The organism is Streptosporangium sp. NPDC000396 (assembly GCF_042898655.1).
In the GTDB taxonomy this organism is placed as follows: domain Bacteria; phylum Actinomycetota; class Actinomycetes; order Streptosporangiales; family Streptosporangiaceae; genus Streptosporangium.
Window position 1 is genome coordinate 114,243 of sequence record NZ_JBIAZA010000011.1, and the last position, 112,271, is coordinate 226,513.

The 112,271-nt window shown below is 68.9% G+C and carries 103 protein-coding genes, 1 tRNA gene, 1 pseudogene and 1 riboswitch (2 of these 106 cut by a window edge); of the genes and pseudogenes, 47 read left to right on the forward strand and 58 right to left on the reverse strand.

Features of this window, described 5'->3' with window-relative positions:
• Window positions 1-370, reverse strand: the 5' portion of a protein-coding gene (locus tag ACFY2X_RS19335) for a carboxymuconolactone decarboxylase family protein (protein WP_389939837.1). Its footprint begins 32 nt before the window's first position; only the first 370 of its 402 coding nucleotides appear in the window; its start codon is at window positions 368-370; the stop codon falls past the left edge of the window.
• A gap of 496 nt (window positions 371-866) precedes the next feature.
• Window positions 867-1,676: a helix-turn-helix domain-containing protein gene (locus ACFY2X_RS19340; protein WP_389939838.1), complete on the reverse strand. Its 810-nt coding sequence runs from the start codon at window positions 1,674-1,676 to the stop codon at window positions 867-869.
• An 88-nt stretch (window positions 1,677-1,764) separates the two neighbouring features.
• On the opposite strand from ACFY2X_RS19340, the gene ACFY2X_RS19345 reads away from it, so the two are divergent.
• Window positions 1,765-2,145 carry a nuclear transport factor 2 family protein gene (locus ACFY2X_RS19345; protein ID WP_389939839.1) on the forward strand — a complete coding sequence of 127 codons (381 nt, stop codon included), beginning with the start codon at window positions 1,765-1,767 and terminating at the stop codon, window positions 2,143-2,145.
• A gap of 101 nt (window positions 2,146-2,246) precedes the next feature.
• Here ACFY2X_RS19345 and ACFY2X_RS19350 read toward each other — a convergent pair whose 3' ends face one another.
• From ACFY2X_RS19350 to ACFY2X_RS19360, 3 genes are all read right to left on the reverse strand, one after another.
• Window positions 2,247-5,072 (reverse strand): vitamin B12-dependent ribonucleotide reductase, encoded by a 2,826-nt coding sequence (locus ACFY2X_RS19350; protein WP_389939840.1) that lies wholly within the window; start codon window positions 5,070-5,072, stop codon window positions 2,247-2,249.
• An 87-nt stretch (window positions 5,073-5,159) separates the two neighbouring features.
• Window positions 5,160-5,621 carry a transcriptional regulator NrdR gene (gene nrdR / locus ACFY2X_RS19355; protein WP_389939841.1) on the reverse strand — a complete coding sequence of 154 codons (462 nt, stop codon included), beginning with the start codon at window positions 5,619-5,621 and terminating at the stop codon, window positions 5,160-5,162.
• Between the two features lie 265 nt (window positions 5,622-5,886).
• The gene (locus ACFY2X_RS19360; protein WP_389939842.1) at window positions 5,887-6,159 is read right to left on the reverse strand and encodes a LysM peptidoglycan-binding domain-containing protein; all 273 of its coding nucleotides are present in this window, start codon (window positions 6,157-6,159) and stop codon (window positions 5,887-5,889) included.
• A gap of 369 nt (window positions 6,160-6,528) precedes the next feature.
• Here ACFY2X_RS19360 and lexA point away from each other — a divergent pair, with 369 nt between their 5' ends.
• A complete protein-coding gene (lexA, locus tag ACFY2X_RS19365) occupies window positions 6,529-7,239 on the forward strand; it encodes a transcriptional repressor LexA (protein WP_389939843.1) in 711 nt (236 codons plus the stop codon).
• A 312-nt stretch (window positions 7,240-7,551) separates the two neighbouring features.
• On the opposite strand, the gene ACFY2X_RS19370 is transcribed toward lexA, so the two are convergent.
• Window positions 7,552-8,535, reverse strand: a complete 984-nt coding sequence (locus tag ACFY2X_RS19370; RefSeq protein ID WP_389939844.1) for a LacI family DNA-binding transcriptional regulator — start codon at window positions 8,533-8,535, stop codon at window positions 7,552-7,554.
• Between the two features lie 98 nt (window positions 8,536-8,633).
• On the opposite strand from ACFY2X_RS19370, the gene ACFY2X_RS19375 reads away from it, so the two are divergent.
• The 4 genes from ACFY2X_RS19375 to ACFY2X_RS19390 are packed head-to-tail and all read left to right on the forward strand — an operon-like array spanning window position 8,634 to window position 12,071.
• On the forward strand, window positions 8,634-9,515 hold the full coding sequence (locus ACFY2X_RS19375; protein ID WP_389939845.1) for an ABC transporter substrate-binding protein: 882 nt from the start codon (window positions 8,634-8,636) through the stop codon (window positions 9,513-9,515).
• Window positions 9,512-10,624 (forward strand): amino acid ABC transporter permease, encoded by a 1,113-nt coding sequence (locus ACFY2X_RS19380; protein WP_389939846.1) that lies wholly within the window; start codon window positions 9,512-9,514, stop codon window positions 10,622-10,624. Before ACFY2X_RS19375 ends, ACFY2X_RS19380 begins: the two co-directional genes overlap by 4 nt.
• Window positions 10,624-11,367, forward strand: coding sequence for an amino acid ABC transporter ATP-binding protein (locus ACFY2X_RS19385; RefSeq protein ID WP_389939847.1), 744 nt, complete (start codon window positions 10,624-10,626; stop codon window positions 11,365-11,367). Before ACFY2X_RS19380 ends, ACFY2X_RS19385 begins: the two co-directional genes overlap by 1 nt.
• Window positions 11,364-12,071 carry a type 1 glutamine amidotransferase gene (locus ACFY2X_RS19390; RefSeq protein WP_389939848.1) on the forward strand — a complete coding sequence of 236 codons (708 nt, stop codon included), beginning with the start codon at window positions 11,364-11,366 and terminating at the stop codon, window positions 12,069-12,071. The genes ACFY2X_RS19385 and ACFY2X_RS19390 overlap by 4 nt, the downstream gene beginning before the upstream one ends.
• Window positions 12,072-12,333: 262 nt before the next feature.
• Here the strand turns inward: ACFY2X_RS19390 and ACFY2X_RS19395 are convergent.
• Window positions 12,334-13,596 (reverse strand): annotated as a pseudogene (locus ACFY2X_RS19395) (RNA-guided endonuclease InsQ/TnpB family protein).
• A gap of 287 nt (window positions 13,597-13,883) precedes the next feature.
• The gene (gene leuS / locus ACFY2X_RS19400) at window positions 13,884-16,352 is read right to left on the reverse strand and encodes a leucine--tRNA ligase (protein WP_389940009.1); all 2,469 of its coding nucleotides are present in this window, start codon (window positions 16,350-16,352) and stop codon (window positions 13,884-13,886) included.
• 1,126 nt (window positions 16,353-17,478) lie between these two features.
• On the opposite strand from leuS, the gene ACFY2X_RS19405 reads away from it, so the two are divergent.
• Window positions 17,479-18,651, forward strand: a complete 1,173-nt coding sequence (locus ACFY2X_RS19405; protein ID WP_389939849.1) for a hypothetical protein — start codon at window positions 17,479-17,481, stop codon at window positions 18,649-18,651.
• Between the two features lies 1 nt (window position 18,652).
• Here ACFY2X_RS19405 and ACFY2X_RS19410 read toward each other — a convergent pair whose 3' ends face one another.
• The 3 genes from ACFY2X_RS19410 to ACFY2X_RS19420 are packed head-to-tail and all read right to left on the reverse strand — an operon-like array spanning window position 18,653 to window position 22,107.
• Window positions 18,653-19,927, reverse strand: a complete 1,275-nt coding sequence (locus tag ACFY2X_RS19410; protein ID WP_389939850.1) for a cytochrome P450 — start codon at window positions 19,925-19,927, stop codon at window positions 18,653-18,655.
• A 46-nt stretch (window positions 19,928-19,973) separates the two neighbouring features.
• Window positions 19,974-21,206 carry a cytochrome P450 gene (locus ACFY2X_RS19415; protein ID WP_389939851.1) on the reverse strand — a complete coding sequence of 411 codons (1,233 nt, stop codon included), beginning with the start codon at window positions 21,204-21,206 and terminating at the stop codon, window positions 19,974-19,976.
• A gap of 52 nt (window positions 21,207-21,258) precedes the next feature.
• The gene (locus ACFY2X_RS19420) at window positions 21,259-22,107 is read right to left on the reverse strand and encodes an alpha/beta fold hydrolase (RefSeq protein ID WP_389939852.1); all 849 of its coding nucleotides are present in this window, start codon (window positions 22,105-22,107) and stop codon (window positions 21,259-21,261) included.
• Between the two features lie 183 nt (window positions 22,108-22,290).
• Here ACFY2X_RS19420 and ACFY2X_RS19425 point away from each other — a divergent pair, with 183 nt between their 5' ends.
• Window positions 22,291-22,737 (forward strand): hypothetical protein, encoded by a 447-nt coding sequence (locus tag ACFY2X_RS19425; protein ID WP_389939853.1) that lies wholly within the window; start codon window positions 22,291-22,293, stop codon window positions 22,735-22,737.
• Window positions 22,734-23,099 carry a DUF5615 family PIN-like protein gene (locus ACFY2X_RS19430; RefSeq protein ID WP_389939854.1) on the forward strand — a complete coding sequence of 122 codons (366 nt, stop codon included), beginning with the start codon at window positions 22,734-22,736 and terminating at the stop codon, window positions 23,097-23,099. The genes ACFY2X_RS19425 and ACFY2X_RS19430 overlap by 4 nt, the downstream gene beginning before the upstream one ends.
• Before the next feature lie 273 nt (window positions 23,100-23,372).
• On the opposite strand, the gene ACFY2X_RS19435 is transcribed toward ACFY2X_RS19430, so the two are convergent.
• Together ACFY2X_RS19435 and ACFY2X_RS19440 are read right to left on the reverse strand one after the other, a co-directional pair.
• Window positions 23,373-24,629, reverse strand: a complete 1,257-nt coding sequence (locus ACFY2X_RS19435; protein ID WP_389939855.1) for a cytochrome P450 — start codon at window positions 24,627-24,629, stop codon at window positions 23,373-23,375.
• A 98-nt stretch (window positions 24,630-24,727) separates the two neighbouring features.
• On the reverse strand, window positions 24,728-26,293 hold the full coding sequence (locus ACFY2X_RS19440) for a GMC family oxidoreductase (RefSeq protein WP_389939856.1): 1,566 nt from the start codon (window positions 26,291-26,293) through the stop codon (window positions 24,728-24,730).
• A gap of 178 nt (window positions 26,294-26,471) precedes the next feature.
• Here ACFY2X_RS19440 and ACFY2X_RS19445 point away from each other — a divergent pair, with 178 nt between their 5' ends.
• Window positions 26,472-28,007: a long-chain fatty acid--CoA ligase gene (locus ACFY2X_RS19445; protein ID WP_389939857.1), complete on the forward strand. Its 1,536-nt coding sequence runs from the start codon at window positions 26,472-26,474 to the stop codon at window positions 28,005-28,007.
• A 171-nt stretch (window positions 28,008-28,178) separates the two neighbouring features.
• Here the strand turns inward: ACFY2X_RS19445 and ACFY2X_RS19450 are convergent, their stop codons facing one another.
• The 4 genes from ACFY2X_RS19450 to ACFY2X_RS19465 all read right to left on the reverse strand — a co-directional run bounded on the left by ACFY2X_RS19450 (window position 28,179) and on the right by ACFY2X_RS19465 (window position 33,500).
• Entirely contained in the window at window positions 28,179-29,438 is a 1,260-nt protein-coding gene (locus tag ACFY2X_RS19450; RefSeq protein WP_389939858.1) for a class I SAM-dependent methyltransferase, read from the reverse strand.
• Window positions 29,439-29,450: 12 nt separating this feature from the next.
• Window positions 29,451-30,809 (reverse strand): FAD-binding oxidoreductase, encoded by a 1,359-nt coding sequence (locus ACFY2X_RS19455; RefSeq protein WP_389940010.1) that lies wholly within the window; start codon window positions 30,807-30,809, stop codon window positions 29,451-29,453.
• A 110-nt stretch (window positions 30,810-30,919) separates the two neighbouring features.
• Complete coding sequence (locus ACFY2X_RS19460) at window positions 30,920-31,894, reverse strand: NAD(P)-dependent oxidoreductase (RefSeq protein WP_389939859.1); 975 nt, start codon at window positions 31,892-31,894, stop codon at window positions 30,920-30,922.
• A gap of 1 nt (window position 31,895) precedes the next feature.
• Window positions 31,896-33,500, reverse strand: coding sequence for a serine/threonine-protein kinase (locus ACFY2X_RS19465; protein WP_389939860.1), 1,605 nt, complete (start codon window positions 33,498-33,500; stop codon window positions 31,896-31,898).
• A gap of 202 nt (window positions 33,501-33,702) precedes the next feature.
• Here ACFY2X_RS19465 and ACFY2X_RS19470 point away from each other — a divergent pair, with 202 nt between their 5' ends.
• The 5 genes from ACFY2X_RS19470 to ACFY2X_RS19490 all read left to right on the forward strand — a co-directional run bounded on the left by ACFY2X_RS19470 (window position 33,703) and on the right by ACFY2X_RS19490 (window position 37,384).
• Window positions 33,703-34,836 carry a CaiB/BaiF CoA transferase family protein gene (locus ACFY2X_RS19470; protein WP_389939861.1) on the forward strand — a complete coding sequence of 378 codons (1,134 nt, stop codon included), beginning with the start codon at window positions 33,703-33,705 and terminating at the stop codon, window positions 34,834-34,836.
• A 104-nt stretch (window positions 34,837-34,940) separates the two neighbouring features.
• Window positions 34,941-35,786: an ABC transporter ATP-binding protein gene (locus tag ACFY2X_RS19475; protein WP_389939862.1), complete on the forward strand. Its 846-nt coding sequence runs from the start codon at window positions 34,941-34,943 to the stop codon at window positions 35,784-35,786.
• Window positions 35,783-36,619: an ABC transporter permease gene (locus ACFY2X_RS19480; protein ID WP_389939863.1), complete on the forward strand. Its 837-nt coding sequence runs from the start codon at window positions 35,783-35,785 to the stop codon at window positions 36,617-36,619. Before ACFY2X_RS19475 ends, ACFY2X_RS19480 begins: the two co-directional genes overlap by 4 nt.
• A 19-nt stretch (window positions 36,620-36,638) precedes the next feature.
• Window positions 36,639-36,875 (forward strand): helix-turn-helix transcriptional regulator, encoded by a 237-nt coding sequence (locus tag ACFY2X_RS19485; protein WP_389939864.1) that lies wholly within the window; start codon window positions 36,639-36,641, stop codon window positions 36,873-36,875.
• A complete protein-coding gene (locus tag ACFY2X_RS19490) occupies window positions 36,875-37,384 on the forward strand; it encodes a hypothetical protein (RefSeq protein ID WP_389939865.1) in 510 nt (169 codons plus the stop codon). Before ACFY2X_RS19485 ends, ACFY2X_RS19490 begins: the two co-directional genes overlap by 1 nt.
• Before the next feature lie 90 nt (window positions 37,385-37,474).
• Here ACFY2X_RS19490 and ACFY2X_RS19495 read toward each other — a convergent pair whose 3' ends face one another.
• Window positions 37,475-37,945 carry a GyrI-like domain-containing protein gene (locus ACFY2X_RS19495; RefSeq protein WP_389939866.1) on the reverse strand — a complete coding sequence of 157 codons (471 nt, stop codon included), beginning with the start codon at window positions 37,943-37,945 and terminating at the stop codon, window positions 37,475-37,477.
• 137 nt (window positions 37,946-38,082) lie between these two features.
• Between ACFY2X_RS19495 and ACFY2X_RS19500 the strand changes: the two genes are divergently transcribed.
• The gene (locus ACFY2X_RS19500; RefSeq protein ID WP_389939867.1) at window positions 38,083-39,522 is read left to right on the forward strand and encodes a GuaB1 family IMP dehydrogenase-related protein; all 1,440 of its coding nucleotides are present in this window, start codon (window positions 38,083-38,085) and stop codon (window positions 39,520-39,522) included.
• A gap of 146 nt (window positions 39,523-39,668) precedes the next feature.
• Here the strand turns inward: ACFY2X_RS19500 and ACFY2X_RS19505 are convergent, their stop codons facing one another.
• Window positions 39,669-40,361 carry an HAD family hydrolase gene (locus ACFY2X_RS19505; protein WP_389939868.1) on the reverse strand — a complete coding sequence of 231 codons (693 nt, stop codon included), beginning with the start codon at window positions 40,359-40,361 and terminating at the stop codon, window positions 39,669-39,671.
• A gap of 408 nt (window positions 40,362-40,769) precedes the next feature.
• Window positions 40,770-40,913 carry a hypothetical protein gene (locus ACFY2X_RS19510; RefSeq protein WP_389939869.1) on the reverse strand — a complete coding sequence of 48 codons (144 nt, stop codon included), beginning with the start codon at window positions 40,911-40,913 and terminating at the stop codon, window positions 40,770-40,772.
• Window positions 40,914-41,162: 249 nt separating this feature from the next.
• On the opposite strand from ACFY2X_RS19510, the gene ACFY2X_RS19515 reads away from it, so the two are divergent.
• On the forward strand, window positions 41,163-41,945 hold the full coding sequence (locus ACFY2X_RS19515; RefSeq protein WP_389939870.1) for a general stress protein: 783 nt from the start codon (window positions 41,163-41,165) through the stop codon (window positions 41,943-41,945).
• A gap of 155 nt (window positions 41,946-42,100) precedes the next feature.
• On the opposite strand, the gene ACFY2X_RS19520 is transcribed toward ACFY2X_RS19515, so the two are convergent.
• Window positions 42,101-42,559, reverse strand: coding sequence for an ATP-binding protein (locus ACFY2X_RS19520; protein ID WP_389939871.1), 459 nt, complete (start codon window positions 42,557-42,559; stop codon window positions 42,101-42,103).
• Window positions 42,560-42,780: 221 nt separating this feature from the next.
• Between ACFY2X_RS19520 and ACFY2X_RS19525 the strand changes: the two genes are divergently transcribed.
• Window positions 42,781-44,484: a hypothetical protein gene (locus ACFY2X_RS19525; protein WP_389939872.1), complete on the forward strand. Its 1,704-nt coding sequence runs from the start codon at window positions 42,781-42,783 to the stop codon at window positions 44,482-44,484.
• Window positions 44,485-44,511: 27 nt separating this feature from the next.
• Here ACFY2X_RS19525 and ACFY2X_RS19530 read toward each other — a convergent pair whose 3' ends face one another.
• From ACFY2X_RS19530 to ACFY2X_RS19545, 4 genes are all read right to left on the reverse strand, one after another.
• Entirely contained in the window at window positions 44,512-44,682 is a 171-nt protein-coding gene (locus tag ACFY2X_RS19530) for a hypothetical protein (RefSeq protein ID WP_389939873.1), read from the reverse strand.
• Between the two features lie 61 nt (window positions 44,683-44,743).
• Window positions 44,744-45,694: a carbohydrate ABC transporter permease gene (locus tag ACFY2X_RS19535; RefSeq protein ID WP_389939874.1), complete on the reverse strand. Its 951-nt coding sequence runs from the start codon at window positions 45,692-45,694 to the stop codon at window positions 44,744-44,746.
• Window positions 45,695-45,740: 46 nt separating this feature from the next.
• Complete coding sequence (locus tag ACFY2X_RS19540; RefSeq protein ID WP_389940011.1) at window positions 45,741-46,712, reverse strand: carbohydrate ABC transporter permease; 972 nt, start codon at window positions 46,710-46,712, stop codon at window positions 45,741-45,743.
• A gap of 160 nt (window positions 46,713-46,872) precedes the next feature.
• A complete protein-coding gene (locus ACFY2X_RS19545; protein WP_389939875.1) occupies window positions 46,873-48,225 on the reverse strand; it encodes an ABC transporter substrate-binding protein in 1,353 nt (450 codons plus the stop codon).
• Window positions 48,226-48,414: 189 nt separating this feature from the next.
• Here ACFY2X_RS19545 and ACFY2X_RS19550 point away from each other — a divergent pair, with 189 nt between their 5' ends.
• The gene (locus ACFY2X_RS19550) at window positions 48,415-49,794 is read left to right on the forward strand and encodes a GH1 family beta-glucosidase (RefSeq protein ID WP_389939876.1); all 1,380 of its coding nucleotides are present in this window, start codon (window positions 48,415-48,417) and stop codon (window positions 49,792-49,794) included.
• A 117-nt stretch (window positions 49,795-49,911) separates the two neighbouring features.
• Here ACFY2X_RS19550 and ACFY2X_RS19555 read toward each other — a convergent pair whose 3' ends face one another.
• Window positions 49,912-50,907 carry a LacI family DNA-binding transcriptional regulator gene (locus tag ACFY2X_RS19555; RefSeq protein WP_389939877.1) on the reverse strand — a complete coding sequence of 332 codons (996 nt, stop codon included), beginning with the start codon at window positions 50,905-50,907 and terminating at the stop codon, window positions 49,912-49,914.
• A gap of 297 nt (window positions 50,908-51,204) precedes the next feature.
• Complete coding sequence (locus ACFY2X_RS19560; protein ID WP_389939878.1) at window positions 51,205-51,975, reverse strand: SDR family NAD(P)-dependent oxidoreductase; 771 nt, start codon at window positions 51,973-51,975, stop codon at window positions 51,205-51,207.
• A gap of 139 nt (window positions 51,976-52,114) precedes the next feature.
• On the opposite strand from ACFY2X_RS19560, the gene ACFY2X_RS19565 reads away from it, so the two are divergent.
• The 3 genes from ACFY2X_RS19565 to ACFY2X_RS19575 all read left to right on the forward strand — a co-directional run bounded on the left by ACFY2X_RS19565 (window position 52,115) and on the right by ACFY2X_RS19575 (window position 55,792).
• Window positions 52,115-52,489: an FKBP-type peptidyl-prolyl cis-trans isomerase gene (locus ACFY2X_RS19565; protein WP_389939879.1), complete on the forward strand. Its 375-nt coding sequence runs from the start codon at window positions 52,115-52,117 to the stop codon at window positions 52,487-52,489.
• Window positions 52,490-52,654: 165 nt separating this feature from the next.
• Window positions 52,655-54,181: an ATP-dependent DNA ligase gene (locus tag ACFY2X_RS19570; protein ID WP_389939880.1), complete on the forward strand. Its 1,527-nt coding sequence runs from the start codon at window positions 52,655-52,657 to the stop codon at window positions 54,179-54,181.
• Window positions 54,182-54,931: 750 nt separating this feature from the next.
• Complete coding sequence (locus tag ACFY2X_RS19575; protein ID WP_389939881.1) at window positions 54,932-55,792, forward strand: septal ring lytic transglycosylase RlpA family protein; 861 nt, start codon at window positions 54,932-54,934, stop codon at window positions 55,790-55,792.
• Window positions 55,793-55,893: 101 nt separating this feature from the next.
• Here ACFY2X_RS19575 and ACFY2X_RS19580 read toward each other — a convergent pair whose 3' ends face one another.
• Window positions 55,894-56,526, reverse strand: coding sequence for a DUF1707 and DUF4870 domain-containing protein (locus tag ACFY2X_RS19580; protein WP_389939882.1), 633 nt, complete (start codon window positions 56,524-56,526; stop codon window positions 55,894-55,896).
• 144 nt (window positions 56,527-56,670) lie between these two features.
• Here ACFY2X_RS19580 and ACFY2X_RS19585 point away from each other — a divergent pair, with 144 nt between their 5' ends.
• Entirely contained in the window at window positions 56,671-57,009 is a 339-nt protein-coding gene (locus ACFY2X_RS19585) for a hypothetical protein (protein ID WP_012893614.1), read from the forward strand.
• Window positions 57,010-57,140: 131 nt separating this feature from the next.
• Here ACFY2X_RS19585 and ACFY2X_RS19590 read toward each other — a convergent pair whose 3' ends face one another.
• The 4 genes from ACFY2X_RS19590 to ACFY2X_RS19605 form a co-directional block, all read right to left on the reverse strand.
• Window positions 57,141-58,283 (reverse strand): DUF4192 domain-containing protein, encoded by a 1,143-nt coding sequence (locus ACFY2X_RS19590; protein WP_389939883.1) that lies wholly within the window; start codon window positions 58,281-58,283, stop codon window positions 57,141-57,143.
• Between the two features lie 256 nt (window positions 58,284-58,539).
• A complete protein-coding gene (locus ACFY2X_RS19595; protein WP_389939884.1) occupies window positions 58,540-59,295 on the reverse strand; it encodes an EI24 domain-containing protein in 756 nt (251 codons plus the stop codon).
• A gap of 95 nt (window positions 59,296-59,390) precedes the next feature.
• The gene (locus ACFY2X_RS19600) at window positions 59,391-59,975 is read right to left on the reverse strand and encodes a Maf family protein (RefSeq protein WP_389939885.1); all 585 of its coding nucleotides are present in this window, start codon (window positions 59,973-59,975) and stop codon (window positions 59,391-59,393) included.
• A gap of 55 nt (window positions 59,976-60,030) precedes the next feature.
• Window positions 60,031-60,867: a hypothetical protein gene (locus ACFY2X_RS19605; RefSeq protein WP_389939886.1), complete on the reverse strand. Its 837-nt coding sequence runs from the start codon at window positions 60,865-60,867 to the stop codon at window positions 60,031-60,033.
• 261 nt (window positions 60,868-61,128) lie between these two features.
• On the opposite strand from ACFY2X_RS19605, the gene ACFY2X_RS19610 reads away from it, so the two are divergent.
• Entirely contained in the window at window positions 61,129-62,157 is a 1,029-nt protein-coding gene (locus tag ACFY2X_RS19610) for a DUF3616 domain-containing protein (RefSeq protein WP_389939887.1), read from the forward strand.
• On the opposite strand, the gene ACFY2X_RS19615 is transcribed toward ACFY2X_RS19610, so the two are convergent.
• The gene (locus tag ACFY2X_RS19615; RefSeq protein ID WP_389939888.1) at window positions 62,144-62,920 is read right to left on the reverse strand and encodes an aminoacyl-tRNA hydrolase; all 777 of its coding nucleotides are present in this window, start codon (window positions 62,918-62,920) and stop codon (window positions 62,144-62,146) included. The two genes, ACFY2X_RS19610 and ACFY2X_RS19615, sit on opposite strands and share 14 nt — an antisense overlap.
• Entirely contained in the window at window positions 62,917-64,191 is a 1,275-nt protein-coding gene (locus tag ACFY2X_RS19620; RefSeq protein WP_389939889.1) for an MFS transporter, read from the reverse strand. Before ACFY2X_RS19620 ends, ACFY2X_RS19615 begins: the two co-directional genes overlap by 4 nt.
• A 782-nt stretch (window positions 64,192-64,973) precedes the next feature.
• Between ACFY2X_RS19620 and ACFY2X_RS19625 the strand changes: the two genes are divergently transcribed.
• From ACFY2X_RS19625 to ACFY2X_RS19645, 5 genes are all read left to right on the forward strand, one after another.
• Window positions 64,974-66,719: an ABC transporter family substrate-binding protein gene (locus ACFY2X_RS19625; RefSeq protein WP_389939890.1), complete on the forward strand. Its 1,746-nt coding sequence runs from the start codon at window positions 64,974-64,976 to the stop codon at window positions 66,717-66,719.
• Between the two features lie 150 nt (window positions 66,720-66,869).
• Window positions 66,870-68,378 (forward strand): ABC transporter permease, encoded by a 1,509-nt coding sequence (locus tag ACFY2X_RS19630; RefSeq protein WP_389939891.1) that lies wholly within the window; start codon window positions 66,870-66,872, stop codon window positions 68,376-68,378.
• A 16-nt stretch (window positions 68,379-68,394) separates the two neighbouring features.
• The gene (locus tag ACFY2X_RS19635) at window positions 68,395-69,378 is read left to right on the forward strand and encodes an ABC transporter permease (RefSeq protein ID WP_389939892.1); all 984 of its coding nucleotides are present in this window, start codon (window positions 68,395-68,397) and stop codon (window positions 69,376-69,378) included.
• A complete protein-coding gene (locus tag ACFY2X_RS19640) occupies window positions 69,378-70,532 on the forward strand; it encodes an ABC transporter ATP-binding protein (RefSeq protein WP_389939893.1) in 1,155 nt (384 codons plus the stop codon). Before ACFY2X_RS19635 ends, ACFY2X_RS19640 begins: the two co-directional genes overlap by 1 nt.
• Window positions 70,529-71,563 (forward strand): ABC transporter ATP-binding protein, encoded by a 1,035-nt coding sequence (locus tag ACFY2X_RS19645; protein ID WP_389939894.1) that lies wholly within the window; start codon window positions 70,529-70,531, stop codon window positions 71,561-71,563. Before ACFY2X_RS19640 ends, ACFY2X_RS19645 begins: the two co-directional genes overlap by 4 nt.
• Window positions 71,564-71,618: 55 nt before the next feature.
• Here ACFY2X_RS19645 and ACFY2X_RS19650 read toward each other — a convergent pair whose 3' ends face one another.
• Window positions 71,619-72,248, reverse strand: coding sequence for a TetR/AcrR family transcriptional regulator (locus ACFY2X_RS19650; protein ID WP_389939895.1), 630 nt, complete (start codon window positions 72,246-72,248; stop codon window positions 71,619-71,621).
• Window positions 72,249-72,334: 86 nt separating this feature from the next.
• On the opposite strand from ACFY2X_RS19650, the gene ACFY2X_RS19655 reads away from it, so the two are divergent.
• Both ACFY2X_RS19655 and ACFY2X_RS19660 read left to right on the forward strand, forming a co-directional pair.
• A complete protein-coding gene (locus ACFY2X_RS19655) occupies window positions 72,335-72,979 on the forward strand; it encodes a CatB-related O-acetyltransferase (protein ID WP_389939896.1) in 645 nt (214 codons plus the stop codon).
• A gap of 5 nt (window positions 72,980-72,984) precedes the next feature.
• The gene (locus ACFY2X_RS19660; RefSeq protein WP_389939897.1) at window positions 72,985-73,422 is read left to right on the forward strand and encodes a DUF3224 domain-containing protein; all 438 of its coding nucleotides are present in this window, start codon (window positions 72,985-72,987) and stop codon (window positions 73,420-73,422) included.
• A gap of 39 nt (window positions 73,423-73,461) precedes the next feature.
• Here ACFY2X_RS19660 and ACFY2X_RS19665 read toward each other — a convergent pair whose 3' ends face one another.
• Window positions 73,462-74,289 carry an alpha/beta fold hydrolase gene (locus tag ACFY2X_RS19665; protein WP_389939898.1) on the reverse strand — a complete coding sequence of 276 codons (828 nt, stop codon included), beginning with the start codon at window positions 74,287-74,289 and terminating at the stop codon, window positions 73,462-73,464.
• An 85-nt stretch (window positions 74,290-74,374) separates the two neighbouring features.
• Between ACFY2X_RS19665 and ACFY2X_RS19670 the strand changes: the two genes are divergently transcribed.
• The gene (locus ACFY2X_RS19670; RefSeq protein ID WP_389939899.1) at window positions 74,375-75,427 is read left to right on the forward strand and encodes a sigma-70 family RNA polymerase sigma factor; all 1,053 of its coding nucleotides are present in this window, start codon (window positions 74,375-74,377) and stop codon (window positions 75,425-75,427) included.
• A 205-nt stretch (window positions 75,428-75,632) separates the two neighbouring features.
• On the opposite strand, the gene ACFY2X_RS19675 is transcribed toward ACFY2X_RS19670, so the two are convergent.
• Both ACFY2X_RS19675 and ACFY2X_RS19680 read right to left on the reverse strand, forming a co-directional pair.
• Window positions 75,633-76,895: an RNA polymerase sigma factor gene (locus ACFY2X_RS19675; protein WP_389939900.1), complete on the reverse strand. Its 1,263-nt coding sequence runs from the start codon at window positions 76,893-76,895 to the stop codon at window positions 75,633-75,635.
• A gap of 4 nt (window positions 76,896-76,899) precedes the next feature.
• Window positions 76,900-77,235, reverse strand: a complete 336-nt coding sequence (locus ACFY2X_RS19680) for a YciI family protein (protein WP_389939901.1) — start codon at window positions 77,233-77,235, stop codon at window positions 76,900-76,902.
• 548 nt (window positions 77,236-77,783) lie between these two features.
• Here ACFY2X_RS19680 and ACFY2X_RS19685 point away from each other — a divergent pair.
• The 3 genes from ACFY2X_RS19685 (at window position 77,784) to ACFY2X_RS19695 (ending at window position 80,270) form a co-directional block, all read left to right on the forward strand.
• Window positions 77,784-78,623, forward strand: coding sequence for a M23 family metallopeptidase (locus ACFY2X_RS19685; RefSeq protein WP_389939902.1), 840 nt, complete (start codon window positions 77,784-77,786; stop codon window positions 78,621-78,623).
• Window positions 78,624-78,954: 331 nt separating this feature from the next.
• The gene (locus tag ACFY2X_RS19690; RefSeq protein ID WP_389939903.1) at window positions 78,955-79,560 is read left to right on the forward strand and encodes a TetR/AcrR family transcriptional regulator; all 606 of its coding nucleotides are present in this window, start codon (window positions 78,955-78,957) and stop codon (window positions 79,558-79,560) included.
• Entirely contained in the window at window positions 79,557-80,270 is a 714-nt protein-coding gene (locus tag ACFY2X_RS19695) for a GAP family protein (protein ID WP_389939904.1), read from the forward strand. The genes ACFY2X_RS19690 and ACFY2X_RS19695 overlap by 4 nt, the downstream gene beginning before the upstream one ends.
• A gap of 177 nt (window positions 80,271-80,447) precedes the next feature.
• Here ACFY2X_RS19695 and ACFY2X_RS19700 read toward each other — a convergent pair whose 3' ends face one another.
• From ACFY2X_RS19700 to ACFY2X_RS19720, 5 genes are all read right to left on the reverse strand, one after another.
• Window positions 80,448-81,404, reverse strand: coding sequence for a CU044_5270 family protein (locus ACFY2X_RS19700; protein ID WP_389939905.1), 957 nt, complete (start codon window positions 81,402-81,404; stop codon window positions 80,448-80,450).
• Window positions 81,401-81,979 (reverse strand): RNA polymerase sigma factor, encoded by a 579-nt coding sequence (locus ACFY2X_RS19705; protein ID WP_389939906.1) that lies wholly within the window; start codon window positions 81,977-81,979, stop codon window positions 81,401-81,403. Before ACFY2X_RS19705 ends, ACFY2X_RS19700 begins: the two co-directional genes overlap by 4 nt.
• A gap of 390 nt (window positions 81,980-82,369) precedes the next feature.
• Window positions 82,370-83,272, reverse strand: coding sequence for a VOC family protein (locus ACFY2X_RS19710; protein WP_389939907.1), 903 nt, complete (start codon window positions 83,270-83,272; stop codon window positions 82,370-82,372).
• 256 nt (window positions 83,273-83,528) lie between these two features.
• Window positions 83,529-84,638, reverse strand: a complete 1,110-nt coding sequence (locus ACFY2X_RS19715; protein WP_389939908.1) for a hypothetical protein — start codon at window positions 84,636-84,638, stop codon at window positions 83,529-83,531.
• A gap of 143 nt (window positions 84,639-84,781) precedes the next feature.
• Window positions 84,782-85,294, reverse strand: a complete 513-nt coding sequence (locus ACFY2X_RS19720; RefSeq protein ID WP_389939909.1) for an RNA polymerase sigma factor — start codon at window positions 85,292-85,294, stop codon at window positions 84,782-84,784.
• A 208-nt stretch (window positions 85,295-85,502) separates the two neighbouring features.
• Here ACFY2X_RS19720 and ACFY2X_RS19725 point away from each other — a divergent pair, with 208 nt between their 5' ends.
• On the forward strand, window positions 85,503-85,712 hold the full coding sequence (locus ACFY2X_RS19725) for a hypothetical protein (RefSeq protein ID WP_389939910.1): 210 nt from the start codon (window positions 85,503-85,505) through the stop codon (window positions 85,710-85,712).
• An 18-nt stretch (window positions 85,713-85,730) separates the two neighbouring features.
• Here the strand turns inward: ACFY2X_RS19725 and ACFY2X_RS19730 are convergent, their stop codons facing one another.
• Both ACFY2X_RS19730 and ACFY2X_RS19735 read right to left on the reverse strand, forming a co-directional pair.
• On the reverse strand, window positions 85,731-86,267 hold the full coding sequence (locus tag ACFY2X_RS19730) for a histidine phosphatase family protein (protein WP_389939911.1): 537 nt from the start codon (window positions 86,265-86,267) through the stop codon (window positions 85,731-85,733).
• Between the two features lie 295 nt (window positions 86,268-86,562).
• Window positions 86,563-87,303 carry an SDR family oxidoreductase gene (locus tag ACFY2X_RS19735; protein WP_389939912.1) on the reverse strand — a complete coding sequence of 247 codons (741 nt, stop codon included), beginning with the start codon at window positions 87,301-87,303 and terminating at the stop codon, window positions 86,563-86,565.
• Window positions 87,304-87,396: 93 nt separating this feature from the next.
• Here ACFY2X_RS19735 and ACFY2X_RS19740 point away from each other — a divergent pair, with 93 nt between their 5' ends.
• Window positions 87,397-87,948 (forward strand): TetR/AcrR family transcriptional regulator, encoded by a 552-nt coding sequence (locus tag ACFY2X_RS19740; protein ID WP_389939913.1) that lies wholly within the window; start codon window positions 87,397-87,399, stop codon window positions 87,946-87,948.
• Window positions 87,949-88,062: 114 nt separating this feature from the next.
• Here ACFY2X_RS19740 and ACFY2X_RS19745 read toward each other — a convergent pair whose 3' ends face one another.
• Window positions 88,063-89,184, reverse strand: a complete 1,122-nt coding sequence (locus ACFY2X_RS19745; protein WP_389939914.1) for an alpha/beta hydrolase family protein — start codon at window positions 89,182-89,184, stop codon at window positions 88,063-88,065.
• A 108-nt stretch (window positions 89,185-89,292) separates the two neighbouring features.
• On the opposite strand from ACFY2X_RS19745, the gene ACFY2X_RS19750 reads away from it, so the two are divergent.
• Together ACFY2X_RS19750 and ACFY2X_RS19755 are read left to right on the forward strand one after the other, a co-directional pair.
• Window positions 89,293-90,432: a sensor histidine kinase gene (locus ACFY2X_RS19750; protein WP_389939915.1), complete on the forward strand. Its 1,140-nt coding sequence runs from the start codon at window positions 89,293-89,295 to the stop codon at window positions 90,430-90,432.
• Window positions 90,429-91,076: a response regulator gene (locus ACFY2X_RS19755; protein ID WP_389939916.1), complete on the forward strand. Its 648-nt coding sequence runs from the start codon at window positions 90,429-90,431 to the stop codon at window positions 91,074-91,076. The genes ACFY2X_RS19750 and ACFY2X_RS19755 overlap by 4 nt, the downstream gene beginning before the upstream one ends.
• A gap of 123 nt (window positions 91,077-91,199) precedes the next feature.
• On the opposite strand, the gene ACFY2X_RS19760 is transcribed toward ACFY2X_RS19755, so the two are convergent.
• The 3 genes from ACFY2X_RS19760 to ACFY2X_RS19770 all read right to left on the reverse strand — a co-directional run bounded on the left by ACFY2X_RS19760 (window position 91,200) and on the right by ACFY2X_RS19770 (window position 93,484).
• Window positions 91,200-91,272: transfer RNA gene (locus ACFY2X_RS19760), tRNA-Ala, on the reverse strand.
• A gap of 99 nt (window positions 91,273-91,371) precedes the next feature.
• Window positions 91,372-92,850 carry a von Willebrand factor type A domain-containing protein gene (locus ACFY2X_RS19765; protein ID WP_389939917.1) on the reverse strand — a complete coding sequence of 493 codons (1,479 nt, stop codon included), beginning with the start codon at window positions 92,848-92,850 and terminating at the stop codon, window positions 91,372-91,374.
• Between the two features lie 100 nt (window positions 92,851-92,950).
• Window positions 92,951-93,484 (reverse strand): TIGR03086 family metal-binding protein, encoded by a 534-nt coding sequence (locus ACFY2X_RS19770; RefSeq protein ID WP_389939918.1) that lies wholly within the window; start codon window positions 93,482-93,484, stop codon window positions 92,951-92,953.
• Window positions 93,485-93,549: 65 nt separating this feature from the next.
• Here ACFY2X_RS19770 and ACFY2X_RS19775 point away from each other — a divergent pair, with 65 nt between their 5' ends.
• A complete protein-coding gene (locus tag ACFY2X_RS19775; RefSeq protein ID WP_389939919.1) occupies window positions 93,550-95,319 on the forward strand; it encodes an asparagine synthase-related protein in 1,770 nt (589 codons plus the stop codon).
• A complete protein-coding gene (locus tag ACFY2X_RS19780) occupies window positions 95,316-96,107 on the forward strand; it encodes a DUF6597 domain-containing transcriptional factor (protein WP_389939920.1) in 792 nt (263 codons plus the stop codon). Before ACFY2X_RS19775 ends, ACFY2X_RS19780 begins: the two co-directional genes overlap by 4 nt.
• A gap of 21 nt (window positions 96,108-96,128) precedes the next feature.
• Here the strand turns inward: ACFY2X_RS19780 and ACFY2X_RS19785 are convergent, their stop codons facing one another.
• Complete coding sequence (locus ACFY2X_RS19785; RefSeq protein ID WP_389939921.1) at window positions 96,129-96,761, reverse strand: TetR/AcrR family transcriptional regulator; 633 nt, start codon at window positions 96,759-96,761, stop codon at window positions 96,129-96,131.
• An 84-nt stretch (window positions 96,762-96,845) separates the two neighbouring features.
• Entirely contained in the window at window positions 96,846-98,192 is a 1,347-nt protein-coding gene (locus ACFY2X_RS19790; RefSeq protein WP_389939922.1) for a cation:proton antiporter, read from the reverse strand.
• A 163-nt stretch (window positions 98,193-98,355) separates the two neighbouring features.
• A riboswitch (cobalamin riboswitch) is annotated at window positions 98,356-98,567 on the forward strand.
• Between the two features lie 91 nt (window positions 98,568-98,658).
• Here ACFY2X_RS19790 and metE point away from each other — a divergent pair.
• The 4 genes from metE to ACFY2X_RS19810 all read left to right on the forward strand — a co-directional run bounded on the left by metE (window position 98,659) and on the right by ACFY2X_RS19810 (window position 104,411).
• On the forward strand, window positions 98,659-100,875 hold the full coding sequence (metE, locus tag ACFY2X_RS19795) for a 5-methyltetrahydropteroyltriglutamate--homocysteine S-methyltransferase (protein WP_389939923.1): 2,217 nt from the start codon (window positions 98,659-98,661) through the stop codon (window positions 100,873-100,875).
• Between the two features lie 206 nt (window positions 100,876-101,081).
• Entirely contained in the window at window positions 101,082-102,467 is a 1,386-nt protein-coding gene (locus ACFY2X_RS19800; protein ID WP_389939924.1) for a selenium-binding protein SBP56-related protein, read from the forward strand.
• A gap of 37 nt (window positions 102,468-102,504) precedes the next feature.
• On the forward strand, window positions 102,505-103,113 hold the full coding sequence (locus ACFY2X_RS19805) for a hypothetical protein (protein ID WP_389939925.1): 609 nt from the start codon (window positions 102,505-102,507) through the stop codon (window positions 103,111-103,113).
• 50 nt (window positions 103,114-103,163) lie between these two features.
• On the forward strand, window positions 103,164-104,411 hold the full coding sequence (locus tag ACFY2X_RS19810; protein ID WP_389939926.1) for a serpin family protein: 1,248 nt from the start codon (window positions 103,164-103,166) through the stop codon (window positions 104,409-104,411).
• Between the two features lie 33 nt (window positions 104,412-104,444).
• On the opposite strand, the gene ACFY2X_RS19815 is transcribed toward ACFY2X_RS19810, so the two are convergent.
• The 3 genes from ACFY2X_RS19815 to ACFY2X_RS19825 form a co-directional block, all read right to left on the reverse strand.
• The gene (locus ACFY2X_RS19815; protein ID WP_389939927.1) at window positions 104,445-105,296 is read right to left on the reverse strand and encodes a hypothetical protein; all 852 of its coding nucleotides are present in this window, start codon (window positions 105,294-105,296) and stop codon (window positions 104,445-104,447) included.
• Complete coding sequence (locus ACFY2X_RS19820; RefSeq protein ID WP_389939928.1) at window positions 105,296-106,087, reverse strand: SDR family oxidoreductase; 792 nt, start codon at window positions 106,085-106,087, stop codon at window positions 105,296-105,298. Before ACFY2X_RS19820 ends, ACFY2X_RS19815 begins: the two co-directional genes overlap by 1 nt.
• Window positions 106,088-106,148: 61 nt before the next feature.
• Window positions 106,149-106,889, reverse strand: a complete 741-nt coding sequence (locus tag ACFY2X_RS19825) for an SAM-dependent methyltransferase (protein WP_389939929.1) — start codon at window positions 106,887-106,889, stop codon at window positions 106,149-106,151.
• 159 nt (window positions 106,890-107,048) lie between these two features.
• Between ACFY2X_RS19825 and ACFY2X_RS19830 the strand changes: the two genes are divergently transcribed.
• On the forward strand, window positions 107,049-107,870 hold the full coding sequence (locus tag ACFY2X_RS19830; protein ID WP_389939930.1) for a MerR family transcriptional regulator: 822 nt from the start codon (window positions 107,049-107,051) through the stop codon (window positions 107,868-107,870).
• Between the two features lie 109 nt (window positions 107,871-107,979).
• On the opposite strand, the gene ACFY2X_RS19835 is transcribed toward ACFY2X_RS19830, so the two are convergent.
• Together ACFY2X_RS19835 and ACFY2X_RS19840 are read right to left on the reverse strand one after the other, a co-directional pair.
• Window positions 107,980-108,882: an SDR family NAD(P)-dependent oxidoreductase gene (locus ACFY2X_RS19835; RefSeq protein ID WP_389939931.1), complete on the reverse strand. Its 903-nt coding sequence runs from the start codon at window positions 108,880-108,882 to the stop codon at window positions 107,980-107,982.
• A gap of 144 nt (window positions 108,883-109,026) precedes the next feature.
• Window positions 109,027-109,947, reverse strand: a complete 921-nt coding sequence (locus ACFY2X_RS19840) for a diacylglycerol/lipid kinase family protein (protein ID WP_389939932.1) — start codon at window positions 109,945-109,947, stop codon at window positions 109,027-109,029.
• 213 nt (window positions 109,948-110,160) lie between these two features.
• On the opposite strand from ACFY2X_RS19840, the gene ACFY2X_RS19845 reads away from it, so the two are divergent.
• Window positions 110,161-110,766: a TetR family transcriptional regulator gene (locus ACFY2X_RS19845; protein ID WP_389939933.1), complete on the forward strand. Its 606-nt coding sequence runs from the start codon at window positions 110,161-110,163 to the stop codon at window positions 110,764-110,766.
• 51 nt (window positions 110,767-110,817) lie between these two features.
• Here the strand turns inward: ACFY2X_RS19845 and ACFY2X_RS19850 are convergent, their stop codons facing one another.
• Together ACFY2X_RS19850 and ACFY2X_RS19855 are read right to left on the reverse strand one after the other, a co-directional pair.
• Window positions 110,818-112,110: a cytochrome P450 gene (locus ACFY2X_RS19850; RefSeq protein ID WP_389939934.1), complete on the reverse strand. Its 1,293-nt coding sequence runs from the start codon at window positions 112,108-112,110 to the stop codon at window positions 110,818-110,820.
• Window positions 112,111-112,214: 104 nt separating this feature from the next.
• Window positions 112,215-112,271 carry the 3' portion of an alpha/beta fold hydrolase gene (locus ACFY2X_RS19855; protein WP_389939935.1) on the reverse strand. The gene runs 861 nt beyond the window's last position, so 57 of the gene's 918 nt are visible here — the last part of the coding sequence; its start codon lies off the right edge, out of view; its stop codon occupies window positions 112,215-112,217.

Consider the following 112,271-nt stretch of genomic DNA (forward strand, 5'->3'; position numbering starts at 1 on the left):
GCTCGGCGAAGACCTTCTTGGCGACGAAGGTCGCGTTGAGCGCCCGCGGCATTCCGCAGTAGACGGCCGAGTGCAGCAGGGCTTCGACGATCTCGGCGGGAGTGAGACCGACGTTGAGCGCGGCGTTGACGTGCACCTCCAGCTGAGGCTCGCAGCCGCCCAGCGCGGTGAGCATGCCGAGGGTGACGAGCTGCCGATCCCGGGGCGGCAGGCCGGGGCGGGCGTAGATGTCGCCGAACGCCCAGGAGACGACCTGGTGGCCGAGCTCGGGTGAGACGTCGGAGAGCGCGTCGACGACCCTCTGACCGGCCTCGCCGTCGATCTCCCGCAGCACCTTCAGGCCGTGCTCGTATCGTTCCTCGCGGGTCATGATTCTCCCAGTGGCTTCTCATCGTGAGCGATCCTGTGGTTCGGCGTACGGCCACCGGCCCGCGCCGACGAATGCGCCGGGCTTGGTGCTCGAGGTTCCGGCCGGAGCCGGTAGCGGCTGTGCGCCGGCCACGGCTCAAACGGTAAGAGTTAGAGCGCGCTCCAACGCAAACCGGAAACCGCTCCGCCGTACTCCGGGCAGACCGTGGACCGGACGCCATCATGTCTAGTGAGGGGACTGCCGGGTTTACCCGGCAGGGGAATCACTTCCCTGTTATGGTTTCTTTGCTTGAAACGGTCAGGGCTTGGCCGTCGCCTACCTCAGCCGAGGGAAGCGAGAAGCCGCTCTCTTCAGGAAGCGGAGGAGTCACCACGTTCACACGACAACCGCTCGCGGAAAACCGAAGCGGGGAACCGGCCTTTCGCCGATTCCCCGCCATGAACGTCCTGACCGCTGCTTCAATCTGCGCGGCGCCTGCCCTACTGGGGCAGCGCACTTATTTGGAGACTGCGGTATCCGGCATCACCGAATGGCCCCCGCTGCGCAATGCGAGTGCGGTGCGGGCGTCAGCGGGGAAGTAAGCCTCGATCGCGATCTCTTCGAGCGTGACGTCGAAAGCGGCACCGAACGTCGTGATCGTATTGATGAAGCTCAACTCCACCCCTCGATGCCGGATCCGGATGGGCATCGCGATGTCAACGGGATCCGGCGGCTGCATCTGGTCGGGAGCACCATAGGAGACGAGTTCCGAGTAGAGGTCGCTCAACTGCGGATCCCCGGTCTGTTGCACCTGTCGTGCCAGGCGTGGCAGCAGGAATCCGCGAACCTGCCCCAGGTTGAGCAGGCGGGACGCGAACCCGGCGGGATGCAAGCCCAGCCGCATCATGTTGACCGGCGGTTCTAGCAGGGCAGGTGCGACACCGTCCAAGAACACATCGGCGGCGGAGTTGGCAAGTACCAAGTTCCAACGGCGATCCACCACCAGCGCGGGATTCGGCTCATGCCCCCGCAAGATCTGATGAAGGGCTTCGCGCGCCGCTGTCAGATCCGGGTCGTCCAGCGGACGCTCTTGGTAGACAGGCGCGTATCCCGCGGCGACCAGGAGCCGGTTTCGGTCGCGCAGCGGAACTTGCAGGTGTTCGGCCAGACGCAGGACCATCGGACGGCTGGGAACCGTGCGGCCGGTCTCGACGAAGCTGACGTGGCGGCTGGAGACCTCCGCCTGGATGGCCAGATCGAGCTGGCTCAGCTGCCGACGACGGCGCCACTCACGCAGGAGTTCACCAACAGGCCGATCTTGTGACATGGGCTCGGTTCTATCGTGACCTCGCACCCATCGCCATTACAAGGGATGTAATCGACGACGCGATACCGGCGCCGCCACCGTTATCCGCATGCCAGAAACCACTGAGACGGAACGCAACAGGAAGCTCGTGCTCGAGGGCTTCGCGGAGTTCGCCAGAGGCAACATCGAAATCCTTCGCACTCTGCTGGCGGAGGATTTCGTCGAACACAGCCCGGGCAACCCCTCCGGCCGAGACGCGTTCGTCGATTTCATCGCGCACGCTCCGGTGGCGGGCGCCCGACTGGAGCTCAAGCGCGCCATTGCCGACGAACAGTACGTGGTCATGCACTACCTCATGACCGCGCCGGAGGAAAAACGCGGCACCGCGGTCGTCGATATCTGGCGGCTGGAGGATGGACTGATCGTCGAGCACTGGGATGTCGTCCAGCCTGTGCCAGAGCCCGCGGAAGTCCCCAACGGGATGTTCTGAGCGCCGGCCCGGCGCGTACCTTCCTTAAACGCTCCGGCGGGGTGCCGGATCTCTCCGGCACCCCGCCTGAACAGGTCGTTCACGCCTGACGACGCTCCGAATCAGCTGCAGCCGCTGGTGGAGCCGCAGCCCTCGCAGACGTAGCAGCTACCGGCGGGACGCATCTTGGTACCGCAGGTCATGCAGAGCGGTGCGTCGGCCGTGCGGCCTTGGTGGGACTCCAGAGAGCCGACCCGCTGAGGCTCGGCCACGACCACCGGCTCCGTGCGGGGCTGGGGCTGCTCGATCGGTGCCGAGGTGGCCAGCTCGGCGATGACCTCGTCGGTGGGGATCGGAGCCGGGTCCTCACCCCGCTGCTGGGCGGCGCGCTCGGAGGCCGAGAAGATGCCGAGGGCGGCCCGCTCCTCGTAGGGCAGGTGGTCCAGGGCCAGGCGGCGGAAGATGTAGTCCATCACCGAGGCGGCCATGCGGATGTCCGGGTCGTCGGTCATGCCCGCCGGGTCGAAGCGCATGTTGACGAACTTGCTCACGTAGGTCTCCAGGGGCACGCCGTACTGCAGGCCGATGGAGATGGCCACGGAGAAGGCGTCCATGACGCCCGCGAGGGTCGAACCCTGCTTGGACATCTTCAGGAAGACCTCGCCGAGACCGTCGTCGGGGTAGGACGAGGCGGTCATGTAGCCCTTGGCGCCACCCACGGTGAAGCGTGTGGTGGTGCTGGGACGCTGGTTCGGCATCCGGCGGCGAGTCGGGCGGCTGATCTCCACGACCTGGACCTCGGGCTCCGCGGGCGCGGGCTTTTCCTCCGTCTTCTGACCGGCGGCGGAGAGCGGCTGGCCGACCTTGCAGTTGTCCCGGTAGACGGCCAGGGCCTTCAGGCCGAGCTTCCAGCCCTCCATGTAGACCTGCTCGATGTCCTCGATCGTCGCGGACTCGGGCAGGTTGACCGTCTTGGAGATGGCGCCGGATAGGAACGGCTGGACGGCGGCCATCATGCGCACGTGGCCCATGGGCGCGATCGCCCGCTCGCCCATGGCGCAGTCGAACACCTCGTAGTGCTCGGGCTTGAGGCCGGGGGCGTCCACGACGTGGCCGTTGGCCGCGATGTATTCGACGATGGCCTCGATCTGCTCTTCCTGGTAGCCCAGCTGCCGCAGCGCGCGCGGGATCGTCTGGTTGACGATCTGCATGGAGCCGCCGCCGACGAGCTTCTTGAACTTGACCAGGGCGAGGTCGGGCTCGATACCGGTGGTGTCGCAGTCCATCATCAGGCCGATGGTGCCGGTGGGCGCGAGCAGCGAGGCCTGGGCGTTGCGGTAGCCGTTCTTCTCACCGAGCTTGAGGCACTCCGCCCACTGCTTGGAGGCCTCGGCGTGGATCGCCCGGTCCATCGCCTCCAGCGTGCGCAGGCCGCCGTCCGCGTCCGCGTGCTTGTGCATGACACGCTTGTGCGCGTCGGCGTTGCGGGCGTAGCCGTCGTACGGCCCGACGACCCCGGCCAGTTCGGCGCTGCGACGGTAGGAGACGCCGGTCATCAGGGAGGTGATGGCGCCGGCGATGGCCCGGCCCCCCTCGGAGTCGTAGGCGTGGCCGGTGGCCATGAGCAGCGCGCCGAGGTTGGCGTAGCCGATGCCGAGCTGGCGGTAGGCCCGGGTGGTCTCGTCGATCTTCTGGGTCGGGAAGTCGGCGAAGGTGATGGAGACGTCCATCGCGGTGATGATCAGCTCGGTGATCTTCACGAAGTTCGCGATGTCGAACGAGTCGTCGTCCTTCAGGAACTTCAGCAGGTTGATGCTGGCCAGGTTGCAGGAGGAGTTGTCCAGGTGCAGATACTCCGAGCACGGGTTGCTCGCGGTGATGCGGCCGGTCTCCGGGCTGGTGTGCCAGTCGTTGATCGTGTCGTCGTACTGGAGACCGGGGTCGGCGCACTCCCAGGCGGCCTTGGCCATCTTGCGGAACAGGTCTTTGGCGTCGACCTTGTCGATGACCTCGCCGGTGAGGCGGGCGCGCAGGCCGAACTCGCCACCGGCCTCCACCGCGCGCATGAACTCGTCGGAGACGCGCACGGAGTTGTTGGCGTTCTGGTACTGGACGGAGACGATGTCCTTGCCGCCCAGGTCCATGTCGAACCCGGCGTCGCGCAGCGCGCGGATCTTGTCTTCCTCACGCGCCTTGGTCTCGATGAACTCCTCGATGTCGGGGTGGTCCACGTCCAGGACGACCATCTTGGCGGCCCGGCGCGTGGCGCCGCCGGACTTGATGGTGCCCGCAGAGGCGTCCGCACCGCGCATGAAGGAGACCGGGCCGCTGGCCGTACCGCCGCTGGAGAGCAGTTCCTTCGACGAGCGGATCCGGGAGAGGTTCACACCGGAACCCGAACCACCCTTGAAGATCACACCCTCTTCCTTGTACCAGTCGAGGATCGACTCCATGGTGTCGTCGACGGCAAGGATGAAACAGGCGCTGACCTGCTGCGGCGAGGCGGTGCCCACGTTGAACCAGACCGGCGAGTTGAAGCTGAAGACCTGGTTGACCAGAGCGTGCTTGAGCTCGTGGTCGAAGATCTCGGCGTCCTCCTCGGTGGCGAAGTAACCGTGCTCGATCGCCGTCTTGGTGTAGACGCCCACCACGCGGTCGACGAGCTGCTTGAGGCTCCATTCGCGCTGCGGGGTGCCCACCGCGCCGCGGAAGTATTTGGTGGTCACGATGTTGGCGGCGTTGACCGACCAGGACTCGGGGAACTCCACGCCTCGCTGCTCGAAGTTGATCGAGCCGTCTCGCCAGTTGGTCATGACGACGTCACGGCGCTCCCAGGCCACCTCGTCATAGGGGTGCACCCCTGGAGTGGTGAAGATGCGCTTCATCTTCAGCCCCCTACGCGGCCGCTTCCCCCCACGCATGGCCGTGCCACCGACCGTCTCCGTCATGACTTCCCCCTTCCGGGACTCCGCAGAGCCCTCGACTCGGACCACATCAACGCGCCGCCATGTCCCCCGGCGCCCGGGGCTTGAATTTCAGTCCTGCTTGGTGGAGCGATCCGTCCGCAACTTCTCGATCTCGGCCTCGAAGTCGGCCAGGGTCTCGAAGCTTCGGTAAACGGAGGCGAAGCGCAGATAGGCCACTTCGTCCAGCTCGCGGAGCGGGCCCAGGATCGCCAGCCCGACCTCGTGGGCCGCGATCTCGGCGGCCCCGGTCGCCCGGATGCACTCCTCCACCCGCTGGCCCAGCTGGGCCAGAGAGTCTTCGCTGACCGGACGTCCCTGGCAAGCCCGCCGCACTCCGGCGATCACCTTGTCCCTGAAGAACGGCTCGGTCACCCCGCTGCGCTTGCTGACCATGAGCAGCACGTTTTCCTGCGTGGTGAACCTGCGTCCGCATTCCGGGCACGTGCGCCTGCGGCGGATGGCCCCACCGTCGTCGGTGGACCGGCTGTCGATGACTCGCGTGTCAGGATGACGACAGAACGGACAGTGCACGCGCGTCGCCTCCTTGACCTGCCGAGCGGCCCACCTTCCTCATGCACCCCACAGCACCCGTGTCCGGACGCTTGCGCCCACCTCTCGAATGGTCGAGATGCGGTAATGGAAACACAATCTATGGTGAAGTGCACTGGGTTGAGCCACTAGATGTTGTGGTCCAACGGTAGGAGGGTCGGCCCATGAACGCAAGTTAAAGAGACCCCGCGAGCCGAAGTCGCTGATCAGCGCATCACACCGGCGTGTCGCCCCTCCGGCGCCCCTCTCAACGCGCGAAACCGTCGGGCAGATACAGCCGGGTTCCGGGCTGGATCACGGAGTCGGGCAACCCGTTGAGGTCCATGATCCGGCGGATCGTCGGGGCGGGGTCGCCCTCCACCGTCACCGCGTCCGCGATCTCCCACAGCGTGTCGCCGCGGTGGACCACGACCCAGGGCAGGCCCTCATGGCTTCTCCGCTCGATCGCCGAGGCCGCGTCGATGCGGGCGCCGACCCAGAGCACCCCCAGGGTGATCACGGTGAGTGCCGATATCACCACGATCCTTCCCCTCCTGGTGAGCTGGAGCGGCGCACCAGGGTATCGGACGTCTCCCACTGCCCCGGACCGCCGAGTGGACCTCCGCCCGGGTCGCCGCACCGTCGCGGTCGCGGCCGTCGCGGCCTTCGTGATCGTGGTCGTCGTGGTCGTCTTCATGATGGCCCCCCACCCCTTCGACCTGGCCGAACATATGTCGAAGAAAGATCGGCGAATCGAACACGATGTCGATCGAACTCCCGTACGATGTTGTACACCACACTGTCGTTGATTTCGAGAACGACTCGAACAATTGTTTGAATATGATCTTCAACGAGGGTACGGTCGCTGTGTGCGACACAAGCAATACAGACCGGGAGGCAAGGAGATCGTATGAGCGAGCATGACGAGAACGGCTCAGCCGTCAACGACCTGGCAGTGCGCAGGCGCGACTCGCTCGGCCTCACCCCCAGGCAGCGGAAGATCCTTGAGGTCATCCGCGACTCGGTGCAGCAGCGCGGCTACCCGCCGTCCATGCGGGAGATCGGCGAGGCGGTGCAACTCACCAGCACCTCCAGCGTGTCGCACCAGCTGACGGCGTTGCAGCGCAAGGGCTATCTGCGCCGCGACCCGCATCGTCCCCGTGCGCTTGAGGTGCGGCTGCCCGGCGAGCCGGTGCTGTGGGTGGATCCCGACTCCCGCGACGACGACGCTCCGGTCAGCCGTCCGACCGCGGCCTACGTGCCGCTCGTCGGCCGGATCGCCGCCGGTGGCCCGATCCTCGCCGAGGAGAGCATCGAAGACGTCTTCGCCCTGCCCAAGCAGCTCGTCGGCGAAGGCACGCTCTTCCTGCTCCAGGTGACCGGTGACTCGATGATCGACGCCGCCATCGCCGACGGCGACTGGGTGGTCGTCCGCCAGCAGCCGGTGGCCGACAACGGCGACGTGGTCGCCGCGATGATCGACGGCGAGGCCACCGTCAAGACCTTCAAGCGCAAGGACGGCCACGTCTGGCTGGTTCCGCACAACCCGAACTACGACCCGATCCCCGGTGACGAGGCCACCGTCCTGGGCAAGGTCGTGGCGGTTCTGCGCAAGCTCTGAGAAGACGGCGCCCGGCAGGCATCCAGACCGGCCCCTGCCCGGCCCACAAGGCCACAGCCATACGGCGAGACTTCGTCGCGGATTTTCGAGTGTGGAGACCCCGGGTTTCAACCGTGAGCCCGGGGTTTCGGCTGTTGGGGCGGCATCCTCCCGCCGCCCCGATCCGATCGGCTCGCCAGTCCGCACTCAAGAACCGGGCACTATCGCGAACTTCATCCATAAGCCCGCATACTCTCTCTCCTCATCCCCGCTCCCTTGAGATCCAGGGAACACCATCCAGGATGAAGATCCGCAGAGCATGCGCCGGCCGGGTCAGCGGCTCGTCGACTCTCTGATCACCAGGCGGGTGGGCACCCTGAGGGAGCCGGGCTCGATGCCGCTCAGCACGTCGATGAGCGCGGCGGCGGCCACCGCCCCACGTCTCTCGGCTTCGAGGCTGAGCACGGTCAGCGGCACGTCCCAGTGCTTGTCCTCGACCGTCTCGCACATGATCGTGACCAGCAGGTCGTCAGGGATGGCGAGGCCGAGCTTGCGCGCCGCGCCCAGCAGCGCTTCGCCGTACGTCTCGTTGAGACCGTGCACGGCGTCGGGACGGTCGGGCCGGGACAGCAGCCGCTCGGCGGCGGCGGCCGGTGGCTCGCCCGGCTGCAGCGCCTCAATGATCACGGGGTTGCCGTGCGCGTGCGACCAGGCGATGTAGGCCCTCTCGGTGTCGAGCGTGTAGGAGTCGGGCTCGGTGCCGGTCAGCAGCGCGATGCGGGAGGCGCCCGCGTCGCGCAGATGGCCGAGCAGCGCCTGGAGGGTGTCGTCGGAGTCGCTCTCGATGACGGGCACGTCGCGGAACCCCGGATCCAGTGGCGTGCCGTCCGCCACCACCGGCTTGCCGCGCTTCCTGCACTCCGACATGAACGGGTCGCCGTGTGCCGGATCCACGATGATCACCCCGTCGAGGGGGACCTTGCCCCAGAGGTCGGCGGGCAGCACCACGACCGCGTGGTCGCGTTCGACCGCGAGCATGGTCGCGCCCGAGGCGAAGGCGGCGTAGTAGGGCCGGTAGGTGTGCTCCCAGTGGCGCGAGCGGATGTGCTCGACCAGGATGCCGATCACCCCGACGCGGCCCGACGCCAGCCCGGCCGCGATCGGGTCAGGCTGGTAGCCGAGCCGTTCGGCCGCCGCTCGCACGATCTCCCGGGTGCGCTCCGAAACCCTGCCCTTGCCGCTCAAAGCATGGGAGACCGTCGTGATCGACAGGCCAGTCACGCGGGCGACGTCGCGGATGCCGGCTCGATTGGTCACTCGCGCATCCTCACAGATGAGAAAACGTTTTGGCAAACCCTCTTGACGATGCCAAAACGCTTTTGCAATGGTGCAGATCCCCTACCAGGAGATGCGTCATGGTCACCATCCGTTCCACCGCCGTTGCCGCAGGGCTGCTGTCGCTGCTGCTCACCGCCGGCTGCGGCGGCTCCTCCACCTCGGCCAACACGACCGAGGCCAGCGGCGACTCGTACGGCAACTGCAAGGTCACCGGCAAGCGCGGCGAGTTCACGATCAAACCCGTCACCGCCGACACGCTCAGCGTCCAGGGCGACCTGCCCTCTCCCGGCTGGTGGAACGGTGACACGGTCGCCGCCATCAAGGACGGCTACGAGTACTGCATGGCGGCCAACATCGCCTACCGCGCGGGCCTGTCCAAGCTGGCCATCGAGAACACACCGTTCGACGCGCTCGTCTCGGGGCGGACGAAGAATTTCGACATGGCCCTGGCCGAGATCTCCATCACCGACGAGCGCAAGAAGGTCGTGAACTTCTCGGCGCCCTACTTCTCCTCCAACATCGGCGTGATGGTGAAGAAGGGCACGAGCGTCACCAAGGACAACATCCGCACCCTGCGACTCGGCGTGAAGCAGGGCACCGCGGGCGCGCTGTGGGTGGCCAACACGCTCAAGCCCGAGCAGCAGCCCAAGGTGTTCGCCAACGACCCGGAGATGAGCGCCGCGCTCCAGGCCGGCCAGATCGACGCCGCGCTGCAGGACGTCGCCATCATGCTCGGCTCGGCCGTCAAGTCGAACGGCCTGCTCGAAGTCGTCGGGCAGTACGAAACCGGCGAGTCGTACGGTGCGCTCTACCCGAAGGGCTCGGAGAACGCCGAGACGATCAACAAGATCATTGAGCAGATGAAGACGGACGGGACGCTCGACAAGCTGTCGGCCGACTACCTGTCCAAGGCGTTCGGCGGCGACCCCGCCAGGATCCCGCTCTGGCAGGCGTCGTGACGACGGCTGACCAGGCGACGGGCCCGGCGGTGGCCACCGTCGCCGGGGCCCGGGGAGCGACCGCCCAGCCCGCACCGACGCCGAACCGCGGCCTCGCGATCCTCGGCCTGGCCGCCGCCACGGTCGCGACCGTCGCCACCTGGCTCGTTGCGGCGTCCGTCTTCGAGGCCGCGGCCCCCGGCATGTGGCGCTGGGTCTTCGGCGCCGTCGCCCTCGCCGGCGCGGCAGCCGTACTCCTGGTCTATCGGCCCGCCCTGGAGGCGTGGCGGTGCTCCAGCAGGTGCGCCTCGTGCGCCGACATCGTGGAAAAGCGCGGCCTGTCCGCGCGGGTGCGGGAGTCCGCCTGGACCGCGGCCGGTACGGCCTTCGCCGTGCTGTGCGCCCTCACGCTGATCGTCTTCGTGCTGGCCAACGACGCTGCGGTGCAGCGCACGTTCTTCCAGGGCGAGCTGATCGGCACCAGCACGGTCGACATCATCAGGGCGTTCGGCACCAACCTGTTCATCGCCGTCGTCGCCCAGGTCCTCGTCCTCGCCTGGGGTCTGATCCTTGCCCTCGCCCGGCTGGCCCCCGGCCGGGTGGGCCGCCCGATCCGGGCCCTGGCCGTCGTCTACATCGACGTCATCCGTGCCGTGCCCGCGATCATCGTGATCTACCTGATCGGTTTCGGCCTGCCGATCGCGCAGATCCCGATCCTGTCCGGGCTGAGCCAGACGTGGTACGCGATCCTCGCGCTGACCGTCGTCTACGGCGCCTACGTCGCCGAGGTGTTCCGGTCCGGCATCGAGAGCGTGCACCCGAGTCAGGTCGCCGCCTCGCGTTCGCTCGGTTTCTCCCACCTCGCCACGATGCGCCATGTCGTCGTGCCGCAGGCGACCAAGCGGGTCATCCCACCGCTGCTCAACGACTTCATCGGGCTGCAGAAGGACACCGCGCTGGTCAACGTGATCGGCACGATCGACGCGTTCAACCAGGCGAAGATCTTCTCCGCGAACCACTTCAACCTGTCGTCGGTCACCGTCGTCGCGGGACTGTTCATCCTGATCACGATTCCGCAGGCGCGGTTGGTCGACCGGCTGATCGCCCGCGACAAGGCCAGGGGGGCGTGATGGCATTCCTTGAGATCGAGGGGCTGCGCAAGAGCTACGGCGAGCACGAGGTGCTGCGGGGCATCGACCTGAAGGTCGAGCAGCACGAGGTGATCTGCCTGATCGGCGCCTCGGGCAGCGGCAAGTCCACGCTGCTGCGCTGCGTCAACGCGCTCGAACCGATCGACGGCGGGCAGGTCAGGCTCGACGGCGAGGTCGTCTCCGGCGCGGGCGTCGACGTGAACCTGCTCCGCCGCGACGTCGGCATGGTCTTCCAGAGCTACAACCTGTTCCCGCACATGAGCGTGCTCGACAACGTCACGCTCGCGCCGATCAGGCTCGGCGGCCTGTCCCGCGAGCGGGCCGCCCAGAAGGCGATGATCCTGCTCGAACGGGTCGGCCTGGCCGACAAGGCCGCATCCTTCCCCGATCGGCTTTCCGGAGGCCAGCAGCAGCGGGTCGCGATCGTCCGCACGCTCGCCATGGAACCCCGCGTGCTCCTGCTCGACGAGATCACCGCGGCGCTCGACCCCGAACTGGTCGCCGAGGTGCTCGGCATCGTCAGGGAACTCGCCTCCGAAGGACTGACCATGCTTCTCGCCACCCACGAGATGGGTTTCGCCCGCGAGGTGGCGGACAAGGTCTGCTTCCTCCACCAGGGCAGCCTGCTGGAGCAGGGCCCACCTGAAAAGATCTTCACTGACCCCGCAGAGGAGCGCACACGTATGTTCCTGAAATCGATCATCGCGGCAGGCCGGCTGTGATCCTGATCGTTCAGCACGAGGACGGCACCGGGCCGGACCTGATCGGTTCCCGGATCGAGGCGGCGGGCGTCCCGTTCGACCTGCGCTGCCCGTTCAAGGGCGACGAGCTTCCCGCGACCCTCGACGGCTACGACGGGCTGCTCGTGCTCGGCGGCACTCCCGGCGCCTACGACGCTCACGTGGCCTCCTGGCTGCCGCACGTCCAGGAACTGCTGCGCGAAGCCGTACGGACCGAGCTTCCCACCTTCGGTGTCTGCCTCGGCGGGCAGCTCCTCGCGGCCGCGTGCGGCGGAGCCGTGCGGGTCGCGGAGCGCCACCAGGTCGGGCTGTACGGCCTGCGCGCCTATCCGGCCGCGGCCGACGATCCGCTCTTCGCCGGGTTCCCCGGCTCCGCGCGGGCCGTCCAGTGGCACTGGGACGAGATCTCCGTGCTTCCTCCGGGCGCGGTGCCGCTGCTCTGGGACGCGGATTTCCCCAACCAGGCATTCCGCCTGGGGGCCGTGGCCTGGGGCGTGCAGTTCCATCCCGAGGTGCTGCTCGACTCGGCCCGCGCGTGGGCGAAGGACGACTCCGAGCGGCTCGGCGTCGACGTGCCCGAGATGCTCAGGCAGATCGAGCAGGCGGAACCGGCCCTTCGGGAGCTGTGGGGAGGCGTCGCCGACCGCTGGATCGCCATCGTCGCCGACGGAGGGCGGCACGCCTGACCCGGCGGTGACGCGCCCGACGCCATGCCCGGCCGAGCACAACCAGGCCGGGCCCGGCCGAGCGCAACCGGGTCCGACCGGGAGCCGACCTCCCGGGCCCGGCCACCCTGTCATCCTCACCGCGTCGTGCCGCGCTGCGCGAGATATCGCATGTATTCCTGGCGGTTGAGCGGGTTGCCGTCCGACCGTTCACGCGCGGGAGCCGACTCGCCGGCCGGCCGTTCTCCCGACGGCCGGGACCACCAGACTCCTTCGCCACGCGTCAGCCCGGCAGGTGCCGCTCGATCTTCGACACATTGACTTCCTCCCCTCCCCGAAAGGAGGAGATTCCAACCGTCGCCGGTTGGTGTTCCTGCTTCACCGCCGGTTGCCCGCCCGGATGTCTCCGTTGAGGTCTTACACCGGCTCCACAGGCGTTTTATCTCTCCGCCAGCCCGGCGGCGAGAATGTTCCTTGCGGCGTTCACATCCCGGTCGTGGGTCGCACCGCAGGCGCATTCCCACCCCCGAACGTTCAGCGGCATCGCCTCCTGCACGGTGCCGCACGCCGAGCACAGCTTGGACGAGGGAAACCACCGGTCCACGACCAGCAGTTCCCGGCCGTACCAGGCCGTCTTGTACTCCAGCATTGTCCGCAACTCCCGCCAGGACGCGTCGGCGATGGCGCGGGCAAGCCGCCCGTTCTTCATCATGTTGCGGACAGTGAGGTCCTCGATCACGACCGTTTGGTTCTCACGGACGAGCCGAGTGGTGAGCTTGTGCAGGTGGTCCCGGCGCCGGTCGGTGATCCGCGCGTGGACGCGGGCGACCCTCAGCCGAGCTCTGGCCCGATTGTTCGATCCCTTGGCCTTGCGCGACAGCGCCCGCTGCGCCTTGGCCAGCCTGCGCCGGTTCACCCGCTCGTGGCGGGGGTTGGCGATCTTCTCCCTGGTGGACAGCGTGAGCAGTGTGGTGATCCCTGCATCTACGCCGACCGCGCTGGTCACGGGAGGCAGAGGGCGGATCTTTTCCTCTACGAGGATGGATACGAACCACCGGCCTGCCGCGTCCTTCGACACGGTCACCGTGGATGGTTCCGCACCCTCGGGCAGGGGCCGGGACCACACGATCGCCAACGGGTCACGCATCTTCGCCAGCGTCAACCGACCATCGCGCCAGCGGAACGCCGAGCGGGTGTACTTGGCCGCCGCCCGACATCTCTTACGAGACTTGAACGTCGGGTACTTGGCCCGCTTGGCGAAGAAGTTCGCGAAGGCCATCTGGAGGTGCCGCAGGGCCTGTTGCAGCGGCACCGACGACACCTCATTCAGGAACGCCAGCTCGGAGGTCTTCTTCCATGCCGTGAGCGCCGCCGAGGACTCCACGTACGAGACACGGCGCCCCTGCCGCGTGTAGGCGCGGGTCCGGTCCTCCAGCGCCTTGTTGTAGACCAGGCGGACGCAGCCGAAGGTCCGGGCAAGCTCTTCGGCCTGCTCGGGGGTCGGGTAGAAGCGGTACTTGTATGCCCGCTTCACGATCTGCGCCACGTCTCACAGTATGAAGAAAGATCAGTTAAGAACCGGTCAGCTGTGACAGAGCGGTTCGCCGGGGGGTGAAACGTCTACTCCCGCCCTGCTCCGCAGGGGTTCGATTCCTCCCCCACCCAACGGCGGGGGTCTCCACGGAGGTTTCTGATAAATCTGCCGCCCGCCCTGCGGCGTGTTCCGGCAGTCGTTATCCGGGGCCTGTTCGTGGATCTTCGCCTACGGGGTGACACAAACCGGGAGTGTCATGTCGACGGTGGGGCGCCCGCCGTACGGGCGCCCCGAGGTCGCTAGGGGACGATGTTGACCAGCTTGGGCGCGCGGACGATGACCTTGCGCGGGGTGCCGGACAGGAAGGACTGGACCTTGTCCGAGCCCAGTGCCAGGGCCTCCAGCTCGGCGTCGGAGATCTCCGGGGAGACCTCCAGCCGGTCGCGGACCTTGCCCGCGACCTGGACGACGCAGGTGACGGAGTCCTGGACCAGCAGGGCGGCCTCAGCCACGGGCCATCCGGCCCGGGCGACCGAGGCGGAGTGTCCCAGGCGCTCCCAGCCCTCCTCCGCGGCGTACGGCGCGACCAGCGACAGCATGACCGCCAGGGCCTCGGCGGCCTCGCGGACGGCCGGGTCCGCGGCGCCGGGACCGGAGTCGATCGCCTTGCGGGCCGCGCTCGTCAGCTCCATCATGCGAGCCACCGCGACGTTGAAGCGGTAGGAGTCGACCAGCTTGGTGACCTCGTCGACGGTCCGGTGGACGACCTTGCGCAGCTCCAGATCTCCGGTGGAGAAGTCGACGCCGGGAGCCGAGGCCGCGCCGGCCTCGGCCATGACGCGGAACGCCCTGGCCAGGAACTTCTGCGACGCGGCCGGGGAGACGTCGGCCCAGTCGATGTCGTCCTCCGGCGGGCCGGCGAACACCATCGTCAGCCGGACGGCGTCCACACCGTAGTCGTCGATCTGCTGCCCCAGGTCCACACCGTTGCCCAGCGACTTCGACATCGCCTTGCCCTGGTTGAGCACCTGGCCCTGGTTCAGCAGGCGCATGAAGGGCTCGGTGAAGTCGACCATGCCCATGTCGTGCAGGACCTTGGTGAAGAACCGCGCGTACAGCAGGTGCAGCACCGCGTGCTCGACACCGCCGACGTACTGGTCGATCGGGCCCCACTGCCGGACCTTCTCCACGTCGAACGGGCCGTCCTCGTAGGACGGGTCCACGTAACGCAGGAAGTACCACGACGAGTCGACGAAGGTGTCCATCGTGTCGGTGTCACGCCGGGCGGTGCCGCCGCACTTGGGGCAGGAGACGTTGACCCAGTCTTCGGCCGCGGCCAGCGGGGAGACGCCCTTGGGTGCCAGGGCCTCGCCGCGCAGGTCGGGCAGGGTGACCGGCAGCTGGTCGTCCGGGACGGGGACCTCTCCGCAGTCGACGCAGTGGATGATCGGGATCGGGCAGCCCCAGAAACGCTGGCGGGACAGCAGCCAGTCGCGCAGGCGGAAGTTGACCGCCGCCCTGCCGGTGCCGCGCTCGGCCAGCACCTCGGTGATCTTCCTGATCGCGTCGGTCTTGGACAGGCCGTCCAGCGGGCCGGAGTTGACCAGGGAGCCCTCTCCCGCGGTCGCGACACCGGTCTCACCCGGGTCGGCCAGGCCGGTGTGGACCACGACCCTCACCGGCAGGTCGAACGTGCGGGCGAAGTCCAGGTCGCGCTGGTCGTGGGCGGGGACCGCCATGATGGCGCCGTGGCCGTAGTCGGACAGCACGTAGTCGGCCGCCCAGACCGGCATGCGCTCGCCGTTGACCGGGTTGACGGCGTACCGGCCCAGGAAGACGCCGGTCTTCTCCTTCTCGGTGGACAGGCGGTCGATGTCGGACAGCTTGGCCACCTCGGCCCGGTAGGCCTCGAAGGCCTCGCGCCGGTCGTCCGCGACCAGCTCGTCGGCCAGCGGCGCGTCCGGGGCGACCACGAAGAAGGTCGCGCCGTACAGGGTATCGGGGCGCGTGGTGTAGACGGTGACCGGCTCGTCGCGGCCCTCGATCACGAACTCGACGTCGGCGCCCGTGGACTTGCCGATCCAGTTGCGCTGCATGGTCAGCACGCGCTCCGGCCAGCCGCCTTCCAGCTGGGCCATGTCCTCCAGCAGCCGGTCGGCGTAGTCAGTGATCTTGAAGTACCACTGGGTCAGCTCGCGGCGGACGACCTCGGCGCCGCATCGCTCACACTTGCCGCCGACGACCTGCTCGTTGGCCAGCACGGTCTGGTCGTTGGGGCACCAGTTGACCAGGCCGCCCCTGCGGTAGGCCAGGCCGCGCTCGAAGAAGCGGATGAACAGCCACTGGGTCCACTTGTAGTAGTCGGCGTCGCTGGTGTGCAGGCGGCGGGACCAGTCGAAGGAGACCGCGTAGCGCCTGAAGGAGTTGGCCTGGGTCTCGATGTTGGCGTAGGTCCACTCGGCCGGGTGCGCGTTCCGCTTGATCGCGGCGTTCTCGGCGGGCAGGCCGAAGGAGTCCCAGCCGACCGGGTGCAGCACGTTGTAGCCGCGCTGGAACCAGTAGCGCGCGACGACGTCGCCGATGGCGAACACCTCGCCGTGCCCCATGTGCAGGTCACCGGAGGGGTAGGCGAACATGTCGAGCATGTAGCGCCGCTCACGCGGGTCGGCGGGGTCGTCGGGGGCCCGGAAGGGGTCGAGTTCCTCCCACCGCCGCTGCCACTTGACCTGCAGTGCCTGCGGGTCGTAGTGCTGCTCGTCGCTCTGCATGTCGGCTCGCTCGCTCACGTCAATCTTCCTCGGTATAAGTCCGCGCAGATGAATCTGACCCAACAGAAAAACCCTCCGCTCACGCGAAGGGCAGCCGCATCAGCAGGGGCTCCTAGCCCCGGGAAGGCCGATGCGGCCCGATAAGCAGCAGGGTCGCGGCACGCATAAATCAAGACTATCGCAGTCCGCAAGTCATTTCGTGGCCTGGGGAAACAACGTCGATCCGGCTGAACGGGGGACAACGGCACCCGTGGGTCAGCACAATGGGGACTCTTATGCGTCCGGGACGGACCGAGACCTGATGGCGATAAGTCCGTTGTGACCTCGCATGTCCCGTCCGTTTACTCTTCTCACCGTGGCACACTCAGTCGAGCCGGGGCAGGGCCCGGATCCTTCGGAGGTCGGCCTGCCGATGCAGGATCCACCAACCGACCCCACCGGATTCCAGTTCCGGGGGGCGTTCTCCAGTTTCCCTGCGAACTCCCCCGTCTTACGTGAGACCATGCCCAATACCCCTAATTCGGGCACCCGCGCGGAAGGTAAGGAAGTCATGGCCTCGGAGCAGTCCAGCCAGCCCCACCTGCCTCCGGCATGGCCACAGGCGACGGAACCGCCATCCGCCTGGGCGCGGGACCCTCTCGGCACCGGCCCGCGCCCTCCCCAGGAGCGACCCGCGGAGGGCAACACGTCCTGGCAGACCAGTGTGCCCGGTAACGGCTCCTGGCAACAGGCTTTCGGGACACCGGCCCCCGGCTCACAGCCTCACGCCCCGCAGGCCTCCGGCCCCCAGGCGGACGGCGGCTTCCGGCAGGCCGCCGCGCCGCCGCAGAGCGGACTCGGAACCCCGCCGTCCGCTCCGGTAGCCGGCGGCGGCGGGTGGGACGCACCGTCCGCTCCGGCGGCAGGTAACGGCGGATGGGACGCACCCTCCGTTCGGACGGCCGGCGACGGCGGATGGGGCACACCGCCGGCCGAGGCGCCGAACCTTGACTCCTCGCCCTTCTGGACGAACCCGCCAGGCGGCAACCCCAATCCCTTCGCGAACCAGGACCCCTTGACGAACTCAAGCCCCTCCGGTAGCCAGGATCCCCTGACCAGCCCGAACCCCTTCGGAAGCCAAGACCCCTTGACGAACCCGAACTCCTTTCCGAGCCAGAACCCGAGCGACCCCAATCCCTTCGGCCACCACGATCCTCTGACCAGCCCGAACCCCTTCGGGAACCAGAACCACGGGGGCAACGGCGCCGCTCCGGGGAGTCCCGGCGTGTGGGCCTCCGCCGGAGCGACGGCTCCGGAGGCGCCCCTGGGCGCCCCGCCTCGGGTTCCCCCGCCGGGCGCGCCCGCGTACCCTCATCCGGACAACGCGCAGCCCCATCCCGGCCAGCATCCTCCGCAGGGGCATCCCTCTCCGCCTGGCGGCCATCTGAGCCGGGACCCGTCCGACCCCAGCAAGCCGTTCGTCACCGCGGGTCAGATCAGCGGTCCGAAGACCCCGCCGCCGGAGCGCCAGCAGGAGCTGTGGAACACCGTCTTCGGCGACAACTACCAGGCCATCGGGGAAGAGGAGGAGTTCGAGGAGCAGGGCAGGCCGATCTGGGTGTTCGCACTCATCGGGTCCGTGGTGATCGCACTCGTCGGCGCACTGATCTGGGCGTTCATGGCCGGGCCGCTGGCCGCCGCCGAAGAGGATCCCGTTCCGCAGACCAAGCCCGCGGCGACCGGCAAGAAGACCGCCAAACCCGCCCAGGCGATCGGCCGCCTGCCGCGCTTCCCCGGTAAGGCCTCACCCGTCGCCGGTTCCCTTCCCGACCAGGCCGCGGCGATCAGCCTGGCCAGGCTCGGCTCCCCCTGGCGGCTGGACCAGCGCCCGACCGTGCCCACGGTCTTCGGCTTCACCACCCGCCAGTACGTCCCGGCGGGAACGGACTCCGCGGGTAAGGAGCAGTTCGGCCAGGTGATGTCGGGACCGCTGTCGCCCAAGCTGAAGAGCAAGTACACCTCGCCGGACAACCTCGCACCGGTGATCAACGCGGTGGCCGCCACCGCCCGCAAGAGGTTCTTCGCCGAGAACACCTCCCGCAAGACCGCGCAGCAGCCTCTGTCGGTCAACGGCCTGCCGGGGCAGCTCGCCGCCTACGAGATCACCGCGGGCGAGTCCAAGACCACCATGGTCGTGGCGGCCGTGAGCACCGGCGCCGATGTGCCCGCGATCGTCTACATGTCGGTGCCGGACAGCAAGAAGGAACTGCTGCCCGACATCAACACCGTCTTCAAATCGATCCGGGCCAAGGCTTCATGACTCAGAACTCGCAGTTCATGTGCTTGATGCCGTTGATGAAGCTGGAGTAGAGCCGCTCCGGCCTGCCGCCCTCGATGCGCGGGACGCGACGGAGCAGCTCACGGAACATCACGGTGATCTCACGGCGCGCCAGGTGGGCGCCGAGGCAGAAGTGCGGTCCCGGCCCCCCGAAGCCGACATGGGGGTTGGGGCTGCGCGTGACGTCGAAGCGGTAGGGGTCGGGGAAGACGGTCTCGTCACGGTTGGCGGCCCAGTAGTACAGGACGACCTTCTGGCCCCTGCGGTAGAGCTGGCCGTTCATCTCGTGGTCCCGGGTGACCTTGCGGCGCATGAAGTTCACCGGGGAGGCCAGGCGGACGATCTCCTCCACCGCGCCGGGAAGGTGCCCGTCAAGGTCGGAGAGCAGCAGCGCACGCTGGTCCGGGTGCTGGGTGAGCAGGCGCAGGCCGTACGAGATGGCGTTGCGCGTGGTCTCGTTGCCCGCCACCACCAGCAGGATGAAGAACGAGCCGAGCTCCTGCATCGTGAGCTTCTCGCCGTCGATGTTGGCACTGACCAGCGATGAGGTGAGGTCGTCCGTCGGGTGCTCGGCCCGGTACGCGGCGAGGTCCTGGACGAGCTGCTGCAGCTCCAGCCCGGCGGTCAGCAGCTTCTCGGCGACCGTGGTCATGTCGTCGCCGCCGTATTCGGGGTCGAAGCCACCGAGGATCGTGTTGGACCTGTCGAAGACGGAGCCGTAGTCCTTCTCCGGGATCCCCATCATGTCGCAGATGATCTTCAGGGGGAGCCTCGCGGCCACCTCGGTGACGAAGTCACAGCCGGGCCCTGCGGCGATCAGGTCGTCGACGATCCGTACGGCGGCCGCGTCGACGTCGGCCTCGAACTGCTTGATCATCTTCGGGGTGAACGCCCGGGAGACGATCCGGCGGAGCCGGGCGTGCCGCGGGTCGTCCATATTGATCATCGACCCGAAGTACTCGGTGAACTCCGGCGGCATGTCCGGGATGTTGGTGGCCCCGCCGTCACCCGAGCAGAACACCTCGGGGGTACGGCTGGCCTCCAGGATGTCGGCGTGCTTGACCAGCGCGTAGTAGCCGGGCCCCTTCGGCGCGAAGGAGATCTCCATCTCCTCGTAGAAAGCGGGACGGTCCAGGCCCCGGAGAAGCTCGAAGGCGCGCTCCCGTTCTCGCATGGGCCTGGCCCAGAAGTCGTAGTCCGACAGATCGAAATCCTCGGCGGAGACGATCGGCTTCCGGTCGGCTGGCGTCACGCTCATACCACCAATCATTTGCGCAAGCAACCACTTACGTCAATGGAACGCCTCAGAAGTCACAGGTGAGGTGCTTGATGCCGTTGATGAAGCTGGAGCGCAGGCGGTCCGGCTCACCGGCGGAGCGGATCTGCGGAATCCGGGTGAACAGCTCACGGAACATCACAGTGATCTCACGGCGTGCCAGGTGGGCGCCGAGGCAGAAGTGCGGCCCCGGCCCCCCGAAGCCCACGTGGGGACCCTCGGTGCGCCGGATGTCGAAGCGGCGGGGGTCGGTGAAGACGCTCTCGTCACGGTTCGCGGCCCAGTAGAAGAGCAGGACCTTGTCACCCTCGCGATAGAGGTGACCGTTCATCTCGTGGTCGCGGGTGAGGGTACGGCGCATCCAGGTGACCGGGGAGGCCAGGCGGACGATCTCCTCCACCGCGCCGGGAAGGTGCCCGTCGAGGTCGGAGAGCAGCAGCGCACGCTGGTCCGGGTTCTCGGTGAACAGGTGCAGACCATGGGAGATGGCGTTGCGCGTGGTCTCGTTGCCCGCCACCACCAGCAGGATGAAGAACGAGCCGAGCTCCTGCATCGTGAGCTTCTCGCCGTCGATGTTGGCACTGGTCAGGGAGGTGATGAGATTGTCGCCACCGTCCGCCGCCAGGGAGACGACGAGCTCCTGGAGGCGCCGCCCCGCGCCGAGGAACAGCTCGCCCGCGCGACCGGCGTCCTCGACGAACTCGGGGTCACCCCCGGAAAGGATGACGTTGGAGGCGTCGAAGACCGTCTGGTGATGCTCGGGGCCGATGCCCATCATGTCGCAGATGATCTTCAGGGGAAGCCTCGCGGCCACCTCGGTGACGAAGTCGCAGCCGGGCCCCTCGGCGATCAGATCGTCGACGATCCGGGTGGCCTCGGACTGGACGTCGGCCTCGAACTGCTTGATCATCTTCGGGGTGAACGCCCGGGAGACGATCCGGCGGAGCCGGGCGTGCCGCGGGTCGTCCATATTGATCATTGACCCGAAGTACTCGGCGAACTCCGGCGCCATGTCATGGACGGCGGTCGCCCCCCTGGCCGAGGAGAAGACCTCGGGGGTGCGGCTGGCCTCGACGATGTCGGCGTGCCTCACCAGGGCGTAGTAACCCGGACCCGGGGCGGCGTAGCTGACCTCGGGCTCGGCGAATCTGACCGGGGCCGGCTGAGCTCTCAGCAGCGCGAAGGCCGCCTCCCGCTCGGCCATCGGCCGCTCCCAGAAAGTGATGTCCGAAAGGTCGACATCCACGAGCGAAACCGCCACATCAGCCTCCGCTAGAACCACGTTCGGTTTTGCCGATCTTGCCACACGATCCTCACGCCAGCCAGTCCAGGATGAGGTCGTTGACCTCACGGGGCCGTTCCAGATGGAGGAAGTGCCCCGCGCCGGAAACGTGCTCCACCCTGGAGCCCGGAGGCAGGAACTCGGCCACCGGCTTGACCGCCTCCACTCCCAGGCAGCCGTCCTGGAGCCCGTGCAGGTAGAGGATCGGGACCTCCCGGCCGGTCGCGGCCTGCTCGGCGGCATAGCGGCCGGTGGGCGGCACGGTGCCGAGCATGGCCCGGTAGTAGCCGATCGCGGCGGCGAGGTTGGCGGGGTCGCCCAGGCTCCGCCGTACGAGCTCCACGTCCCGCGAGGCGTCGTAGCCCGGCGACCAGTCACGCCACAGGCTCGCGATGAAGCCGTCCCGGGAGGCGGCGGTCTCGGCCAGCCCGGTCTGGAAGAGGAAGATGTAGAACGACCGCTTGAGCTGCTCGTAGTCGAAGAAGGTGGTGAGCATCGCCTCCACGGGAGGCACCGCCATGGCGACCGCCTTGCGCCATCGCCGCGGGGCGAAGGCGGTGGCGCCGTAGACCGGAACCGCACCCCAGTCGTGGCCGATGAGCACCGCGTCGCCGTCGCCGCCGAGCGCCTCGTGCAACGCGCAGGCGTCGGCGATCAGCGCACCCGCCTCGTAGGCTCCGTCGGCCGGGATCGAGGTGGGCGCATAGCCCCGCATGAACGGCGCGACCGCGCGATAGCCCCGCTCGGCGAGCTCGGGCAGCAGGTGGCGCCAGGTGTGCGCGGTGTCGGGGAAACCGTGCAGGCACAGGGCGAGCGGCCCCTCCCCCATCGTCAGGTAACCGAAGTCGATGCCGTTGGCCGTGATGGTCCTGATCTCCATGGGCGGAACCTAACATCCGCTTGCTCCGGAATCACCGGCCCCCGGGGCATTCCGGAGAAGCCAGGCCCCCGCACAACGAGGGCGGGCGCTCACCCCGGGTGCCACCCGCCCTGTACGGCGGGCATCTCGCCTCGGCCGACGAAATCAACTGACTCCATACCTACACATGACTACGATGTAGCCATGATGGCGCCCACACCAAGATCCGTCCGATTCGAGGACGCGGTCCTGGACAAACTCGCGAAGTTCGTCATGGAGCATCCGGGCCTTTCCATCTCTGCAGCGGTCAACCTGCTCATCACCGAGGCCCTTCACATGGAGGAGCATCCCGGCGTCCTGTTCCGCACCGGCCCGACGGGACGGCGTGCCGTGATCGTCGGCGGCCCCGATGTGTGGGAGATCATCCGGGCCGTGAAGGCGACACGGGCCGCCGACCCCGACTCCTCGGCAGAAGAGATCATCACCATGGTGGCCGAATACTCGGGCCTGCCGTCGCACCAGGTCAGGACGGCGATCCGTTATTGGTCCGCCTACCCGGACGAGATCGACGCACAGATAGAGACGGCTGACACCGTTGCGCGAGACGCGGAGACCCGATGGAGGCGCGAGCAGGGTCTCTTGGCGTCGTGAGCGGAAAACTCCTGCTCGACGAGATGTTCCCGCCCCTGCTCGCCGAGTCCCTCCGCGAGCGGAGGCACGACGTCGTCGCGTTGGCGGAACGACCCGAGGGCCGAGGGCTCACCGATCCCGAGGTTCTGGAACTGGCGGTCGCGGAGCGGCGTTGCCTGCTCACAGAGAACATCGGCGACTTCGAGACCCTCCGGGCCCAGCGGCTCCATGATGGACGGGTCTGCGCCGGACTGCTCTACAGCAGCCCCTACCGCTTTCCCCGGACCAAGGCCGCGATCGGCAGGCTCATCTCCGCGCTCGACGCGCGTTTCGCCGGGGAGCGGTTGCCCGTACCCGGCCAGGCGGACTGGCTCACCGAATAGGTAGTTGTCCGACGATTACCCGAAGAGGCCTCACCGGCATATACCCGCGCCTGGAGCCACCGCACGCGAAAGACCACCACCCCGTGATGTAGCGGGTCTTGAGTCCGCCACGGGCGCGGCGAGTAAACGACCCGCGCGGCGGTCAGCCCGCCGTCGCGCCTGCCGCGCTCCAGCCGGGGACCTGGAAGTGGGCGGTGAGGGAGTCGGCTGCCGAGGACCCGAAAAGGTCCGTAGACCCGATCGGACCGGCCCGGACGGAGACCGAGGAACGGATCAGGTCTCGTAGCGGAGGTGCTTGACGCCGTTGATGAAGTTGGACAGCAGGTAGGAGGGCTCACCGGACGAACGGATCTCCGGCAGGCGCGTGAAGAGCTCGCGGAACATCACGGTGATCTCGCGGCGGGCCAGGTGCGCGCCCAGGCAGTAGTGGGGGCCTGGGCCGCCGAAACCGACGTGAGGGTTGGGGTGGCGGGTGATGTCGAAGACGTCGGGGTCGGTGAAGACGCTCTCGTCGCGGTTGGCGGAGTTGTAGAAGAGCACGACCTTGTCGCCCTTCCTGTACTCCTGCCCGTTCATCTCGTGGTCACGGGCGAGCGTGCGGCGAAACTGGATCACCGGGGTGGAGTAGCGGACGATCTCGTCGACCGTGCCGGGAACATGCCTGTCGAAGTCGCTCAGGAGCAGTTCGCGCTGGTCCGGGTGGTCGGTGAGCAGCTTGAGGCCGTGGGAGATGGCGTTGCGGGTGGTCTCGCTGCCGGCGACGACGAGCAGGATGAAGAACGAGCCGAGTTCCTGCGGGGTCAGGGACTCCTCCCCGTTGACCAACAGGCTGGTCAGGTCGCCGGTGGAGTCGCCCCGGCGCTCGCGGCCGAGCCGGGCGGCCAGCCGGTTGAGCCGGCGGCCCGCGCCCATCAGCCGGGCCAGGCCACGCGCCACGTTCCAGCGTTTGAGCTCGGGCTCGACCCCGGTGTACTCGGAGTCGGTGTTGCCCACGATGATGTTGGTCGCCCAGAGCACTTGATCATGAAATTTCGGAGGAATCCCCATCATGTCGCATATGACCTGAACCGGCAGCCGGGCCGCGACCTGGGCGACGAAGTCGCCCGGCCCCTCGGCGATCGCGTCGTCCACGATCCGGGTGGCCGCCCGCTGCAGGTCCTCCTCCATCTTTGACAGCACCCTCGGGGTGAACGCCCGCGACACGATACGGCGGAGCCTGGCGTGCCGGGGATCGTCCATATTGATCATCGAGCCGAAGTAGACCGCCATCCACCTCGGCATGTCGACGATGCTGTTGGCGCTCGGCTCACTGCTGAACACCCCGGCGTTCCGGCTGGCCTCGGAGACGTCCGCGTGCCGTACCAGGGCGTAGTAGCCGGGCCCGTGACCGACGAAGGGAACCTTGTTCTCCTTGACGAACACGGGCCGCTCCAGCTCGCGGAGCAGCTTGAAGGCCTCCATGCGCTCGGCCGGGGAACGCCCCCAGAACGGGATCTCCGAAAGGTCGACGTCCGCCACGCTCATGGTCATTAATCCAGATTTATGCAAGTAATCACTTACGTCAAGTGTGAGCCATCGCACCTCCGCCACGGCCCGCCCACCGGAGAGATCGTGATTCCATGAGCCGCCTACCCGCCGTGCGTGATCACCGCACGATCCATCGCGATCAGGTCCGCGGCCTTCTCCGCGATCATGACGGTGGGGGCGTGGGTGTGCCCCCGGTTGATGACCGGCATGATCGAGGCGTCGGCGACACGGAGCCCCTCCACGCCCCGGACCCTCAGCGACGGATCGACCACCGATTCGTCGTCCGGGCCCATCCGGCAGGTGCCGACCGGGTGATAGAGGGTCTCACCGCGCTCGCGGATCCACCGGGTGAGCTCCTCGTCGGTCTCGGCACCCCAGTACGGTGCCATCGGCGCTCCGGCGAGCGGCTTGAGCGCGGCGGTCTCGAACAGTTCCTTGGCCTTCCTCAGCCCGGCGACCTGGCGGCGGATGTCGGCCTGCACCGTCAGATAGGCGGGGTCGATCGCCACCTCGCGGCCGTTCAGGTGGACCCGGCCGCGGCTCTCCGGCTGAAGCAGGATCGAGGCGATGGTCAGGCCGTGGCCGGGCGGCGGGGTCAGGCCGTGGTCGATGAAGGGCCCCGGAGCGAAGATCAGCTCGATGTCGGGGGCGGGTTCCTCAGGGGAGGTGCGGACGAAGGCCACCGCCTCGCCGACGTTCGAGGTGAGCATGCCGTTGCGGCCGATCAGGAAACGGAACAGGTTGCCGATCGACTCGGCACTCGCGAGCGTGATCGACTTCGGGCAGTGCACGATGACGCCCGAGGCCAGATGGTCCTGGAGGTTCCCGCCGACCTGAGGTGAGTCGTGGACGGGCTCGATGCCCTCCGCTCGCAGCTCGTCGGCCGCGCCGACACCCGACAGCATCAGCAGGTGCGGGGAGCCGATCGCCCCCGCCGACAGGATGACCTCCAGTCGTGCCCGCGCCACCGCACCCTCGCCGTACTCCACGCCGGTCGCGCGCCCGTCCTCGACCAGCACCCGGTGGACGTGCGAGGAGGTCAGCACGGTGAGGTTGGGCCGTTTCCTGGCGGGCTTGAGATAGGCGTCGGCGGAGCTGCAGCGGCGTCCCCGGTCCTGGGTGACGGGGGTCTGGCAGTAGCCCTCGTTGGAGGGACCGTTCAGCTCGTCCAGCCGGGTGAGCCCGATCTCCTCGCAGGCCCGGAGGAACGCCGCGGTGGTGGGATTGGGGCTGCGCAGCTCGGAGATGCGGATCGGACCCGCCGTGCCGTAAACACCGCCCCGGTTGGAGCCGACGCGACGCTCGGCCCTGTGGAAGTAGGGGAGGACCTCGTCATAGGACCAGCCGGGCACACCCCAGCCGTCATAGTCCGCCCGGTGACCGCGCACCCACATCTGGGCGTTCATCGAAGAGGAGCCGCCGAGCACCCGCCCGCGCGGCCAGTAGAGCTCCCTGCCCGACATCCCGGACTGCCTGACGGTGGTGAAGTTCCAGTCGTAGTCGGTCTTGAAGAGCTTGGCGAACCCCGCGGGCATCCGGATCTCAAGCTTGTCGTCGGGGCCGCCCGCCTCGATCAGGGCCACCGTCGTCGTGGGGTCCGCCGAAAGGCGGCTCGCCAGCACGCATCCCGCCGATCCCGCGCCCACGATCACATAGTCGTACTCCACGTGCCCACCGACCCTTCACCACACGGACCGTATCGGCTCGCCTCCCCCCGGTAAGCGGGCTCCCACCTGCATACTCCTCCTCGCATTGCCCGTCAATTTGTGACCTCGGTTACCTACCGGTAAGTATCCCAGGCTGCGAGTATGAGGCACGTCAAAGCTTGTCCTGAGGAGGACGCCCATGCTCAACCTGTCGGTCGCGTTGGAGGACAGCGCCCGGGAACAGCCCGACCGCACCGCACTTGTCTTCGGTGACCTGCGCCTGCCGTACTCTCTGGTCAACACCGTCGCGAACCAGGTCGCCAATCTGCTCGTCTCCCGGGGTATCGGCAAGGGTGACAAGGTCGCGCTGGCCTGCCCGAACCTGCCTTACTTCCCGTTCGTGTACTACGGGATCCTCAAGACCGGCGCCACGGTCGTGCCGCTCAACGTGCTGCTGCAGTCCAGGGAGATCACCTACCACCTGGAGGACTCCGAGGCCAAGGCGCTGTTCTGTTTCGAGGGCACCCCCGAGCTGCCGCTGGGCGAGCGCGGGCGGGCGGGCTTCGACGAGGCGCGGACCACCGAGCACTTCTTCGTGCTGCCGGCCGCCGCCTTCGCCACCGAGTCTGCGCACGGCGAGACGCTGTGGGCGGCGCTGGACGGTGTGTCCGGCGAGTTCGAGACGGTGCAGACCGCGCCGGACGACACCGCGGTGATCCTCTACACCAGCGGCACCACCGGCCAGCCCAAGGGCGCCGAGCTCAGCCACCAGAACATGCTGATCAACGCCATGGTCTCGGATGAGATGTTCCCGCGAAGCGAGAGCGGGGACGCCTTCCTGACGGCGCTGCCGCTGTTCCACTCCTTCGGCCAGACCGTCATCATGAACGCCGGATTCCGCCGCCGGGCCACCCTGGTGCTCATGCCGCGCTTCGAGCCCGGCCCCGCCCTGGAGCTGATGCGCGCCGAGAACGTCACGCTGTTCGCGGGCGTGCCGACCATGTACTGGGCCATGCTGACGAAGATCCACGCCGACGGCGACGAGGTGCCCACCTCGCTCAGGGTCGCGGTCGCGGGCGGCGCCTCCTCACCGGTCGAGGTGCTCAAGGACTTCGAGGCCGCCTTCGGCATCGGCATCCTGGAGGGGTACGGCCTGTCGGAGACCTCCCCGGTAGCCAGCTTCAACCAGCTCGGCCGTCCCACCAAGCCCGGCACGATCGGCACGCCGGTCTGGGGCGTGGAGATGAAGCTCATCGACAACGACTGGAAGACGGTCGAGGGTGAGGGGCCCGGCGAGATCGCGATCCGCGGCCACAACGTGATGAAGGGCTACTACAACCGGCCCGAGGCGACCGCCGAGGTCATGAACGACGGCTGGTTCCGCACCGGCGACATCGCCACCCGCGACGCGGACGGCTACTACGCGATCGTCGACCGGGCCAAGGACATGATCATCCGGGGTGGCTTCAACGTCTACCCGCGCGAACTCGAAGAGGTCCTGATCACCCACCCGCAGGTCTCTCTCGCGGCGGTGGTCGGAGTCCCCCACGACTCGCACGGCGAGGAGGTCAAGGCCTACGTCATCCGCACTCCCGGCGCGACCGTCACCGAAGAGGAATTGGTCGCCTGGTGCAGGGAGAACATGGCGGCCTACAAATACCCGCGGATCATCGAATTCCGCGACGCCCTTCCGATGACCGCCACCGGGAAAATCCTCAAGCGCGAACTCAGGTGAGCGAGAGGCCTTTCTCGGACAACGGGCCTTTCCCGAATAGCGGGAAACAGCCCTCCAGTGCCTGACCTGGCATTACTCCCAAGGCACCCTTAATCAGGGGGCGCGGTTTTCCGGAGCCGGTGGTACGGCCCGCACCCGCGAGGGGCGCGAGCCGTACCACCGGACCTGCGGTCAGGGCCAGTCGACGGAGGGGCGCAGCGGCATGTGAGCCCCGCCCTCGGGGTCGAGCTTCACGCCGAGAACCTGGTGAAGCTGGATCTTGTTGCGCTCGAAGCCGACCACGCAGCCGGCCATGTAGAGCCGCCAGACCCTGGCCGTGCCCTGGCCGACCTCCTCGACCGCCTCGTCCCAGTGGTCGTCGAGGTTGGCGCACCAGTAGCGGAGGGTCTGGGCGTAGTGCTCGCGCAGGTTCTCCTCGTGGCGGATCTCGAAACCGAGGTCCTCCATCTGGCGGACCAGATAGCCGACCGACTCCAGCTCTCCATCGGGGAAGACGTAGCGGTTGATGAAGCCGCCCGCGTTGATGGTCTTCTCGGCGCCGGTCGGCCTCGTGATGCAGTGGTTGAGCAGCCGGCCGCCGGGGACGAGCTTGTCGTACAGGAAGCGGAAGTAGAACGGCAGCTGTTCCTTGCCGATGTGCTCGGTCAGGCCGATCGAGCTGACCGCGTCGAAATCGGTCTCCTTGACGTCCCGGTAGTCCATGTGACGGACCTCGGCCAGGTCGCCCAGCCCGGCCTCGGCGATGGCCTTCTGCGCCCACTCGGCCTGCTGGCGCGACAGGGTGACCCCCAGCGCCTTCACGCCGTACTCGCGGGCCGCGTGGATGACCATGCCGCCCCAGCCGCAGCCCACGTCGAGCAGCCGCATCCCGGGCTTCAGCCCCAGCTTGCGGGCGACCAGGTCGAACTTGGCGTACTGCGCCTCCTCCAGCGTGGACTCCTCGCCAGGGAAGACCGCGCAGGTGTAGGCCATGGACGGGCCCAGCACCCACTCGTAGAACCTGTTCGAGACGTCGTAGTGATGGTGGATCGCCTCGGCGTCACGCTGCTTGGCGTGCCTGCTGCCCAGCTTGGCCATCATGCTGTGCCGCACCTCCTGGGGAGGCGGCGGCACCCGCATCAGCAGGGGCTTGACTCCCAGAGCGCGGATGGCCGCGATCTTCTGGCTCGTCGAGATGTCGTTGATGGTCAGGGACCACATCCGCGACAGCAGGGAGTACATGTCCCCTTGAACGTCGAGGTGCCCGGACACGTAGGCCCTGGACAGACCCAGCTCACCGGGGGCCTGCGCCAGATAGGCCACCGCGATCGGGGACTTCACCTCGATGCTGATGTCCGCGGTGGCGGGACCGGCCTTGCTTCCGTCGTAGGCGGTGAGGCGGATGTTCGCCTCCGGCCCGATGACACTCTCGAAGATCTCTGCGAGTTTCACAGAATCACCTTCCTAACGCCCCCGTACACACTTGTCGTAGAGGTCAAGCAACCGGCCGCCCGGGTCGTATGCCCGCTTTACCGGCCAGTAGGCAATTCCGTTATAAAGCTGCCAGAAGTCATCTTCGGCATAGAACGACGTCGAGTACAGCGATTTATGTCCGTCCAGCTCGTGCACCTTGTGCTCGATGAGACGGTTGTAGTAGCCGTCGAACTGGCCACGGGGCAACGGGACCGTTCCCCAGAAGCCGAAGTTCACATACAGCCGCCCGGACTCCAGGGGGTAGAGCGGCCACTCGCCGGAGGCCTTCAGCGGGCACATCCACACCGGCTCCATGCCGACCTTGTCGTGGAAGAACTCCAGGAACTCGGCGCCGCGCTCGACGGGCACCTCGATGTCCTGGATGACCGACTCCTGCACGGGCTGCCCCCGCCATCGGTCCACCCGGGCGATCACGCCGTATCTGCGGTCCAGGCCGACGAGCTTGCGGTAGACGTCGGAACGCATCCACTTGCGCGGCATGAGCGAGCGCACCAGCGCGTTCTGCACGCCGAAGGCCCGCGAGCACCAGAACCAGTCGGTGTCCCAGCGCCACAGGTAGTCGCGGACGGTCAGCCAGTCACGGGTCCTGGTCTGGATCGACCGGTAGTAGATGCGCATGCCGGTGTAGTCGGACAGATAGGGCGCTTGCTCGGCGAACCGGCCGACGGTCACGTAGAGCTCGCCGGGGCCGAAGAACGTGCCGTCGACGAAGTCGACCGGCTCCCCGTCGTGCTCGCCGCGCTCGCAGATCTCCTTCATGGCGATCATGCACTTGTCGGCGTCGGTGAACGGGATGTGGGTCAGCCGGACGTACGGCTGGACGCGCTTGAGCTTGATCCGGATCCGGAGCGCGTAGCCGAGCGTGCCGTAGGAGTTGGGGAACGCGCGGAACAGGTCACGATGCTCGTTGTCGTCGCGCGCCACGATGATCCTGCCGTCGCCGGTGAGGATCTCCAGCTCCTCCACCGACTCGTGCGGCAGCCCATCGCGGAAGCTGGTCGACTCGATGCCCAGCCCAGTCACCGCGCCGCCCAGCGTGATCGTCTTGAGCTGCGGCACGACGTACGGCATGAGCCCGTGCGCCAGCGTGGCGTCCACCAGGTGCTCGTAGGTGGTCATGCCCTGAACCTCGGCGGTCATGGCCACCGGGTCGACCTCGATGACCTGGTCCAGGTCACGGGCCGACAGTTTCGCTCCGCGAGCGCCGTCTCGGAACCGGAACAGGTTCGTGGTGGCCTTGGCCAGACGGGGCGCCGCGTCCTCGGGAATCGCGGCGTAGGACTGCCTGATCTGCTCGACGGCGCGCCGATGCGCCGACATCTGTGTCATCTGTTCCACAGGACATCACCCCCAGAGCTCTTGTAGTAAAGATCGCCTCTAGCACGTTATATCTCGGATGTCTTCAGAGCCAGGCGAGACACGTTAAACGCGCGAAAACTCTACGGGTGCCCCGTACGCCGGTGGATCACCGACCCCACCCCATTGACGACATTGGCCACCGGACGGCCGTCCAGCGCGGCCTCCAGGTTGTCCAGCACGCACCGGATCAGGCGGCCGGTGGACTGCGGGGTCACCCCGGCCACGTGCGGCGACAGCAGAACCCGGGGGCTGTCGCGCAACGGGTCGCCCGGCGGCAGCGGCTCGGCCTCGAACACGTCCAACGCGGCGCCGCCCAGGTGCCCGGAGTTCAGCGCGGACACCAGCGCCGTCTGATCCACCACTCCCCCGCGGGCCGCGTTGACCAGAAGCGAACCGGCGGGCATCCGGAGCGGGTCGACCAGGCCCCGGGTCTCCTCCGACAGCGCGATCACCAGCACGAGCACGTCGGAGGTGGCGACCAGGTCGTCCAGCTCCCGGTAGGCGTAGGGCACCTCGCGGGGCCGCCGCGTCCAGTACGACACCTCACAGCCGTAGCCGTCGAACACCCGGGCGCACGCCTCGCCGATCGGGCCGAAGCCGACGATGCCCACGCGCGAGCCGTACAGCTCTCTGGGGCCGAGATCCAGCTGCGGCCAGCCGCCCGCGCGGACCGCGGCGTCGGCGTCGAGCAGCCGCCGCGACAGCGCGAGCGCGGCGGCCAGGCACCACTCGGCCACCGCGACCGCGCTCACCCCCGCGGTGTTGGCCAGCGGCACTCCCGCGGCGGCCAGCGCATCGAGGTCATGGCCGTCCACACCCACCGAGGGCTGCTGCACGAACGCCAGGCGCGGAGCGGCCCGGACGGCCTCGGCGTCCAGTGCGAGCGCGCCGCTCCAGTCGCCGACCACGATCTCCGCCTCCGGCAGGGCGGCGAGCATGGCCGCCCGGTCGCGGCTCGCCGGGACGGACACGCCGACCCGCTCGCCGAGCGGGCCTAGCAGGTTGCGCAGCGCCTGCTCGGGAAGCGGCGGCAGCGCCAGCACCCTCCAGGTCATGTCACTCGCCCCCGCGGGGGTGGAAGCTCTTGAAGATCTGGTTCCTGAGGCCCAGCTGGCTCTTCCACCTGTCCTCGGGCGTGGTCCAGCTCAGCACTATGACCGTGTCGCCGACCGCGATGAACCGGCGCGTCTCGAGGTAGGTCACACCGGGCTTGGCCCACGGCGCGCCGCCGCCGTCCTTCATCGTCCAGGCGAACTCCCACTCGAGCGCGGCCCCGTAGGCCACGGGGACGTTCACCGTGCTCTCGCTCTCGGTGAGGAACTCGCTCCACTGCGCCGCGTCCTGTTTGACGGTCTGCTGCAGCGCCTCCAGACCCCCGGCGTTCCCGGGAAGCACCTCCACCGACATATGCTCTCCGTCACGGCCCAGCCACTGGGTGTAGCCCGTCTCCGCGGCCCAGTCCCACTTCCAGTCGGCCGGGTACAGGATCGACCAGCTCTCCGGCGCCTTGGCCCGCCACAGCCGCAGCCGTCGCCCGGACTCGGCGACCCGGCTCTTCACGGGCTTGGCGGTGGGAGGCTTGCTCGACTTGCCCCGCTTGCCCGCCGGCTCCGTCTTAACGGTCGCCGGGGCGACGGTGGAGGGGTCCGCGGCCGGATCGGTCCACGCGGCCGCCTGGTTCCGCTCCGACATCTCCATGGCCGCCACCGTGCCGCCGCCCGCCAGAACCACCACAGCCGCCGCGATCAGCAGAGTCCGGCCCCGGCTCCGACTTCGCCGCCGGGTGGGAATCGCCGAGGTGGGAGCCTCCCGCCTGCGATGCCGCTCGGTACGGCGAGGCGCCCCCGACACGCCGCCGCTCACCTCCGCCAGAAGCATGTCGGCCTGCTCGGGGCTCAGCCGGCGGGCGGGGTCGCGCTGGAGCATGCCCATGAGCACCTCCCGCATCTCCGGGGACACCTTGCCGAAGTCGGGCTCCTCGGTGAGGAGCGCGCCGAGGGTGGCCATGGCGTCGCGGCGCTCGAAGGGGCCGTGGCCCACCAGCGCCGCGTAGAGGGTGGCGCCGAGCGCCCACAGGTCGGACCAGGGGCCGGCGTCGGCGCCCGTGGCGCGTTCCGGCGGCAGGAAGCTCGGCGAGCCCGTCACCATGCCGGTCTGGGTCAGCGAGGCGTCGCCCTCCACGGTGGCGATGCCGAAGTCGGTGAGCACGGCCCGGCCGTCGGGAGCCAGGAGGATGTTGCTGGGCTTGACGTCGCGGTGGAGGATCCCGGCCTCGTGGGCGGCCCGGAGGGCCGACAGTATCTGGCGCCCGATGTCGGCGACCTGCGGCACCGGCAACGGCCCGACCCGGTCCAGCCCGGGAGCCTTGACCAGCTCCATGATGATCCAGGGGCGACCGTCCTGCTCCGCCACATCGTAGATCGCCACGATGCCCCGATGGTTGAGCCGGGCCGCGGTCCTGGCCTCGCGCGAGGTGCGGGTCAGCTGGCGCTCATGCTCGGCCGGGGAGAGATTCGGCGGGAGCAGCACCTCCTTGACCGCGACCGGACGGTCCAGGACCGTGTCATATCCCTCCCATACCACCCCCATGCCGCCCCGGCCGAGTTCGTTCAGCAGCCGGTAGCGCCCGGCGATTACCCGTTCACTGTGCGGATACGTCATCACGCAACCCCTAGATCCCCGTACGGATAAGGCGCAAGTTTCCCATAACAGTCAGGCATCACGGGGCCTCAAGCGGGATGTCTTGCCACAGAAAGCCGAACGTTGTTCTACTTGGGCCGAGAGGGAAGGTTGACTTCTACCAATCGCTTGCTTGTGCTGACCGTATCGGACCAGAGGCGAGAGCGCACCCGAGGAGATATCGATGGACCGCGTGACCAGGAAGGGCCCGCTGGCCGGAGTTCGCGTGCTGGAACTGGCGGGCCTGGCCCCCGGGCCGTTCGCAGGGATGATGCTGGCCGACCACGGCGCGGAGGTGCTGCGGGTGGAGCGGGTCGCCACCGTCACCGCGGCGGGCGACAAGCCGCGCCGCGACGTGATGGACCGGGGCAAGCGGACGATCGGCCTGGACCTGAAGTCCCCCGACGGCGTGGCCGCCTTCAAGGAACTGGCCAGGAACGCCGACGTGGTCATCGAGGTCTACCGGCCGGGGGTCGCCGAGCGGCTGGGCATCGGCCCCGCCGACCTGCACACGGTCAACCCGCGCCTGATCTACGGGCGGATGACCGGCTGGGGCCAGGACGGCCCGCTGGCCCCGACCGCCGGGCACGACATCGACTACATCGCGATCTCCGGTGTGCTGTCGATGCTGGGCCGCGAGGGCGGCAAGCCCACCCCGCCGATCAACATCCTCGGCGACTTCGCGGGCGGCGGCCTCATGCTGGCCTACGGCGTGCTGCTCGCGCTGATCGAGCGGGAACGGACCGGCCAGGGCCGGGTGATCGACGCGGCCATGGTCGACGGGGCCGCGACGCTGTTCGCGATGTTCTACCACGGTGTCCAGACCGGCTTCTGGGGTCCGCGCGGGACCAACCTGCTCGACACCGGCGCGCCCATGTACGACACCTACGAGACCGCCGACGGCAAGTTCCTCGCGGTCGGGTCGCTGGAGCCGCAGTTCTGGGCGGAGATGGTCACGCTGATGGGCCTTGAGGACCTGCCCGACCGGAGCGACAGGTCCCAGTGGCCCGCGCTGCGCGAGCGGCTGGCCGAGGCGTTCAGGTCCAGGACCCGCGCCGAGTGGGAGGCGGTGTTCGAGGGGTCGGACGCGTGCGTCTCCCCCGTGCTGGAGATGTCCGAGGCCGCCGACCACCCGCACAACAAGGCCCGCGGCACGTTCGTCGAGGTCGACGGCGTCCGGCAGCCCGCACCCGCGCCGCGCCTGGTCGGCGAGACCGAGCAGGACCTCTCCCCCGCCACCCGGCTGGCGGAGCTGTCCTCCTGGGGTCTGTCCGACGAGGTCGCGGCCAGGCTGCGGGACTCCGGCGTGCTCGCCTGACGGGACGAGATCTCCGCAGCTCAAGGCGGCACACCTGGCATAGGTGTGCCGCCTTTTGTCGTAGAAGTTGTTATGAATGTAGTAGAAGTACTACATTCATCCGCATGAGTGCTGCAGTAAGCGTTCGCGGGCTGCGAATGACGTACGGCGCGACCGAGGTGCTGCGAGGGGTCGACCTCGAGATCGGACGCGGCGAGATCTTCACGCTCCTCGGACCCAACGGGGCCGGGAAGACCACCACGATCGAGATCCTGGAGGGCTTCAGGAACCGGTCGGCCGGTGAGGTGAGCGTGCTCGGGGTGGACCCCGAGCACGGCACCGAGGCCTGGCGGGCCAAGCTCGGCATCGTGCTCCAGAGCTGGCGGGACCACACCCGCTGGGGCACCCGCGAGCTCCTGGCCCATCTCGGCGAGTTCTACGACAACCCACGCGACCCGGACGAGCTGCTGGCGGCACTCGGCCTGACCGCGCAGGCCGGGCAGCGGGTGGGCCGCCTGTCGGGCGGGCAGCGCCGCAGGCTGGACGTCGCGCTGGGCATCGTGGGCCGCCCCGAGCTGCTGTTCCTGGACGAGCCGACCACCGGCTTCGACCCGGAGGCGCGCCGGGAGTTCCACCTGCTGGTCGAGAGGCTGGCGGCCGACGAGGGCATGACGGTGCTGCTGACCACGCACGACCTGGCCGAGGCCGAGAAGCTGGCACACCGGACCGCGATCCTCGTCGACGGGAGGATCGCCGTCTGCGGGACCCCCTCCGAGCTGGCGGAGGCCGTACGGACGCAGTCGCACGTCCGCTGGCTGGAGGACGGGCAAGAGCGGGTCCTGGCCACGCCGGATCCGTCGCGGGCGGCGTGGGAGCTGCACCGGAGGTTCAACGGTCCGGTGCCCGGCCTGGAGATCCGGCGTCCGTCGCTGGAGGAGAGCTATCTGAGCCTGATCGGGAGGGCGGCTTGAACATCAAGGCACTGCGCATCGGAATCCGGCGTGGCTGGACGGAGCACACGCACCTGCTCAGGGATCGCAAGGAGCTGTTCACCACCCTGGTCGGCACCGTGGGGGTCTTCGCCCTACTGCTGCTCTGGATCGGCGACAACCCCGTGAAGGGGACCGGTGTCTCCATGTCCACGTTCATGACGATCGGATTCCTGGCCTTCACCGTCTTCTCCAACGGGCTCATGGCGCTGCCGATGGCGCTGGCCACCGACCGGGAAGAGGGGATGCTTCTGCGGTTGCGGACCGTCCCCGGCGGGATCCCCGCCTACCTCATGGGGCGGGCGGTGACCTTCCTGTGCCAGATGGCGGTGCAGAGTCTGCTGATCGTGGGCACGGGCGTGGTCATGGGCGGGGTCGCACCGCCCCGAGACTGGTCGACCCTGGCCTGGGTGATGCTGCTGGGCACGCTCGCCGTGGTGCCGCTGGGGGCGGCGATCGGCTGCCTGGTTCCCGGGCCGAAGGCCGCGGCGGGTTTCCTGGGACTGCCGATGATGATCCTGATGATCACCTCGGGGGTGATGCTCCCCGTCACGTTCATGCCCGAGGCCGTCCAGTGGATCTCCCAGGCGTTCCCTCTCTACTGGCAGGGGCTCGGCCTGCGCGCGGCGTTCCTGCCCGACTCCATGCTCGCCGCCGAGATCGGCGGGAGCTGGCGCCTGCCCTGGGTGGCCACCGCGCTCGGGCTGTGGGCGGTCGCCGGGATGCTCCTGGCACCCCGGCTGATCCGCCGGATCACCCGGCGCGAGTCCGGGTCACGGCTGGCCGCGCGGCAACTCGCCGCGCAGGGTTCCTGAGTCCTGAAAGACTGCTGCGGTGTCCGCGGAAGACGTATACAACCGGATCTCGGTGCTGAGAGCCGAGCGCGGTGTCTCGCGCAAGGATCTGGCGGCCGCCCTGGGCGTCCACTATCAGACGATCGGCTACCTGGAGCGCGGCGAGTACAGCCCGAGTCTGTTCCTCGCCCTGCGCATCGCCGAATACTTCGAGGTTCCGATGGAAGTCGTTTTCTCCCTGAGGCCGTTCCCCCGGCTGGGCAGTGAGGTGAAGTGATGGGCAGGCTGACTCCCGAGCGGCTGGAGCAACTGGAGAGCGACCGGCGCTCCCGGTACGCCACTCGCGGGCGCCGCCGGGTCCTCGTCGGGGCGGGCGCCGGATCCGCCGGGCTGGTCTGGGTCAGCGCGATCGTGTGCTGGTATCTGGCGCCGAGTGACGCCGCCATGTGGACCACCTTCGCCCTGTCGGGGGTCGCGCTGATGATCTACGTCGTGGTCTACGGGACGTTGGTCATCATCACCCGTGGGGTGATCGGCCTCGACGAGCGTCAGCTCCGCCAGCGCCAGAAGATCCAGGTCGACGCTCGCCGGGGGACCACGGCGATCCTCCTCGCGCTCGGCCTGGCGCTCCTACTCTCCATAGACGGAGACAAGCAGGTCGTCCAGGTCCCGGCGGCGGCGATCGTCATGCTCCTGAGCGCCGTGATCATGACACACCTGATCCTGCCGGCGCTCATGGCGGGCTGGCAGATGGCCGACCCGCCACCGGATGACGAGGACGACTGAGCCGGGTGAGGCGGCCTCCGGCCGGGACGGTCAGCCCACCGCACCGGGTGGCGGAACCGGCCCTGCCACCCTTGCCTCCGGCCGGGACGGTCAGCCACCCATCGATGGGAACACCGCCACGTAGAGATCCACACCTCCCGGGTGATGGACCTCCAGGTCGGTGGTGAAGGCCCGGGGCGGGGTGCCGCCCGAATCGGTGTGCTTCCACAGCTGCTGCCACGTCTCGATGAGCGCGCCCGGCATCGGTCCCCGGGCCTCCAGCTTCAGCGCCGGCACCGCGGGCACCCGTACCGCGACCATGCCCTCGGGCAGCGCGGCGGCGCTGCGCACGGCCACCCCGACGATCTGGGTGTAGGCACCGTGATGATCGCTCTCGTAGTCGGTCAGCACCGCGTAGATGTTCTCGTCCACCCGCCCGGGAACGTGCGCGAAGGCGCCGGGCGCCCCCGCCCGCGCCCACAGCGCGCCGAGCCGTCCCCGGCCCGGTTCCATCTCGTCGGCGTTGGAGGTCCGTACGGCATGGCCCACAACGAGCACCTCCGGCCGATCAACAACGATCACAGCGCCTCCCCATGGCCATCCCGTTAATTCACGCAAATGGGATCTTAGTGGCCGCCTCCGACTGCTGACTCCTCTCTTGGGACCTCCAAAAGAGGGAACGCTCACTTTGGTCTATTCACCGGATAAGGTGGACGAACGTGAAGTTTCTCAATGGGTTGGTCCCGGCCTACGATCTGACCTACAGCGACGTGTTCATGGTTCCGTCGCGATCCTCCATCGACTCCCGGCTCGCCGTCGACCTGTCGGCCCACGACGGCACCGGAACCACGATCCCGATCGTCGTCGCCAACATGACCGCGGTCGCCGGGCGGCGTATGGCCGAGACCGTCGCCCGCCGCGGCGGCATCGCCGTGATTCCCCAGGACATCCCCATCGACGTCGTCGCGAACGTCGTCGACTGGGTCAAGAAGCGTGACCTGGTCCACGACACGCCCCTCACGCTCACCCCGCACGACACCGTCGGCGAGGCGCTCAACCTGCTGCCCAAGCGGGCCCACGGGGCGATCATCATCGTCGACTGGGACAACCGCCCGATCGGCGTGGTCACCGAGAGCGACTGCAGCGGCGTGGACATGTACACGCAGCTCTCCCAGGTGATGTCCGATCACCTGCTCACCCTGCCGGCCGGGCTCGACCCGCGCGAGGCCTTCGACCGGCTCCACGAGGGCCGCCACCGGCTCGCCCCGATCGTCGACGGGAACGGCCGTCTGGTCGGCATCCTGACCCGGACCGGCGCGCTGCGGGCCACGCTGTACCGGCCCGCGCTCGACGCCTCCGGCAGGCTGCGCGTCGCCGCGGCCGTCGGCGTCAACGGCGACGTGGCCGCCAAGGCCAAGGAGCTACTCGACGCCGGAGTGGACTGCCTGGTCGTGGACACCGCCCACGGCCACCAGGAGAAGATGATCAGCGCACTGAAGGCGGTCCGCGCCCTCGACCCGGGAGTGCCGATCGCCGCGGGCAACGTCGTCACCGCCGACGGCGTGCGCGACCTCGTCGAGGCCGGAGCGGACATCCTCAAGGTCGGTGTCGGCCCGGGCGCCATGTGCACCACCCGGATGATGACCGGCGTCGGCCGCCCGCAGTTCTCCGCCGTGCTGGAGTGCTCGGCCGAGGCCCGCCGTCTCGGCCGTCACGTCTGGGCCGACGGCGGCGTCCGCCACCCTCGTGACGTGGCCCTCGCGCTGGCCGCCGGAGCGGCCAACGTGATGATCGGCTCATGGTTCGCCGGCACCTACGAGTCCCCCGGCGACACGCGCACGGCCCCCGACGGCCGCAAGTACAAGGAGAACTTCGGCATGGCCTCGGCCCGCGCCGTCAAGCTGCGCACCGCCGACGACTCCCCCTTCGATCGGGCCCGCAAGGCACTGTTCGAGGAGGGCATCTCCACCTCCCGGATGTATCTCGACCCGGTCCGGCCCAGCGTGGAGGACCAGATCGACGCCATCGTGGCCGGCCTGCGCTCCTCGTGCACCTACGCGGGAGCCGCCAACCTGGAGGAGTTCCACGAGCGCGCGGTCGTCGGCATCCAGAGCTCGTCCGGCTACACCGAGGGCATGCCGCTCCACCAGAGCTGGTAGCCCGACCCAAGGGCGATGGCGCCCCGCCGGTGCCGGGGGAGGGTCACACTCCACCGGCACCGGGAGGACCGGGAGGACGGTGACGTCCGGCTACCGCTGGGAGCGGCACACCCAGATACCTGTCAGACCAGATCAAGCCTCCAGGATCACGAGTTCCCGCCCGCACCAGCCGCTTCGAAACCGCTTCGGACGAGTTGGTCGAGGAGAGTAGAAAGCTGGCGCATGTCGTCGAAGACGACGGTGCCGGGACCTTCCAGCCACTGCGCGGGAGTGAGCCCGCCTGCGTAACCGAAGGCACGCATGCCCGCAGCGCGGGCTGCTTGGACGCCGAAGCGGCTGTCCTCCACCACGGCGCATCGGGCCGGCTCAATGCCCATCTGCTCGGCGGCGTACAGGAACAAATCGGGCGCAGGCTTGCCGTGGGCGACCTGTGTCGCGCTGAAGATCCGCCCTTCGAAGCGGGAGTAGAGGCCGGTGCGACCAAGGGTGTGCCGCATCTTTTCGTGGCTGCCGCTGGAGGCGACACAGGTGGGCAGAGTGATTGCGTCCAATGCCTCGACGATGCCGTCGACGATCGTCAGTTCGGTGTCCACCGCCTCGGTGTGCAGGCGGTGGAAGCGTCGTTCCGCCTCGGCGGTCAGCTCCGGTCCCAGTTGGCTTTCGATCAGTTCGTTGATCGACTTGGTGGACCGTCCCACGAACCTTTCGATCACCTCCTCTTCGCTTAGCGGCCAGCCCAGCTCCGTCAGCACCGCAGAGTGTGCTCGCACCGCGATGGGCTCGCTGTCGACGAGCACGCCATCACAGTCGAAAATCACCAATTCAACCTGATTGATCACCGAAGCAGGGTATCTGGGGCCATCATCGGCGGAAGCGGAGATCGGTGTCCGGCGTGGAGCGCAGTTCGTTGACGTGCGAACGGACGCGAGCCTGGAAGTCCGTGGCCATCTCTACCTCTCCGGGATCGTGATCCCATTGATCTTGGCCGAGAAGATGGTCAGGGCACTGGCATTCGGTGAGATCAGCGGTGGCGGCTGGCGATGAGTTCGCGCACTACATCGACCGCCTCGGTCGCTCGAGGCGTCCTCATCGAACCCGAACCCGGGCTCTTCACGCTGCCCCAAGCGAGCCATCTCGCGTAGATACCCGCCGCCCAGGCTCAGACCGGACGGCAGCTCACAGAACGCCCACTCAGGCCTTCCCCGCCAGGGCGCGCCTCCGCCCGGCCACCAGGCGTTCACCGCCGGTCAGCTGCGATAACGCGACTCAAACACGCGGTCGTGGCGCTCTTCCACCGAAGGGGGTTCACCCGTGTAACGGGTGATGAAGCACATCATCATCAGCCCAGCGAGCACAAGCACTACCTCGATCATTACGATCAATGCGATCATTCCAGGTTCCTTCGCGAACCCAGCGCCGGACACCCGGACCCACCACACCGCCGGCGCTGTTCCGGATGAACCTTAACAGCAGATCGTTCCCTTTGTCGCCTAATGTCCGATTCTGTCTCACGGTTCGAGAAACTTTCTCCAAGGAAACTCCGCAGCGGGACAAATCCCCGGCAAGACCACGCATTCCCGGCCGAACGCGGGGTAGTCCGCAGACCCAGTGACACCCCCACACGGGAAAGGCGAGCGGACATGACAGAGATGCCCAACAGCCTGGCCGAGCAGGTCGTTGTGGACCGGAGAGTGCTGGTCGGCTACGACAACTATCTGGCCGCGCAGCGTGCCGTGGACATGCTTTCCGACGCGGGCTTCCCCGTCGAGCATGTGGCGATCGTCGGCAGCGACCTGAAGCTGGAGGAGACCGTCACCGGCAGGATGACCAACGGAAGGGCCGCGCTCGCCGGAGCGGGAAACGGCGTGGTCTTCGGCGCCGTGGTGGGGATGTTCCTCGGGCTGTTCACCTCGACCACGATGTCGTTCATCGTGCTCGTGCTCTGGGCGGCGCTCTGGGGCGCCGTGATGGGCGCCGCGTTCGGGTTCATCAACCACTTCTTCACCGGCGGCAAGCGGGACTTCGCCTCCCGCAGCGCGATCGTCGCCGGCCGCTACGACGTGCTGGTCGCGGCCTCGCACCTTGAGCACGCCCGCGCCGTCATCGACGGCGTCCGGGGTCCGGCCAACACCGTGGTGGTGGAGGCGCCGCCGTCCGCCGGGCCATACGACCCCGCCACCGCCCAACCCGCCGCCCCGAACCCCACCGCAAACCACCCGACCCCCGCCTCAGGCCGCCCGGCTCCCGCCTCAGGCCGCCCGGCTCCCGCCTCAGGCCGCCCGGCTCCCGCCGCAAACCACCCGGCCTCCGAACCCGGCCACCCGTTCTCCGAGCCGAAACAGCCCGGGGCCGGACTCCCCTCGGTTCCCGCCCAGCCCACCGCACCGGACCATGCCGCAGCACCTGGCAGGCCCCGCCGCTGAGGCACCGGAACCCCCACATCTGCCCGGGGCCGCGAACTCGGCCCCCGGCCCCGGGCACCCTCAACAACACCGGGCGTTCCTCCCGAACCTTTCCGCCGATGATCAGGGCAAGCTCACGGAGGCACCCTTGAGATCCAGCGGAGCCAATACGGTTGTCAGACTGGAGGCAGTTCGGCCCACACCGCATGGCCCACCGCCTGCGTGCCCCGGCAACCGACCCTGACGGCCAGAGCCTCAACCACGGCCAGGCCCCGGCCGTGCTCGGCGAGCGGATCGGCGTCCCCGCGCCGATTGAACCCGGGCGTGCCACCCCAGCCGCAGTCATAGACGGTCACCCGGACGGCCGTGGTCTTGCGGGTCAACTCGACGATGAAGGTGCCGTGGGACTGCCCGCTGCTCGTGTGGGCGATGGCGTTGGCCGCGAGCTCGGCGACGATCTGCTCGGCATCGTTACGGCAGGACGAGTCCTCCAGGAGAAACCGGATGAACCGACGGACCCGAGGAAGCTGATCCGAACGACCCGGAAAGGTCCGCCGGTAGGTCATGCCCCCGGGCCGGAGCCCCACCATCGCCTCGACCAACGCCGGATACACGTCGTTCCAGATCGCGGGCACATCGCCTCCTGGGAGGAGTTCGGGAGTCACCTCCAGAAGGGTTGCTCAGGCCGTCTCACCTGATAATCCCCGCCCGCCGATTCGGGATCACCCCACCATGCAGGCCATTGACCTGCGGCGATGCCACTCACCCTGCTTGAGCATCCCCATTTCTCCCTAGCACTATCGCTTTGCGTAATCACTTCCTTACGGTTTGCTTGCATTCGATTCAAGGAGGGACGATGCCAGGCGAGGGCTACCGGATCCTGCTCGACTGCCGACGACGCAGCAAGGCGCTACGCGCCCGATCATTCACCTTCGACCAGATCGCCGACGTCCTGGCCCTGGACCATGACGTCAGCCCGCTGCGCCGGTACCGCTACGCGCACGGCCGGACCGCCTCGGACGTGGTGGCCGCCTACAACGACCTCGACCCCGCGGGCACCGCCTCCCTGCGCGAGGCCCGGCTCTACGACTACGAGGCCTGGCCGTCCACCGGCCGCCGCGCCCCCGCCCGAGCCGTCGTCATCTTCGCCCGCCTCTACCAGACCACCGCCCGGCGCCTGCTGACCGACGAGGTCTACTCCTCCTACACCGCGCGCAACCGCGACCTCCTCGACCGGGCTGACTACCGCCACCTCGACCCCCACCAGCCCGCACCAATCGCCCGTGGCGAGGCGTCTTCATCCCGGGAGCCGGTGTCCACGCCGACGCTCCACGACAAGACGTCTCCCGCACCGGACCTGACGCCCAGGTCGAGCATCTGTGACGAAGCACTTCCCCCGTGGGGTCTGGTCACCGCGCCGGGCAGCCGTGCCAGCATGGCGCCACAGCCGGTTCCCGTACGGCACCTGCCCCCAAGTCCCGCCCACTACGCCGAACTACTGCGCGCGCTGAGCGCCGAGGAGGCCGACGTGAAACGACGCGAACTGCTCTTCGAACTCGCCCTGCTCCTCGGCGGCACCCCCGCCCTGAGCCTGCTGCGCCACCTCACCCCACCCGAACGGGAACGCCTCGCGGCCATGGCCGGGCAGCGAACCCCGATCGACAGCGGCGCCATTGACCTGCTGGAACGGCTGACGGCCCGCCTGTGGGGAATGGACGAAGAACTGGGCCCGGAACAGGTTCTTCCCGTGGCGGAGGCCAAGCGCGCCCTGGTCGGCGACCTGCTCGACCAGGGCTCCCTCACCCCCGCCCTCCACGACCGCCTGCTCCGCCTCTACTGGAACTTGTCCCTTATGACAGGTTGGAGCCACTTCGACCTCATGGACTACGCGGGTGCCACCCGCCGATACAACGAGGGACTGGCCGCAGCTCACGAGCTACGCGCCCCGGCTTTCATCGCCCATCTACATGGACTACTGGCGCATATGGCGCTGTACCAGAAGAAGCCCACCATCGCGCTGGACCACGCCTTCGCCGCTGAAGGATGGGCCAGAGAGAGCGGCAATCCCCTTCAGCAGGCGGCGACCGCCATCCAGGTCGCTCGGGTGATCTCCAGTGCCAAGCACGACGAGAGCGCTCTCCGCCTCCTCGATCGCGCCACCGACTTAGCAGGCAGAGGGCAGGGGCAGTCTGATCTCCGGCATCTCTTCTGGCTCACACCCGACTGCGTCGCCGCCCATGGAGTGTCCTGCCTCATCGAACTCAAGCAACCCGACCGGGCAATATCCGAAGTGAGGCAGAGGCTCGCGACGATGAGCCTCACCCTGCTCCGGGAACGAGGCATTCTGCAATTGCAATACGCCGCCGCACTGATCCAGAAACGTGAGATCCCCGAGGCCGCCGCGATGATCGGCGAGGCCACCCAGATCGTCGCGGGCCACAGCTCCGCCAGACTCGCCCACTCCGTACGGCAGGCCCGCACCCGCCTCCAACCCTGGGAAGACAACAAACACGTCCGAGCCCTGGACGAACGACTCCGCGCCCTAGCCATCATCCATTGAGGATCCGCCAACCAAACGACGCGTGCCTCACCCTTCCTCGATCAGCGCAATCAGCGCCTCGCGCAGGTCCGCTACCGCCGCCTCAGCTGTGGGGCCGTCACCCACCGCGCCCACGCCGAGACGAAGCTGGGCGCTGGCGCACCAGACTCCGTCCTCGTCCTGCTCCAGAACCCAGGGCACATGCTGGGTCCCTCTCATATGCCCAGCGTACGGCTCCCGCCGTCACCCAGCAGGCCCTTTTGAACGGTGCTTCGCGGGCTCAGCCCTTGACGCTGCCCGCGAGCAGGCCTCGGACGAAGTAGCGCTGCATCGACAGGAAGACGATCAGCGGGATGATCACTGAGACGAACGCGCCCGAGGTCAGGCGCTGCCACTCGTTGCCCCGGGTGCCCGCCATCTGGGCAAGCCGTACCGTCATGGGGGCGTTCTCGGCGGTGCCGCCGGCGAAGATCAGGGCTACCAGCAGGTCGTTCCAGACCCACAGGAACTGGAAGATGCCGAAGGTGGCGAGCGCGGGCCCGACCAGGGGGAGGACGAGTTTGCGCAGGATGGTGCCGTGGGTGGCGCCGTCCACCCTGGCGGCCTCCATGAGTTCGCCGGGGAGCTCGGACATGAAGTTGTGGATCAGGAAGATGCCCAGCGGCAGCGCGAAGCAGGTGTGCGCGAACCAGACCTGGACGAAGCGGGCGGGGCCCTCCAGGTTCCAGGCGGGCAGCAGCTGGACGCCGAAGAGGTCGACGCCCTGGGAGAAGAACGACAGCAGCGGGACCAGGGCCATCTGCAGCGGCACGATCTGGAGGGCGAAGATGCCGATGTAGATCCACTCGCGCCCGCGGAACGGCAGCCAGGCCAGCGCGTAGGCGGCGAAGGTGGCCAGGGCCAGCGGCAGGAGCACCGAGGGGATCGTGATGACGATCGAGTTGATCAGGAAGCTGACCATCTGCCCGGAGGACGAGGAGGTGCCGAACAGCACCTCCTGGTAGTTCTCCAGGGTGAGCTGTGGATCGGAGAAGAACGTCCACCAGCCGGTGGACTTGATCTGGTCCTCCGGGCGCAGTGAGGAGAGCAGCAGCCCGAAGGTCGGGGTGGTCCACAGGACCGCGATGACGATCGCGACGGCGCTGGCGACCTTGCCGGTCAGCCTCCGCCGCACGCGCTGCGGGGCCGTCACGGCTCCGGCCCGTGCCACTGTCCGGGTCAATGTGGTCACGCGGACTCCTTCACCTGCACGTTCCCGTAGCGCTGCGCGTGCCGGTTCACCGGGCCTCCCGGCGCTGGCGGATCTGGTAGACGACGATGGGCGTCACCAGGGCGAACAGGAAGACCGCGAGTGCCGCGCCCTTGCCGGTCTCGCCGTACCGGAACGCCTGGTTGTACATCTCGTTGGCGATGACGCTGGTGTCGAACTGGCCGCCGGTCATCGTGCGGACGATGTCGAACAGCTTGAGCGTGCCGATCGACTGGGTGACCAGAACCACGATCACGGCCGAGCGGATGCAGGGCAACGTCACCCTGAAGAACATCTGCAGCGGACTCGCCCCGTCCAGCCGGGCGGCCTCGACGATCTCCGCCGGGATTCCCTTGATCGCCGCGGAGAGCACCACGGTGGCGAAACCCGCCTGGATCCAGACCATCACCACGATGAGGAACAGCGTGTTGACCGGGGATTCCTGAAGCCACTGCCGGGGCTCGCCGCCCAGGCTCACCACGACCTGGTTGAGCAGGCCGATCTGCTCCTGGCCCTCGGCCCGGTAGGCGTAGACGAAGCGCCAGATGATGCCCGCGCCGACGAACGAGATCGCCATCGGTAGGAAGACCAGCGACTTGGCGATCGACTCGAAGCGGGTGCGGTCCACCAGGACCGCGTAGACCAGCCCGACCGAGGTCACCAGCAGCGGCACCAGCAGCACCCAGATGAGCGTGTTGCGCAGCACGGTCACGGCTTCGGGCTGGGTGAACATCCAGGCGTAGTTGTCCAGCCCCACCCACGTGCCTCCGTCGCCGCTCATGAACGACAGCAGTGTCGTCCGTACGGCGGGCACCACGAGGCCGATGGCGAGCAGCAGGAGCGCGGGCAGGAGGAGGACTCCCGCGTGGAGCCAGGCCCGCCGTCGCATCGGAACGCGGTCGACCAGCAGCAGGATCACCGCGACCACCACGAGGAACGCGGCGATGCCGATCAACAGCTGGATGAACTTGGGCTGTTCGGTCGCGAAATCGAAGTCCATCATGCCTCATGAGGGGACTGCCGGGTTTACCAGCGGGGGAATCGCTTCCCGGTTACGGTTTTCTTGCTTGAAACGGTCAGGGCTTGGCCGTCGCCTGCCTCAGCCGAGGGGATGGCCTGCCCGGCCCGCGGACCGCAAGGGCCGGGCATATCGGCAAATATCAGGACTTGGGCCAGGAGGCTTCGATGAAGTCGAGGACCGTCTTGGTGTCCTTGCCGTTGATCCAGTCCGTCATTCCCTTCCAGAAGGTGCCCGCGCCGACCGCCGCCGGCATCAGGTCGGAGCCGTCGAACCGGAAGACCGTGCTCGGGTCCTGCAGCATCTGGATGGAGAGCTTGTCGATCGGGTTCTGCACGTTGGCGAGGTCGACGCCCTTCCGCGCGGAGACGTAGGTCCCCAGTTTCATCCGGGCGTTGGGGAACTCCGCGGAGGCGAGGTAGGCCTGCACCGCCTGGACCTCGGGACGGTCGGCGAAGGCCGCCACGAACTCGCCCGCGCCGAGCACCGGCTTCTTGGAGGGGTCGTTGCCCGGCAGGTAGAACGCGAACACGTCGCCGTCCTCGGCCACCTTGGTGCCGTCGGGCCAGAAGTTGGCGTAGAAGGACGCCTGGCGGTGCAGCGCGCACTTGCCCTGGGTGATCGGGACGCCGCCCTCCTGGAACGCGGTGCTGGCGATCGACTTCACCGGCCCGTAGCCGCCGTTGACGAACTTGTCGTTCTTGAGGATCGCGCCGACCTTGTCCACCGCCGCGGCGACCTTGGGGTCGTTGAAGGGCAGCTTGTGGCTCACCCAGTCGTCATAACCCTCGGGACCGATCTCGCGCAGGAGGATGTCCTCGATCCAGTCGGTGGCCGGCCAGCCGGTCGCATCACCGGACTCGATGCCCGCGCACCACGGTTTGACGCCGGTGGCCGCGATCGTGTTGCTGAGCGTCATCAGCTCGTCCCAGGTCTTGGGGACGGCCCAGCCCTTCTCCTTGAACATCTTCGGCGAGTACCAGACGAAGGACTTCACACTGGCTCCCAGCGGCGCCCCGTAGAAGGTCCCCCCGACGGTCGCGTACTTCGCCCAGTCGGGAGACCAGCCCTCGTCGGTCAACCTCTTCACCTCGGCCGGGGCGGGCTTGAGCTTGCCGGCCTTGGCGAAGCGCTCCAGCAGGCCCGGCTGCGGGAAGAAAGCGAGGTCCGGCGGGTTGCCGCCATCGGCACGCACCTGGATCTGGGCCTCGAACTCGCCGGTGCCCTCATAGGTGATCTTCATCCCCGTGCACTTCGCGAACGGCTTCCACGCCTCCTGGAAGAGGTCGGCCTCGGCGTCGCGAATCGGGGAGTAGATGCTGACGGTCTTGCCCGCGTGGTCGCCGTACTTGCTGAAAGCGGCGCACTCGGGCGACGCGCTGCCACCACCCGCCGACGGCTTGGTCTCCGTGGATCCGCAGGCGGTGGCGACCAGCGCCAGCCCCACGGCGCCGGCCACCAGGACGACACGTTTGGGGTGAGAGAGGAGCGACATGGACCTTCCTCCATATGCGTTGCCGGGAAGTGTGAGAGCGCTCTCTGGAAGAGTTGTCAACCCCATTCGTGAAGTCAATAACCGAGACATTACGGTTACAACGCATTTTCCTTGACATGCCACTCGGGCACTGGCGATCATCGAGAGAGCGCTCTCTCGGATTGCCGAACAGAATGTGCGGGTGAAGACATGACCGTGTCCGCCGAGGAATCCTCTGCCCTTCAGAGCTCCGGCGCGCTGAGGTTTCCCGAGGGCTTCCTCTGGGGCGCCGCCACCGCGGCTTACCAGATCGAGGGCGCGGCTCGGGACGACGGCAGAGCCCCCTCTATCTGGGACACCTTCTCACGGACCCCCGGCAAGGTCCATGCCGGTCACACCGGCGATGTGGCCTGCGATCACTACCACCGCCACCCCGGCGACGTCCGCCTCATGAAAGAGCTGGGCCTTGCCGCCTACCGCTTCTCGATCTCCTGGCCCCGCGTCCAGCCGGACGGCTCCGGCCCCGCCAACCCGCGCGGCCTGGACTTCTACGACCGCCTGGTGGACGAGCTGCGCGAGGCCGGCATCACCCCGATCGTCACGCTCTATCACTGGGACCTGCCGCAGGCCCTGGAGGACCGGGGCGGCTGGACCGACCGGCGGACCGCCGAGCGGTTCGCCGAATACGCCGCGATCGCGCACTCACGCCTGGGTGACCGGGTCGAGACGTGGACCACGCTGAACGAGCCGTGGTGCTCGGCCTTCCTCGGTTACGCGTCGGGCGTCCACGCGCCGGGCCGTACCGAGCCCGCGCTGGGCTTCGCCGCCGCCCACCATCTGCTGCTCGGCCACGGGCTGGCCGTCGAGGCGCTGCGCGCCGCGGGCGCGGGCCGGATCGGCATCACGCTCAATCTCGCGCCGGTGCTCGGCGACGACCCTGAGGCGGCGTCCGTCGTGGACGGCCTGCAGAACCGGCTCTTCCTCGACCCGGTGCTGCGCGGGCAGTACCCCGCCGACGTGGTGGAACACGCCCGCCGCCACACCGACTGGTCCTTCGTCGAGGACGGCGACCTGGAGATCGTCGGCCAGCCGATCGATCTGCTCGGTGTGAACTACTACCATCCGCAGACCGTGACCGCCCGTGCCGGCGAACCCGCCAACCCGGTCTATCCGGGCACCGAAGGGATCGCCTTCCCCGGCGCCGACGCGCCGAAAACCGCGATGGGCTGGCCGGTCCAGCCGTTCGGGCTGACCGAGCTCCTCCTGCGGCTGACGCGCGACTACCCCGGCGTCCCGCTGATGATCACCGAGAACGGCGCGGCCTTCGACGACGTCGTGGAGGGCGGGGAGATCCACGACGCCGACCGCCTGTCCTACCTCGACGGGCACCTGCGCGCCGCGCACGCGGCCATCGAAGCGGGCGCCGACCTGCGCGGCTACATGGTCTGGTCGCTGCTGGACAACTTCGAGTGGGCCGAGGGCTACGGCAAACGGTTCGGCATCGTGCACGTCGACTACGCCACACAGCGCCGCACCCTCAAGGACAGCGCGCTGTGGTATCGGGAAGTCATCCGCCGCAACGGCCTGTGAGGACCTCGCCGGCCCCGGGGAAGGCGGCCGCCGTGTCCCGGGCGGCCGCCTCACGCGTGACCGGCGGTTCCGCCCATGTGAAACTGCCGGCACCGCCCGAACCGGTGGTGCGGGAGCCTACGAGGACGACCTGACGACCAGCTCGGTCGGCATGATCACCGGATCCGCGGAACCGCCCTCGAAGAGACCGAGAAGGAGGCGGACCATGGCCGCCGCCTGCTCGGCATGCGGGTTGTGGACGGTCGTGAGCGGCGGATCGGTGTAGCGGGCCGCCTCGATGTCGTCGTAGCCGACGACGGCGACGTCGTCGGGAATCCGGCGGCCCGCCTGGCGCAGCGCGTGCATGGCACCGATCGCCATCAGGTCGTTGGCGGCGAACACCGCGTCGAGGCCCGGGTCGTCGGCGAGGAGCTGGCGCATGGCCACCGCACCGGACTCACGGGTGAAGTCGCCGATCGCGATGATCGAGCGGCGGTCGGAGTCACGCAGAACCTCGCGGTATCCGGTCAGCCGATCCTGGCCGCCGATCATGTCCGGCGGACCGGCGATCGTGGCGATCCGCCGTCTTCCCCGCTCCAGCAGGTGCCGCACGGCGGTGGCGGCGCCACCCGCGTTGTCGTTGTCCACGTACGGCACGGCGACCGGCACCGCGGGCCTGCCGTACGAGACGACCGGAACGCGCATCCGGGTGAGCGAGACGGGCAGCGGGTCGGCGCCGTGGCTCGACACGAGCATGACGCCGTCCACGTGCCCTCCCGCGATGTAGGTCTCCACCCGGCGATGGCTCTCCGGCGACCCGGCCAGCAGCAGCACGATCTGCTTGTTGACGGCCTCCAGTTCCAGGCTGGCCGAGCGGATGACCGTGGAGAACATCGGATCGTCGGAGAACACGCGGTTCGGCGACTCCGAGACGACCAGCGCGACGGAGTCGGTCCGCTGGGTGACCAGGTTTCTGGCCGCTCCGTTGGGGACGTAGCCCAGCTCGTTCACCGCCTGCATCACCAGGTCACGGATGTCGGGGGCGACCGTGGTCTGGCCGTTCACCACCCGGGAGACCGTCGCCCGGGAGACCCCCGCGCGGGCGGCGACCGCCTCCAGGGTGGGTCGTCTCATCTGTTCTCTCGCAATCCGTTCCGTTCGATGACCTCTCGGCATCACAGCGCGCCGTCCTCGGACAAGCGTGGTCGGCGGTGAGGTCGACGTGCACCGTTTCGAACCTACGCCGCCGCCCTCGGCCTATCGAAATTATCCGGCAGCGATCGGACCAGACGGCCGCTCAGGAGGCTCAGCCATACCGCCCGCCCGAGCCGGAGTCGCCGCCGGGCTCGCCCGGTCCGCGTCCACGGCCGTTTCGCGGCTCCTCAGGAAGTCCTCCGGGTGACGGTTCGCACAGGCGGGCGGTCAGGGTTGTCAGGGTTCCGTGCGCCGCCAGCCGCCCGCGGCGTGGATGCCGCCGTCCACATGGACGGTGGTCCCGGTGATGAATCCAGCCATGGCGCTCGCCAGGAACACCACGGCGGCTCCGGCGTCCGCGGGATCGCCGAGGCGGCCCAGCGGCGGCAGCCGTACCGGCTCGAAGGGCGACTCGCCGGCCAGCATGCGCTCCCGGACGCCTTCCTCACCTTCGGTGGGCAGGGCGTCGGGGGCGATGGCGTTCACCCGGATCCCGCGCGGGGCCAGTTCCAGCGCGAGCGAGCGGGTCAGGCTCTCCACGGCGGCCTTCATCGCCGCGTAGACCGCGAACCCCGGGGCTGCCTGGTGCGCCTCGCTCGAGGTCACGTTGACGATCGACGCACCCGGAGACATCAACGGCAGGAATCTCCGGATCACGGCGGTGACCTGGGTGAAGTTCTCCGCGATCAACGCGTTCTCGCCCCGTGGCGAGAGCTCGGCGAAGGCCGCGTGAAAGGTCCCGCCGGCGTTGTTGACCAGCAGGTCCACCCTGCCGAACCGCTCCTGAACCGCCTGAGCGAACACCTCCAGCGCGGCCGGATCCCGCACGTCCATGGTCATCGTGAACGCGTCGAACCCGCCGATCGGATCCCGGTCGCACAGCGCGAGCTCCGCGCCGAACTCCCGCAGCGTCTCCGCGACCGCCCGGCCCAGTCCCCGCGCCGCCCCGGTGACCACGGCGACCTTCCCGGTGAGGAGGATCTCCTCCGGGGTGTACGGCTTGCGCATCCCACCTCCACGGGGCTCCTGTCGAGGGTACGACGTCGGGGCCGTCACGTCCCTCCGTCTCCCAATGACCGCCGGACCCCGTAGAGTCATCCGGACGGTCGGAAACCGACCAGCCCTTATCCGAACCAAGGAGAACCACGTGGCACTGGAGAAGCCGGAGATCGACTTCCCGGAAGGCAACCCGCCCGCGGAGCTGCAGATCGTCGACATCGTCGAGGGAGACGGACCGGAGGCCAAGCCGGGCCACCAGGTCAGCGTGCACTACGTCGGCGTCGCTTTCTCCACCGGTGAGGAGTTCGACGCCTCGTGGAACCGCGGTGAGGCCTTCACGTTCCCGCTCGGCGGCGGCCGGGTCATCGCGGGCTGGGACCAGGGTGTGGCGGGCATGAAGGTCGGCGGTCGCCGCCGCCTCGTCATCCCGCCGCACCTCGGCTACGGCAACCACGGCGCGGGCTCCCGCATCAAGCCCGGCGAGACGCTGATCTTCGTCGTGGACCTGCTCAACGTCGCCTGACGTTCCGGCAAACGGCCACCCCTCTCCCGGGGTGGCCGTTTCCCATTCTCCTCGGGTGACCGTTCCCCGATCTCCTGGGCCGGCCGTTTCCCGCGGAACCCGGATCGCTCCGAAAAGCGGGACCACTCTCCCGAAATGTCGTCCCCAGCTCATAGGCTGATCCCTGTGTTGCTGATCGACCTTGCGCGCACCTCCGCGGCCGTGGCCGCCGACTCCGCACGACTGGCGAAGATCGGTCATCTGGCGGAGCTGCTCAGCCGGGTCGAGCCGGACGAGGCCGAGATCGCCATCGCCTACCTCTCCGGGGAGCTTCCGCAGCGCAACATCGGCGTGGGCTGGGCCGGTCTCCAGGATCTGCCAGACCCGCGTCTGGTCGCGACCGCCACCCTGCGCCAGGTCAACGATCTCTTCGACCGCATCAAGGCCCAGGCGGGGCCCGGCTCGCAGGCCGCGCGCAAGATCCTGGTCGCCGAGCTGTTCGGGGCGGTCACCCGCCAGGAGCAGACCTTCCTGTCCCGGCTGCTCCGCAGCGAGCTGCGGCAGGGCGCGCTGGACGGAGTGATGATCGAGGCCGTCGCGAAGGCGGCCGCGGTGCCGGCGGCCGAGGTCCGGCGGGCACTGACTCTCCGCGGCTGGCTGCCGGCCGTCGGAGCCGCCGCGTTGAACGGCGGGGTCGAGGCGTTGCGCGCCTTCCACCTGGAGGTCGGCCGCCCGGTGTCACCGATGCTGGCGCAGAGTGCCGCCTCCATCGCCGCGGCGCTGGGCAGGCTCAACGGCCCGGCCGCGATCGAGTGGAAGCTCGACGGCGTCCGGGTCCAGGCTCACCGCTCGGGCGACGCGGTGGCCGTTTTCACCCGGACCCTCGACGACATCACCGCCCAGGTGCCCGAGCTGGTCGAGGCGGTCCGCGCCCTGCCCGCCCAGGACCTGGTTCTGGACGGCGAGGTCATCGCGCTGCGCCCCGACGGTCGCCCCGAGCCCTTCCAGGTCACCTCCGGCCGCGTGTCGAGTCGCGTCGACGTGACGCGGATGCGTGAGAAGACTCCGCTGAGCGTGTTCTTCTTCGACGCGCTGCGAGTGGACGGCGCCGACCTGCTCGACCTGCCCGGCGAGGAGCGCCACGCCGCTCTGGCCGCGACCGTTCCCGTGGAGCTGCTGACCCCCCGCCTGATCACCGACGATGTCACGAGCGCCGAGACGTTCTTCAAGGAAGCACTCAGAGGCGGTCACGAAGGCGTGGTCGTCAAGTCGCTGCACACCCCCTACGCCGCCGGGCGACGCGGGGCCGGTTGGATCAAGGTGAAGCCCCGGCATACGCTTGACCTGGTCGTTCTCGCCGCCGAGTGGGGGCATGGCCGCCGCGAGGGCAAGCTCTCCAACCTGCACCTGGGCGCCCGCGACCCGCAGACCGGCGGGTTCGTCATGCTCGGCAAGACCTTCAAGGGCCTGACCGACGAGCTGCTCGCCTGGCAGACCGAGCGCCTCCTCGAACTCGCCGACGGCCGCACCGACCATTGGACGGTCACCGTCCGCCCCGAGCTCGTGGTGGAGATCGCATTCGACGGGGTGCAGCAGTCCCCCCGCTATCCCGGCGGCATGGCACTGCGCTTCGCCCGGGTGATCCGCTACCGCTCCGACAAGCGCGCCGACGAGGCCGACACCGTGGACATGGTGCGCTCCCTCATGCTCTGACCGCCCTCCGCGACCTTCCCCATCCCCCGGCCGTGCTCCGCGGCCCGCTCCCAACCCTGGCCGCTCCCGGCCTCGCACCCACGCAACGAGGCACACCCCGTTTCACCGCAGGCTTCAACCGCAACGCGCTGAGAAGCTTCTCCAGGACCCGCGCCCAGTGCGGTGACCGGAACGTTCACCAGGTCGAGCACCGCTCACCCGCGCCGATCGAGGCCGCTCCACCGCTCGCCGTACCGGCGTTCCGGGCGGACGACGAACACGGTGAAGACATGAGCTCACCGCACCAGACGATCGCCCCAAGCACCAAAACCAACTCGTCAACGAACGTCCCCGCCCGCACGCCAAGCCTTACTCGGTCTCGCATTCCAAATGGGGCATGTCGTCGTTTCATCGGCTTGTTCATGATCCAGCGCGTACGCTCAAGTCCGCGCACCCCAGCCGCGCATCAGCGCACTTCAGCGTGCCCATGCGCCGTCGAAGGCCGCCGTCCCGGCTGGAATCCGTTCTGGTGCGCAAACCCCGAGCCGGGGAGATCGACGATCAATCTGGCATGGTTTCAATATCAAAGTGACATAAATCACCCTATATGGCATTAACTTGCCTTTACTGGTGGTTTGTCGCATATGGTCAGCCACACCTCGCGGGAAACACCCCTATGTCCCGCGATCGGGATCGGCCGGCGGCATCCCCCGTCCCTGCCCCCGTACGGCCATCCCACGTCCTGCCCCCGATTTTGGACCGTGGTTCCCCTTGGGCCTGCACTCTCACACCCCGTCCCCCGACACCTCCTCCTGGAAGAACCCGAGCAAGCGGCGCCTGGCCGCGATGGCGGCCGCCGGTTTCGCCGTGATGACCGTGGCCTCGGCCACCGTCTGGGCACTCTCCACCGGCGACGCCCCCTCGCGAACGACCGCCTCGGCCGGTCTCGCCGCCGCTCAGCGATCCGGTGATCCCTCTCCCGGAGCCGCCCCGAGCGCTTCCCCGTCTCCCGATAACTCCGGGACCGAAAACGCCAGGGCCGCCGCCGACGAGGTCACCACCCCGTCTTCCACGTCTGAGACCCCGGCGCCCGGCGGCGAGCCTGGAGCGGCCCCCACGGCCGCTCCAGACGTCACGGCCAAACCGGGCGGCGGCGCGACCCGGCCGGGGACGGCTCCCAAGCCGGCCACCGGAACCGGTTCAAGGACCGCGGCCAGGTCAGGAGATGCCGCCGCCACTGAAGCGAAGGCCGCCACCGGGACGAAGGGCGCCATCAAGGTGAAGGGCGCCAAGGCTGACAGGGCCCGCACGTCCAAGGTCACTGCCAAGTCCAAGGCCCGCGTGATCTCGACCGGGACCTGCGGCGCTTCCTTCTACGCGGAAGGGCAGATGACGGCCAGCGGCGAGCGCTTCAATCCGAACGCGATGACCGCCGCGCACAAGAGCCTGCCCATGGGAAGCAAGGTCCGGGTGACCAACCCCGGCACCGGCCGGTCGGTAACGGTCCGGATCAACGACCGTGGCCCCTACGTGGGCGGGCGCTGCCTGGACCTGTCCAGGGCGGCCTTTTCCGCCATCGGCAGCACCGGCGCCGGTGTCATGCGGGTCAAGTATGAGGTTCTCGGCACATGATCGGCCCATTTCACCGGACGCGGCGTGAACAGGTGAGGTCCCGCCTCACCAGTCACCCCGCGGACCGGTGAACGCCCGTCTCCCCGATATGGCGCGAAGGCCTACTTCACCGGCCGTAGCGTGAACGGGTAGCGGAAGTTGCCCTCGCCCAGCGCCGCCAGGCCGCCGACCACCGACAGCACCACGCCTCCGACCCAGAGCACGGGTATCAGCACGGCGCCCACGAACGTGATCCCCAGCAGCACGGTGGCGCCGAGCAGGGTCAGCTGGAAGTTGAGCGCCTCCACCGCGTGCTTGCGGATGTAGGGGGAGGTCTTCCCCGCAGCGAGCAGCATGACCAGTGGGCCGATCGCGAGCAGACCGGTCAGCGGAAGCAGGTGCGCGGCAGCCGCCCCCAGACGCTCTCCGCCCGTGCCCGCCCGCATGTGATGATGGTTCGGCATCGCCCGGCCCGTCATCGGCGGGTAGGGCGCGGGTGCGGCCGGGCGCGAGCCGTACAGCTCGTGCATGATCGGCATGAGGTCACCGTGGACACGGGCCGTCATCGCCCGCTCCAGCCGATCGTCGAACTCGAACTTGTCGAGACGTCCTTCCGCGTAGGCGGTCTTGACATGCTCGACCACCTGCTCCCGATCCTGGTTGCTCACCCTGAGGTCGGCGTGCTCGGGCCTCGGACCGGGTATCGCGACGCCCCCGTGCCAGGAGTTCGCCGCCGGTGTCGTTGCGCCTGTCATGGACCGACATCCCCTTCGTTGCCGCTTTTCCTCCATGCTCGCGATCGACTTTCGTTGGGTCCATCCGGATAAACCCTTGGATGTCCCCTAGAGACCACCCCGACCTTCCACCATGAGACGTCCCGGCGAGGTATATAAGGAATCATGAGATGGCGGGATCGCTATGGGTTGAGGCGTCTACGCGGACCGAAGATCGCCAAATTCGACCGCGAGGCAACCGACGCCGATGTTGAGGCGCTCATCGCCTTCGCCAAGTCACGCCGTGGCGTGGAGTTCTACGTCGAGCCGGAGACCTTCGCGACGGATACCACGGCGATGGCCATCGCCGACGACGGCGAATGGACCCGGCGCCGGGTCGGCTCGCCCGCGGTGATCCGCAAGGTGGCTCGCGACCTGGCCCTTCCGGTCTATGACGTGCAGCTGACCGGTTACCCACCGCGGATGCGGGCCTACAACGAGCGCCGCAGGCGCGCTGAGGGCTGACCGCTCACCCTGCCGAGGACCTCGACTCACCCTGCCGAGGGCCTAGACGGCCGCGCTGCGGGCCTCAACTCACCCTGCCAAGGGTCTCGATGGCCACGCCGAGGTTCTCGACGGCCGTGCCGAGGCTTCTGTCATCCGGCCGAGGCCTCCGGTTCTTCCAGTGCCAAGGCCTCCGGTTCTTCCAGTAGGGCGACCATGGGGAGCAGCCAGGCTGCCTGCGGGCTTCCCATCTCCCGATCCAGCTCCTCGGGGCTGGGCATCCTGCCCTTCAACACGTGCGGCGGGAGCAGGTGGTGCAGCGCGTGCGTGAGCAGATTCGCCATCGAGTAGCCCGGATCGATGTCGCGTGCGCGGGTGAGGGCGATTCCGGCGAGCGCGCAGTCACCGTCGCGCCAGGCGGCCACGCCGAGGAGGGAGGCCGCCGGAGGAACGAATCTCGGCTCCAGCCGCCGGGTGAGGTCCTGCCACAGCCTGCGATGAACATCGTGGGTTTCGTCCGTGATGAGCGCCCACGCCTCGTCACGGATCCGGGTCACCGCCAGCTCCAGGCCCAGCCTCGCCGCCTGCTCGTCGTCGAGCCGTCCGCCGGAGGCATAGGTGCCGATCGCCCCGCGAACCCGGAACATCCCGTTCGCGACGAACTCCGCCGCGAACCCGTCGATGTCTTCGCACCTGGCGAGCCTGTCTAGCAGCTCCCGCGTGATGCGGGCCGTTGTCCGGCGCATGGCCGCCCGCGCGGCCCCGCCGACGGGATCGAGCAGCCGCTCCAGGGTTTCGCGGTCGGGCAGGGCGACCAGCCCGTGCACGGTGGCCTGAGCGGCGATCGCGTTGGCCTCCCGTTCGTACGGCGTGCCGCCGGCAGGACAGCAGTCGCTCCGGGAACATGTGTAGGACCAGTAGCGGCCCTCCTCCACCCTGAGCGCGTCGATCAGCGTGACACCGCTCCGCCGGAGCAGCGGGGTGACCGCGTCCACGGCGGGTGTCACCAGGGGGCCCGGGCCGTAGCCGACGACGATGACCCGGGTGATCCCCTCCTTCCGGAGCAGCGGGACGATCTGGTCAAAAGCCTCGGCGACCAGCGGCAGGTCCCATCGGACGGTGAGGTGCAACCGGCCCGTGATCCGCCTGCCCCTCAAACCGATCACGATCAGGCTGTCGGCGGGGTGGAACCCCATCAGATAGGGGACAGCGCCGAGGAAGTCTTCCGTGGAGCCGAGCAGGAGGCCGGGCCCCGAGGTGGGCGGGACGGGCGAGGCCGGGATGTCGGTTGTCATGGCTGAGAGCTTCGCCGGATCCGTGCCCCCGTTCGCGCGCCGAGCTCGCTTCTGTGGAGAACTTCCGGCCGTCCACAGCTCCCCGGCGTCCAGAGGTGACCGGGGTCACGGCGCACCGGCGCGACGCCCTCCCCCGCTGCCCTCCCCCGATGCCCGCGCTCGATGGCCGCTCCCGATGCCCGGCCCCTGGAAGGCTCAGACGGGCGGTTCCAGTCCACGATCGCGCTGACCGGCTCGGGCCCGCTCCCTGGAAGGCTCAGACGGGCGCGGGCGTCAGCCGTGTGCGGACCATGATCGCCGCACCCGCGACGGCGGCGGGCATGGCGACCACCGCTCCCAGCGGGATGAGGAAGATCAGGAAGATGAGCACCCCGAAGGCGAGCACGGAGACCTTGTTGCTCCGCAGGACGGCGAAACGGCTCTTCCGCGCCATGCCCCTGCGTTCCATGGCGAGCGTGGTGAGCTCGACCGTGAGGAAGAAACCGGAGACCAGCGCACCCAGCACCGGCACCACCGTCTGCCCGATCACCGGCACGAAGCCGAGGAAGAACAGCGGGATGGTGAACAGCAGCACGTATCCAAGGGTGACGAGACTGTCACCGATGGACCGGGGGATCGACTTCCAGAGCGGGACCTCGTGCCCGCTCGGCACCTCGCCGTACGTCTCCTCGACCTTCTCCGAGAGCTTCTCGTAGAAGGGCTCGCCGGCGATCAGGGTCACCGCGGTGAAGGTCACCACGAACAGGACCACCCCGGCACCGAAGATCACCAGTCCGAGCAGGGCCCGCAGGGCGTTCCGCGCCGTCTCTCCCCACCCGTCGGCGAACGGCGTCGCCCACCCGGCGATGTCGGTCGCGTGGGCGCCGAGGAAGTAGAGGCCGACGGCGTAGAACACGAACACGATCAGAGCGGGGATCAGCCCGAACAGCCACCACCGAGGATTGCGCGCGACCCAGCGCAGTCCCTGGAAGAAGAACCCGATGCCGTCCGTAAAGGAGCGGAAATGACCCATGCCCGGAAGATTAGCGGGATTGATCGATCGTCGCCCCACCCCGTCGCACCTGACAGGAGGTCACGGGCAAGTGAGGAAAGGGCGGTCAGACGCGGCTACCAGAGCATGGGCACGCCGACGCCCAGGGCGGTGAAGAGGCGGCGGAGGAGGGGCAGGGAGATGCCCAGCACGTTGCCGTGGTCGCCGTCGATGCCGTCGACGAACCAGCCGCCGGGGCCGTCCAGGGTGAAGGCGCCCGCGACACGGAGAGGCTCGCCGGTGGCGACATAGGCCGCGATCTCGGCGTCGGTGGGGGTGCCGAAGCGCACGACCGTGGAGCCCACCTCCGACACCTCCCGCCCGTCGGCGGCGTCGATCACGCAGTGGCCGGTGAGCAGGCGGCCCTCGCGTCCGCGCATGACCTGCCAGCGGGCGACGGCCTCCTCGGGCGAGGACGGCTTGCCGTAGGCCCGCCCGTCGAGCTCCAGCACCGAGTCACAGCCGATGACCAGGCCGCCGGACAGGTCCTGTGCCACGACCGCCGCCTTCGCCCGCGCCAGCGCGAGACAGAGCTCACCTGGGCTGTCGGCGACGACGGCCTCCTCGTCCACTCCGCTGACGATCACCTTGGGATCGAGCCCGGCACTGCGGAGCAGGGCAAGGCGGGCAGGCGAGGCGGAGGCGAGAACGATCTGAGTCACGCCTACCGAGCCTAGCGCGGGTTCGTCCGGTCTCATCCCGTCCGGGAAGGCCCGCTCAATTCAGCCTGATCGAGGAGACCGCGGTGTTGATGTCGCGCCAGCGCTTGCGCTGGGCGTCGGGGATCGTCACGAAGACCATGGCGGGCTTGGCGCCGGAGCCCTCCAGCACGGTGACGGCCGCCATGGAGCGGCGGAGCTTGCCCTTGACCTTGTACTTCACCTGGTAGGCGAGCAGCCATCCGTCCTTGACCGGCTGGGAGGCGGTCCACGCGATCGTGGCGCCCCTCGGGTGGTGGTTGAGCGTCCAGCGGGCGGCCAGCAGCGCGGTGTCCTTCGGGCTTTCCTGCACCTTGATCGGCACCGGGCAGCTCACGAGCATCGCGCGGGCGTCCACGCCCCGCACCTTGGGCAGCACCTGCCTGGTGGCGAACGGCGCGGCACTGTAGGTCTTCCACGGCTTGCCGAGCAGGGGCAGCGACACACCCGACTTGTCGTCCTGCAGGCGGCGCTTGGTCGTGTACTCCTTGCCGGGCAGGCGGGCGAGCCGCCTGTCGCGCGGCAGCTTGGGGACGCGGGGGTCGGCCAGGGCCCTGACCACCGCCGCGCTCGGCCCGGGCGCGCGGACCACATTCGCCGTCGGCGAAGCCGGCACGGACACCGAGGGCGAGGAGGACGCCGACGCGGACGGCTGCGGGGAACCGACACCGGGCGAGGGTGCCGCGGCAGATGGCGCGGCGATCGGCCCCGGCATCTCCTCGCCCGGTTGATCTGAGGAGCCGGAGGACAGAAAACCGGCCACGGCCGCGACGGCGGCCACGACCACCGCGACGGCCACGGCGAGAATCCGGTAGATCACGCGCATCGGCAGGTCGCCGATGCGGGATCGCTTCACCGGCGACGCCGACCTCGTCGGCGGTCCCGGGGGCTTCGGGGGGCCGTCAACGACGATTTTGGGCAGCTCGGACGTCTCCGCCTCAGCGACCACATACGTCGGTGTGGAACCCGTCTCACGGGCCCCCTGAGTCCCACCCAACCCATCGAGCACGAACGGGAGCGTACGACAAATCCGATTTTCTCGTGCGCAATCCCCATCACACTTCGAGAACGAGTGCCCGCCTCCGCGTGTCTGCCCCTCACCTGCCATGATGCGGTGGTGTTTGTAGAACGTCAGGTAGAGCTTCGATTCCACCCCTCCTCACGCGACGCGAGGACGCACACGAACCTGTCCGCCGTCCGCGCTGACGACCTCGGGCTCTGGCTGGCCGGAGACGAGACCGCCACCATCGAGCACCTGACGTTCCGCGGCGACCGCTTCGACGATCAGCGCACCTTCGCCCTGGCCGACTTCGTGGATCTGCCGGCCGGGCCGATGGACGAGGCCGACATCGAGGGCCTGGCCCGGACCGACGGCTGGCTGTGGGCGATCGGCTCACACAGCCTCAAGCGCAAGAAGGCCAAAAGGCAGCACTCCGCCGACAAGTCCCGCCGCCGCCTCGGCACCGTGGTGCGCGAGGAGAACCGCTACATCCTCGTACGGCTGCCGCTCTCCGGCTCGACCCCGGTCCGCGCGGCAGGCGACCGCACGGCCGCGATCCTGGCCGGCCCCGGCCGGAACCTGGCCGACCTGCTGGTGGACGACCCGCACCTGGCCCCTTTCCTGGCGATCCCCAGCAAGGACAACGGCCTGGACATCGAGGGCATCGCGGTTCTCGGCGACCGCGTGTTCGTCGGCCTGCGCGGCCCGGTGCTGCGCGGCTGTGCCGTACTGCTGGAGATCCGGCCGGAAACCGACCCCCGGTGTCCCGGGCGGCTCCGGCTCGCCCCGATCGACGGCGCGCCGTACCGGACGCACTTCGTCAGCTTCTCGGCCGTAAACGGGCCGAGCTTGCAGCTCCTCGCCGTCGATGGCTTCGACGGTTCAGGCCGCGTAAGGCAGCGTGACTCACTGCCCGGCATGGCCAAGCCATGCCGCGTTGCGATGCCGATAGCAGATCACAGAGCCGTTCCCCGGCACGCCGGGTGCGTTCAATCCCGTCACCGCGTCACCAACAGTAACAACAAAACCACGGGCAGGGAAGTCATTCCTCTTGGGCGTGAACGCCGAAGTTCCTGGCTAGATGGTGTTGAGTCGCGCCTGACCGGCGAGGAGGGTGTGCTCGCCGACGTCGTCAAGCTGATCTGAGCGGTCCCGACCCCGCCGGGCGGAGGCCGTCCTGGCGCAGCCACGGGGCGTCCGCGACGACCGTGCACGACCCGGGCTCGATCTCGGTGAACCCCGCGTCCCGGACCACCGGCAGACCTGCGTCGACCAGGGCGGCCCACCCGGCGGGATCGGCGGTCCGTACGGCGGCCGCCAGCCCCCGGTCCCGCCACGCCTGCCGGGCGTGCTCGTCACTGCCCCACCAGGCGAGCTGGGCCGCGTGCCCGGTCTGAGCCATGGCCTTGCCCGCCGACATCTCCAGTCCCGGGTTGATCCAGAGCACGACGTCCCCCGGCGGTCCGGGCTCCGCGGAGTCGGTCAGGTCGGTGCCGGAGACCTGGAGCCTGGACAGGTCCTTGGGCCAGCCGTCGAGCGGGACCGGAGGGTGGACGCGGACCTCGGCGGTGCCGGAGGTGACCGTGATGCCGGGCAGGTCGAGCACTCGGCGCCACTCGGCCCCGCGTGCCCGCCGTACGACCTTCCTGATCCTGCCCCGCTCCCAGGCGCGGGTCGGCTCCGCCCACTCCCCGCCGTCGGCGGCCCGGGGGTCGTCGAGCAACGTCAGCACGGCCAGCGCCGCCGCCTGCAGGGCGTCGGTGCGCTCGGGCGGGGCCGTCCGCTCGATCCGGACCACAAGCGGGAGAACCCTCTGCCCGGTCGCGCTCTCCCAGCCCTCGGGCCGTGCACCCTGCGGGGCGCCGTTCCCGTCACCGTGCCCATCGGTTCGTCCACTCAGCTCGTTCACGCCTTAAAGGATGCCTTCCTGGCGATGGCGACCGACATCAGGGCGGCGGCGAGGCAGAGGAATCCGGCGGTGTACCAGGCGAAATCGTAGGCTCCGAAGTGGTCACGGGTGAACCCGGCGCCGACCGCGGCGACCGCCGCGCCGATCTGGTGGGAGGCGAAGACCCAGCCGAACACGACCGCGCCGTCGGGACCGTAGATCTGACGGCACAGGGCCACCGTGGGCGGGACCGTGGCCACCCAGTCGAGACCGTAGAAGATGATGAAGACGAGCATGCTCGGTTCGGTGGTCGCCCCGAACAGGCTGGGCAGGACCATCAGCGACAGCCCGCGCAGCGCGTAGTAGGCCCCGAGCAGGATCCGCGAGTCGACCTTGTCGCTCAGCCAGCCGGAGACGACGGTCCCGACGACGTCGAAGATGCCGACCAGCGCGAGCAGCCCGGCCGCCGTCGGCTCGGGCATGCCGTGATCGTGGGCCGCGGGGATGAAGTGGGTGCCGACGAGGCCGTTGGTGCTCATTCCGCAGATCGCGAATCCGGCCGCGAGCAGCCAGAAGGGCCGGGTCCGCGCGGCGCGCCACAGCACGGTGAGGGCGTGCGCGGCGGCTCCGCCGGGCCTCTTGGACGGCACCGGCCGGACCTCTCCGGGCTCGGCGCCCAGGGCGGTGGTGCCCACCTCCTCCGGGCTGTCGCGCAGCAGGAACCAGACGAGGGGGACGACGAGGAGGGCGGCGGCGGTGACCGTGAGGGCGGCCCAGCGCCACCCCTGGGCGGCGGCCAGGTGGGCGAGGACGGGCAGGAAGACGAGCTGGCCGGTGGCGCCGCCCGCGGTGAGGACTCCGGTGACGAGGCCGCGATGGCTGACGAACCAGCGGTCGGTGAGGGTGGCGGCGAAGACCAGGGCCATCGACCCGGTGCCGAGGCCCACCAGGACGCCCCAGCACAGGAGGAGCTGCCAGGGAGCGTTCATCGCGATGGTCAGCCCGCTGCCCGCCGCGACGAGCAGCAGCGCGCACGACACCACCCGGCGCATGCCGAAGCGCTCCATGAGAGCGGCGGCGAACGGGGCGGTCAGGCCGAAGAGCATGAGGTTGACCGAGACCGCCAGCGAGATCACGCCTCGGGACCAGCCGAACTCCTCCTGGAGCGGGGTGATCAGCACACCGGGCGTGGCCCGGAACCCGGCCGCGCCGAGGATGGCCACGAAGGCGACTCCCGCCACGATCCAGGCGCGATGCAGTCCGCGTTCGCGCGTCTGAAGCGTCGTTGTCATGCGAGCAATCCTGAACGGTGGTCGTATGACCTCACGAGTGGCCCGAGTGTCAATATCCGCAAGAATCGGGCCAAGGGTCGCCACACCGGAGCGGGTGACCCGATCGGCGGGGAAGACCGCCTGCGTGCGGCCGAGTCCTTCTCTCCGTCTCGGCCTGCGGGCTTATGGGTACGGGCCTGCGGGCTTACGGGTGCGGGCCTACGGGCCCGCCGGGCCTGCGAGCCCGTGGACCTATGGGCCTGGGGGCAGGTCACGGCGGGAACCCTTCCGAACACGGACCGGAATAAGAAATTTACACGCGGTATAACTTGACAAGTCGGCATCAATCGAGAACCGTTCCAGAAAGGAAATTCCCGCATGGCCCACCATGGCCGGGGAGCTCCGCAGCCAGCCCCGCCTCCGCCACGGCGCGCCGGCCGAGGAGCGAGCGAAAAGGCGACCGACTCCGCCCGTGCAACTACGGAGAGTAATCGACTGCTCCGCCTCCGAGACGGCTCGGCGCACATCTCGATCATCAAGCGGCTCCCCCGGCAATCCTCTCGGTGACGCTGAGTCATCCCACATACTGGGACCATTCGGGCAAAGGCTATGTTTTCCCTATCCTCACCAATTGAGGAGTTTCGTTCTTTGCGCCCGACTTTGTTACAGCTTGGGACGGTGCCGGTCTCAGGTCTGCAACACCCAAGTCGCCCCACTTGTCCGAGAGAGAGTCACGGTGCTCAGCTTTGTTCGAACCAATGTGGCGGCTGATCACAGACCGGACGATAATAAGGAGTGCTGCCGTGTTCCATGCGCGGACATCTGCCAAGTTTCTAGCAGCGGTGGCGGGAGGTGCACTCCTGCTGAGCGCCTGTGCAGGTAACGACTCGACGACCAAGCCCGCGGCTTCGGGCTCGGCCTCTGCCTCGGCTCCGGCGGCTCAGACCATCACCTATGCGTACGAGCAGGAGTTCCACTCCTACAACAACAACACCGTCGCCGAGAACGCCACACGTAACGCCGGCCCTCTCCAGCGGGTCCTGACGGGCTTCTGGTTCTACGGCGACAAGGGCGCCATCACCCCGGACAAGGACTTCGGCAGCTACGAGAAGACCTCCGACAACCCGCTGACCGTCGAATACACGATCAACGACAAGGCGGTCTGGTCGGACGGCACCCCGATCGACTGTGACGACGTCATGCTGTGGTGGGGCTGGAAGTCCGGCAAGATCAAGGGCTTCTCCGCCTCCGACAACAGCGGCATCCAGGACACCAAGGTCCCCGACTGCGACAAGGGTGGCAAGAAGTTCACCCTCGTCTACAGCAAGCCGTTCGCCGACTGGGTCGCCAACGGCCCGGGCGCGACCGAGTTCCTGCCGGCTCACGTGGTCGCCAAGCAGGACGGCCTGTCCGAGGAGGACTTCATCGCGGCGGTCAAGGCCACCGACGCCAAGAAGCTCGCCAAGAGCATCAAGTTCTTCAACAACGGCTGGGTCTCCGAGGGCAAGCTGCCCGCCGAGGAGCTGATCCCGTCCTCCGGCCCGTACAAGCTCTCCAAGATGGACGCCGGCCAGTCGCTGACCTTCGTGGCCAACGACAAGTGGTGGGGCACCCCGGCCGCGACCCCGACCGTCGTCGAGCGCTTCATCACCCTTGACGAGCAGGCCCAGGCCCTGCAGAACCGTGAGGTCCAGATCGTCGAGCCGCAGCCCGGCCCCGACGTGGTCAACCAGCTCAAGGCCATCGAAGGCGTCAAGGTCGACATCGCCGACCAGTACACCTACGAGCACCTGGACTTCAACGTCGACTCCAGCCCGTTCAAGGACAAGACCCTGCGTGAGGCCTTCGCCAAGTGCGTGCCCCGGCAGCTCATCGTCGACAACCTGATCAAGCCCGTCGCGCCGGAGGCCAAGGTCCTGGAGATCCGCAACGTGGCTCCGTTCCAGGCCAACCACGCCACGGTCGTCGCGGCCAGCGGCGGCGGCGGCAGCGCCTACGCCCAGCAGGACATCGAGGGCGCCAAGGCGCTCGTGGAGAAGGCCGGCAAGACCGGTGTCGAGATCAAGATCGGCTACCAGACCCCGAACCCGCGCCGCAGCGCCGCCGTGCAGCTCATCCAGGACTCCTGCAACAAGGCCGGCTTCAAGATCGTCGACAAGGGCTCCGAGGACTTCTTCGGCACCGTGATGCCCTCCAACGGCTACGACGTGGCGCTGTTCGCCTGGGCGGGCTCCTCCCTGGTCAGCGGCTGGGCCTCCACCTACACCACGCCGAAGAAGTGTGACGGCGAGAACAAGGGGAACAACAACGGCTGCTACTCCAACAAGAAGGTCGACGAGCTCATCAAGAAGCTGAACGCGACCGTGGACATCGCCGCGCAGGACCCGATCATCGGTGAGATCGAGAAGATCCTCTGGGAGGACCTCGCCACGATTCCGGTCTTCCAGCACCCGGGCCTCAGCGCTTGGGACGAGGCGGTCCAGAACGTCGTCCCGAACCCCGCGCAGTCGACCATCACCTGGAACATGGACAAGTGGAGCCTCGCGTAACCCGCTCGTTCTAAGGTCCGTTCCCCTGACCGTCGCGTGCGGTTGATGGAACACCAACCACCCCAGGGCCGGGCCCGGAGGAGCACCATCCTCCGGGTCCGGCCCTGACCCGCACCTGTAGTCCCTTTCGAATGAGCAGGAGGTGACGAAATGCTCGTCTTCATCGCGCGGAGACTGGTCATCTCGTTTTTCGTCCTCCTGGCGGCCACTTTCATCATTTACGTGCTGACGGCGCTCTCGGGCGACCCGTTGGAAGACCTCCGCCAGGACAACAGCCCCAACAAGGCTCTCAAGATCGCCGGCCGCATCGAGCGAATGGAACTCGACGTCCCGATCCCCATTCGCTACATAGGCTGGCTCGGCCGCCTCGTCCAGGGCGAGCTCGGTGTCAACCGCGACGGGCAGGAAATCGCCCCCCTTCTCGGCAACGCCCTGTCCGCCACCCTCCAGCTGGTGCTCGCCGCCACCGTGATGGCGATCATCGTCGGCATCGTCACCGGTATCGTCTCGGCGCTCCGCCAGTACAGCGGTTTCGACTACACCGTCACCTTCGCCGCCTTCGTCTGCTTCTCCCTGCCGCTCTTCTGGATCGCGGTGATGCTCAAGCAGTACATGGCCATCGAGTTCAACAACTGGCTGAAGGATCCCAGCATCCCGCCCACCGTCCTCGGCGGCCTGACACTACTCGGCGGCCTGATATTCGGCGCGCTCACCGTGGGCGATCGCAAGCGGCGGCTTCTCTCCTTCGCCGTCGGCGCCGCGATCAGCGGCGTGCTCTTCACCCTGCTCTCGGTGACCCGCTGGTTCGCCGACCCCGGCTTCGGCCTCCCCCTCGTCCTGGCCATGTCGGCCGCGGCGGCGGTGGGTATCACCGCCCTGTCCGCCGGGCTGCGGCAGCTCGGGCCGCTCTACGCCGCCCTCGGCGCCACTCTGGTCGGCGCACTGGCCTCCCAGGTGCTCGCGCCGGTGCTGGTCGACCCCACCTGGGTGGAGATCATCGGTCTCGCCCTGCTGACGGTCGCGGTCTGCGTCGGCCTCGGCTACGCCTTCGGCGGCATCCAGCGCCGCCAGGCGATCACCGCCTCGGTGCTGACCGGGCTGTTCACCGGCACCCTCATCTTCGTGGACCACATGCTCCAGGCCTTCGACTCCTACAGCCACGTGGTCCGCGGCCGCCCGATCTCGACGATCGGCGCGCGCACCCCCAACTTCGCGGGCGACTTCTGGCAGCTGAACCTGGACTCGGCCGGTCACCTGCTGCTGCCGAGCTTGGCGCTCATCCTGATCTCGCTGGCGACCTACACGCGCTACAGCCGGGCCAGCATGCTGGAGGTCATGAACCAGGACTACGTCCGTACGGCTCGCGCCAAGGGCCTGCCGGAGCGGACCGTCGTGATCAAGCACGCCTTCCGCAACGGGCTCATCCCCATCACCACCCTGATGGCCTTCGACTTCGCCGGCGTCATCGGCGGTGCCGTGGTCACCGAGAACGTCTTCGGCTGGCAGGGCATGGGTAACCTGTTCATCAACGGCCTCAGGCAGGTGGACCCCGCCCCGGTCATGGCGTTCTTCATCGTCACCGGGACCGCGATCGTCGTCTTCAACATGATCGCCGACATCCTCTACGCGTACCTCGACCCGCGCATCCGGCTGTCCTGAAATCGGAGAACCACTCATGACGCTCAATGCGCAGGCACCGGCGCCTGACACCTCATCCGATGCGCAGGGCATGGCGATCGTCGCCCGCACCCAGGGTCAGATGGTCCGCCGCCGCTTCTTCCGGCACCGCGCCGCGCTGGCCGGGATGATCATCTTCGGGCTCATCTTCCTCCTGGCGTTCACCTCCATCGGCTTCGCCGGCATCCCCGGCTGGTGGGACAAGACCTACCTCGACACCGGCGCGCTGGTGAACCGGGGCCGGCCGACCCTCAGCCTGATCCCCGAGTTCCTCGGCGGTTCCGGCATCCACCTCGGCGAGCACCCGTTCGGCCAGGACGACATCGGCATCGACTACTTCGCGCTGACCATGCGCGGCGCCCAGCAGTCGATCATCATCGCGTTCGTCGTCGGCATCGTCGCGACCGTCCTCGGCACCATCGTCGGCGCGGTGGCCGGTTACTTCCGCGGCCGGATCGAGGCCGTGCTGATGCGCCTCACCGACGTGATGATCACCATCCCGGTCCTCATCATCGCCGCCGTCGTCGGCCGGATGATGGGCGACAGCGGCGTCTTCGTCCTCGGCGCCTTCCTGGGCATAGTGACCTGGCCGACTCTGGGCCGTCTGGTCCGCGGCGAGTTCCTCTCTCTGCGCGAGAAGGAGTTCGTCGAGGCCGCCCGCGCGATCGGCACCGCCCCGAGCCGGATCATCTTCCGGCACATCCTGCCGAACACCGTCGGCGTGATCATCGTCAGCGCGACCCTGGGCATCGCCAGCGCGGTGCTGCTGGAGTCGGCTCTGTCGTTCCTCGGCCTCGGCATCCAGGCCCCGGACACCTCTCTGGGCCAGCTGATCAGCCGCTACCGGAGCGCGATGGTGGTCCGCCCCTGGCTGTTCTGGTGGCCCGGCATGTTCATCATCGCCATCGCGCTGTCGATCAACTTCATCGGCGACGGCCTGCGTGACGCCTTCGACCCCCGACAGACCCGGGTGCGTGCCTAATGACGACTCCTAACGTGCCGATCGAGCCCCGCAAGGGCGACGTGCACACCTATGACATCGCTCCCAACCAGCGAGACGCCGCCGGGGAGGTGCACGTCGGCCTGACGCTGGACACCGTCCGGCCGCCCTCCGAGGAGGAGATCCTCAAGGTCGACAACCTGACCGTGGAGTTCCCGACCGAGGACGGCGTCGTCCACGCGGTCCGGGGCGTCTCCTACAGCCTGCGCGAGCGCGAGGTGCTGGGCATCGTCGGCGAGTCCGGCTCCGGCAAGTCGGTCTCCTCCCTGGCCGTCATGGGCCTTCTGCCCAAGAGCGCCCGGATCAAGGGTCAGATTCTCTTCCGCGGCGACGACATGCTGAAGATGTCCGCGCGCAAGCAGCGGAGCCTGCGCGGCCGCAAGATCGCGATGGTCTTCCAGGACCCGATGACCGCGCTGAACCCGGTGCACACGGTCGGCGACCAGCTCGCCGAGGCGGTGCTCGCGCACGAGCTGATTCCGCGCAAGGCCGCGCTGGCCCGCGCCAAGGAGATGCTCGACCTCGTCGGCATCCCGCAGGCCGAGGCCCGGCTGCGCAGCTACCCGCACGAGTTCTCCGGCGGTATGCGCCAGCGCGCGATGATCGCCATGGCGGTCATCAACAACCCGGACATCATCATCGCCGACGAGCCGACCACGGCCCTCGACGTGACCGTCCAGGCGCAGATCCTGGAGAAGCTCCTGGAGGTCAAGGACGCGGTCAACGCGGCGATCGTGCTCATCACCCACGACCTGGGCGTCATCGCGGGCATGGCCCATCGGGTGCTGGTCATGTACGCCGGGCGTCCGGTCGAGGTCGGCGACACCGACCCGGTGTTCGAGGAGCCCCGCATGCCGTACACGGCGGGCCTGCTCGGCTCCATCCCGTCCCTGGAGACCACCGGCAGCCGGCTCCGCCCGATCAAGGGCACTCCCCCGTCACTGATCAACCTGCCGACCGGCTGTCCCTTCTCGCCGCGCTGCCCGCTGGCCGACGACAAGTGCAGGACGGCCGAGCCGGAGCTGACCGAGACCGACAGCGGCGGGCACTTCGCGGCCTGCCACCACTGGGACCGGCTGGCCGCGGTCGAGGACCCGACCGTGTTCTTCCGCACCGAGAGCGAGACCCTGGCATGAGCGTGAAGACCGAGCAGACGCCCGCTCCGCACCAGGAATCGGCCGGCGGCGACCACCTGCTTGAGGTCAAGGACCTGGTGATGAACTTCCCGGTCCGGGGCGGTGGTTTCCTGCGCCGGGTGGTGGCCCACGTCCAGGCCGTCAGCGGGGTGTCCATGCACGTGGACGAGCGTGAGACCCTCGGCGTGGTGGGCGAGTCCGGCTGCGGCAAGTCGACGACGGGCCGGGCGATCCTGCAGCTACACAAGCCCACCTCGGGCTCGGTGCGGTTCCAGGGCCAGGAACTGACCACGCTGTCGTACAAGCAGATGCAGCCCGTACGGCGCGACATGCAGATCGTCTTCCAGGACCCCTACGCGTCGCTCAACCCGAAGATGCCCGTCAACGACATCATCGCCGAGCCGCTGAAGGTCCACGAGCGGTGGAAGGACGGCGGACCGGACCGGGTGGCCGAGCTGCTGCGGCTGGTCGGCCTGAGCCCCGAGCACGGCAACCGCTATCCGCACGAGTTCTCCGGCGGCCAGCGCCAGCGCGTCGGCATCGCCAGGGCCCTGGCCCTGGAGCCGAAGCTGCTGGTGCTCGACGAGCCGGTCTCCGCGCTGGACGTGTCGGTCCAGGCGGGCGTGGTGAACCTGCTGGAGGACCTGCAGGAGTCCCTGGGACTCGCCTACATCTTCATCGCGCACGACCTGTCGGTGGTCCGCCACATCTCCGACCGGGTCGCGGTGATGTATCTGGGCAAGGTCATCGAGACCGGCCCCAGGGACGACCTCTATGACCGCCCCGCCCACCCTTACACCCAGGCGTTGCTGTCGGCGGCTCCCATGGCCAACCCGAAGGAGGAGCGCGCCAGGGAGCGTGTCATCCTCACCGGCGACGTGCCGAGCCCGCTGGACCCGCCGAGCGGCTGCCGCTTCCGCACCCGCTGCTGGAAGGCCCAGGACATCTGCGCCACCGAGGAGCCCCTGCTCGTCGACCGCGGTAACGGCCACCCCGTGGCCTGTCACTTCGCCGAGGTCACCGCGCGCTGATCCGATCGCATGAGGCGAGCCGTACGGGATGGTCTTCCGTACGGCTCGCGGCGTTTCAGGGGCGGGTGTCGTGTTCCGGGGGCCGTGCGGGTGAGACGAACACCCCGGCCCGGGCCGCGGCCAGCGCGGTCTCCGCGGCCCGATGCGCCGCGGTCTCGTCGAAGGGCTCGCCGGTGACGAACAACCGGTAGTACAGCGGCGCGCAGGCGGTCCGCACGACGTCGACCGCGTCGGTGCCCTCCGGCAGTTCCCCCCGTGCCACCGCCCGGACCACCACCTCGGCGGCCGACACCTGGCGGGCTTCGAAGAACCGGGTGAGCGCCCCGGCGGCCTGGGGCGAGCGAAGCGCGGCGACGATCAAGGCCCGGGGTGCGGCGCCCTCTTGAGGGTCGGCGAAACCGGTGTAGACGGCCCGGGTGATCGCGTGCAGATCGCCGCGGAGCGACCCGGTCTCGGGCACCTGCCAAGGCTGCTCGGCGGAACGGGAGAGCACATCGGCGATGAGCCCGTCCACCCCGCCCCACCTGCGGTACAGCGTGGCCTTGTGGACACCCGACCGGGTCGCGACGGCCTCCACGGTCAACTCGTCATAGCCCCTGTCCGCCAGCTCGGCCAGGGTCGCGTCGAGTGCGGCCGTCCGGACCCGGGCACTGCGCCCACCGGGCCGCCTGAGGGGCTCCGCCAAAGTCGACTCCAGTTGCTTTAGTAACTAACGGTCTGTCATGCTCATCATAATGCGACTTGAATCGCTTTATGAGCGAAAGGCATCCTATGACCACCATCCCCAGCCCCGACTCCCTGCACCCGCTGCCCGGCCACCATCGGGTGGTCCAGCTCAAGCCCCTGGTCAAGGACCCCAGAATCCAGGTGGGCGACTACACCTACTACGACGACCCCGAGCACGCCACGGAGTTCGAGCAGCGCAACGTCCTGTACGGCTACGGCCCCGAAAAACTGATCATCGGCAAGTACTGCGCGATCGCCACCGGAACGCGCTTCATCATGGCCGGGGCCAACCACCCGACCATGGGGGTGTCCACCTTCCCGTTCACGATCTTCGGTGGAGAATGGACGGAGCGGACCCTCGACATCATGACGGCCATGCCCACCCGGGGCGACACCGTCGTCGGCAACGACGTCTGGTTCGGCTACAACACGCTGGTCATGCCCGGAGTCCGCATCGGCGACGGGGCCGTCATCGCGACCGGCGCCGTGGTCACCTCCGACGTCCCGCCGTACAGCGTCGTCGGAGGCAACCCCGGCCGGGTCGTGAAGCGCCGCTTCGAGGATGCCGACGTCGAGCGGATGCTCCGGGCCGCCTGGTGGGACTGGCCGGTGGAACTCGTCACCGAGCACGTCCGCACGATCATGACGGGCACCCCCGCCGAGATCGAGGCCATAGCTGACAGCAGGTGACAGGTATGGGTGCGAGCCTGGAGCCCAACTCATCGATCAAGGAGATCTCCATGCCTCGCGCCAACGGCACCTTCACCATCGACACCTGGGAGCCGCAGCCCTACGACGAGGCCGAGGGCGCCGCGCTCTCCCATGTCCACGCGACCAAGACGTTCGACGGCGACCTGCTCGGCACCAGCACCACCGACATCATCACCGCGATAGCCCAGGTCGAGGACTCGGCGGCCTACTGCGGCTTCGAGCGCTTCACCGGCACCGTACACGGGCGCAAGGGCACGTTCGTCCTCCACCACACCGCCACCAGCCACGCCGGAGAATCGTCCTTGAGCTGGACGATCCTCCCCGACTCCGGCACCGGCGAACTCCTCGGCATCCAGGGAGGGGGCCAGATCGTCAACGACAACGGCGACCACTCCTTCCACCTCGACTACGAGCTCGGCTGAGCCCGCCGCCGCCTCCGAGCGCGCTCGCGGTGCCGTCGCTCAGTTCCCGGGCAGGAAGGCCCGCAGCCGGGTCGCGAACCGGGCGGGATCCTCGACGAAGCCGATGTGACCGCCGGGGAACATCGTGGGCTCGATGCCGAGCGCCGCGGCGAGCGCCTTCGACGCGCGGTCGCAGAGCTGCCCGGCCGAGTCCTCACCGATGCCGACCACGATGCGGGTCCCCACCGAGCTCAGGGCGGGGAGGTCGGGCCGCCAGCGGACGGTCGCGCGCAGCTCGTGCGCGAACCAACGCTGTTCGTCCGCGACCACCCGCGGGTCACGCTCGCCCCCGAACATCGCCTCCATCGCGCCCTCCGGCATGGTGATATTGGCCTGGACCATGAACTTCGCCCAGGCTCCCATGACGTCACCGGCGAGGTAGGTGGCGATGATGTCCTCGGTCGCGGCGTGGAGCCGCTCGCGGTCCTCAAGCAGCTCATCCAGCGGGGGCTCGTGGGCGATCACGGTGTGGACCTGCTCGGGGTGGGCGATGGCGAGCGCCAGCCCGCTGACGGCTCCACCGCTGGAGCCGAAGAGCACGGCCGGGCCCGCGTCGAGGTGGGTCAGCAGCCGGGAGAGGTCGTCGGCACGCAGCTGCGGGGTCGAATCCTGGCCGGGGTCGTCGACCGGGCTGCGATTGATGCCCCGCGGGTCGGTGGTGAGCACGGTGTGGTCGGCGGCGAGCAGGTCGGCCAGCGGTGCGAAGAACGTGGCGTCCATCGGAGCGCCGACGAGCACCACGAGGGGGCCCTGGCCCCGCACCTCGTAGTGCAGCGTGGCGTCGGGGACCTTGAGGGACCCGGTGGTGACGGTCGTCGTGTGGTTCATGGGAATCTCCCGTAACAGTACTGCGGCACTTGATCGAATGTTTGATCGAAGTAGAGACTCCCGTCGTGGGGCAGAATCATCGCTCGTGAGCGAAATTTTTTTGCGGACTGTCGACAGGGCAGCAGAGGGTCTAGAGGATCTCGATCTGGTCCGGGCGCGCGACGGGGACGACGCCGCGTTCACCCGCCTCGTGGAGCCGCTGCGCCGGGAACTGCACGCTCACTGCTACCGGATGCTCGGCTCGGCCCACGACGCCGACGACGCCCTGCAGGACGCCCTGCTGCGGGCATGGCGGGGGCTCACGCGCTTCGAGGGCCGTGGCTCGCTGCGCTCGTGGCTGTACACCGTGGCCACTCGCGCATGCCTGGACGTCGTCGAGACCCGGGGCAGACGGGCCCTGCCCGTCGACCTCGGCCCCTCCAGCGACCGCGCCGTGGCCGGCGACATCCCGCTGACCGACGTCGCCTGGCTGGGCCCCTATCCCGACGCCGGTCTCGGCGACGGGCCGACCGGCCCGGACGCGCGCTATGAGCAGCGCGAGGCCGTCGAACTCGCCTTCGTCGCCGCCCTGCAGCACCTCCCGGGCAACCAGCGGGCGGCGCTGCTGCTCTTCGAGGTCCTCGGCTTCTCCGCCGCCGAGATCGCCGCCATGATGAACACGACGACCGCGTCGGTGAACTCCGCCCTGGCGCGGGCCCGCAGGATCGTCGCGGAGAAGGTTCCCCCTCGCACCCAGCAGCAGACGCTGCGGGGGATCGACGACGCCCGGGTGCGGGAGATCGTCGCCGTGTACTCCGCCGCACTGGAACGCGGCGACGCCGACGCCCTGGTCGCGCTGCTGACCGAGGACGTCACCTGGTCGATGCCGCCGCTGGCGCACTGGTACCACGGCCTTGAGGCCGTCACCGACTTCGCCGTGCGGATCCCGCTGACCAGCTGCGGAAGCTGGCGTCACCTCCCGACCAGCGCGAACGGCCAGCCCGCCGTGGCCCTCTACCTCTGGAACGACGACGCCGGCGCGCACCTCAGCTGGTCGATCACCGTGCTGACCCTGCGCGGCGAGCGGATCGCCGAGATCACCTCGTTCATCGGCCCCGACCACTTCGCTTCCTTCGGCCTGCCCGCCTCGCTCCCCTGACCCGGCACGACCCTCACGCCGACAGCCCGCCCGTCGCCGTCGGCAACCGTGTCCCGCCGTCCTTGGGACCGGGCAGGTTGGGACCGGGCAGGTTGGGACCGGGCAGGTTGGAATCGAGCAAGTTGGGACCGGGCAAGTCCCGCAAGCGATCCGTGCAACCCCGCTGCAAGGCGGCGCGGTTATCACCGAGAGCACGAGCGGGTGCTCAGCCGCGCCGGATCCCCAGCTCGATCGCCCGGTCGTCCACGCGAAGCAGCTCGCCGGCGCGGTCGAGCAGCGCCCGGCGTTCGGATTCGGTGTGGGCGACGGCCGCGGCCCGCCGGAACAGGGAGGCGGCCCGGGCGCGGTCGCCATGGCGGGCGGTGAGATCGGCTTCCACGGCGACGGCAAGCGGGTAGTCGTCCAGCGCGCCGCCGGCGCGGGCCTGGGCGAGCAGGGCCAGCCCGACCGCCGGCCCGTACGCGTAGCCGTGCGCCACGGCACGGTTCAGCTCGATCACCGGTGAGGGCTGGATCCGGGCGAGCCGGTCGTACCACGTGGCGATCGCCGGCCAGGCGGTGTCGTCGGCGGAGGCGGCGGTGGCGTGGCAGGCGGCGATCCGGGCCTGCAACGCGTACGGGCCGTCCTCCGGTGTCCCGGCGAGGATGCGCACACCCTCGGCGATCGCGGCGTGGTCCCAGCGGAGCCGGTCCTGTTTGTCCAGGGCGAGCAGGTTGCCGTGCCGGTCGCGGCGGGCGTCGCGCCGGGAGTGCTGGAACAGGAACAGCGCCAGCAGCGCGGACACCTCGCCCTGATCGGGCATGAGCCGCCGGAGGAGCCGGGCCAGGCGGATCGCCTCGTCAGCGAACGCGGGCCGGCCGTCGGCGTTGTAGCCGTGGGTGAACAGCAAATAAAGAACCGCCAGAACACCGGGGAGCCGTTCGGTGAGCGCCGCGCCGGTCGGGACCCGATACGGGATGCCCGCATCAGCGATCTTCGTCTTGGCCCGGGTCAGACGCCGGGTCATGGCCGGCTCACTGACCAGGAAGGCCCGCGCGATGTCGGCGGTGGACACCCCGCAGATCGTTCGCAGTGTCAGCGCCACGCGCGCCTCCAGGGCGAGCGCGGGGTGGCAGCAGGTGAAGATGAGCCGCAGCCGGTCGTCCGCGACCTCCTCCGCCGGGGCCGGGCTCGGATCGGCGAGCGCGAGCGCCGCCAGCTCGGCCAGCTTGCGGCGTTCGACCGACGCGCGGCGCAGCACGTCGATCGCGCGGTTGCGAGCCACCGTCATCAGCCAGCCGCCCGGGTTGCCCGGAACGCCCTCGCGAGGCCACCGCTGCAGGGCGAGCGTCAGCGCCTCCTGGGCGCAGTCTTCGGCCAGCGTCCAGTCGCCGGTGACGCGAATCAGCGTGGCGACGATCCTCGTGTACGCATCCGCGCTCGCGGCCGCGACGGCATCGGCCGTCGCGGCCGCGAGCGGATCAGTCACGCCGTCAGCCGTCCAGGTCCACCAGCGGACGCAGCTCCAGTCGTCCTCTTCGAGCCATCGGGTGAGCGCGGGCCACCTCGATCGCCTCGTCAAGGTCGGCGCACTCCAGCAGGTCGTAACCCACGATCACCTCCTTGGTCTCCGTGAACGGACCATCCGAGACCAGCAACCGGCCGTTGCGGACCCGGACCGTCGTGGCCGCGGCCGTCGGCGCCAGCACGCTGCCCTCCAGACGGCGGCCACGCGCGTCGTTCTCCGACACCCACGCCTCGATGTCGGGCTCGGCGGCCGGATCGGTGTCGGGCTCGGCATCGGTGCACACGAACATCATGTACTTCATCTTCACTCCTCGGTGTCGTGGGACTCACCACAATGACGAACCAGCGGCCCGGATCCGGACACGGGCACCCCGAAATGTTTCGGAATTCCAACCGGCCGGGCGGCCATCCGCATCGACGGCCGAGGGCGATCTCACCTCCTGTCGCTCAACCGGTCACCTGGCTGCCGGCCGACCGCGGCGCCCATGACACCGTCGCGCGCGGGCCGGCCGGTTCGACCTCGACGCGGGGCTCGGAGAGCCGCAAAATTTCATGTCCGCGAGATTGATGAAGAGAACTTTCAGGGATATGTTCACGATCGACCCGTCATTCCCACAGGCGGTGAGATGTCGACATGTTCCCTGACGACTTCCCTGACGACGGCCTTCCCCTCCCATCAAAGTTGATCACCGTGCCGCCGGCATAGCCCTGTCGTCATGGGACTCGTCGACCTCAAGGACCTGGGCGCCTAACCGTATCCCTCTTTACCCCCCCGTTCGGAGAGGTGAGCATGCCCACAACCGGCAGGCCGGCCTGGCCTAAGACCCTCAGATTCGCGATCCCTGCCCTCTTGGTCACTCTCGCGGCGGCGCTGCTCCCCCAGCCCGCCTCAGCGCAGAGCCCCGATCTCCTGGCCACGTCCCACAAGAGCCCGTTCAACTGCGGGAAGACCTTCTACGCCAACAACTGGTACCCGGGCCACAGCCCGTCGGGTGCCATCGACTGGCAGGACTACGGAAGCGATGACGTCGACGGCGAAACGGTGCGTGCCACCGCTTCGGGCACCGCGTACTTCAACGACGCGGGAAGTACCAGTTACGGCAAATGGGTGGAGGTCCGTCACGGTGACGGCACCAGAACCCGCTATGCCCACCTCGCGACCATGGTGAGGTCGGCCGGCAGCTCCATGAGCGTCGGCCAGGGCACCGCGATCGGAACCGTCGGCTCGACGGGCGGCTCCACCGCTCCGCACCTGCATTACGAGCAGCGGACCTCCACCGGCGCGGTGGACACCAGCCCGACCGTGGACGGCGTGACCGTGTCCTTGGGCGAGAAGAAGGCCATTACGAGCAGCAACACCTGTAGCGGCAACCCCTACACCCCCGAGGGGGTCTGCGGCAGCGGTTACACGGTCATCGACTCAGTCGGCCTCACCGGTGGCCGCACCTACCTGCTTTACAACTCGGGCAACGGCTACAACTGCGTCGTGACACTGAAGACGACGAACGTCGGCTCACCGTCGCCGATGTCGGCCTTCCTGGAGCCGCAAGGGGAAACCAGGACGACCGACTCGGGCAGCTACGACTACTACGCGGGGCCTGTCAGGCGCGACGCGGCCCGGCAATGCGTCAGGTGGGGCGGCTCGATCGGCAGTAGCTCGTACACCAGCCCCTTCGAACACTGCGGTTGAAGCACGGCTCACCTGCCGATCGGCCGTTGAAGAAGTCGCGAAACCTGCCCCAGGCTCGGGGCGGCAAGCCCGATGAGCGCCCGAGCCTTCCGCCCCATCCATGCCACAGGCCGCAGCCCGCCTGCACAACCGGCTGACGGCCCCTGAAACGACGGGATCCCGCCCGATCATCAAGATCAGACGGGATCCCGTCCTGTTCGCTCGGTTCCACGTAGGTGCGGCCGGTGGCCTCGGTGCCGACGCGGGTGACCCGCTGACGCCGTTGCGGGTGCTGGGCATGACAAACCGGGGTACGGCGTTCATCCGAAAAATATGTTGGTATTATTTTAATGTGACAAGACATGCTGAGCCGGATGTACGCCGCACACAGATAGCCGAGGCGCTGTTGAGCACCGTGGCCGAGCGGGGGTTGGCACGGACCACCCTGGCCGACGTCGCGCAGGTCGCCGGTACGTCGGTAGGGCTGGTGCAGCGCTACTTCCGCACCAAGGACGAGTTGCTCAGGTTCGGCGTCGAGTACGTGTACCAGCGCGCCGAGGAGCGAGTGCGGGAGGTGCCGATCGTCCCACCGATCCGCGAGGTCGTGGTGCGGCTGCTGGAGACGGTCCTGCCGCTGGATGCGGAGCGGGAGAAGGAGTTGCGCGTCTGGCTGGCGTTCATCCAGGCATCGCTCACCGACTCGAAGATGGCGGCCATCCACAAGGCCGCGACCCACGGGCTGATCGATGGTGTGCAGGAGGCACTGGAGGGTGCGCAACGCGCGGGCGATCTCGCACCCGAGGCCGACGCCGCGGCTGAGGCCATGGCGCTGGTGGCATTCGTGGATGGGCTGAGCCTGCATCATGCGGCGACGGGCAAGGGTTATGGGGCAGCGGAGATAAGGGCGGCGCTGGGCACGTACGTTGACCGGCTGTTCGGCGGCGGAGCGGCCGCATGACCGTGACGCTCGCGCTGGCGCTGGTCGGACTCAGCCTGGTCGACAGCACCAGCTTCGGTACCCTGCTGATCCCGATCTGGCTACTGCTGACGCCTGGACGGCTACGCATAGGCCGGATCGCCGCCTACCTGGCCACGGTGGCCGTGTTCTACTTCTGCGTCGGGATCCTGCTGACCCTGGGCGCCGACGCCGCGCTGGAAGCCTTGCGCGCAGCCGTTGCGGGCATACCCACACTCGCCCTGAAGATCGGGCAACTCGTTCTGGGGGCCCTCATCATCGCCGCGAGCTACCGGCTGGAGGCACGGGTCCGGCGGCAGGGTGGGCAGCCGGGCAAGATCCGGCACTGGCGGGCCAAGGCGATGTCCGGATCAGGCAGCGTCGGCAGCCTGATGGGCCTGGCCCTGCTGGCCGCGTCTCTCGAAGTGGCCACGATGCTGCCTTACCTCGCCGCGGTGGGATTGATGGTCAACGCCGACCTGGGCTGGCAGCTCACCGGCGCCGCCCTCGCCGGATACTGCGTCGTGATGACCCTCCCGGCCATCGTGCTGGCCGTCGCCCGGTTCGTCGCCCACCACAGAGCGGACCCCCTGCTACAGCGGGCCAACGACTGGTTGACCAGGAACAGCGCGAAGGCACTGGGCTGGGCCCTCGGCGGCATCGGTATCTCCATGACGCTCAACGCGGCCGCTACGTTGCTCCTCGACGGGTGAGCGGTCCGCGCCACACGGGGTGCCCGTAGTCTTGGCCGAAAATCCAACGAACCCGCCTATGACCTGCGGACACGGCGGGCCGGCTCAGCTGCTGGGGGCGGCGCCGGCCGCCCGACTGCTGGATCACGGCAGGCAGGCGGGCCGCACCGGCCCGCCTGCCGTCCGGTGAGCGCAGACTCAGCCGCAGTTTCTCGGCTTCAGGGACTTGGACCAGGCCGGGAGTTCGTCGGTGATCTGCGGACGGGTGACGGACCAGAGTTCACGCCCTCGTCCCGGCACGAGCTCCTGGCCGCCCAGGAAGACGTAGGAGGTCTTGTCGAAGATGAAGGATTCGCGGGAGATGGTGCCCCCGGGGCCCAGGTTGTCCACCCGGGTCACGGCGATGCCCGTTTTGCCGGTGGCGTCCTTGAGCTCTTCCGTCTCGATGCCCGGCAGGGTCGCGGCGATCTTGAAGATGGCCGCCTGCAGCTTGGGCGGCATCGGGCGGCCGAGGACGCCGAGGGCGCGCCAGATCTGGGTCGCGGTGTCCTTTTTGAGGACCATCTCCTTGCCGTATTCGGCCAGTTTGTGCCGGAGCTGCTCCTGGTCGGTCGGCCACCCACGCAGGTCGGCGTAGGTGGGGCGGCCGTGGCCGGGGCACCAGGGCCCGAGTTCCTTGTACTCGCCGCGGCCGCGATGGGGGCGGGACTTCGACGGCTTGCCCCAGCTGAGTCTTGGGCGGGAGCCGTCGACGGACTCCCAGAACTCGCCCGTGATGCGGCGCGAACCAGGATCGGGAACCCCCTTCTCGGGGCGCGACTCCGCGATCTGCTCATAGTAGAGGTACTGGTCGTCGCGGGGTTCCGGCCACGGGGTGGCGATCGCGGCCTCGGCCGCCAGCCTCAGCACCTCGGCGGCGCTCGCGGGCGCGGCAGGCTTGAACGTCTGGATGGCGATCACTCCTGCGGTCATCGCCGCGACCAGGCCGCCTGCCAGCATCAGGCGCCGCAGGCCGACCCTTCGGGCCCGGGGCCGGCGCTTCGTGCGGGCTTCGGCCAGGAGGGCGGTACGGGCGGGGGCGAGGCGGTCCGCCGTGGGGTGCGCCTTGTCGGCGAACAGGTCGCGCAGCGCGTTCAGATCGGTCAGGTCGTTCATGAGGTCTGCTCCGTCGTAGGGTCGGTGCTGCCGATGGCGTTGCGGACGATGGCCCGCGCGCGGTTGAGGCGGGAACGGACTGTTCCGATCGGGATGGACAGGGCGTTGGCGACCTCCTCGTAGGTGAGGTCGGCCCAGGCCACGAGTAAGAGGACGTCGCGGTCGCGGGCCTTCAGTGAGGCGAGCGCCTGAGCGAGAGGGCGGCGTACGGCATGCGCGCTCGCCCGCTCAAGAGCTTGTTCCGTGGCGTCGTCGGCGTCGGGAAGCACGCCCATTTTCGAGTACGCCTTATAGCGGTGTATCTCGGCGCGCTGATGCCGGCGGATGAAGTTGGTCGCGAAGCCGTACAACCAGGGGAGGGCCTCCGGACGGGCGGTGTCGTAGTCGCGGCGCGGCCTGAACGCGGCGAGGAACGTCTCGGAGACGACGTCGTCGGCCGTGTCGTCGCCGAGCCGGCGGGCCACATAACGGTGGATGTGTCCTGCATGCCTGTCGAACAGCAAGGCGAAATCCTCGGGATCTCGCCACGACCGTTCGATCAGGGCGGCGTCAGACAGGGTCGTACTGAGCGGCATGTGGTTGGGCCTTCCCAAGGAAGTAGTGTCACCCGTCTTTCACACGAGTCAGGAAACGAGTTCACGGGACGCTGCCCACCTCCCGGCAGGCTCGGGTGAAGGCCAAGAGCGCGCGCCAAGATCCGCCGCCGCGGCCAGGCGCGTTGGGCGGTATCGGGTTCCCCCGCCCGCCCAGCAGCCCCATGAACCCGAAAACGACGAAATCCCGCCCGATCAAGCCGGTCGGACGGGATCTCGTCGACTTCCCTCAGGCCGCCTCACGAACGGCCCCTCTATGAGGTGTTCACGAGTAGACCTGGCCTGGCACAGGAGCAGGAGTCAGAAGATCGCTCCCCGGCCCGGGTTTGATCGTTTCCCTCATGTCCCTCAAGTGAGACCAGGACTGCTGGATCAGTCGTAGGTGGCGATCTCGATGAGGTTGTGGTCCGGGTCTCGGATGTACAGGCTGGTAATCGGGCCAAGCGCACCGGTTCTCGGGACTGGCCCCTCTTCGATGGATACGCCCGCCGCGGTCAGATGGGCGGCCACCTGATGCAGGGGCGAGCTGGTGATCAGGCAGAGATCGGCGCTGCCGGGCTCCGGGCGAAGGGCATGCGGCCTGATCTCGTGCCCGGCCTGGTGCAGGTTGATCTTGCTGGGGCCGAAGGTGAGCGCGTGGCGGCCGTCGCCGAAGGTCACCGGCTCCATGCCGAGGGCGTCCCGGTAGAAGTCGATCGTCCGGGAGATGTCGGCCACGGTCAGAACCAGGTGATCGAGGCTTGCGATGCGGACCGCGAAGGTCTCCTTGGCGGCCTCCCAGGCGATCGGTGGCAGCAGGTGCCGGTTACGGGCGAAGAACGCATGCAGCGCGGCCCCGTGTTTGGCGCGGATGTCTGCGTTGTGCCGAACGACGTCGATCTCGTTCGCAGCCGTAATCAGGAGAAATGCCTCCAGCTCGGCGCCGGAGGGATCCATCGGTTGGCCCGTGAAGCGGTCCACGAAGCGCAGGGCGGGGTAGGTCGCTGTACGGTCGCAAGAGGCGTAGAGATATACCAGTGCCTCGGCCCGGGACCCGATCATCTCGATCAGTGTGGCTCGATCGGTGAGGTCGAGGAGTCGGCGGTCGTAGCCGTCTGTGCCGTAGGTTGCGTGACATAGTCCGGCGAGCTGTACGTCTTCGTCTGCCCCCCAGGCCTTGAGCTGGGCTGCGACGCGTTGCAGGTGCTGCAGGAGTGTGCCGCCGGGGTGAGGGATCTCGGCGGCGCCCCTGGAGGTGAGGAATGTCGTCGAATCCGTGAAGGTATCCGCTGTCATGATCCCGGTTATACGCCACCGGGCGAGAGCCGATGGGCAGCAGCGCGGGGTGGGCCCGGCCGGGATCAACGACCACGGCGTCGAACCGGGCTGCCGGGTCACCGCCCCTCGGGAATCCGGGCACGCGAAGAAGCGGAGACCCCGGTCTCCACCGGGGTCTCCGCGATTGAGGGTGCTGGAAGAGCTATGAGGGTGCTGGAAGAACCGAACCGGCAGGCATCGGCCCCTGTCCGAGGCCTACAGGGTCAGGCCTGGGTCACTGGCCCGGCTTCGCGCCCAGGTCGTCGACGTAGCCCATGGCCTCGTAGGTCTGCCGGAGCAGCGGCGTCGAGTTCCCCTCTTCGATGACATCGAGCTCCAGGAGCTTGGCGGTCTTGTCGTCGAAGAGCAGACGGTAGGTGATCTTGTCAGGCTCGTCGTGGTCGTTGGGCCCGGTCGTCTCCAGGGCGACCCCCGTACGCCCCATGCCGTCGGCCACTCCCGTCTGCGACTTCAGACCAGACGTGGAATCGGCCAGCACCTGGTAGAGGGCCGCCCTGGTGCCCGGTGTGATCGGCGCGGCCAGCAGGTCCGCGCCCGTTCCCCACATGTAGAGGGCGCGCGACCCCGACTTGTCGCTCCGCTTTTCGTACAGATCGTTCAGCTTGGCCTTCAGCCCCTCCTTGTCGGTCGGCAGCTTGGAGACGTTGGACCAGGTGAGGGAGTCGTTGCCGATCGAGACGATGGTCTCCGGCGCGCCTTCCTTGGTCTGCGGCCGGTCATTTTCAGAGAGGCGAGGCGAGCCCGCCTGCTTCCACTTGGCCTCGTCCTCGGGAGTCGCGAACTCGATCTTCACGTCCTGGTTCGTCATCGAGCGGCCGGTCGCGTCCTTGAGCGATCGCCAGCTCTCGGTCGTGTCGCCACGGGTCGCGGTGTACGGCAGTCTCGCCTCCTTCACCGCGCGGATCTTCTCATCGAGCTCCTTCTTGGCGGCCTTCAGCTCGGCGGGCTTGCCCTTCAGCTCCGCCTCCTTGGCCTCCAACTCATCGATCAGTGGCATGATCTTGGCCTTGTACTCCTCCGGGGCGACACGGACCATCTGGCCGGTGCGCACCCGCGAGTACCAGAACTTGCCCGACGTGATCGGCTCCTCGGCGGCCACCTTGGCCGCCGCGAGCAGGATCATCCGGGTGTTCGCGGCGCTACCGATGGTCGTGGACTTCGCCCCGGCGTCCACCGAGGGCGCCCGCACGCCGGACTGCTGGGCAGTGACCGGATCGCTGGACGATGCATCCCCCGAGGCCAGCTGCGGAACGACGATCGCCGCGGCGGCGAGCCCCGTCACCGCAGCGGCGGCGATAACGAGCAGTGGTCGGCGCTGAGCCATGGAGAACCTCCGAAAGTGTTGGGGTGTACGAGGTGACTGGAACGCACGGGCGAGATCGGCCGAGCGGCGCCGCCGATAGGCGTCCTCGGTGAGCGCATCCGGGCGTAGTGTGGCGATCAGTTCATCGATCGGGTCTTTTTCGTTCATGCCTGTCCCTGAAAGGTGAAGCGAGGTGAGGGCTTGAGCGCCTCGGCCAGGCGACGACGTGCACGATGCAGCCGGACGTTGTACGTGCGAGGCGAGCAGCCCGCCACCTGAGCCGCATCCTCCGGGGTGAGGCCGTACCAGTTGGCCAGGACCACCGCCTCGACGTCCTGTTCACGCAGGCCGGCCAGTACGGCGAGGGCCTCCTGCCGGCTGGCGACCCGCTCGGCCACGTCGCCCTCGACGAAGGTGCTCAGCCCGGCGAGCCGAGCGATCAATTCGTCACTGCGCAGCCGGCGGACACGGTGGTTGCGCAGCAGGTTTCGGGTCACGCCGAGCAACCACGGCAACGGTGGATCGGGCAGATCGTCCAGACGCCGCCAGGCGACCAGAAAGGTCTCGCTGGTCAGGTCCTCCGCCATGGCCGGCTCGGCACGCAGCAGGGCATAGCCCAGCACGTTCCGGTAATGCCGGTCATAAAGGTTGGTGAATCGTTCTTCTGGATCGTCCACACTTAGAACTGTCTCGGAGTGCCCTCCCGATTACCGGGCAACCAAAATTCACACCATTCTCATGCCGTGCCGGCGCAAGCGCCTCCCGGCTGCCGCCCGCACACGGCAGGCCGCCACCATCCGACCGCTGACTCCGATCCCGGCCAACCGCACAGCACACCGCCACCTGCTCGCGCGTCACATGGCCCACGAGCACATCGTCACGGGGATGGCCATCGCGATCCGCGCCGGCGCGCCGACCGCCGATGCCGTGGCCCTGGAAGCGCGCAAGGCCGCCGAAACCGACTCCATCATCAGCACCCAACCGTTCACCGCTGCCGACTCATCATCGTCAGGGGCGACGGTGACCTTCCTGACCGAGCGGCGCCTGGCCCAGACACGCGCCCGCGTCAACGGGCAGCATCCCGCGAGTGACTGACACAGGCCCGGCTGCCCCTCAGGCCAGTCGATACTCCCATCCCTCCTGCCAGCCGAAGTCGGCGTCCGCCAGTTCTTCCAACGGGATGCCGTTGATGAAGTGATCGAACGCCCACCGTGTCGCGACGTGTCCAATCACCAGGATCCGGGTGTCGGACCATCGCAAGGGCAGATCACCAAGAAAGCGGCTCACGCGGTGCACCGCTTGTTTCCAGCTTTCTCCCCCTGGATAGGGCTTGTCGAGGTACTCAGATCGGTTCTGGTGCAGCTCAATCGCGAGCATGCCGTTGTTGTCGCCGTAGTCGCACTCCCGAAGCCGCCAATCATGCAGGATCGGAATATCGGCGCCGGCGAACGCCAGGGAAGCAGTTTCGACCGCTCGGGTGAGGTCAGAGGTGAAAACGGCGGCGAGGCCGTCCTTGCGCCGCCGCTCGCCCAGTTCCACGGCCAAGCGTCGGCCTCGTTCAGACAGGCATCCGGGCAGCCACCCCGTGGCGATCCCCCGCTCGTTGTCCTGGCTCATTGAGTGTGTTTCGAGCACGATCTCTATCGCCATGACGTCACGCTAGCGCCGGCGTTGACACGCCTCCTCCCCCTTCTCCCACAGCGGACAGCCACATTCATCACCTTGTAGAGCACGCGACGTGGAAGCCATCCCGCGCTACATACCCGGAGGTGCTGTCCGTTCTCATCAACATTTCGGGGCCTTGCGATCGACAGGCGCTGCCCGAACTGAGGATCTGGATCAAACTCCGTGATCCAGGTCCCGTTCCCGCCTACGGAGCCGAAGGGCAGGCGTCCGTGACCAGGGGCGAGGGGCCGGCGAGGTCCAGGGGGGCGGCTCGCGCTGATCAGCCCTGAACGGTCGGGCGGATGGTGATTTCGCCGATTTCAATGTCGTGGGGCTGTTCGATGGCGAAGGCGATGACGCGGGCGACGGCTTCCGGAGCGATGGCGAACTCGTCCATGTTGCGGCGGATCTGCTCGCGGACCTGGGGATTTTCGATCGAGTCGGCGAGCTCGGTGCGGACTACACCCGGCGACACCGCCGTCGTCCGCAACACGCCGTCGGTCGACTCCTGCCGCAGTCCCTCCAGCAGGGTCCGTACGGCGTTCTTGGTCGCGGCGTACACCGCCTGGGTAGGGACGATCTTCAGGCCGGACGTCGACACTGTGGTCACCAAGTGGCCGTGGCCCTGCCGACGGAACACTGGCAGCGCGGCAGCGATCCCGTGCAGCACCCCGCGCAGGTTGACGTCGATCATCGCCGACCAGCCGTCCACGTCGAGTTCGGACACCGGCCCGATCTTGCTGATGCCGGCGTTGCTCACCAGCACGTCCAGCCGGCCGAACTCCGCCACGGCCTGGCCGACGAGCCGTTCGAGGTCCTCGCGCCGTGCGACGTCTGTGGCGCAGGAGATGGCACGCCCGCCGCGGTCCCGGATGTCCCGGGCGAGGTCATCGAGGCGCTCTGCCCGGCGCGCGCCGAGGACGACCGCCGCGCCGTGCTCGGCGAGCAGGCGCGCGGTGGCCTCGCCAATGCCGCTGCTCGCACCGGTGATGGCGACGACCTTGCCGCTGATGGCTGTCATGAAAATCCCCCCAAGGTAAAGTGGACACGTGTCCGTATACGAGGAGCGTACCGGACACGTGTCCGCTTAGCCCATTCGACGAGCAGAGGAGCGATGGACTCAACCCGCCGCCGGGCCGACGCGGCCGGCAACCGCGCACGGATCATCCGGGCCGCGCGAGCGGCCATCGCGAACGACGACGAGATCAAACTCAATGCGATCGCCAAGCAGGCGGGAGTCGGCCAGGGCACCCTCTACCGCCACTTTCCGACCCGTGAGGATCTCCTCGCCGAGGTCTATCGGGAGGACGTCGGCGAGCTCGTGGCGGCAGCCCCGGCACTGCTCGCCGAACACGAGCCGCTCACCGCGCTGGCCCACTGGTTCGACCGGGTGGTCGCGTACGCGCAGATCAAACGCGGAGTGTTCGCCGCCGTTGAAGCAGCGGTGTGGCAGGATCTCTCCGCGCACAGCCTCGGCCCGATCGGTGACACGCTGACCACGCTCCTCGACGCCGGGAAGGCCAACGGGACCATCCGTTCCGACGTCGACGCCCGTGACGTCATCCTGCTCCTCGGCTACCTGACCCGCCTCGAACAGGCCGAGTGGGACACCAGAGCCGCGCGCCTGCTCCACATCGTCCTCGACGGACTGCGCTGTCGCGAATAGCCGGGCCCCGATCCCGGTGGACGCCTTGCGGGGACGGTCTGGAGGCCGGGCGGCGGCTGAAGTGGTGCCCGGTTCAGGGACGTTGGGGAGACCGTGGCAAGCACGGTCCGCCGTCTACCAGAACCTCACCTCGGGATAGTCGATCGACGGCTTGTCCAGCAACGGCTGACGCCTGCCCTTTAGGTGCAGGTCGAGGAAGGCGGTGACGTACGCGCGGGTGATCTTTATGGAGCGCTCGCCGTCGATCGGGTACTTCGGCAGCCCGAGCTGCGGCTGGAGTACCGCGTAATCGATGAAGCTCATGTGCTCAGCACCTGTCACGGTCAGCCAGCGTCTCCAGTCACCGGTCACGTGCGGCCAGAACAGGTCCCAGGAGCTCTTCTCCCCGCCGGTGTTCGGCTCCTGCCTCGGGTTGCCGATCATCATGAACGGCTTTTCGACCGGCTTCGCCGGCGTCCTCGGATTGTAGGAGCCATCTAGATTGACCGCGGCCTTGATCCGCTGAATCGCGGCCAGGAGGTGTGCGGCACTCTGACCGCCGACCGAATGCCCCACCATCGCGATCCTGGTCTCGTCGATCAGCCGGTTCCAGCGCTTGCTCTTCTCCAGTTGGTCCAGCACGAACGTCGTGTCGGCGGCTCTGACCCGGGCGACCTTCGCCCCCAGCTCCGGAGTCTGGCCGCCCTTGCCCGCCTCAAACGTGACGGTCCTGCCGTCGGGGAACGTGGTGGCCACCGACTCGTAGGTGTGCTCGATGCCTGCCACCAGGTAACCTCTGCTCGCGAACTCCTCGGCCAGCGAGGTCATCGTCGCGCGAGGCAACGTCATGCCGGGTGACAGAACCACCAATGGCCATCCGCCCTTCCGCCTCAGCGCGGGCGCATCGACACGGGCGTACGTCTTCGTCTTGGCGAGCGTGTCCGGCGGCACGTCCTTCAGCTGCGGCACACCTCTGATGATCGATTCCGACTCCTGAGGCGTGACGTACGGCGCCGGCTCGCCCACGGCCCTCCGCGCCGGATACCAGACCGAGACCATCAGCTCGCGCACCTTCATGCCGGTGGCCCACGGGTCGGGGCGGCTGGAGTCGATCAGGTGTATGTCCGACCGTCCGGCGGCATGGCCGCCCGTCGGCGCGGGCAGGGTGGGCACAGGGGCGGACGCCGCGGCGGACTCCATATCGATGGTGGTGAACATGGAGAGTGCGAGCACGCTCGCGATGACTGTCTTCCTCATGCCCTCACCATGCGGCAGGGCCCGACCGTACCGTCCCCGGCGAAAGTCACCCAGCACCCGCAACTTTCGTAGGGGGATGCCATTCAGATCGCCCTATAGCCTCTGATCATGACGTACGGCGATGCCGGGATCGTCGAGCGGATCACGCCGTGGGCGCTCGGCACGGTGGTGTTCCTCCTGTCCACGGCTTCGGCGACCGGTTCGGTGGGCGTCGAGTCGACGCTGCCCGCCCCCTTGCTCGCGGCCGTCGCCGCCGCATCGGGAATAGCCGCGGCCTGCGCCAGGCGCTCGCTGTGGCCGCTCGCCGCGATGGGCGCCCTCGCCTTCGCATGGCTGGTGATGTGGCCCGCCGCCGTCGCGGCCTCCTACTACGCGGGCACGCACCTGCGCCGCCGGGACCTGTGGCTCTACGTCGGAGGCGCGATCGCGGTCTTCGCGCTCAGCGGTCTCATCTCCCACCGAAGCGGCGGGTACCGGGCACTGGTCGTGGGCACTCCGGCCAACGCGATCCTCATGGGTGGCGCAATGCTCGGGCTGCCCCTGGTCGCGGGGCTGTGGGTCCGCGCCAGGCGGCAGGTGTTCGACGCGATGCGCGAGCAGGCGCAACAGCTGCAGCGTGAGCAGATACTGCGCGCGGAGCAAGCACGCAGCCAAGAGCGCACACGCATCGCACGAGAGATGCACGACGTGGTCGCGCACCGGGTGTCGCTGATGGTCCTGCACGCCGGCGCCCTGGAGGTCAGCGCCCCTGACGAGCGCACAGCCGAAGCCGCGGCGCTGATCAGCGACGTCGGCAGGGAGGCGCTGACGAACCTGCGCGAGGTGCTCGGCGTGCTGCGATCGCAGGATTCCGTACGCGGCCCGCAACCCACGCTGGCCGACCTCGACCGGCTGCTCGACCAGACCCGCGCGCTGGGCATCGTGGTCAACCGCCACGACGAGGGTGCCGCGCGCACGCTCAGTCCCATAGTGGAACGCACCGCCTACCGCGTGGTCCAGGAGGCGCTGACCAACGTGCACAAACACGCCCCCAACGCCGAGACTGACGTCTTCGTCCGCTACCGGCCCGTCGAACTGGAGGTCATCGTGTGCAACGAACTCTCCACCGGAGCGGGCGGTGATCTGCCCGGCTCCGGCTGGGGACTGGTCGGGCTGCGCGAACGCGTCGAGTTGGTCGGCGGTCGGCTGGAGGCCGGCCCACGGGACCAGGACGGCTTCCAGGTCGTGGCTAGGATCCCGGCGGCATGATCCGCGTACTGATCGCCGATGACGAGGCGCTGGTCAGGTCCGGGCTGCGGATGATCCTGGAGGCGGCGGGCGACATGGTGGTCGTCGGCGAGGCCCGCGACGGCGACGAGGCGGTCACCGCCACCAGCAGGCTCAAACCCCAGGTCGTGCTGATGGACGTGCGCATGCCCGGCACCGACGGCCTGATCGCCGGGGCACATATTCTGACCTCGCCCGACGCACCCAAGCTGATCATGCTCACCACGTTCGACCTGGACGAGTACGTTCACGAGGCGCTACGGCTCGGCGCGGTCGGGTTCCTGCTCAAGGACACCCCGCCCCGGGAGCTGGCCGCCGCCGTACGCACGGTCGCCGCAGGCCAGGCCATGTTGTCTCCTACCGTCATCAAACGGCTGATCACCTCGTTCGTCGACAAGACCCCCTCCCGCGCCGAGTCCGCGCGCAACCGGCTCGCGTCGCTGACCGCAAGAGAGGAGGACGTGATCAGGACACTGGCCCGCGGCCTGTCGAACGCGGAGATCGGACGGGAGCTCAAGCTGACGGAGGCGACGGTGAAGGCGCACGTCAGCCGACTGCTCGCCAAGCTGGGCCTGGCCAACAGAGTGCAGGCGGCGATCCTGGTGCACGATGCGGACCTCGGTTGATCGGGTTCCTCCCGCCCGCCCAGCAGCTCCATGAACCCGAAAACGACGAGATCCCGTCCGATCAAGCCGATCGGACGGGATCTCGTCAACATCCCTCAGGCCGTTTCAAGAACGGCCTTTCTGTGGAGCTATGGGGATTCGAACCCCAGACCTCCTCCATGCCATGGAGGCGCGCTACCAGCTGCGCCATAGCCCCTCAGGTGTTGCGTGATGCCGCCGGACTCTCGCCCCAGCGGCACCACGCCAGTGTATAGGACAACGCGCCCTAGTCCGTAATCATCGGCAGCGGCCGGGCCTAGCGGAGCGACAGGGCGCGGGGGATCAGTCCGGCCAGCTCGGTCACCGCGGCGTCCTCGGTGGAGTCCGCCAGGCGGGTGGCGTGCCCGGTGAGCTCCTCGGCTCCCAGCCCGGCGAGCGGCTCGCGCGTGCGCAGATATTCGGCGAACGCCGCCGCCACCACGTCCACCTGGAATCTCGGTGACGGCCCACTCCACGGCGAGTCCGCCAGGTCGGCCAGCTCCATCGACCGGCTGGTCTCCGCGGGGGCGCGGGTGTCGGGATCCTGCCAGCGCACCGTGGCCATGGCGAGCTGGCCGGAGGCTCCGCCGCGGAGCCGTACCTCATACAGTGCCGTCACCGAATGACCCGGTCCGATCTCGCCTCCGTCCTTGGCGTCGTCGCGGAAGTCCTCGGTCGCGATCCGCCGGTTCTCATAGCCGATCAGGTGGTAGGACTCCACGGCAGAGGGATTGAACACGACCTGCGCCTTGGCGTCGCGGGCCCGCAGGTCGAGGTTGGCGGCGAGCTGCTCGACGAAAACCTTCCGCGCGTCCTCGATCGAGCTGACATAGACCGCGGCGCCGTCGCCGTTGTCGGCGAGCTGCTCCATCAGCTGATCGCCGTAGTCACGTCCGACGCCCACGCAGAGCAGGGTGATCCGCTTGCCGGCGAACTCCTCGACCCGGTCGAGGATGCCCTGCCAGCTCGTGTCGCCGGTGTTGGCCAGGCCGTCGGAGAGCAGGATGACCCGGTTGGTGGCCACCGGCCGGAAGGTCCGGGATGCCTCGGCGTAGCCGGTGGTCAGCCCTGCCTCCAGGTTCGTCGAATCCTGTGCGGCCAGGCGCTCGATGGCCGCGTGCAGCTGCTCCTTGCCGGTCACGGGGGTCATGGGGGCGATCAGCCTCGCGTCACCGCTGAAGGCCACGGTGGAGACCTGGTCCCCCGGTCCGAGCTGGTCGACGAGCTTGTGCAGCGCCTCGCGGACCAGGTCGAGCCGGCCGGCCTCGCCCATCGAGCCGGACACGTCCACCACGAAGGTCAGGTTCGCCGGGCGCCTGGTCTCCGCATCCGCCTTACGGGTCTGCAGACCGATCCGGACCAGCGCGGTGCCGTTGCCGGGCATGCGCGCGCCGTCCACGTGCACGGTGAAGCCGTCGCCCCCGGGTTCCTTGTAGTCCTGCCGGAAGGAGTTGACGAACTCCTCCGGCCGGATCTGGGCCGGCTCCGGCAGCCGGCCTTCCTGGAGGGTTCGCCTGGCATAGCCGTACGAAGCGGTGTCGACGTCGAGGGCGAAGGTGGAGATCTGGTCGGCGGCGGTGTCCCGTTGTTCGGCGGCGCCGGTGTCCTGGCCGGGCGCCGCGGACGGGACCGCCCGGCCGGAGCCGTTCATCGGTTCGCTGTTGGGCTTGCGGCTGCTTTCGGATGCGCCGCCGCAGGCGGCGGCGAGCAGCAGGGCGATCACGGCGAGGGCAATGGCGAGCGTGCGTTGATTCATGTTCGCCTCCGTAGGATGCGTGTCACCTCCTACGACGGTCCCTTTTATCCACAGGCCGAGTGCTTCACCCAAGCGAGCACAAACCGTATTAAGCGCGTAATCAGGGCTTCCAGGCCGGATCGCGTCCGCTGAGCCCGAGCGCTCGCTCGAACGGAGAGGCGTCCTCCGGCACGGCCACCTCCTGCTGGAAGACATCCATCTGCCGGGCCTGCGGGGCCATCTCCCCGACGAAAGCGGCCATGACCTCCCCGATCTCTGTGTCCACCTCGTAGTCCTGCCCGGTGGCCCTGGCCAGGTCCCAGCCGTGGATCACCACGTCGCCCAGACCCATCTGGAACACGGTGGTCATGGGCAGCCCCATCGTGGGGTTGACTCCTTCGAAGACCTCCGGATCCGACCAGGCCGCGAGCATTCCGGCGACGCGGCCCTCGAAGGCGGCGTGGTCGTCGTCCTGCGGCGGCGGCTGCTCCTTGCGGGCCAGGGCGGCGAACATCGCCGCCACCCATGACATGTGGCCGAGCAGGGCCCGCACGTCGAAGTCGGCACAGGGGGTGGGCAGGTCAAGCTGATCGTCCCGGATCTCGCGAACCACGGTCACCGTGCGGGCGACGGCGCGTGACAGCATCTCGTTCATGGCGGCCATGCTTCCCGGCCCAGTTCACAGCTGTCTTGAAAAAACACGACATAAGATCCATCAACATGCGTGTGTATCTCGGACTGGCGGCCAAACGCCCGGGAGCCGACATCCCGGACGCGATGCTGCACACCGTCAGAGGCGCGATCGACGCCGCGTTCCCGGTTCCGCCTGAGGTCATCAGGTCCCGCGAGTGGCATCGGCCCGGCATCTCCATGTTCGCCTGGACCAACGAGCCCGACGACTCCCGGCAGCCGCCCCTGCTGGTCACCGGGCACGACCGGGTGACCGGGGTGAACGGCTATCTGGCCGCGCCCGGCGAGGTCGGCCGGCTGGCGGACGCGCCGAAACTGAGCACTGAGGCGGTCGGCGGATGCTTCTCGGTGTTCCGGGCGACCGAAGACGAACTGTCGGCCGCGACCGCCATCCACCGGGTCTGCCCGGTCTACTACACCGAGACCCCCGACGTGCACGTGATCGGCAGCCGGGCGCTGCTGGTCCACCTCGCCACCGGCGGCGACCGGGTCGAGTGGGACGTGCTCGCGTTGCAGGCGATGATCCGGCAGGGCTATTTCCTGTCCGACGAGACGCCCTATCGCGGGGTGTCGGCGCTGCCGCCGTCCACGACCATCACCGTCGGCAGCGGCGGCCGTACGATCACCGAGACCCCGCTTCCGACCGCCGCGCCCGCGCCCACCTCACGCAGGCAGAAGAAGGCGCTCGTCGAGGAGCTGGCCGGCGCGCTGCTCGCCACCGTGGAGCCGCTGCGGGCGACGGGCGAGCCGGTGAACCTCGCCCTGACCGGCGGCCGGGACAGCCGCCTGGCCGCCGCGGTGCTGCACGCGGCCAAGATCCCGCTCCGCGCGACCACCAACGGCCTGGACACTCACCCCGACGTGATCATCGCCGGGCGGATCGCCCAGGCGCTCCGCATCGAGCACACGGTCATCCCTCCGGCCCGCACCGAGAAGAAGGACGCGATCGTCGTCGAGCATCCCCTCGCGCGGGCCTACGAGACGCTGCGCACCTGTGAGGGCATGACCTCGGCCTACGAGTCGATCGTCGGCTACCTTCCCTACAACGCCAGACCGACCATGTCCGGGCAGAGCGGAGAGGTCCTGCGGGCGGGAACCTTCCTGCTGCTCCAGTCCGACCTGAGCGACAAGGCGCTGAGCCGCCGGGTGAACACCACGTTCCTGCGGGACCCCGCGCTGTTCAGCGAGGCCGCCGGCGAGCATGCCCGCGAGCTGGCCCGGCCCTGGCAGAAGCGGCCGGGGCTGGAGGCTCTCGACCACATGTACGTCTCCTACCGGATCGGCCGCTGGCAGGGCGCCTCCAGGGCCGGATCCCTGCGCCGGGGAGATCCGATCTGGCCGTTCCTCGACAACCGGGTGGTGCGTGCGGCGCTGGGCCTCGACCAGACCTGGCGGCTGTCGGAGGAGGTCATCCACGAGCTCATCGTGACGCTCGCCCCGTCGCTTCGCACCATCCCGATCGAGGGCAAGCCGTGGCGGTTCACCGAGGGCAGGCGCTACTACCCCTGGCAGCGCAGGCCGCAGTTCCTGACGGCGCCGAAGACCGGCGGCGGCTGGAACTGGCGGACCAGCCCCGGCGAGGCGCTCACGACCGTGCTCCGCGACCATGTCCTCGGCCACCTCGACCTGCTGACCCCGATCGTCAACCCCGACGAGGTCCGCAGGCTGTTCGCCGAACCGGTGCTCAAGAAGCCCACCCACGCCTGGCACCTCTACACCGTGGCCACGATGCTGTCCGGCGTCTATCCCGGCAAGGCCCCCGAAGGGCTCGACCCGATTCACATCCCCGTCCCCTCATGACCTCGCCCGTGCCCTCCGATGACACGCGGGGAATCCTCAACGCGCGGGCGGCACGTTTCCGCTACCGCCGCCACACCTGCCATCCCTCTCTGTCCCCCTTCGTCGAACACCACTGGATCATCCGCTGGGATCTGGAGGAACCGTACGAGCAGCGGGTCGTCTCGCACCCGTCGGTGAACCTCGTCTTCCAGGAGCACCGTCCCCAGGTCGCCGGGGTGATCACGGGCGACTACGTGGAGACCCTGACCGGCGCCGGTGTCATCGTCGCCACCCGCTTCCGTCCTGGGGGTTTCCGCCCCTTCCTCGGCGCTCCGGTCTCGACCGTCACCAACCGTTTCCTCCCCGTGTCCGAGATCTTCGGCCCCTCCGCCGACGCGGCCGCCCCGGCCATGCTGGCGGCCCGCGACGCCGAGGCCGTGGCGCTGCTGGACGAGTTCCTCCTGGTACGGCTTCCGCCCCGCGACCCCACCGCCGAGCAGGTGGGCGCCATGGTCGCCGGAATCATGGCGAGCCCGGAGATCACGCGTGTCGACGACGTGGCCGCCCGGCACGGCGTGACCGTGCGGACCCTGCAGCGCCTGTTCAAGGAGTACGTCGGCGTGCCCCCGAAATGGGTGATCCGCCGCTATCGCATCCACGAGGCCGCCGAGCAGGCCACTTCGGCCACCGACTGGCCGCGACTGGCCGCCGGGCTCGGCTACAGCGACCAGGCCCACTTCGTCCGCGATTTCACCTCGGTCGTCGGCATGTCCCCCACCGCCTATGCCCGTGCCGTGGAGGCGCCCTAATACCAGAGGGATATTTCATATTCAGCGTGCGTCCTGCGTGACGAGCGCGCCATGCAGGAAGAGCTCCACCAGCTCCTCCACGGTCAGGGGCGCCGGCGCGCCCGGACGGCCCGCCGACATCACCAGAAACTGGAAAGCCTCCGCGAGCCGCTCGGGGGCGAGCCTGAGATCCTCGCGCTCGGGCTCGAACAGGGCGGCCAGGGCGGCCCGTGGCGCGGCCAGCCCGGCCTCCCGGTCCGGGAGCGGGCCGCCCTCCCCGGGCCTTCCGGGCTGTGGGCGGCCGGGCCGCCCCGCTCCCCCCAAGCCGTGGAGGGCTCCCGCCACCGCACCCATCCGGGTCAGGTAGCCGCGCATCGCCTCGGCCGCCTCGGCCAGGCGGGCGGACAGGGGCTGGTCCAGCGAGATCGAGGCCAGATAGGCGATCGTGTCGTCGGGCCGCAGGGCTTCGGCCAGGCAGGCGGCGAGCAGGGCCTCCTTGTCGGGGAACACGCGGAAGATGGTGCCTTCGCCGATGCCCGCGGCTCGGGCGATCTTCGCGGTGGTCACCGACGCTCCGTACTCGATGACCAGAGGCAGAGCCGCCGCCACGATCATCGCGCGGCGCTGGTCAGGGTCCATCGCCGGAGCGCGGCGTCGGCCAGAGGTCTCGGTCATGGTGCCGATTATCATGAGTGAGCACTCACTCAGGCAAATGTCCTCCACCGGCCGCTCACCATGCCCGGTGGCGGAACAGGAGGACTACAGGATCGGCTCGGTCCCGCCCACCGGTTGCCTGGTCCAGGCCTGGTGCTCGGACTCGCGGATCTCCTCCTCGGCGGTCTGCTCCACCCTGGCCATGGCGATCCGCAGGATCGGCGGGGCCATCAGCGAGGTCACGATCGCGACGAGCACCACGATGGTGTACGCCTCGACGCTGAGGATGCCCAGCCGCAGGCCGACCATGGCGACCACGACCTCGATCACGCCGCGGGCGTTGAGCCCGGCGCCGAGCGCGAGCGCCTCCCACCTGTTGAGCCTGCTCAGCCGCGCCCCGGCGTAGGCGCCGAGGAACTTCCCGATGATCGCGATGGCCAGTACGGCGAGCCCGGCGAGCAACACCTCGGGCCTGGCCAGCGCCGTCAGGTCCATCCGCAGGCCCGCGGTGGCGAAGAAGATCGGCGCGAACCCCGACAGCACGACCGTGCGCAGCGGGGCGAGCCTGGACGGGGCGACCCTGCCCGCGCTGCCGATGAGGATGCCGCAGACGAACGCTCCGAAGACCGCCTCCAGGCCCAGCGCGTGGGTCCCGGCCGCGGCGAGCAGGATGAGCACGGCCGCGGTGGCGACGGTCGGCCCCGGCTCGTCCGACTTGCCAGTGAGCTGTAACACTCCCCTGACCAGCGGGCGGCCGAGCGTGAGCGCGAACACGACGATGGCGACCAGGTAGGCCAGCGAGGTCAGCACGGTGCCGGTGGACACCGCGTTCACGGCCATCGCGCTCACGATCGACAGCATGAACCAGCCGAAGGCGTCGTCGATCATGCCGGCGGTCAGCGTGAGCTGGCCGATGTTGCGGTGCAGCAGCTTCATGTCCATGAGCGTCTTGGCGATGACCGGGATCGCGCTGACGCACATCGCCACGCCCAGGAACAGCGCGAAGACGGTGGTGTCGGTGCCGTCCGGGATCAATGCCTTGGGCAGCAGGAAACCGGCGCCGATGCCCAGCCCGAGCGGGACGACGAGGCCGCCGACGCTGACCCCGGCGGCCGTGACGCCACGCCGCCGAACCAGACCCATGTCCATGTGGATGCCGGTGAGGCCGACCAGCAGCAGCACGCCGATCTGGCCGACCGCGTCGAGCAGGTGAAACTGCTCGGGGACGGCGGGGAACAACCAGCCCTGCATGCCCGGCGCGACGTGCGCCAGGAAGGAAGGACCGAGGACCACACCGACGAACAGTTCGCCGACGACGGCGGGCATGCCGAACCGGGTGGCGAGCCGGCCGAAAACCAGTGCCAGCATGAGCAGCAGGCCCACCTGGAGCAGGAACACGAGCAGGTTGTGGGCGGCGATCGGTGCTACGGGAGCACCCAGCGAGACGAGCATCATCCTCCCTCAGGGATGAGCGATTCGTAAAAGATCTACCCCTGGCCGTTCGGGACCCACCCGGAAGCAAGTCACGAACCGATCACGGCGGCGTTGCCGGCGGAAGCACCCGCAGCGCTGCCAGTGGGAGCCACGGCCTTCCGCACTTTCGCCGGAGCCGGGTTATGCTGCCCGTGCGGCTGGTTCGCCGCTCCCCGGTGGAGCGGCGAGGCAACAGGGAACCCGGTGCGATTCCGGGACTGCCCCGCAGCGGTGAGTGGGAACGACCGCCGTCACACAAGCACTGGGTGAACGACCACCTGGGAAGCGACGGCCAGTAGGAAACCGACACGACGCCCACGAGTCCGAATACCTGCCACCGCCCGCGCGCCGGCCGGTGCGCGGAATGTCCATGGCCTCGCGGGAGGGTCAGAGGGTCTACCTCGCCATGCCCGCCGAGACCGGGTTCCACGAGGGAAAAGGACCCATGAGAGACCAGCGCACCACCATTCTCGGCTATCCCAGGATCGGCCCCGACCGGGAGCTGAAGAAGGCCGTCGAGTCCTACTGGGCGGGCGGAATCGACTCCACCGGGCTTCAGGAAGCCGCCCGCGCCCTGCGCGAGCGCACCTGGACCGAGCTACGCGACGCGGGACTGACCGGCATCCCCTCCAACACCTTCTCCTTCTACGACCATGTCCTCGACACCAGCGTGATGGTCGGCGCCATCCCCGACCGTTTCACCGCCCTCGACGGCCTGGAGCGCTATTTCGCCATGGCTCGTGGCGCCCAGGGAATCGCCCCCCTGGAGATGACCAAATGGTTCAACACGAACTACCACTACCTCGTGCCGGAGGTGGGCCCGCAGACGCGATTCCGGCTGGCCTGGGAAAAGCCCCTGGCGGAGTACGGCGAAGCCAGGCGCCTGGGCATCGAGACCAGGCCGGTGCTGGTCGGCCCGCTCACCTACCTGCTGCTGTCCAAGTCCACCGAGGCCTCCTTCACGCCGCTCCGGCTCCTGGACGACCTGCTCGACGTCTACGCCGAGCTGCTGGAGCGGCTGGCCACCGCCGGAGTCACCGAAGTGCAGCTCGACGAACCGGCGCTGGCCGCGGACCGGTCGGCCGAAGAGCTGAAGGCGCTCGCCCGCGCCTATGACCACCTCGGCGGGCTCAGCCATCGCCCGAGGCTGCTGGTCGCCACCTGCTTCGGCGAGATCGGCGACGCGCTGCCCGTGCTGGCGGCGACCCGCGTCGAGGCCATCGGGCTGGACTTCGTCGCCGGCCCCGGCAACCTGACGGCGGCGGCCTCGATTCCCGGGCTGGCGAACAAGACCGTGGTGGCCGGGGTGGTGAACGGCCGCAACGTGTGGCGCACCCGGCTGCCCGACGCGCTGTCCACCTGCGCGGCGCTGCTCGGGCTGGCCGGAGAGGTGGTCGTCTCCACCTCCTGCTCGCTGCTGCACGTCCCGCTCGATCTGGAGCGGGAGGCGGCGATGCCCGAGGGGCTGGCGTTCGCCCGGCAGAAGGTGGCGGAGGTCGTGGCGATCGGCCGTGCGATGAGGGAGGGGCCGGACGCGGTCGTGCCCGCCGTACCGGCCAGAGCTCCGGTGGACGCGCGGGTCCGGGCCCGGCTGGAGGCGCTGGGTGAGGGTACGGCGCGGGCCGGTCACGCCGAGCGGGCGGCGATCCAGCGGGCGGCGCTGAGACTGCCGCCGCTGCCCACGACCACGATCGGCTCGTTCCCCCAGACGGACGCGGTCCGGCGGGCCCGCGCCGACCTGCGGGAAGGCCGGATCGACCGGGCGACGTACGAGGCGGCGATACGGGTCGAGATCGACTCGGTGATCGCCCTGCAGGAGGACATCGGGCTGGACGTGCTGGTCCACGGTGAGCCCGAGCGCAACGACATGGTCCAGTACTTCGCCGAGCAGCTTGACGGGTACGCCACCACCGAGCACGGCTGGGTCCAGTCGTACGGCACGCGGTGCGTGCGACCGCCGATCCTGTTCGGGGACGTGGCCAGGCCGGAGCCGATGACGGTGGGCTGGACCGTCTACGCCCAGTCCCGGACCGGCAGTCCCGTCAAGGGCATGCTGACCGGGCCGGTCACCATGCTGGCCTGGTCGTTCGTCCGGGAGGACCAGCCTCTGGCCGATACCGCGCGGCAGGTGGCGCTGGCGTTGCGGGACGAGATCCGTGACCTGGAGGCGGCGGGTATCCGGATCATCCAGGTGGACGAGCCCGCGCTGCGGGAGCTGCTGCCGCTCAAGGCGGCCGATCGTGACGCCTACCTGGCCTGGGCGGTCGCCGCGTTCCGGTTCGCCACCTCGGGCGTGTCCGACTCCACGCAGATCCACACGCACATGTGCTACTCGGAGTTCGGGGAGATCATCGGCGCCATCGGCGACCTGGACGCGGACGTGACCAGCGTCGAGGCGGCCAGGTCCCGGATGGAACTGCTGGACGACCTGCGCACCGCCGGATACACGCGCGGGATCGGGCCCGGCGTCTACGACATCCACTCCCCTCGCGTGCCGGAGATCGGTGAGATCGAGCAGGCGCTCCGGCTGGCGGCCCGAGTGGTGGAGCCGGAACGGCTCTGGGTCAATCCCGACTGCGGGCTGAAGACGCGGAGCTACGCTGAGACTGAGGTGAGCCTGCGGAACATGGTGACCGCGGCCCGTAGGATCCGCGCGCTGTAACCCGCGCCCGGAGATCCGCGCGGGCCCCGGCCTGCTCTCCGGACCCGCGCGTGGACGGTGCGGTACGGCGTGCGGGTGGGCGGGGTGAGCATCGGCTCCGCCCGCCCGTACGCGGGATCACCATCCGGCTGTCTGAAATGTCCTCTGGACAGCGGAGGCTTTTCCTACAAAATTAGTTGGGTATTGATCTCGGTCGAGGAGTCCACATGGCACTCATCCAGCCCGATCCCACCTTCTATCCATCAGCCCGCGAGGCCATGCTGGCCCCTCGGGAGGAGCTCGCCTACGTCGTCCTGCTTGACGCCTCCGGAGACGGGCGCCCCGACGGGCTCGCCACGATCGACCTGTCCGACGGAACGATCGCCAACGTGCACGACGCGTCCGTCCCGGGCGACGAGTTCCACCACTTCGGATGGAACGTGTGCAGTTCGGCTCTGTGTCCCTACGCTCCTCACCCACATGTCGAGCGGCGCTATCTCGTCGTTCCCGGCCTCCGGTCGAGCAGGATCTACATCTTCGACGTCAAGGACGACCCCCGGCGCCCCAGGCTCGTCAAGACGATCGAGCCGGAGACGCTTTTCGAGAAGACCGGCTACAGCCGCCCGCACACCGTCCACTGCGGCACCGACGCGATCTACGTCAGCGCCCTCGGCAACGTGGACGGTGACGCCCCAGGCGGGGTGCTCATGCTCGACCACGACACCTTCGAGCCCAAGGGCCGCTGGGAGGTGGAGCGGGGGCCGCAGGAACTGCACTACGACTTCTGGTGGCACCTCGGCCATGACACGATGATCAGCAGCGAGTGGGGCACGCCCAACCAGATCGAGGCGGGGCCCTCGCTGGAGCTGCTGGCCGGCCGGAAATACGGTCACAAGCTGCACGTCTGGGATCTGCCCAAGCGCAGGCACCTGCAGGAGATCGACCTGGGCGACCAGCATCAGATGGCCCTGGAGGTGCGCCCCGCCCACGACCCGAGCAAGACCCACGGCTTCGTCAACACCGTGATCGATGTCGAGGACCTGTCGGCCGGCGTCTTCACCTGGTATCTGGAGGACGGAGTCTGGAAGGCCCGCAAGACCATTACCATCCCCGCCGAACCGGCCCCGGCCGATCTGCTGCCGGAGCCGCTCAAACAGTTCGGCGCGGTGCCGCCGCTGGCCACCGCCATCTCGCTGACCCTCGACGACAGGATCCTGCTGGTTACCTGCTGGGGCACGGGCGAGCTGAAGGCCTATGACGTCTCCGACCCGTTCAATCCCCGCGAGACCGGCTCGGTGCGGATCGGCGGCATCGCCCGGCGCGACCCCCACCCGGCCGCCCCCGGACGAGCACTGAACGGCGCGCCGCAGATGGTCGAGGCCAGCAGAGACGGGCGGCGAGTGTACTTCACCAACTCGCTCTACCGCTCCTGGGACGACGTCTTCTACCCCGACGGCGTCTCCAGCTGGATGGTCAAGGTGGACATCGCCAACGACGGCTCGATCTCCCTCGACCCGGCCTTCTTCGTCGACTTCGCCGCCGACGGCCGCCGCGCCCACCAGATCCGGTTGCAGGGCGGCGACTGCTCCTCTGACTCCTACTGCTTCCCGTGACCGCGCCGGCCTTCCCACGGGGAGCGGAGCGGCCGCGATGGATCTGACGTCGGCCCTGATCCTGGCCGGGCTCGGCGCCTTCCACGGCCTGAACCCGGCCATGGGCTGGCTCTTCGCGGTCGCTCTCGGCCTGCAGGAGCGCTCGCGCGCGGCGGTGCTGCGCGCGCTGCCGCCCATCGTGCTCGGCCACGCGGGGTCGGTGCTGGTCACGCTCGGGCTGGTGTCCGTGGCACGCCTGGCCGCCCCACCCAGGCTCGTCTCGTACGGCGTGGCGGCCCTGGTGTGCGGGTTCGGGGTCTGGCGGCTGGTGCGCCGCCGCCATCCCCGCTGGGTCGGCATGAGGGTGACCGGCTGGCAGCTGGCCGGGTGGTCGTTCCTGATGGCCACCGCGCACGGTGCCGGGCTGATGGTGCTCCCGGTCACCCTGCACGGCGGGCACGGCGGGCACGGTGCCGCCGCGCTGGCCTCGCAGAGCCTGCTGGCGACCGCGATCCACACGCTGTCCATGCTCGCGATGACCACCGCCCTGGCCTTGGTCGTCTACGAGTGGCTGGGCGTCGCGGTGCTCCGCAAGGCGTGGTTCAACCTCGACCTCGTCTGGGCCGTCGCCCTCATCGGCGCGGGCGTCTCCGCCGCCCTCACCTGACGCCGCCCTCACTGGCTGAACCGCCCAGCGGCGACGCACGTTTTAGCGGCATGAATCGTCTTCTCACCGTCCTGCTCGCCGCCACCGCGCTCACGGTCTGCGGCATGGGCGAATCCAGCGTGGCCGCCGCCAAGGAGGTGGAGCGAGAGGCTCCGGCAGGCGCCCCGGTCGCGGAGACCGTACGCGGGCTGACGGCTTTCGGCCACAACCTGCTCACGACCACCGCCAAGCCCGGAGCCAACGCCGTCCTGTCCCCGCTGAGCATCGGTTACGCCTATGGCATGGCCAGATCGGGCGCGGCGGGGCGGACGGGCCCGGAACTGGACAGGGTCTTCGGGTTTCCCTCAGGAGGACCGCACACATCGTTCAACACGCTGACCCGGCGGATCGTCACACTCGACGGCCCGCCGCCCGCGCCCGCCCCCGGCGCGACACGGGACGCCCGGAGCGGCGGCCCGGCCCGGCCGCTGGTCGGCCTGGCCAACGGGCTGTTCACCCAGGAAGGACTGAGCGTCGAGCCGAAATTCCTGCGCACGCTCGCCGCCCAGTACGGCACAGGCGTGCGCGAGGTGGACTTCACCGGAAACGCCCTCGACGTCATCAACGCTTGGGCGCGCGAGCAGACAGCCGGACGGGTCAAGAAGGTGTTCGACCGGCTGGACCCGCGGATCAAACTCGTCATCGCGAACGCCGTCTACTTCAAGGCCGAGTGGGCGACGGCGTTCACCGACCCACCCGAGAAGAACGCCGCTTTCACCCGCGCCGACGGCACGACCGTGCGGACGACTCTGATGCGCCAGACCGGGAGCTTCTCCTACGCCGTGAGGCCGGGCTGGCAGGCTGTCGAGCTTCCCTACGCCAAGAGTGATCTGGTCATGTGGGTCCTCCTGCCGCGGGCGGGTGGATCTCCCGCCCGCCTGCTCGCCCCGCCCGTGATGGCCCAGGTGGCGACCGCGCTCAAGAAGACCCCGGTCAAGATCGCAATGCCCCGATGGGACTTCGCCACGAACCTGAGCCTGCACAAGCCTCTGAAAAAGCTCGGCCTGGCCGACTCGGACTACTCAGGCATCGCCCCCGGTGTCTCCCTCGGGGAGGCGGTCCACCGTGCCACCATCTCCGTGGACGAGTGGGGCACCGAGGCCGCGGCCGTCACCGGCCTCGCCTTTCCCAAGTCGGCCATGATCCCGCCCGGGACCGAGGTCCGCGCCGACCACCCATTCGCCTTCGCGATCGTCCACCGGCCGACGCTGACCCCGTTGTTCATCGGCCAGGTCGCCGACCCGACGGCGAAGGGCTGATCCCGGGCCGGGACGGAGGCGTCCAGTGGCTCGTCATCCGGAGGAGCGGCCCCAGGCGGAGAAGTTCAGCAGGCCCGCGTCCACCACGGCACGGCCGAAGATCCGGGTCAGCTCGGCCAGCCGGGCCAGCTCGTCGTCCGAGAGCGCGGCGTAGGCGGGCAGGGCCAGCTCGTCGGTGCGGTCCTCGATCCGCTGCCGCAGCGTCCTGCCCTCCTCGGTGAGCTCCTCGCCGTCCAGCAGCCCGCGCTCGCGCAGCCCTTCCTCGGCCGCGGCCCACTCCTCTTCCGGCCAGCCCCGGCTGACCTTCAGGAACACCGTGGGCGTGAGCCCGGACGCGCCGTGCAGGATCAGCGCGTCCAGCCCGCCGACCCCCTCGGTCAGCAGGGCCGCGACGTGCCCGTCACCCCGGAACTCACGCAGCAGGGTCTGGGCGTGCCAGAGCTCCAGCAGCGGATCGTCCGGCCACGGCAACGCGGCGTGCGCGGCGAACAGCGGGCGCCCCTGGGGGTGCTCACCGGCCCTCTCCGCGGCCCGCCTGACCAGCGCCGTCGTCTCGGCGAGGGCCGGGATCCCGTGGATTCCGGCCCGCCGCAGGGCCTCGCGGGCGGCGTCGAGACGGGCCTCGATCACCTTCTCGGGGGTCGTGACGTCCCAGGCGGCCGGGAGTGCCCGCCGTACCATGGCAGGGCAGAAGTTGTAGAAGGTCGCGATGACCAGCTCCGGCGAGGCCGGGCCGAACGCCGCCGCGCGGGAGGCGAAGTAACCCGCCCAGGTGTCCAGGCCGAGTGCCTTGTAGCGCTCGGTCGCCTCGGGCGTGAAATAGATCATCGCGTGGAGGGGTTCCAGGCGGCGCCAAGCCTGCCAGGCGAGCCGGGCGTCGGTCATCATGCCTCCAAAGAGTCGACGAAACGGGCCATCCCGGCCAGCCAGCGGTCCGGATCGTCGGCTTTGCGCCGGACGAATTCGGCTACCTCCGGGTGCGGGAAGATGTGGAACCGCTCGGCGTCGAGGCCCTCGACCACCTTGCCGGCCACCGTGTCCGGATCGAGGATGGCGCCGGAGGCACCCACCGCTCTCGCAGTGAGGTGGTCCTCGGCGATGCCCCGGTCGAACATGCCGGTGCGCACACCCTGCGGGCAGAGCACGCTGACCTTCACGCCCTTCGTCGCGTAGTGGATGGCCACCCATTCGGCGAAGGAGATCGCGGCCGACTTGGTCACCGCGTAGGGCGCGTCGCCGGGGCAGCTCACCAGTCCGGCGGCCGAGCAGGTGTTGAGGAGGTAGCCCCCGCCGCGTTCGACCATCCCGGGCACGACCGCCCGCGCCGCGTAGACGTGGGCCAGGACGTTGACCGCGATGGTCTGGGTCCACTCCAGGTTGGTGGCGTCCAGCCCGTGGCCGGTGATGATCCCGGCGTTGGAGCAGAACAGGCCGACCGGCCCGAAGGCCTCCTCGGCCGTGGTGACCAGGCCGCGCACGTCGTCCTCGACCGACACGTCGGCCCGTACGGCCACCGCCCGATCACCGATCTCCCTGGCCACCTCGGTCGCGCCCACCTCGTCGAGGTCGGCCACCAGCACCCCGGCGGCACCCTCGGCGGCGAACCGCAGGGCCATCGCCCGCCCTATCCCGCTCGCGGCGCCGGTCACCACGACGACCTTGTCCCGCACCCGCATCGAAGCTCCTTGAGACCGACCAGTCGGTATCTGGGAACCTATGCTTACTCGCCGGTAGCAGTCAACGGCGGCGCAGCACGAAGACGCCCCAGCCGAGATGTCGCCTGCCGTACGCCACGTGCGAGCGGCGGGCGCGGTCCAGGAACTCGCGCACCTCCTCGACATCGGGATCGTCCGGGTTGTCGCGCAGCCAGTCGCTCAAGGTCCACCACTGGCTCGCCACGTAGCGGTCCCAGCTGTCCTGATCGGCCAGGACCATCTCCAGCACCTCGACCCCGGCTCCCTCGAACCGTTCGAAGATCCCGGCCAGTGAGCTGAACGCCTCCGGGCCGAAGCCGAACGACTCGTACGCCTCGCCGGGCGGTTCGGAGATCCAGTACGGCTCGCCGACGAGGAGGATCCCGTCATCCTTCAACGCGGGGAGCATCAGCTCGATCGCCCCCTCCAGCCCGCCTCCGATCCAGGTCGCCCCGATGCACGATACGACGTCGAAGGCGCCCGGCTCGGCCCGGTAGGATCCCGCGTCTCCCCGCTCGAAGCGCAGCCGGTCGCCGACCCCGAGCTCCCGTGCCCGCTCTTCGGCCGCGCGCAGGAAGACCTCGCTGACGTCGACACCGACGCCCTCGATCCCGTGCCGCAGGGACCATTGGCAGAGCATCTCCCCCTTCCCGCACGCCAGGTCGAGCTGCCGCGTTCCGGGGCCGAGCCGGGCGACCTCCCCGAGCAGTGTCAGTTTCTCGTCGGTGAACGGGTTGAGGATGCGATGACCGCTCTCGGCGATCTCGTGGAAGCGCAATGACATGGCGGTCATGCTTCCCGCATGCCCTGCCCCCGGACAACCGGTTATATGGTTCACCGTCCGCGTCCTCACCCGCTCCGGACGGTGGCGCGTCCGCCCGTTCCCGCGCCGGGATCCCGTGTTGACCCTGACACCGTGTGAGGCCCTACACCTGGAAGAACCATGTTCAGTATCGGAGACTTCGCCCAGCTCGGCCGGGTGTCGGTGCGCATGCTGCGCCACTACGACGCGCTCGGGCTGCTCCAGCCCGCCCACGTCGACCCGGCCACCGGCTACCGCTTCTACCAGGCGAACCAGCTCTCACGGCTCAACCGTGTCATCGCGCTGAAGGATCTCGGTTTCACCCTGCAACAGGTGCGATCGATCCTGGAGGAGCAGGTGAGCACGGCCGAGCTGCACGGGATGGTACGGCTGCGCCGGGCGGAGCTGGAGGAGCGGATCGCGAGGGACACCGCGCGGCTGCTCCAGGTCGAGACGAGGCTCCGGGCCATCGAGAAGGAAGGGCGCATGCACACCGAAGAGGTTCTCCTCAAGCGGCTCCCGTCGGTCCGCCTGGCCGAGCTCAGCGCCGTCGCGGCGAGCTACGAGCCCGAGGACATCGGCCCCGTCATCCAGCCGCTCTACCACGAGCTGTGCGAGCGGCTCGACCGCGCCGGGGTTACGCCCACCGGGTACGGCGTCGCCTACTACGAACCGGGAACGGACGGCCAGGTGATCGTGCACGCCGGGTTGCAGGTCTCCGTGGAGGCGCGTGCGGACCACGACTTCACGATCACGGACCTGCCGGAGGCCGAGTCGGCCGCCACGATCATCCACCGTGGCTCGATGGACGAGGTCGGCACGACGTTCCAGTCGCTGGCCCACTGGATCGAAGAGCACGGCTATCGCAGCAACGGGCTGGCCAGGGAGTTCTACATCTCCTGCCCGCCCGGCGCGCACGACCAGTGGGTCACCGAGCTGCAGATGACCGTCACGGCCGGATAGCCTCCGGCCCGCGGCACGGCGGCCGTCTCGCCGGGGGTACCGCCGCGGCGCGAGGCGAGGGGGCCCGCCCCGCGTGCTTCGGAAAGCCCGGTCGGCACGCGTGACCCGATCACAGCGGATAGGCGACCCCGGTCAGGCGCTCGGACTCGGCCCACAGCCGGGACTGGGTGGCCGTGTCGTGGGAGCGGCCGCTGGAACGGACCCGGCGAGGGTGGCCGCGGAGTTCTCCGGCGCCGGACGGACCGTAGTACTCGCCTCCCCGGGCGGCGGGATCGACCGCCGCCCGGAGGGTGGGCAGAGCGCCCATCTCGGGACTCTGGAGGACCAGCGAGCCCACGGTGTCGCTGAGCACGCGCAGCGCGCCGGGCAGGTGGCGGGTGAGCTCGGTGCTGGACATCCCGGGGTGGGCCGCCAGCGCGATCGTCTCGGCTCCGGCGGCCGCCAGCCTTCGCTGGAGTTCGTAGGTGAACAGCAGGTTGGCCAGCTTGGACCGGCCGTAGGCGGCGACCCGGTTGTAGGAGCGCTCGGAGCGCAGATCGGCGAAGTCGATCCGGCCCCGGCGGTGGCCGAGGCTGCTGACGGTGACGATCCGGGAGCCGGGCACCGGCAGGAGGCGGTCGAGCAGCAGGCCGGTGAACGCGAAGTGGCCGAGGTGGTTGGTGCCGAACTGCAGCTCGAAGCCGTCGGCGGTACGGGTGAGTGGCGGCACCATCACCCCGGCGTTGTTGATGAGCAGGTCGAGCCGGTCGTGGCGGCCGCGAAGCTCCTCGGCCGCCTGCCGTACCGACGCGATGGAGGCCAGGTCGAGCCGGAGCACCTCGACGTCCGCGCCGATCCGGTCCGCCGCCCGGGCCGCCTTGCCCTCGTCCCGGCAGGCGATCACCACGCTCGCCCCGCGCGCGGCGAGCACCCTGGCCGTCTCCAGGCCGATCCCGGAGCTGGCGCCGGTGATCACCGCGACCCGTCCCTCCTGGTCGGGAACGTCGGCCTCCGTCCAACCGCTACTGGCCATCGAACGCACCTTTTCTTATTCAAAGCACGATTAACCGACAAGCCATAGTGAATCAATCATCGGCACGGCCTGGCCATGCCTGCGCGCGCACGCCGTACATTCGCCGCCCGCCGCAAACCGCTCCCGCCCGCCGCGACCCGGAAGTCAGGAACGATCATCAGGGCCGGCCGCCGCGGGCACGCGAACGGTGATGCCACCGGGAACGACCTCCGCCTCGAGCTCGGTGACGGTGTCCTTGGCCCCGCCGTCCAGCTCATACGTCATGGGGGCGCCGAGCTTGACGCTGACCGTGCGCGCCCGGGTCATCCGGACGAAGGGTGACTCGTCGGATCGCCCGGCGCTCATCCGGCCGAGCACGCGGGCCCACTGGATGGGCCCCTTCGCCGTGGTCACGCCGATCTCCAGCCAGCCGTCGTCGGGGCGCGCGTCGTCGAAGGCCTCGATGCCACCGGTGATGGTCCCGACGTTGCCCAGCAGAAGGCAACTCGCCTCTCCCTCGAACCACTTCACCCCGTCGATCTTCACCTTCATCGGCACCGGCTCACCCCGGACGTGCCGCAGCCCGGTCCAGACATAGGCGACCCGGCCCAGCCTGTCCTTCAGCCCCCGGTCGGCGTCCTTGATCATCTCAGCGTCGAAGCCGACCCCGGCCATGACGGCGAAGTGCTCCCCGTTGACCTTGCCGAGGTCCAGTTTCCGGCTCTCGCCGTGGAAGGCGATCCGTACGGCCTCGGGAAGGTCCTCGGGAATGCCGAGGTTCCGCGCGAAGAGGTTCGCGGTCCCGGCCGGGACGACGGCCATGGTCACGCCGGAGCCCGTGAGCGCGTCCACACAGCGCTGCACCATGCCGTCGCCGCCCCACACCACGACCAGTTCGGCGCCTTCCTTGAGCGCCTTGCGCACGTGTTTCGGAGCTTTCTTGCTCTTGGGCACCTCGTACCACAGCAGCTTGCCAACGCCTTCGCCGGCGAGGAGCGTGCGCAGCTCGTCCAGCCCGCCACCGATGGACTTCTTCCGATGGGCGATCACCGCGACCGTGCCGGCCTTCTGCTCGTGCCCCGGCATGAAGCCCTCCTGTCAACGTCGTCTCCGGTGTCGCTCTCAGCTGCCCCCGCCCGGAGGTCGCAAACAGGCCGTCCGTGATCAGCGCGACCGCACCGGCCGTGAAGACCACGACGGCGAGCGGGGCGAGGAAGTCGACGGCCGGCGCGGAGGCGGTCTCGGTCTCCGACCCTCTATCCTCCGGATACGGCAGGCAGGCTCGCTGGGGTGTGACGGATGATCGAAGGTGACGTGGGCCGGCGGGAGCGCAGGAAACGCGCGACCCGGGCGGCGTTGAGCGAGGCGGCGTTGCGGCTGTGCGCCGAGCGGGGCGTGGCGAACGTCACCGCCGAGCAGATCGCGGAGGAGGCCGGGGTCGCGCTGCGGACCTTCTTCAACTACTTCCTCTGCAAGGAGGAAGCCGTGGTGGCGGGCAACTCGGTCATCGTCGAGGCCATCGTCTCCGCATTCAGGGAGCGCCCCGAACCGGAGCCGGTGCTGGTGGCGCTGCGCGCCGCCGTACTGGACGTGGTGGACGAGGAGGAGCTGCGGTTCCGCGCCGAGCACCTGCGGGCCCTGCACGGCGACCCGGCGCTGCTGCCGCACCAGCTCAAGGCGTTCGCCGCGCACGAGCGCGCGCTGGCCGCCGCCGTGTCGGAGCGCACCGGGCTACAGGACGGCGACCTGTATCCCTCGCTGGTGGCGTCGTGCGTGCTGAGCGCGCTGAGGGTGGCGATCCAGCGCTGGCTGAGCGAGCCGGGCCCGCTCAGCGCGCTCATCGACGCGGTGGTCGCCCAGCTCGACGCCGGGCTGGGAGCACCACTCGACCGTCCTCGCGCCTGACCCCGGAGCGTCGGCCCCGGGATCAGGCTCTTCGTGGCCGGCCCCGGAGCGTCAGGCGTCCTCGGGAGCGTCCCAGGCGACCGGCAGGGAGCGCACGCCGTACACGAACATGTTCTCGCGCAGCGGCACCTCCTCCGGGCGGCAGGCCAGCCGCAGATGCGGGAAGCGGCGCACCAGGGCAGGAAGGGCGACGGTCATCTCCGCGCGGGCCAGTTGCTGCCCCAGGCACTGGTGGACGCCGTGCCCAAAGGCCAGGTGCGGGTTGCGCTCGCGAGTGAGGTCGAAGGCGGCGGGATCGTCCCAGTGGACGGGGTCCCTGTTGATCTCCGGTGTCGAGATCATCACCGTGCCGCCCTCGGGGATCAGCTCGCCGCCGACCATGACGTCCTCGGCGGCGATGCGGAACGGACCCAGGTGGACGATCGAGAGGTAGCGCAGCAGCTCCTCGACGGCCCTGTCGGCCACCTCGGGATCGCGGCGCAGCAGTTCGAGCTGCTCGGGGTGCTCCAGCAGGGCGAAGGTGCCCAGGCCGATCATGTTGGCCGTGGTCTCGTGCCCGGCGGTGAGCAGCAGGTTGGTGATGCCGACCAGCTCGTCGTCGGTGAGCTCCCCCGCGTGGTCGCCGTGGATCAGCCCGGAGAGCAGGCCGTCGTCGGGCCGGGCGCGCTTGGCGGCCACCAGCTCGTGCATGAACTGCCGCATCTCGTCGCGGACCCGCACCACCTCCTCCAGCGGTGTGTTCATGCTGAGGAGGAGCGCCGTGCGGCGCTGGAAGTCGGCGCGAGCCTCGTACGGGACGCCGAGCAGCTCGCAGATCACCAGGGACGGCACGGGCAGGGCGAACGCGCTGACCAGCTCCGCCGAGGTGCCCGCGGCCTCCATGGCGTCCAGGTGGGCGTCGACGATCTCGGTGATGCGCGGGATGAGCGCGCGCATCCGGCGCAGGGTGAACTGGCCGATGACCATCTTGCGCAGGCGGGTGTGCTCCGGCGGGTCCATGGCCAGGAACTGCCCGGCCCTGGCGCGCGGGTCGAACAGCTTCTCCCGCATCTCCTCGGGCACCGAGAGCAGCGCGTTGCGCCGGTTGAACCGGTCGGCGCTGAACCGGGGGTCGGACAGCACGGCACGCGCCTCGCTCAGGCCGGTGACCAGCCATATCACTTCGCCGGTGCCCAGCTTCACCTGACCGACCGGCCCCTTCGCGTGCATCTCGGCCAGCGCCCGTGGCGGATCGAACGGGCACTGCCGTGTCGTCAGCTCGGGAGGCAGCGCCATCCGCATCGTGGACTGATCAGGCGACGGGGGCTGCTCGACACGGGGAATCTCGGCTGCAGAACGAGTCATCAGCGCTCCTGTCGTGGATCACAGTGGATGGTGCGTCCTTTCCCGACCATACCCAGACTTGCACGCCATGCAACTTTAAATTTTTCCCCGCGTCGAGCCCACGGTCAGCCTTGTTCCTGGCCGGGCAGGCAGACGGTCCCGGCCGGCGGCAGCGTCAGATC

What these genes read in the sequence shown, in the direction of transcription:
- ACFY2X_RS19560 (WP_389939878.1), bottom strand. Translation starts at nt 51,975, where the DNA reads ATGCGCAAGCCGTACACCCCGGAGGAGATCCTCCTCACCGGGAAGGTC.
- ACFY2X_RS19775 (WP_389939919.1), top strand. Translation starts at nt 93,550, where the DNA reads ATGCGTGTGTATCTCGGACTGGCGGCCAAACGCCCGGGAGCCGACATC.
- leuS (WP_389940009.1), bottom strand. Translation starts at nt 16,352, where the DNA reads ATGCAGAGCGACGAGCAGCACTACGACCCGCAGGCACTGCAGGTCAAG.
- ACFY2X_RS19745 (WP_389939914.1), bottom strand. Translation starts at nt 89,184, where the DNA reads ATGAGGAAGACAGTCATCGCGAGCGTGCTCGCACTCTCCATGTTCACC.
- ACFY2X_RS19470 (WP_389939861.1), top strand. Translation starts at nt 33,703, where the DNA reads ATGGACCGCGTGACCAGGAAGGGCCCGCTGGCCGGAGTTCGCGTGCTG.
- ACFY2X_RS19680 (WP_389939901.1), bottom strand. Translation starts at nt 77,235, where the DNA reads ATGAAGTACATGATGTTCGTGTGCACCGATGCCGAGCCCGACACCGAT.
- ACFY2X_RS19810 (WP_389939926.1), top strand. Translation starts at nt 103,164, where the DNA reads ATGAATCGTCTTCTCACCGTCCTGCTCGCCGCCACCGCGCTCACGGTC.
- ACFY2X_RS19660 (WP_389939897.1), top strand. Translation starts at nt 72,985, where the DNA reads ATGGGTGCGAGCCTGGAGCCCAACTCATCGATCAAGGAGATCTCCATG.
- ACFY2X_RS19620 (WP_389939889.1), bottom strand. Translation starts at nt 64,191, where the DNA reads ATGACAACGACGCTTCAGACGCGCGAACGCGGACTGCATCGCGCCTGG.
- ACFY2X_RS19695 (WP_389939904.1), top strand. Translation starts at nt 79,557, where the DNA reads ATGACCGTGACGCTCGCGCTGGCGCTGGTCGGACTCAGCCTGGTCGAC.
- ACFY2X_RS19545 (WP_389939875.1), bottom strand. Translation starts at nt 48,225, where the DNA reads ATGTCGCTCCTCTCTCACCCCAAACGTGTCGTCCTGGTGGCCGGCGCC.
- ACFY2X_RS19710 (WP_389939907.1), bottom strand. Translation starts at nt 83,272, where the DNA reads ATGACAGCGGATACCTTCACGGATTCGACGACATTCCTCACCTCCAGG.
- ACFY2X_RS19425 (WP_389939853.1), top strand. Translation starts at nt 22,291, where the DNA reads ATGATGGCGCCCACACCAAGATCCGTCCGATTCGAGGACGCGGTCCTG.
- ACFY2X_RS19640 (WP_389939893.1), top strand. Translation starts at nt 69,378, where the DNA reads ATGACGACTCCTAACGTGCCGATCGAGCCCCGCAAGGGCGACGTGCAC.
- ACFY2X_RS19645 (WP_389939894.1), top strand. Translation starts at nt 70,529, where the DNA reads ATGAGCGTGAAGACCGAGCAGACGCCCGCTCCGCACCAGGAATCGGCC.
- ACFY2X_RS19740 (WP_389939913.1), top strand. Translation starts at nt 87,397, where the DNA reads ATGGACTCAACCCGCCGCCGGGCCGACGCGGCCGGCAACCGCGCACGG.
- ACFY2X_RS19475 (WP_389939862.1), top strand. Translation starts at nt 34,941, where the DNA reads ATGAGTGCTGCAGTAAGCGTTCGCGGGCTGCGAATGACGTACGGCGCG.
- ACFY2X_RS19830 (WP_389939930.1), top strand. Translation starts at nt 107,049, where the DNA reads ATGTTCAGTATCGGAGACTTCGCCCAGCTCGGCCGGGTGTCGGTGCGC.
- ACFY2X_RS19845 (WP_389939933.1), top strand. Translation starts at nt 110,161, where the DNA reads ATGATCGAAGGTGACGTGGGCCGGCGGGAGCGCAGGAAACGCGCGACC.
- ACFY2X_RS19385 (WP_389939847.1), top strand. Translation starts at nt 10,624, where the DNA reads ATGGCATTCCTTGAGATCGAGGGGCTGCGCAAGAGCTACGGCGAGCAC.
- ACFY2X_RS19655 (WP_389939896.1), top strand. Translation starts at nt 72,335, where the DNA reads ATGACCACCATCCCCAGCCCCGACTCCCTGCACCCGCTGCCCGGCCAC.
- ACFY2X_RS19630 (WP_389939891.1), top strand. Translation starts at nt 66,870, where the DNA reads ATGCTCGTCTTCATCGCGCGGAGACTGGTCATCTCGTTTTTCGTCCTC.
- ACFY2X_RS19665 (WP_389939898.1), bottom strand. Translation starts at nt 74,289, where the DNA reads ATGAACCACACGACGACCGTCACCACCGGGTCCCTCAAGGTCCCCGAC.
- ACFY2X_RS19460 (WP_389939859.1), bottom strand. Translation starts at nt 31,894, where the DNA reads ATGACCTGGAGGGTGCTGGCGCTGCCGCCGCTTCCCGAGCAGGCGCTG.
- ACFY2X_RS19755 (WP_389939916.1), top strand. Translation starts at nt 90,429, where the DNA reads ATGATCCGCGTACTGATCGCCGATGACGAGGCGCTGGTCAGGTCCGGG.
- ACFY2X_RS19765 (WP_389939917.1), bottom strand. Translation starts at nt 92,850, where the DNA reads ATGAATCAACGCACGCTCGCCATTGCCCTCGCCGTGATCGCCCTGCTG.
- ACFY2X_RS19515 (WP_389939870.1), top strand. Translation starts at nt 41,163, where the DNA reads ATGACAGAGATGCCCAACAGCCTGGCCGAGCAGGTCGTTGTGGACCGG.
- ACFY2X_RS19550 (WP_389939876.1), top strand. Translation starts at nt 48,415, where the DNA reads ATGACCGTGTCCGCCGAGGAATCCTCTGCCCTTCAGAGCTCCGGCGCG.
- ACFY2X_RS19735 (WP_389939912.1), bottom strand. Translation starts at nt 87,303, where the DNA reads ATGACAGCCATCAGCGGCAAGGTCGTCGCCATCACCGGTGCGAGCAGC.
- ACFY2X_RS19805 (WP_389939925.1), top strand. Translation starts at nt 102,505, where the DNA reads ATGGATCTGACGTCGGCCCTGATCCTGGCCGGGCTCGGCGCCTTCCAC.
- ACFY2X_RS19580 (WP_389939882.1), bottom strand. Translation starts at nt 56,526, where the DNA reads ATGACAGGCGCAACGACACCGGCGGCGAACTCCTGGCACGGGGGCGTC.
- ACFY2X_RS19410 (WP_389939850.1), bottom strand. Translation starts at nt 19,927, where the DNA reads ATGAGCGTGACGCCAGCCGACCGGAAGCCGATCGTCTCCGCCGAGGAT.
- lexA (WP_389939843.1), top strand. Translation starts at nt 6,529, where the DNA reads ATGAGCGAGCATGACGAGAACGGCTCAGCCGTCAACGACCTGGCAGTG.
- ACFY2X_RS19490 (WP_389939865.1), top strand. Translation starts at nt 36,875, where the DNA reads ATGGGCAGGCTGACTCCCGAGCGGCTGGAGCAACTGGAGAGCGACCGG.
- ACFY2X_RS19785 (WP_389939921.1), bottom strand. Translation starts at nt 96,761, where the DNA reads ATGACCGAGACCTCTGGCCGACGCCGCGCTCCGGCGATGGACCCTGAC.
- ACFY2X_RS19445 (WP_389939857.1), top strand. Translation starts at nt 26,472, where the DNA reads ATGCTCAACCTGTCGGTCGCGTTGGAGGACAGCGCCCGGGAACAGCCC.
- ACFY2X_RS19700 (WP_389939905.1), bottom strand. Translation starts at nt 81,404, where the DNA reads ATGAACGACCTGACCGATCTGAACGCGCTGCGCGACCTGTTCGCCGAC.
- ACFY2X_RS19465 (WP_389939860.1), bottom strand. Translation starts at nt 33,500, where the DNA reads ATGACGTATCCGCACAGTGAACGGGTAATCGCCGGGCGCTACCGGCTG.
- ACFY2X_RS19750 (WP_389939915.1), top strand. Translation starts at nt 89,293, where the DNA reads ATGACGTACGGCGATGCCGGGATCGTCGAGCGGATCACGCCGTGGGCG.
- ACFY2X_RS19850 (WP_389939934.1), bottom strand. Translation starts at nt 112,110, where the DNA reads ATGACTCGTTCTGCAGCCGAGATTCCCCGTGTCGAGCAGCCCCCGTCG.
- ACFY2X_RS19705 (WP_389939906.1), bottom strand. Translation starts at nt 81,979, where the DNA reads ATGCCGCTCAGTACGACCCTGTCTGACGCCGCCCTGATCGAACGGTCG.
- ACFY2X_RS19715 (WP_389939908.1), bottom strand. Translation starts at nt 84,638, where the DNA reads ATGGCTCAGCGCCGACCACTGCTCGTTATCGCCGCCGCTGCGGTGACG.
- ACFY2X_RS19770 (WP_389939918.1), bottom strand. Translation starts at nt 93,484, where the DNA reads ATGAACGAGATGCTGTCACGCGCCGTCGCCCGCACGGTGACCGTGGTT.
- ACFY2X_RS19555 (WP_389939877.1), bottom strand. Translation starts at nt 50,907, where the DNA reads ATGAGACGACCCACCCTGGAGGCGGTCGCCGCCCGCGCGGGGGTCTCC.
- ACFY2X_RS19790 (WP_389939922.1), bottom strand. Translation starts at nt 98,192, where the DNA reads ATGCTCGTCTCGCTGGGTGCTCCCGTAGCACCGATCGCCGCCCACAAC.
- ACFY2X_RS19835 (WP_389939931.1), bottom strand. Translation starts at nt 108,882, where the DNA reads ATGGCCAGTAGCGGTTGGACGGAGGCCGACGTTCCCGACCAGGAGGGA.
- ACFY2X_RS19635 (WP_389939892.1), top strand. Translation starts at nt 68,395, where the DNA reads ATGACGCTCAATGCGCAGGCACCGGCGCCTGACACCTCATCCGATGCG.
- ACFY2X_RS19825 (WP_389939929.1), bottom strand. Translation starts at nt 106,889, where the DNA reads ATGTCATTGCGCTTCCACGAGATCGCCGAGAGCGGTCATCGCATCCTC.
- ACFY2X_RS19420 (WP_389939852.1), bottom strand. Translation starts at nt 22,107, where the DNA reads ATGGAGATCAGGACCATCACGGCCAACGGCATCGACTTCGGTTACCTG.
- ACFY2X_RS19820 (WP_389939928.1), bottom strand. Translation starts at nt 106,087, where the DNA reads ATGCGGGTGCGGGACAAGGTCGTCGTGGTGACCGGCGCCGCGAGCGGG.
- ACFY2X_RS19730 (WP_389939911.1), bottom strand. Translation starts at nt 86,267, where the DNA reads ATGGCGATAGAGATCGTGCTCGAAACACACTCAATGAGCCAGGACAAC.
- ACFY2X_RS19510 (WP_389939869.1), bottom strand. Translation starts at nt 40,913, where the DNA reads ATGATCGCATTGATCGTAATGATCGAGGTAGTGCTTGTGCTCGCTGGG.
- ACFY2X_RS19345 (WP_389939839.1), top strand. Translation starts at nt 1,765, where the DNA reads ATGCCAGAAACCACTGAGACGGAACGCAACAGGAAGCTCGTGCTCGAG.
- ACFY2X_RS19375 (WP_389939845.1), top strand. Translation starts at nt 8,634, where the DNA reads ATGGTCACCATCCGTTCCACCGCCGTTGCCGCAGGGCTGCTGTCGCTG.
- ACFY2X_RS19540 (WP_389940011.1), bottom strand. Translation starts at nt 46,712, where the DNA reads ATGGACTTCGATTTCGCGACCGAACAGCCCAAGTTCATCCAGCTGTTG.
- ACFY2X_RS19800 (WP_389939924.1), top strand. Translation starts at nt 101,082, where the DNA reads ATGGCACTCATCCAGCCCGATCCCACCTTCTATCCATCAGCCCGCGAG.
- ACFY2X_RS19815 (WP_389939927.1), bottom strand. Translation starts at nt 105,296, where the DNA reads ATGACCGACGCCCGGCTCGCCTGGCAGGCTTGGCGCCGCCTGGAACCC.
- ACFY2X_RS19595 (WP_389939884.1), bottom strand. Translation starts at nt 59,295, where the DNA reads ATGGGTCATTTCCGCTCCTTTACGGACGGCATCGGGTTCTTCTTCCAG.
- ACFY2X_RS19435 (WP_389939855.1), bottom strand. Translation starts at nt 24,629, where the DNA reads ATGACCATGAGCGTGGCGGACGTCGACCTTTCGGAGATCCCGTTCTGG.
- ACFY2X_RS19585 (WP_012893614.1), top strand. Translation starts at nt 56,671, where the DNA reads ATGAGATGGCGGGATCGCTATGGGTTGAGGCGTCTACGCGGACCGAAG.
- ACFY2X_RS19590 (WP_389939883.1), bottom strand. Translation starts at nt 58,283, where the DNA reads ATGACAACCGACATCCCGGCCTCGCCCGTCCCGCCCACCTCGGGGCCC.
- ACFY2X_RS19840 (WP_389939932.1), bottom strand. Translation starts at nt 109,947, where the DNA reads ATGCCGGGGCACGAGCAGAAGGCCGGCACGGTCGCGGTGATCGCCCAT.
- ACFY2X_RS19725 (WP_389939910.1), top strand. Translation starts at nt 85,503, where the DNA reads ATGGCCATCGCGATCCGCGCCGGCGCGCCGACCGCCGATGCCGTGGCC.
- ACFY2X_RS19340 (WP_389939838.1), bottom strand. Translation starts at nt 1,676, where the DNA reads ATGTCACAAGATCGGCCTGTTGGTGAACTCCTGCGTGAGTGGCGCCGT.
- metE (WP_389939923.1), top strand. Translation starts at nt 98,659, where the DNA reads ATGAGAGACCAGCGCACCACCATTCTCGGCTATCCCAGGATCGGCCCC.
- ACFY2X_RS19530 (WP_389939873.1), bottom strand. Translation starts at nt 44,682, where the DNA reads ATGAGAGGGACCCAGCATGTGCCCTGGGTTCTGGAGCAGGACGAGGAC.
- ACFY2X_RS19780 (WP_389939920.1), top strand. Translation starts at nt 95,316, where the DNA reads ATGACCTCGCCCGTGCCCTCCGATGACACGCGGGGAATCCTCAACGCG.
- ACFY2X_RS19525 (WP_389939872.1), top strand. Translation starts at nt 42,781, where the DNA reads ATGCCAGGCGAGGGCTACCGGATCCTGCTCGACTGCCGACGACGCAGC.
- ACFY2X_RS19350 (WP_389939840.1), bottom strand. Translation starts at nt 5,072, where the DNA reads ATGACGGAGACGGTCGGTGGCACGGCCATGCGTGGGGGGAAGCGGCCG.
- ACFY2X_RS19455 (WP_389940010.1), bottom strand. Translation starts at nt 30,809, where the DNA reads ATGACACAGATGTCGGCGCATCGGCGCGCCGTCGAGCAGATCAGGCAG.